General features: G+C 63.7%; 99 protein-coding genes and 3 pseudogenes (2 of these 102 only partly in view). 73 read left to right on the top strand and 29 right to left on the bottom strand.

Annotated features, from left to right (window positions below; translation table 11 throughout):
- From rpsB to ACZ9H4_RS20580, 16 genes are all read left to right on the top strand, one after another.
- Positions 1–433: the 3' portion of a 30S ribosomal protein S2 gene (gene rpsB, locus ACZ9H4_RS20655; RefSeq protein ID WP_042323115.1), read on the top strand. It extends 320 nt beyond the left edge of the window; only the last 433 of its 753 coding nucleotides appear in the window; its start codon lies beyond the left edge, outside the window; its stop codon occupies positions 431–433.
- A gap of 194 nt (positions 434–627) precedes the next feature.
- Positions 628–1,509, top strand: coding sequence for a translation elongation factor Ts (gene tsf / locus ACZ9H4_RS20650; RefSeq protein WP_121317542.1), 882 nt, complete (start codon positions 628–630; stop codon positions 1,507–1,509).
- A gap of 218 nt (positions 1,510–1,727) precedes the next feature.
- Complete coding sequence (gene pyrH / locus ACZ9H4_RS20645; RefSeq protein ID WP_168665297.1) at positions 1,728–2,441, top strand: UMP kinase; 714 nt, start codon at positions 1,728–1,730, stop codon at positions 2,439–2,441.
- Positions 2,442–2,542: 101 nt separating this feature from the next.
- Entirely contained in the window at positions 2,543–3,103 is a 561-nt protein-coding gene (gene frr / locus ACZ9H4_RS20640) for a ribosome recycling factor (RefSeq protein WP_012433445.1), read from the top strand.
- A gap of 140 nt (positions 3,104–3,243) precedes the next feature.
- Positions 3,244–4,026 carry a polyprenyl diphosphate synthase gene (uppS, locus tag ACZ9H4_RS20635; RefSeq protein WP_121317546.1) on the top strand — a complete coding sequence of 261 codons (783 nt, stop codon included), beginning with the start codon at positions 3,244–3,246 and terminating at the stop codon, positions 4,024–4,026.
- Entirely contained in the window at positions 4,020–4,841 is an 822-nt protein-coding gene (locus tag ACZ9H4_RS20630; RefSeq protein WP_408149146.1) for a phosphatidate cytidylyltransferase, read from the top strand. The genes uppS and ACZ9H4_RS20630 overlap by 7 nt, the downstream gene beginning before the upstream one ends.
- 10 nt (positions 4,842–4,851) lie before the next feature.
- Complete coding sequence (locus ACZ9H4_RS20625; protein WP_408149144.1) at positions 4,852–6,057, top strand: 1-deoxy-D-xylulose-5-phosphate reductoisomerase; 1,206 nt, start codon at positions 4,852–4,854, stop codon at positions 6,055–6,057.
- Between the two features lie 7 nt (positions 6,058–6,064).
- A complete protein-coding gene (gene rseP / locus ACZ9H4_RS20620; RefSeq protein WP_408149142.1) occupies positions 6,065–7,459 on the top strand; it encodes an RIP metalloprotease RseP in 1,395 nt (464 codons plus the stop codon).
- Between the two features lie 67 nt (positions 7,460–7,526).
- Positions 7,527–9,830 carry an outer membrane protein assembly factor BamA gene (bamA, locus tag ACZ9H4_RS20615; RefSeq protein ID WP_408149140.1) on the top strand — a complete coding sequence of 768 codons (2,304 nt, stop codon included), beginning with the start codon at positions 7,527–7,529 and terminating at the stop codon, positions 9,828–9,830.
- Between the two features lie 47 nt (positions 9,831–9,877).
- Positions 9,878–10,399 carry an OmpH/Skp family outer membrane protein gene (locus ACZ9H4_RS20610; RefSeq protein WP_174772087.1) on the top strand — a complete coding sequence of 174 codons (522 nt, stop codon included), beginning with the start codon at positions 9,878–9,880 and terminating at the stop codon, positions 10,397–10,399.
- Between the two features lie 101 nt (positions 10,400–10,500).
- Positions 10,501–11,625, top strand: coding sequence for a UDP-3-O-(3-hydroxymyristoyl)glucosamine N-acyltransferase (lpxD, locus tag ACZ9H4_RS20605; RefSeq protein ID WP_408149138.1), 1,125 nt, complete (start codon positions 10,501–10,503; stop codon positions 11,623–11,625).
- Positions 11,626–11,840: 215 nt separating this feature from the next.
- Positions 11,841–12,305: a 3-hydroxyacyl-ACP dehydratase FabZ gene (fabZ, locus tag ACZ9H4_RS20600; protein WP_012433437.1), complete on the top strand. Its 465-nt coding sequence runs from the start codon at positions 11,841–11,843 to the stop codon at positions 12,303–12,305.
- A 109-nt stretch (positions 12,306–12,414) separates the two neighbouring features.
- Positions 12,415–13,203: an acyl-ACP--UDP-N-acetylglucosamine O-acyltransferase gene (gene lpxA / locus ACZ9H4_RS20595; protein WP_168665304.1), complete on the top strand. Its 789-nt coding sequence runs from the start codon at positions 12,415–12,417 to the stop codon at positions 13,201–13,203.
- A gap of 3 nt (positions 13,204–13,206) precedes the next feature.
- Positions 13,207–14,376 (top strand): lipid-A-disaccharide synthase, encoded by a 1,170-nt coding sequence (gene lpxB / locus ACZ9H4_RS20590; RefSeq protein ID WP_408157117.1) that lies wholly within the window; start codon positions 13,207–13,209, stop codon positions 14,374–14,376.
- Positions 14,373–15,131, top strand: a complete 759-nt coding sequence (gene rnhB, locus ACZ9H4_RS20585) for a ribonuclease HII (protein ID WP_408157119.1) — start codon at positions 14,373–14,375, stop codon at positions 15,129–15,131. The genes lpxB and rnhB overlap by 4 nt, the downstream gene beginning before the upstream one ends.
- 72 nt (positions 15,132–15,203) lie before the next feature.
- Positions 15,204–15,989, top strand: a complete 786-nt coding sequence (locus ACZ9H4_RS20580) for a TrmH family RNA methyltransferase (protein ID WP_408149131.1) — start codon at positions 15,204–15,206, stop codon at positions 15,987–15,989.
- A gap of 145 nt (positions 15,990–16,134) precedes the next feature.
- On the opposite strand, the gene ppsR is transcribed toward ACZ9H4_RS20580, so the two are convergent.
- Positions 16,135–16,950, bottom strand: a complete 816-nt coding sequence (ppsR, locus tag ACZ9H4_RS20575) for a posphoenolpyruvate synthetase regulatory kinase/phosphorylase PpsR (RefSeq protein ID WP_408149129.1) — start codon at positions 16,948–16,950, stop codon at positions 16,135–16,137.
- A gap of 529 nt (positions 16,951–17,479) precedes the next feature.
- On the opposite strand from ppsR, the gene ppsA reads away from it, so the two are divergent.
- The 3 genes from ppsA (at position 17,480) to ACZ9H4_RS20560 (ending at position 21,548) form a co-directional block, all read left to right on the top strand.
- Complete coding sequence (gene ppsA, locus ACZ9H4_RS20570; protein WP_408149127.1) at positions 17,480–19,885, top strand: phosphoenolpyruvate synthase; 2,406 nt, start codon at positions 17,480–17,482, stop codon at positions 19,883–19,885.
- 168 nt (positions 19,886–20,053) lie between these two features.
- A complete protein-coding gene (locus ACZ9H4_RS20565; protein WP_476120580.1) occupies positions 20,054–20,509 on the top strand; it encodes an NfeD family protein in 456 nt (151 codons plus the stop codon).
- 100 nt (positions 20,510–20,609) lie between these two features.
- Positions 20,610–21,548 (top strand): SPFH domain-containing protein, encoded by a 939-nt coding sequence (locus ACZ9H4_RS20560; protein WP_408149123.1) that lies wholly within the window; start codon positions 20,610–20,612, stop codon positions 21,546–21,548.
- Between the two features lie 118 nt (positions 21,549–21,666).
- On the opposite strand, the gene smpB is transcribed toward ACZ9H4_RS20560, so the two are convergent.
- Positions 21,667–22,113: an SsrA-binding protein SmpB gene (gene smpB, locus ACZ9H4_RS20555; RefSeq protein ID WP_012433428.1), complete on the bottom strand. Its 447-nt coding sequence runs from the start codon at positions 22,111–22,113 to the stop codon at positions 21,667–21,669.
- A 112-nt stretch (positions 22,114–22,225) separates the two neighbouring features.
- Between smpB and ACZ9H4_RS20550 the strand changes: the two genes are divergently transcribed.
- Positions 22,226–22,663 carry a type II toxin-antitoxin system RatA family toxin gene (locus tag ACZ9H4_RS20550; RefSeq protein WP_408328707.1) on the top strand — a complete coding sequence of 146 codons (438 nt, stop codon included), beginning with the start codon at positions 22,226–22,228 and terminating at the stop codon, positions 22,661–22,663.
- Entirely contained in the window at positions 22,660–22,992 is a 333-nt protein-coding gene (locus ACZ9H4_RS20545) for an RnfH family protein (protein WP_408328705.1), read from the top strand. Before ACZ9H4_RS20550 ends, ACZ9H4_RS20545 begins: the two co-directional genes overlap by 4 nt.
- Positions 22,993–23,062: 70 nt before the next feature.
- Here the strand turns inward: ACZ9H4_RS20545 and ACZ9H4_RS20540 are convergent, their stop codons facing one another.
- The gene (locus ACZ9H4_RS20540; RefSeq protein ID WP_408149121.1) at positions 23,063–24,040 is read right to left on the bottom strand and encodes a DMT family transporter; all 978 of its coding nucleotides are present in this window, start codon (positions 24,038–24,040) and stop codon (positions 23,063–23,065) included.
- Between the two features lie 391 nt (positions 24,041–24,431).
- Between ACZ9H4_RS20540 and guaB the strand changes: the two genes are divergently transcribed.
- From guaB to ACZ9H4_RS20515, 5 genes and pseudogenes are all read left to right on the top strand, one after another.
- Positions 24,432–25,892: an IMP dehydrogenase gene (gene guaB, locus ACZ9H4_RS20535; protein ID WP_175160715.1), complete on the top strand. Its 1,461-nt coding sequence runs from the start codon at positions 24,432–24,434 to the stop codon at positions 25,890–25,892.
- A gap of 6 nt (positions 25,893–25,898) precedes the next feature.
- A complete protein-coding gene (locus tag ACZ9H4_RS20530) occupies positions 25,899–26,660 on the top strand; it encodes a hypothetical protein (protein WP_476120575.1) in 762 nt (253 codons plus the stop codon).
- The gene (locus ACZ9H4_RS20525; RefSeq protein WP_408149116.1) at positions 26,653–26,883 is read left to right on the top strand and encodes a hypothetical protein; all 231 of its coding nucleotides are present in this window, start codon (positions 26,653–26,655) and stop codon (positions 26,881–26,883) included. The genes ACZ9H4_RS20530 and ACZ9H4_RS20525 overlap by 8 nt, the downstream gene beginning before the upstream one ends.
- Positions 26,876–28,459: a glutamine-hydrolyzing GMP synthase gene (gene guaA / locus ACZ9H4_RS20520; protein ID WP_042323159.1), complete on the top strand. Its 1,584-nt coding sequence runs from the start codon at positions 26,876–26,878 to the stop codon at positions 28,457–28,459. Before ACZ9H4_RS20525 ends, guaA begins: the two co-directional genes overlap by 8 nt.
- Positions 28,460–28,681: 222 nt before the next feature.
- Positions 28,682–29,035, top strand: a pseudogene (locus ACZ9H4_RS20515) (Arm DNA-binding domain-containing protein); the annotation flags it as partial.
- Positions 29,036–29,088: 53 nt separating this feature from the next.
- Here the strand turns inward: ACZ9H4_RS20515 and ACZ9H4_RS20510 are convergent.
- Positions 29,089–29,787 (bottom strand): annotated as a pseudogene (locus tag ACZ9H4_RS20510) (IS6 family transposase).
- A gap of 289 nt (positions 29,788–30,076) precedes the next feature.
- On the opposite strand from ACZ9H4_RS20510, the gene ACZ9H4_RS20505 reads away from it, so the two are divergent.
- The 9 genes and pseudogenes from ACZ9H4_RS20505 (at position 30,077) to ACZ9H4_RS20465 (ending at position 39,290) form a co-directional block, all read left to right on the top strand.
- On the top strand, positions 30,077–30,931 hold the full coding sequence (locus ACZ9H4_RS20505; RefSeq protein ID WP_476120572.1) for an ABC transporter ATP-binding protein: 855 nt from the start codon (positions 30,077–30,079) through the stop codon (positions 30,929–30,931).
- Complete coding sequence (locus ACZ9H4_RS20500; protein WP_476120570.1) at positions 30,928–31,746, top strand: ABC transporter permease; 819 nt, start codon at positions 30,928–30,930, stop codon at positions 31,744–31,746. The genes ACZ9H4_RS20505 and ACZ9H4_RS20500 overlap by 4 nt, the downstream gene beginning before the upstream one ends.
- Positions 31,728–32,705 (top strand): ABC transporter substrate-binding protein, encoded by a 978-nt coding sequence (locus tag ACZ9H4_RS20495; protein WP_476120568.1) that lies wholly within the window; start codon positions 31,728–31,730, stop codon positions 32,703–32,705. Before ACZ9H4_RS20500 ends, ACZ9H4_RS20495 begins: the two co-directional genes overlap by 19 nt.
- A gap of 102 nt (positions 32,706–32,807) precedes the next feature.
- Positions 32,808–34,136 (top strand): amidase, encoded by a 1,329-nt coding sequence (locus ACZ9H4_RS20490; RefSeq protein ID WP_408149101.1) that lies wholly within the window; start codon positions 32,808–32,810, stop codon positions 34,134–34,136.
- A gap of 76 nt (positions 34,137–34,212) precedes the next feature.
- On the top strand, positions 34,213–34,881 hold the full coding sequence (locus ACZ9H4_RS20485; protein ID WP_408149099.1) for a GntR family transcriptional regulator: 669 nt from the start codon (positions 34,213–34,215) through the stop codon (positions 34,879–34,881).
- A 143-nt stretch (positions 34,882–35,024) separates the two neighbouring features.
- A complete protein-coding gene (locus ACZ9H4_RS20480) occupies positions 35,025–36,554 on the top strand; it encodes an amidase (RefSeq protein WP_476120565.1) in 1,530 nt (509 codons plus the stop codon).
- Between the two features lie 159 nt (positions 36,555–36,713).
- A pseudogene (locus ACZ9H4_RS20475) lies at positions 36,714–36,927 on the top strand (IS6 family transposase); the annotation flags it as partial.
- Positions 36,928–37,035: 108 nt separating this feature from the next.
- Positions 37,036–37,602 carry a hypothetical protein gene (locus tag ACZ9H4_RS20470; RefSeq protein ID WP_476120564.1) on the top strand — a complete coding sequence of 189 codons (567 nt, stop codon included), beginning with the start codon at positions 37,036–37,038 and terminating at the stop codon, positions 37,600–37,602.
- Positions 37,603–38,231: 629 nt separating this feature from the next.
- On the top strand, positions 38,232–39,290 hold the full coding sequence (locus tag ACZ9H4_RS20465) for a beta-keto acid cleavage family enzyme (RefSeq protein WP_121317756.1): 1,059 nt from the start codon (positions 38,232–38,234) through the stop codon (positions 39,288–39,290).
- Between the two features lie 262 nt (positions 39,291–39,552).
- Here the strand turns inward: ACZ9H4_RS20465 and ACZ9H4_RS20460 are convergent, their stop codons facing one another.
- Complete coding sequence (locus ACZ9H4_RS20460) at positions 39,553–40,554, bottom strand: AraC family transcriptional regulator (RefSeq protein WP_476120561.1); 1,002 nt, start codon at positions 40,552–40,554, stop codon at positions 39,553–39,555.
- Positions 40,555–40,934: 380 nt separating this feature from the next.
- Here ACZ9H4_RS20460 and ACZ9H4_RS20455 point away from each other — a divergent pair, with 380 nt between their 5' ends.
- The 4 genes from ACZ9H4_RS20455 to ACZ9H4_RS20440 all read left to right on the top strand — a co-directional run bounded on the left by ACZ9H4_RS20455 (position 40,935) and on the right by ACZ9H4_RS20440 (position 45,715).
- A complete protein-coding gene (locus tag ACZ9H4_RS20455) occupies positions 40,935–42,251 on the top strand; it encodes an MFS transporter (protein ID WP_476120810.1) in 1,317 nt (438 codons plus the stop codon).
- 224 nt (positions 42,252–42,475) lie between these two features.
- Positions 42,476–44,116 carry a 3-(methylthio)propionyl-CoA ligase gene (locus ACZ9H4_RS20450; RefSeq protein ID WP_476120559.1) on the top strand — a complete coding sequence of 547 codons (1,641 nt, stop codon included), beginning with the start codon at positions 42,476–42,478 and terminating at the stop codon, positions 44,114–44,116.
- A gap of 51 nt (positions 44,117–44,167) precedes the next feature.
- Positions 44,168–45,319: a porin gene (locus ACZ9H4_RS20445; RefSeq protein ID WP_408149087.1), complete on the top strand. Its 1,152-nt coding sequence runs from the start codon at positions 44,168–44,170 to the stop codon at positions 45,317–45,319.
- A gap of 27 nt (positions 45,320–45,346) precedes the next feature.
- Positions 45,347–45,715 carry a BON domain-containing protein gene (locus ACZ9H4_RS20440; RefSeq protein ID WP_408149085.1) on the top strand — a complete coding sequence of 123 codons (369 nt, stop codon included), beginning with the start codon at positions 45,347–45,349 and terminating at the stop codon, positions 45,713–45,715.
- Between the two features lie 430 nt (positions 45,716–46,145).
- Here the strand turns inward: ACZ9H4_RS20440 and ACZ9H4_RS20435 are convergent, their stop codons facing one another.
- The 6 genes from ACZ9H4_RS20435 to ACZ9H4_RS20410 all read right to left on the bottom strand — a co-directional run bounded on the left by ACZ9H4_RS20435 (position 46,146) and on the right by ACZ9H4_RS20410 (position 54,775).
- On the bottom strand, positions 46,146–47,819 hold the full coding sequence (locus tag ACZ9H4_RS20435; protein ID WP_476120557.1) for an electron transfer flavoprotein-ubiquinone oxidoreductase: 1,674 nt from the start codon (positions 47,817–47,819) through the stop codon (positions 46,146–46,148).
- Positions 47,820–47,836: 17 nt separating this feature from the next.
- Positions 47,837–49,639, bottom strand: coding sequence for an acyl-CoA dehydrogenase (locus ACZ9H4_RS20430; RefSeq protein WP_476120555.1), 1,803 nt, complete (start codon positions 49,637–49,639; stop codon positions 47,837–47,839).
- A 296-nt stretch (positions 49,640–49,935) separates the two neighbouring features.
- A complete protein-coding gene (locus ACZ9H4_RS20425) occupies positions 49,936–50,937 on the bottom strand; it encodes an AraC family transcriptional regulator (RefSeq protein ID WP_408153779.1) in 1,002 nt (333 codons plus the stop codon).
- Between the two features lie 287 nt (positions 50,938–51,224).
- A complete protein-coding gene (locus ACZ9H4_RS20420; protein ID WP_476120553.1) occupies positions 51,225–52,961 on the bottom strand; it encodes a PHA/PHB synthase family protein in 1,737 nt (578 codons plus the stop codon).
- Positions 52,962–52,963: 2 nt separating this feature from the next.
- The gene (locus ACZ9H4_RS20415) at positions 52,964–53,461 is read right to left on the bottom strand and encodes a MaoC family dehydratase (RefSeq protein ID WP_408143921.1); all 498 of its coding nucleotides are present in this window, start codon (positions 53,459–53,461) and stop codon (positions 52,964–52,966) included.
- Between the two features lie 873 nt (positions 53,462–54,334).
- Entirely contained in the window at positions 54,335–54,775 is a 441-nt protein-coding gene (locus ACZ9H4_RS20410) for a hypothetical protein (RefSeq protein WP_476120551.1), read from the bottom strand.
- A gap of 46 nt (positions 54,776–54,821) precedes the next feature.
- Here ACZ9H4_RS20410 and ACZ9H4_RS20405 point away from each other — a divergent pair, with 46 nt between their 5' ends.
- The 4 genes from ACZ9H4_RS20405 (at position 54,822) to ACZ9H4_RS20390 (ending at position 57,851) form a co-directional block, all read left to right on the top strand.
- Positions 54,822–55,802 (top strand): quinone oxidoreductase family protein, encoded by a 981-nt coding sequence (locus tag ACZ9H4_RS20405; protein ID WP_476120548.1) that lies wholly within the window; start codon positions 54,822–54,824, stop codon positions 55,800–55,802.
- A 10-nt stretch (positions 55,803–55,812) separates the two neighbouring features.
- Positions 55,813–56,661: a TauD/TfdA dioxygenase family protein gene (locus tag ACZ9H4_RS20400; RefSeq protein ID WP_408143915.1), complete on the top strand. Its 849-nt coding sequence runs from the start codon at positions 55,813–55,815 to the stop codon at positions 56,659–56,661.
- Between the two features lie 18 nt (positions 56,662–56,679).
- Positions 56,680–57,276 (top strand): RBBP9/YdeN family alpha/beta hydrolase, encoded by a 597-nt coding sequence (locus tag ACZ9H4_RS20395; RefSeq protein ID WP_408143913.1) that lies wholly within the window; start codon positions 56,680–56,682, stop codon positions 57,274–57,276.
- 353 nt (positions 57,277–57,629) lie between these two features.
- Positions 57,630–57,851: a hypothetical protein gene (locus tag ACZ9H4_RS20390; protein ID WP_476120545.1), complete on the top strand. Its 222-nt coding sequence runs from the start codon at positions 57,630–57,632 to the stop codon at positions 57,849–57,851.
- Between the two features lie 12 nt (positions 57,852–57,863).
- Here the strand turns inward: ACZ9H4_RS20390 and ACZ9H4_RS20385 are convergent, their stop codons facing one another.
- Positions 57,864–58,286: a hypothetical protein gene (locus ACZ9H4_RS20385; protein WP_408153771.1), complete on the bottom strand. Its 423-nt coding sequence runs from the start codon at positions 58,284–58,286 to the stop codon at positions 57,864–57,866.
- A gap of 344 nt (positions 58,287–58,630) precedes the next feature.
- Here ACZ9H4_RS20385 and ACZ9H4_RS20380 point away from each other — a divergent pair, with 344 nt between their 5' ends.
- The 12 genes from ACZ9H4_RS20380 to ACZ9H4_RS20325 all read left to right on the top strand — a co-directional run bounded on the left by ACZ9H4_RS20380 (position 58,631) and on the right by ACZ9H4_RS20325 (position 71,697).
- The gene (locus tag ACZ9H4_RS20380) at positions 58,631–61,024 is read left to right on the top strand and encodes a glucose/quinate/shikimate family membrane-bound PQQ-dependent dehydrogenase (protein ID WP_476120543.1); all 2,394 of its coding nucleotides are present in this window, start codon (positions 58,631–58,633) and stop codon (positions 61,022–61,024) included.
- Between the two features lie 544 nt (positions 61,025–61,568).
- Entirely contained in the window at positions 61,569–62,174 is a 606-nt protein-coding gene (locus ACZ9H4_RS20375; protein ID WP_476120541.1) for a 2'-5' RNA ligase family protein, read from the top strand.
- A 298-nt stretch (positions 62,175–62,472) separates the two neighbouring features.
- The gene (locus ACZ9H4_RS20370; RefSeq protein WP_476120539.1) at positions 62,473–62,874 is read left to right on the top strand and encodes a DnaJ family domain-containing protein; all 402 of its coding nucleotides are present in this window, start codon (positions 62,473–62,475) and stop codon (positions 62,872–62,874) included.
- A gap of 197 nt (positions 62,875–63,071) precedes the next feature.
- The gene (gene tadA / locus ACZ9H4_RS20365; RefSeq protein ID WP_476120808.1) at positions 63,072–63,638 is read left to right on the top strand and encodes a tRNA adenosine(34) deaminase TadA; all 567 of its coding nucleotides are present in this window, start codon (positions 63,072–63,074) and stop codon (positions 63,636–63,638) included.
- 27 nt (positions 63,639–63,665) lie between these two features.
- Positions 63,666–64,592, top strand: coding sequence for a muramoyltetrapeptide carboxypeptidase (gene ldcA / locus ACZ9H4_RS20360; protein ID WP_408143902.1), 927 nt, complete (start codon positions 63,666–63,668; stop codon positions 64,590–64,592).
- A gap of 324 nt (positions 64,593–64,916) precedes the next feature.
- On the top strand, positions 64,917–65,654 hold the full coding sequence (locus tag ACZ9H4_RS20355; RefSeq protein ID WP_476120536.1) for a GntR family transcriptional regulator: 738 nt from the start codon (positions 64,917–64,919) through the stop codon (positions 65,652–65,654).
- 377 nt (positions 65,655–66,031) lie between these two features.
- Positions 66,032–67,513 (top strand): NCS1 family nucleobase:cation symporter-1, encoded by a 1,482-nt coding sequence (locus tag ACZ9H4_RS20350; protein ID WP_408143898.1) that lies wholly within the window; start codon positions 66,032–66,034, stop codon positions 67,511–67,513.
- A 51-nt stretch (positions 67,514–67,564) separates the two neighbouring features.
- Complete coding sequence (locus ACZ9H4_RS20345) at positions 67,565–68,395, top strand: aspartate/glutamate racemase family protein (protein WP_408326276.1); 831 nt, start codon at positions 67,565–67,567, stop codon at positions 68,393–68,395.
- A gap of 227 nt (positions 68,396–68,622) precedes the next feature.
- Positions 68,623–69,573 carry an allantoinase PuuE gene (gene puuE / locus ACZ9H4_RS20340; protein WP_408143894.1) on the top strand — a complete coding sequence of 317 codons (951 nt, stop codon included), beginning with the start codon at positions 68,623–68,625 and terminating at the stop codon, positions 69,571–69,573.
- Complete coding sequence (gene uraD / locus ACZ9H4_RS20335; protein ID WP_408143892.1) at positions 69,570–70,091, top strand: 2-oxo-4-hydroxy-4-carboxy-5-ureidoimidazoline decarboxylase; 522 nt, start codon at positions 69,570–69,572, stop codon at positions 70,089–70,091. The genes puuE and uraD overlap by 4 nt, the downstream gene beginning before the upstream one ends.
- Positions 70,092–70,174: 83 nt before the next feature.
- The gene (gene alc, locus ACZ9H4_RS20330; RefSeq protein ID WP_408143889.1) at positions 70,175–71,188 is read left to right on the top strand and encodes an allantoicase; all 1,014 of its coding nucleotides are present in this window, start codon (positions 70,175–70,177) and stop codon (positions 71,186–71,188) included.
- Positions 71,185–71,697, top strand: coding sequence for an ureidoglycolate lyase (locus ACZ9H4_RS20325; protein ID WP_476120532.1), 513 nt, complete (start codon positions 71,185–71,187; stop codon positions 71,695–71,697). The genes alc and ACZ9H4_RS20325 overlap by 4 nt, the downstream gene beginning before the upstream one ends.
- A gap of 109 nt (positions 71,698–71,806) precedes the next feature.
- Here the strand turns inward: ACZ9H4_RS20325 and ACZ9H4_RS20320 are convergent, their stop codons facing one another.
- The 4 genes from ACZ9H4_RS20320 to uraH form a co-directional block, all read right to left on the bottom strand.
- Positions 71,807–73,153, bottom strand: coding sequence for a type II toxin-antitoxin system HipA family toxin (locus ACZ9H4_RS20320; RefSeq protein WP_408153759.1), 1,347 nt, complete (start codon positions 73,151–73,153; stop codon positions 71,807–71,809).
- Positions 73,150–73,416 (bottom strand): helix-turn-helix transcriptional regulator, encoded by a 267-nt coding sequence (locus ACZ9H4_RS20315; RefSeq protein ID WP_408143884.1) that lies wholly within the window; start codon positions 73,414–73,416, stop codon positions 73,150–73,152. The genes ACZ9H4_RS20320 and ACZ9H4_RS20315 overlap by 4 nt, the downstream gene beginning before the upstream one ends.
- Before the next feature lie 276 nt (positions 73,417–73,692).
- Positions 73,693–74,886, bottom strand: a complete 1,194-nt coding sequence (locus ACZ9H4_RS20310; RefSeq protein ID WP_408143882.1) for a urate hydroxylase PuuD — start codon at positions 74,884–74,886, stop codon at positions 73,693–73,695.
- A gap of 282 nt (positions 74,887–75,168) precedes the next feature.
- Complete coding sequence (gene uraH, locus ACZ9H4_RS20305; RefSeq protein ID WP_408143880.1) at positions 75,169–75,522, bottom strand: hydroxyisourate hydrolase; 354 nt, start codon at positions 75,520–75,522, stop codon at positions 75,169–75,171.
- Between the two features lie 516 nt (positions 75,523–76,038).
- Here uraH and ACZ9H4_RS20300 point away from each other — a divergent pair.
- Entirely contained in the window at positions 76,039–77,436 is a 1,398-nt protein-coding gene (locus ACZ9H4_RS20300) for an 8-oxoguanine deaminase (RefSeq protein WP_408143878.1), read from the top strand.
- A 111-nt stretch (positions 77,437–77,547) separates the two neighbouring features.
- On the opposite strand, the gene ACZ9H4_RS20295 is transcribed toward ACZ9H4_RS20300, so the two are convergent.
- Complete coding sequence (locus tag ACZ9H4_RS20295) at positions 77,548–78,480, bottom strand: LysR substrate-binding domain-containing protein (RefSeq protein ID WP_408143875.1); 933 nt, start codon at positions 78,478–78,480, stop codon at positions 77,548–77,550.
- Positions 78,481–78,730: 250 nt separating this feature from the next.
- Here ACZ9H4_RS20295 and ACZ9H4_RS20290 point away from each other — a divergent pair, with 250 nt between their 5' ends.
- The 4 genes from ACZ9H4_RS20290 (at position 78,731) to ACZ9H4_RS20275 (ending at position 83,651) form a co-directional block, all read left to right on the top strand.
- Positions 78,731–80,344, top strand: coding sequence for an ABC transporter ATP-binding protein (locus ACZ9H4_RS20290; protein WP_408153757.1), 1,614 nt, complete (start codon positions 78,731–78,733; stop codon positions 80,342–80,344).
- Positions 80,345–80,418: 74 nt separating this feature from the next.
- The gene (locus ACZ9H4_RS20285) at positions 80,419–81,522 is read left to right on the top strand and encodes an ABC transporter permease (RefSeq protein WP_408143871.1); all 1,104 of its coding nucleotides are present in this window, start codon (positions 80,419–80,421) and stop codon (positions 81,520–81,522) included.
- 44 nt (positions 81,523–81,566) lie between these two features.
- Positions 81,567–82,496 (top strand): ABC transporter permease, encoded by a 930-nt coding sequence (locus ACZ9H4_RS20280; RefSeq protein ID WP_408143869.1) that lies wholly within the window; start codon positions 81,567–81,569, stop codon positions 82,494–82,496.
- Positions 82,497–82,556: 60 nt separating this feature from the next.
- Positions 82,557–83,651, top strand: a complete 1,095-nt coding sequence (locus ACZ9H4_RS20275) for a BMP family ABC transporter substrate-binding protein (RefSeq protein WP_408153755.1) — start codon at positions 82,557–82,559, stop codon at positions 83,649–83,651.
- A gap of 227 nt (positions 83,652–83,878) precedes the next feature.
- Here ACZ9H4_RS20275 and ACZ9H4_RS20270 read toward each other — a convergent pair whose 3' ends face one another.
- On the bottom strand, positions 83,879–84,085 hold the full coding sequence (locus ACZ9H4_RS20270; RefSeq protein ID WP_408143865.1) for a dodecin: 207 nt from the start codon (positions 84,083–84,085) through the stop codon (positions 83,879–83,881).
- Positions 84,086–84,321: 236 nt separating this feature from the next.
- On the opposite strand from ACZ9H4_RS20270, the gene ACZ9H4_RS20265 reads away from it, so the two are divergent.
- The 4 genes from ACZ9H4_RS20265 to ACZ9H4_RS20250 all read left to right on the top strand — a co-directional run bounded on the left by ACZ9H4_RS20265 (position 84,322) and on the right by ACZ9H4_RS20250 (position 89,149).
- Complete coding sequence (locus tag ACZ9H4_RS20265) at positions 84,322–85,293, top strand: NAD(P)-dependent oxidoreductase (protein ID WP_476120526.1); 972 nt, start codon at positions 84,322–84,324, stop codon at positions 85,291–85,293.
- Positions 85,294–85,388: 95 nt separating this feature from the next.
- Positions 85,389–86,981: an ABC-F family ATPase gene (locus ACZ9H4_RS20260; RefSeq protein ID WP_408143861.1), complete on the top strand. Its 1,593-nt coding sequence runs from the start codon at positions 85,389–85,391 to the stop codon at positions 86,979–86,981.
- 244 nt (positions 86,982–87,225) lie between these two features.
- Complete coding sequence (locus ACZ9H4_RS20255) at positions 87,226–88,416, top strand: NAD(P)H-dependent flavin oxidoreductase (RefSeq protein ID WP_476120524.1); 1,191 nt, start codon at positions 87,226–87,228, stop codon at positions 88,414–88,416.
- Between the two features lie 76 nt (positions 88,417–88,492).
- A complete protein-coding gene (locus ACZ9H4_RS20250; protein WP_408143857.1) occupies positions 88,493–89,149 on the top strand; it encodes an OmpW/AlkL family protein in 657 nt (218 codons plus the stop codon).
- Between the two features lie 125 nt (positions 89,150–89,274).
- On the opposite strand, the gene ACZ9H4_RS20245 is transcribed toward ACZ9H4_RS20250, so the two are convergent.
- Positions 89,275–89,478, bottom strand: a complete 204-nt coding sequence (locus tag ACZ9H4_RS20245) for a DUF1289 domain-containing protein (protein WP_408143855.1) — start codon at positions 89,476–89,478, stop codon at positions 89,275–89,277.
- Positions 89,479–89,668: 190 nt separating this feature from the next.
- Positions 89,669–90,973 (bottom strand): Nramp family divalent metal transporter, encoded by a 1,305-nt coding sequence (locus ACZ9H4_RS20240; protein ID WP_408143853.1) that lies wholly within the window; start codon positions 90,971–90,973, stop codon positions 89,669–89,671.
- A 628-nt stretch (positions 90,974–91,601) separates the two neighbouring features.
- Between ACZ9H4_RS20240 and ACZ9H4_RS20235 the strand changes: the two genes are divergently transcribed.
- The 4 genes from ACZ9H4_RS20235 (at position 91,602) to ACZ9H4_RS20220 (ending at position 95,732) form a co-directional block, all read left to right on the top strand.
- On the top strand, positions 91,602–92,702 hold the full coding sequence (locus ACZ9H4_RS20235) for a polyamine ABC transporter substrate-binding protein (protein ID WP_476120521.1): 1,101 nt from the start codon (positions 91,602–91,604) through the stop codon (positions 92,700–92,702).
- 95 nt (positions 92,703–92,797) lie between these two features.
- Entirely contained in the window at positions 92,798–93,988 is a 1,191-nt protein-coding gene (locus tag ACZ9H4_RS20230) for an ABC transporter ATP-binding protein (protein WP_408143849.1), read from the top strand.
- The gene (locus ACZ9H4_RS20225) at positions 93,985–94,917 is read left to right on the top strand and encodes an ABC transporter permease subunit (RefSeq protein WP_408153747.1); all 933 of its coding nucleotides are present in this window, start codon (positions 93,985–93,987) and stop codon (positions 94,915–94,917) included. The genes ACZ9H4_RS20230 and ACZ9H4_RS20225 overlap by 4 nt, the downstream gene beginning before the upstream one ends.
- A complete protein-coding gene (locus ACZ9H4_RS20220; RefSeq protein ID WP_408143845.1) occupies positions 94,914–95,732 on the top strand; it encodes an ABC transporter permease subunit in 819 nt (272 codons plus the stop codon). The genes ACZ9H4_RS20225 and ACZ9H4_RS20220 overlap by 4 nt, the downstream gene beginning before the upstream one ends.
- 106 nt (positions 95,733–95,838) lie before the next feature.
- Here ACZ9H4_RS20220 and ACZ9H4_RS20215 read toward each other — a convergent pair whose 3' ends face one another.
- Positions 95,839–97,242: a methyl-accepting chemotaxis protein gene (locus tag ACZ9H4_RS20215; protein WP_476120517.1), complete on the bottom strand. Its 1,404-nt coding sequence runs from the start codon at positions 97,240–97,242 to the stop codon at positions 95,839–95,841.
- A 405-nt stretch (positions 97,243–97,647) separates the two neighbouring features.
- Positions 97,648–98,553, bottom strand: coding sequence for an alpha/beta fold hydrolase (locus ACZ9H4_RS20210; protein ID WP_476120515.1), 906 nt, complete (start codon positions 98,551–98,553; stop codon positions 97,648–97,650).
- A gap of 244 nt (positions 98,554–98,797) precedes the next feature.
- Between ACZ9H4_RS20210 and ACZ9H4_RS20205 the strand changes: the two genes are divergently transcribed.
- On the top strand, positions 98,798–99,478 hold the full coding sequence (locus ACZ9H4_RS20205; RefSeq protein ID WP_476120513.1) for a TetR family transcriptional regulator: 681 nt from the start codon (positions 98,798–98,800) through the stop codon (positions 99,476–99,478).
- A gap of 146 nt (positions 99,479–99,624) precedes the next feature.
- Here ACZ9H4_RS20205 and ACZ9H4_RS20200 read toward each other — a convergent pair whose 3' ends face one another.
- From ACZ9H4_RS20200 to ACZ9H4_RS20190, 3 genes are all read right to left on the bottom strand, one after another.
- Complete coding sequence (locus tag ACZ9H4_RS20200; protein ID WP_408143837.1) at positions 99,625–100,806, bottom strand: tetratricopeptide repeat protein; 1,182 nt, start codon at positions 100,804–100,806, stop codon at positions 99,625–99,627.
- A 112-nt stretch (positions 100,807–100,918) separates the two neighbouring features.
- A complete protein-coding gene (locus ACZ9H4_RS20195; protein WP_408143835.1) occupies positions 100,919–101,599 on the bottom strand; it encodes a PspA/IM30 family protein in 681 nt (226 codons plus the stop codon).
- Between the two features lie 547 nt (positions 101,600–102,146).
- On the bottom strand, positions 102,147–102,788 hold the full coding sequence (locus ACZ9H4_RS20190) for a hypothetical protein (protein WP_476120511.1): 642 nt from the start codon (positions 102,786–102,788) through the stop codon (positions 102,147–102,149).
- A gap of 470 nt (positions 102,789–103,258) precedes the next feature.
- On the opposite strand from ACZ9H4_RS20190, the gene ACZ9H4_RS20185 reads away from it, so the two are divergent.
- Together ACZ9H4_RS20185 and ACZ9H4_RS20180 are read left to right on the top strand one after the other, a co-directional pair.
- Positions 103,259–105,757: a penicillin-binding protein 1A gene (locus ACZ9H4_RS20185; protein WP_476120509.1), complete on the top strand. Its 2,499-nt coding sequence runs from the start codon at positions 103,259–103,261 to the stop codon at positions 105,755–105,757.
- 376 nt (positions 105,758–106,133) lie between these two features.
- Positions 106,134–107,012: a lipid A biosynthesis lauroyl acyltransferase gene (locus ACZ9H4_RS20180; RefSeq protein ID WP_459252113.1), complete on the top strand. Its 879-nt coding sequence runs from the start codon at positions 106,134–106,136 to the stop codon at positions 107,010–107,012.
- A 377-nt stretch (positions 107,013–107,389) separates the two neighbouring features.
- On the opposite strand, the gene ACZ9H4_RS20175 is transcribed toward ACZ9H4_RS20180, so the two are convergent.
- Genes ACZ9H4_RS20175 through ACZ9H4_RS20165 form a run of 3 tightly spaced genes read right to left on the bottom strand, consistent with a single transcriptional unit; the run spans position 107,390 to position 113,168 of the window.
- Positions 107,390–108,898, bottom strand: a complete 1,509-nt coding sequence (locus ACZ9H4_RS20175; protein ID WP_476120507.1) for an efflux transporter outer membrane subunit — start codon at positions 108,896–108,898, stop codon at positions 107,390–107,392.
- A gap of 2 nt (positions 108,899–108,900) precedes the next feature.
- Positions 108,901–112,029, bottom strand: coding sequence for an efflux RND transporter permease subunit (locus ACZ9H4_RS20170; protein ID WP_408326253.1), 3,129 nt, complete (start codon positions 112,027–112,029; stop codon positions 108,901–108,903).
- Positions 112,026–113,168: an efflux RND transporter periplasmic adaptor subunit gene (locus tag ACZ9H4_RS20165; RefSeq protein WP_408143825.1), complete on the bottom strand. Its 1,143-nt coding sequence runs from the start codon at positions 113,166–113,168 to the stop codon at positions 112,026–112,028. The genes ACZ9H4_RS20170 and ACZ9H4_RS20165 overlap by 4 nt, the downstream gene beginning before the upstream one ends.
- A 219-nt stretch (positions 113,169–113,387) precedes the next feature.
- On the opposite strand from ACZ9H4_RS20165, the gene ACZ9H4_RS20160 reads away from it, so the two are divergent.
- Positions 113,388–114,005: a TetR/AcrR family transcriptional regulator gene (locus tag ACZ9H4_RS20160; RefSeq protein WP_408143824.1), complete on the top strand. Its 618-nt coding sequence runs from the start codon at positions 113,388–113,390 to the stop codon at positions 114,003–114,005.
- Between the two features lie 153 nt (positions 114,006–114,158).
- Here the strand turns inward: ACZ9H4_RS20160 and ACZ9H4_RS20155 are convergent, their stop codons facing one another.
- Positions 114,159–114,371, bottom strand: coding sequence for a hypothetical protein (locus ACZ9H4_RS20155; RefSeq protein ID WP_121317873.1), 213 nt, complete (start codon positions 114,369–114,371; stop codon positions 114,159–114,161).
- Between the two features lie 255 nt (positions 114,372–114,626).
- Here ACZ9H4_RS20155 and ACZ9H4_RS20150 point away from each other — a divergent pair, with 255 nt between their 5' ends.
- Positions 114,627–115,343, top strand: the 5' portion of a protein-coding gene (locus ACZ9H4_RS20150; RefSeq protein ID WP_476120503.1) for a LysR family transcriptional regulator. 324 nt of this gene lie beyond the right edge of the window; the window shows 717 of its 1,041 coding nt (coding positions 1–717); it begins with the start codon at positions 114,627–114,629; the stop codon falls past the right edge of the window.

Here is a 115,343-nt window from a genome sequence, read left to right as displayed (position 1 = left end):
GGTTTCGATCAAGCGCCTGAAGGACATGGAAGCGGCGCTGGAAGCAGGCGAAACCGAACGCATGAGCAAGAAAGAAGCGCTGCTGTTCGAACGCGAAATGGCCAAGCTGCAGAAGTCGATCGGCGGCGTGAAAGACATGGGCGGCATTCCGGACGCGATCTTCGTGGTCGACGTCGGCTACCACAAGATTGCCGTCACCGAAGCGAACAAGCTCGGTATTCCGGTCATCGCAGTGGTCGACACGAACCACTCGCCGGAAGGCATCGACTACGTGATCCCGGGTAACGACGACGCCTCGAAGGCTGTCGCTCTGTACACGGCTGGCGTGGCCGACGCGATCCTCGAAGGCCGTGCGAACGCGGTCAACGAAGTGGTGCAGGCTGCACGCGGCGACAACGGCGACGAGTTCGTCGAGGTCAACTCGGAAGCGTAAAGCTGCCCCGTGTCCGGCAAAAAAGGGGGCTTTCTACAGGCCCCCTTTTTTTAAGCCGCGACATTGTAGTGGGGCGCTGCAGGCGGTGCCCAACGCGTTGTTCGTAAAAAATTACGTGGAACGCTGAAACGAATTCTTGCCGCCGGTATCGAAGTGCGGGCGGTGTGTGACAGACGGAACTCAAGGAGCAAATGATGGCGGCAATTACCGCAAGCATGGTTGCAGAACTGCGCGCAAAGACCGACGCGCCGATGATGGAATGCAAGAAGGCGTTGACGGAAGCCGACGGCGACATGGCGCGCGCTGAAGAGCTGCTGCGCGTGAAGCTGGGCAACAAGGCCAGCAAGGCAGCGTCGCGCGTGACGGCTGAAGGCGTGGTTGCATCGTTTATCGGCGGCAATGCAGGTTCGCTGGTCGAACTGAACTGCGAAACCGACTTCGTTTCGAAGAACGACGACTTCCTGGCTTTCTCGAAGCAGATCGCCGAACTGGTCGCTACGCAAAACCCGGCTGACGTCGCTGCTCTGTCGGCACTGCCGCTGGACGGCTCGACCGTCGACGCGGTGCGCCTCGCACTGGTCGGCAAGATCGGCGAAAACCTTTCGATCCGCCGTTTCGTGCGCTTCGATACGGCTAACAAGCTGGCAGCGTACCTGCACGGCACGCGTATCGGCGTGCTGGTCGAGTACACCGGCGCGGACGAGCAGGTCGGCAAGGACGTGGCGATGCACATCGCTGCAATGAAGCCGGTTTCGCTGTCGTCGGACGACGTGCCGGCGGACCTGATCGCCAAGGAACGCAGCATTGCTGAACAGAAAGCCGCCGAATCGGGCAAGCCGGCTGAAATCGTCGCCAAGATGGTCGACGGCAGCGTGCAGAAGTACCTGAAGGAAGTGTCGCTGCTGAACCAGACGTTCGTTAAGAACGACAAGCAGACGATCGAACAGATGCTGAAGGCTGGTAACGCGAGCGTGCAAAAGTTCGCGCTGTTCGTGGTCGGCGAAGGTATCGAGAAGAAGCAGGACGACTTCGCAGCAGAAGTGGCCGCGCAAGTCGCTGCTGCAAAGCAACAATAAGTCTCACCGAAGCTTCACAGTAGTATTGTTGGACCCGCGGCGGAGCAAGACTTTGCCGCGGTCGGCAGCGCCGCAAGGCTGCGCGCGGGTTGACCCTCGCAGCGCAGCCGCGGGCGGACCTGAAGGTTCGTCAATTTGGCGGCGCTTGCCCGAATCAGCATTTCACCCCTACATTAGTCCCTTGTTGTTGCCCTGTTCTGCGCGATCTGGATACCCCTATGCCCACTGCCTACAAACGCGTCCTGCTCAAACTCTCCGGTGAAGCTCTGATGGGCGACGATGCCTTCGGCATCAATCGCGCGACCATCGAACGAATGGTGGCGGACGTGGCCGAAGTGGTCCGTCTCGGAACGCAGCTGGCCGTGGTGATCGGCGGCGGCAATATTTTCCGCGGCGTCGCGGGCGGTGCGGCCGGTATGGATCGCGCCACGGCTGACTACATGGGCATGCTGGCCACGATGATGAACGCGCTGGCGCTGCAGGACGCGATGCGCCACGCCGGTATCGAAGCGCGCGTGCAATCGGCGCTGCGTATGGACCAGGTGGTCGAGCCGTACATCCGGCCCCGCGCGATTCGCCAGCTCGAAGAAGGCAAAGTCGTGATTTTCGCGGCCGGCACCGGCAATCCGTTTTTCACGACCGACACGGCCGCCGCACTGCGCGGCTCGGAAATCGGCGCGGAAGTCGTGCTGAAAGCAACCAAGGTGGACGGCGTCTATTCGGCCGATCCCAAGAAAGATCCGAGCGCGACCCGCTACACGACGATCAGCTTCGACGAAGCAATCGGCCGCAATCTGCAGGTGATGGACGCCACGGCGTTCGCGCTGTGCCGCGACCAGAAGCTGCCGATCCGCGTTTTTTCGATCGTCAAGGCAGGGGCGCTCAAGCGCATCGTACAAGGCGAGGACGAAGGCACGCTCGTCCACGTGTAAACTCTCGTTCACATAACGTGGGCTTTGACGCGGGCCCCAGGCCGCCGCCTATCGCGCGCGCAGGCCGGCTCGCACCGTTTTGAAGGTTCGGAGGTTTAAAAATGTCTGTGGCTGATATCAGGAAGGGCGCTGAACAAAAAATGCAGCGCTCCATCGACGCGTTCAAGAACGACCTGTCGAAGATCCGCACGGGCCGTGCGCACACGGGCCTGCTCGATCACATCCAGTGCGATTACTACGGTTCGCCGGTGCCGATTTCGCAGGTCGCGAACCTGACGCTGATCGACGCACGCACGATCGGCGTGCAGCCGTGGGAAAAGAAGATGGTCCAGGTCGTCGAAAAGGCGATCCGCGAGTCGGACCTCGGTTTGAACCCGGCCACGCAAGGCGACGTGATCCGCGTGCCGATGCCCGCGCTGACCGAAGAACGCCGCCGCGAACTGACCAAGGTGGTCAAGAGCGAAGCGGAAACGGCCAAGGTTGCGGTCCGCAACCTGCGTCGCGACGCTAACGAGCAATTGAAGAAGCTCGTGAAAGACAAGGAAATTTCGGAAGACGACGAGCGTCGCGCAGGCGACGACGTTCAGAAGCTGACAGACAAGTTCGTCGCTGAAATCGACAAGCTCGTCGTGACGAAAGAAGCCGAGATCATGACGGTCTGAGATCGGCCGGCTCTTGGGAAAACGCGGGTTGCCCGACGTTTTCCCGGTCCCTCGGGGGGCTCGGCTCGAAAGCCGGGCGGGGAGCCACTCAGCACCTTCACGATTTTCACTTCTTTATTTGCAGTCACTGTCCAACGGCCATGACCTATACCAGCTCAACCGTGCGCGTGCCTGATGTCGCCGCGGTGCCGCGACATATCGCGATCATCATGGATGGCAACGGCCGTTGGGCCACCCAGCGGCGCTTGCCGCGCGTGGCGGGCCATACGCGCGGCGTCGACGCGGTGCGTGCGGCCGTCGAGGCGTGCGCCCGGCAAGGCGTCGAATACCTGACGCTGTTTGCCTTCAGTTCCGAGAACTGGCGCCGTCCGAACGAGGAAGTGTCGTTCCTGATGCGCCTGTTCGTCACCGCGCTGGAGCGCGAGATCGGCAAGCTGCACGCAAACGGCATCCGTTTGCGCGTGGTCGGCGATCTGGACCGTTTCGATACGCGCATCCGCGACCTGATCAAGCGAGCGGAAACCAAAACCGCACGCAATACCCGTCTCACGCTGACGATCGCCGCGAATTACGGCGGGCGCTGGGACATCATGCAGGCCACCCGCAAGCTCGCCGAGCAGTCGGCGGCAGCGGGCAAGGCAGTCGAGGTCAACGAGGATTCGTTCGCGGAGCACCTGTCCATGGCTTATGCGCCGGAGCCGGACCTGTTCATCCGTACCGGCGGCGAGCGCCGCGTCAGCAACTTCCTACTGTGGCAGCTCGCGTACACCGAGTTCTACTTCACCGACACCTTCTGGCCGGATTTCGATGCCGACGCGCTTGGCCACGCGATCGCTTCGTACGCGGAGCGTGAACGCCGCTTCGGCCGCACCAGTGCTCAACTCGAGCCGCAATCGCAAAACGTCGATTCGCTTCCATGCTAAAAACCCGTGTCATCACGGCGATCATCCTGCTGGCCGTGTTCCTGCCGGTCACGCTGTTCGCGCCGGTTGGCGCGTTCGGTGCGCTGATCGCTTTCGTCGTCGTGTTCGCCGCATGGGAGTGGGCGCGCCTGCTCAAGCTGGGCGGCGCCGGTCCGGTCATCTACGCGCTGGTGGCGGCGGTCGCGCTGGTCGCGAGCACGCGGCTCGGCACGGGCGTCGTGGAGGGCCGGTCGCTCTTCAAGGCGGCGGCCATCTTCTGGGTCATCGCCGGGCCGTTCGTGCTACTGCGCAAGCCAACGCTCGCGCAGGGCGCATGGCGTATCTTTCTGTTTCTTGCCGGCATTGTGGTATTCGTCGCGTGCTGGCATGCTCTCGTCGCCGCGCGCATGCAGGGCGTACCCTTCGTGCTGTCGCTGCTCCTATTGGTATGGCTGGCCGATATCGGCGCATACTTCTCCGGAAAAGCGTTCGGAAAACACAAGCTGGCGCCTGCCATCAGTCCGGGCAAGACTTGGGAGGGCGCGATCGGCGGCTGGCTGGTGGTGATGATCGTCGCCGCGGCGGCGGTCTTTTTGCACGCGTTCGAGCCGACCCTGTATTCTGCGCTGCTGGCGCAATGGGGCGCCGTGCGCACACTGCTCGCACTGACCTTGCTGGTGGCCTTCAGCGTGGTGGGCGACCTGTTCGAATCGATGATGAAACGCCAGGCCGGGGTGAAAGATTCAAGCGGCCTGTTGCCGGGGCACGGCGGCGTGCTCGACCGCATCGACGCATTATTGCCGGTGCTGCCGCTTGCCATGCTGCTGCTCGGCTAGAGAAAGAGATATGCAAAAACGTCTGACATTGCTCGGTTCCACGGGCTCGATTGGAGACAGCACGCTCGACGTCGTCGCGCGTCATCCCGAGCGCTTTTCGGTTTATGCGCTCTCCGCGCATCGCAACGGCGACAAGCTCGTCGAGCAATGCCTGCGCTTCAAACCCGTAGTCGCGGTGGTCGGCGACGCCGACACCGCCGCGCGCGTCGCGGCGAAACTGCGCGATGCGGGTAGCAAGACCGAGGTCACGTACGGGCCGCAAGCGCTCGTCGACGTATCGAAGAGTGACGGCTGCGATACGGTGGTGGCCGCGATCGTCGGCGCAGCCGGCCTCGCGCCGAGCCTCGCGGCCGCACGCGCCGGCAAACGCATCCTGCTCGCCAACAAGGAAGCACTGGTGATGTCCGGTGCGATCTTCATGGACGCGGTGCGCGACAACGGCGCGGTGCTGCTGCCGGTCGACAGCGAACACAACGCGATTTTCCAATGCCTGCCGCGCGAAGCCGCGCTGCACGGCGGCGTCTCCAAGATCATCCTGACCGCGTCGGGCGGCCCGTTCCGCACCCGCGAACCGGCCACGCTCGTCGACGTCACGCCGGACGAAGCCTGCAAACATCCGAACTGGGTCATGGGCCGCAAGATTTCGGTCGACTCCGCGACGATGATGAACAAGGGCCTCGAAGTGATCGAGGCGCACTGGCTATTCGGTTTGCCGGGCGAGCGTATCGACGTGCTGATTCACCCGCAAAGCGTGATCCACTCGCTGGTTTCGTACGCCGACGGCTCGGTGCTCGCGCAGCTCGGCAATCCCGACATGCGCACGCCGATCGCACACGCGCTGGCGTTCCCGGATCGCGTGGATTCGGGCGTCGCCCAGCTCGATCTCGCAGAGATCGCCTCGCTGTCGTTCGAGAAGCCGGACTACGCGCGCTTCCCGTGTCTCGCGCTGGCGATGAAGGCGCTGGCCGAGGGCGGTATCGCGAGCGCGGCCCTGAACGCCGCGAACGAAATCGCAGTGGAGGCGTTCCTGTCGCGCCGGATCGGTTTCATGACGATCGCGCGGGTGGTCGACTCGGTGCTCAACGCTTTGCCGAACCGCAGCGCGCACGCGCTCGAAGACGTGATCGAAGCGGATGCCGCCGCGCGTCGCGCCGCTGCCGAATTCATCGCGCGTCTGCCCGACGGCGCCCGTCGTACGGAACGCGCCGTCCAGTGAGGCGCTTATGAATCTGCTGATCGAACTGCTCGCCTTCGCGGTCGCGATTGGCGTACTCGTGGTCGTCCACGAGTACGGGCATTACAGTGTCGCGCGTCTGTGCGGCGTGAAGGTGCTGCGCTTTTCGATCGGCTTCGGCAAACCGCTGTTCCAGTGGGTGAGCCCGAAGACGGGCACCGAATGGACCATTGCCGCGTTGCCGCTCGGCGGCTACGTGAAGATGCTCGACGAGCGTGAAACCGGCACCGCGCCGATTCCCGCCGACGAGTTGCCGCATGCGTTCAACCGGCAGTCGGTGTGGCGGCGCTTTGCGATCGTCGCGGCCGGCCCGGTCGCGAACTTCCTGCTGGCCATCGTCCTGTTCGCGCTCGTATTCGCCAGTGGCGTGACGGAGCCGGCGGCGGTGGTCGCGGCGCCCGCACCGAATACACCGGCGGCCGTGGCCGGATTCGAGGGTGGCGAGACCATTGTCGCAGTGCGGACCGGCACGGCCGACGATTCGGACCCGGTGCGCTCATGGTCGGATCTGCGCTGGAAATTGCTGGGCGCGGCATTCGATCAGAAGCACATCGTGCTGAGCGCGAAAGACGCGCACGGCGTCTCCGATTTCCCGCTCGACTTGCGCGGTATCAGCGAGAAAGACGTCGACGACGACTTCATGTCGCGCCTCGGATTCGAGCCGGGCGGCGGCAAGCTGATCGTGGCCGGCGTGCAGCCGGGCAGCGCGGCGCAGCGAGCGGGCCTCGTCGCGGGCGATCGTTTGCGCGCCATCAATGGCACGCCGACCGACAATGCCACGACCTTCATCGCTTATGTAAAATCGCACGCCGGCCAGCCGGTGACGTTGCAGGTGGAGCGCGGCGGCCGGGGCGCTCAGGCGGCGGGCAAGCTCGAAGACATCAGCATCGTGCCGCAATCGCAGCGCGATCCCGCGACCGGTCAGCAGATCGGCCGCATCGGCGCCGAACTGGCGACCCAGGTGCCGTCGATCGACGTGCGCTACGGGCCGATCGAGAGTGTGCAACTGGGCGCGCGCCGTACGTGGGATCTGGCGGTTTATTCGGTGCGCATGTTCGGCAGGATGATCGTCGGCGAAGCATCGCTGAAAAATCTTTCCGGTCCGGTGACGATCGCCGACTACGCAGGAAAGAGCGCACGTCTGGGTCCTTCTGCATTCCTGTCGTTCCTGGCCCTTGTCAGTATTAGCCTTGGCGTACTGAACCTGCTACCAATTCCGGTATTGGACGGGGGTCATCTGTTATATTATTTGGTTGAAGCTGTGACCGGTAAAGTTGTCTCCGATCGCTGGCAACTCGTTTTTCAGAGGGCGGGTCTCGCCTGCATCGTCGCATTGTCGGCGATCGCGCTGTTCAACGATCTGGCTCGTTTAATCCATTTTTAAAGTGTCCGGCGGCGTTCACGATGGCGACCGCCTGACCTGATGCAGCTATATACACTGGGGAAGCACGTTGTTTAAACCTCATCGCTTTGTTCCAAAAACGGTTATAGCCGCGGCCTTCGCCGCGCATGGGCTGGTTGCTCACGCAACGTCGCCCTTCGTGGTGCAAGACATCCGCATTGAGGGATTGCAACGCGTCGAACCCGGTACCGTGTTCGCGTATCTGCCGATCAAGCAAGGCGACACGTTTAGCGACGACAAGGCGTCCGAAGCGATTCGCGCGCTGTATGCCACGGGCTTCTTCAACGACGTCAAGATCGCGACCGAAGGCAACGTCGTCATCGTGCAAGTGCTGGAACGTCCGGCCATCGGCACGATCGACTTCGCCGGCATTCATGAATTCGACAAGGAAAACCTGACCAAGGCGTTGCGCGCGGTCGGTTTGTCGCAAGGCCGTTACTACGACAAGGCGTTGGTCGATCGCGCCGAGCAGGAACTGAAGCGCCAGTACCTGACGCGCGGTTATTACGCCGCCGAAGTGACCACCACCGTGACGCCGATCGACCGCAATCGCGTGTCGGTGCTGTTCTCGGTCGCCGAAGGTCCGAGCGCGAAGATCCGCCAGATCAACTTCATCGGCAACAAGGCGTTCAGCACGGGTACGCTGCGCGACGAAATGCAGCTGTCCACGCCGAACTGGTTCTCGTGGTACACGAAGAACGACCTGTACGCGAAAGACAAGCTCACCGGCGACCTCGAAAACGTCCGCTCGTATTACCTGAATCGCGGCTATCTCGAGTTCAACATCGAGTCGACCCAGGTGTCGATCACGCCGGACAAGAAGGACATGTATCTGACGGTCACGCTGCACGAAGGCGAGCCGTACACGATTTCGAACATCAAGCTGGCCGGCAATCTGCTCGATCGCGAAGCGGAGCTGACCAGGCTGATCAAGATCAAACCGGGCGACCGTTTCTCGGCTGAAAAGCTGCAGGCCACCACGAAGGCGATCGTCGACAAGCTCGGCGAATACGGCTACGCGTTCGCGACCGTCAACGCACAGCCGCAGATCGATCAGACCAACCACAAGGTCGACCTGACGCTGCAGGTGGACCCGAGCCGCCGCGTCTACGTGCGCCGCATCAACGTGGTCGGCAACACGCGCACCCGCGACGAAGTAGTGCGCCGTGAAATGCGTCAGCTCGAAAGCTCGTGGTTCGACTCGAACCGCCTCGCGCTGTCGAAAGACCGGATCAACCGTCTGGGTTACTTCACCGACGTCGACGTGACCACGGTGCCGGTCGAAGGCACGCCGGACCAGGTCGATGTGGACGTCAAGGTGGCCGAAAAGCCGACCGGCGCGATTACGCTGGGCGCGGGTTTCTCATCGACCGACAAGGTGGTGCTGTCGGCGGGCGTATCCCAGGACAACGTGTTCGGTTCGGGCACGAGTCTCGCGGTGAACATCAATACCGCGAAGACGTACCGCACGTTGACGGTCACGCAGGTCGATCCGTACTTCACAGTCGACGGCATCAAGCGTATTACCGACGTCTACTACCGCACGTACCAGCCGCTGTACTACTCGACGGATTCGAGCTTCAAGATCGTCACGATCGGTGGCGACCTGAAGTTCGGTATTCCGTTCTCCGAAGTCGACACGGTGTATTTCGGCGCGGGTCTTGAGCAGAACCAGTTGGACATCGACTCGAACACGCCGCAAAGCTACATCGACTACGTGCATGAGTTCGGCCGCGTGTCGAACAACGTGCCGATCACGGTGGGCTGGTCGCGCGACGCGCGTGACAGTGCGCTGGTGCCGAGCCGCGGCTACTTCACGCAGGCGAACGCCGAATACGGCACGCCGATCGGCGGCACGCAGTACTACAAGGCCGACATCAACGCGCAGTACTATTATTCGTTCGCGCGTGGGTTCGTGCTGGGCTTCAACTTCCAGGGTGGCTACGGTAACGGCCTGGGTGGCAAGCCTTATCCGATTTTCAAGAACTACTACGCGGGCGGTATCGGTTCGGTGCGTGGCTACGAGCCGAGTTCGCTGGGTCCGCGCGACGCGAAGACGGGCGACCCGATCGGCGGCTCGAAGCTGCTGGTGGGTAACGTCGAGTTGACGTTCCCGCTGCCGGGTACGGGTTATGACCGCACGCTGCGCGTGTTCACCTTCCTCGACGCCGGTAACGTCTGGGGCACAGAAGGCAACAGCGTTGGCGCGAACGGCCTGCGTTACGGTTACGGTGTCGGTCTCGCGTGGATTTCGCCGATCGGCCCGCTCAAGCTCAGCCTGGGCTTCCCGCTGACGAAGCACACCGGCGACCAGTATCAGAAATTCCAGTTCCAGATCGGGACGGCGTTCTGATCACGGCCGCAGGCGGCCAGCCAAACTACAGTATCGAGAGGATGACTTTGCTAACCGGTATGTTTTCGAAACGTGTAGCGTGCGCGATGGCGCTGGCAATGACCTTGGGCGTCGGGGTAGCGCACGCGCAGGAGGCGAAGATCGCCGCGGTGAATTCCGACCGCATCCTGCGCGAATCGGCGGCGGCGAAAGCCGCCCAGGTCAAGCTCGAGGCCGAATTCGCGAAGCGTGACAAGGATCTCGCCGACATGGCGCAGAAGCTGAAGTCGATGTCGGATTCGCTCGACAAGAACGGCGCGTCGATGTCGGCCGCCGATCGTGCGCAGAAACAGCGCGATCTGTCGCAACTGGACACGGACTTCCAGCGCAAGCAACGCGAATTTCGCGAAGATCTGAATCAGCGCCGCAACGAGGAACTGGCGGCGGTGCTCGACCGCGCCAACAAGGTCATCAAGCAGATCGCCGAGGCACAGCACTACGATCTGATCGTGCAGGAGGCGGTGTACGTGAGCCCGCGCATCGATATCACCGACCAGGTGCTCAAGGCGCTGGCGGCGTCGGGCAACTGAGGGTCGCCCGGTGTGTGGCCGTGTACACACGCCCACACCGGCACGCCGCCGCGCGCGGACGCAATAACAGGTTGGATTGAACAGCAGGAGACAGGACAGGCATGGCATTTACGCTCGAGGACATCGTCCAGCGGTTCGGCGGTACGGTAGTCGGAAACGGTTCGCAGTGCGTCGGCAGTCTGGCGCCGCTCGACCAGGCAGGCCCGAACCAACTGGCGTTCCTCGCCAATCCGAAGTACCTGTCGCAGGTTGAAAGCACCCGCGCGGGCGCGGTGTTGATCAACGCCGACGACCTCGCGAAGCTGGCTTCGCGTGAGGGCCGTAACTTCATCGTCACGCCGAACCCGTACGCTTACTTTGCGCGCATGGCGCAAACCTTCATCGACCTCGCCGCGCCGAAGGCCGCGCCCGGCGTGCATCCGAGCGCCACCATCGATCCGTCGGCGCAGGTGGCAGCAAGCGCGGTGATCGGCCCGCACGTCACGGTGGAAGCGGGCGCCGTGATCGGCGAAAACGTCCGGCTGGACGCCAATGTCGTGATCGGCCGGGGCACGCGCATTGGCGCGGATTCGCACCTGTACCCGAATGTCGCCGTGTACCACGGCTGCGAACTCGGTGAGCGCGTGATCGTGCACGCGGGCGCGGTGATCGGCTCGGACGGGTTCGGCTTTGCGCCGGATTTCGTCGGCGAGGGCGACGCGCGTACCGGTAGCTGGGTCAAGATTCCGCAGGTCGGCGGCGTGTCGATCGCGGCGGATGTCGAAATCGGCGCGAACACCACGATCGACCGTGGCGCGATGGCCGATACGATCATCGAAGAATGCGTGAAGATCGACAACCTCGTGCAGATCGGCCACAACTGCAAGGTCGGCGCGTACACGGTGATCGCCGGTTGCGCGGGCATCGCGGGCAGCACGACGATCGGCCGTCATTGCATGATCGGCGGGGCGGTTGGCATTGCCGGGCACGTCACGCTGGCCGATTATGTAATCGTCACCGCGAAGTCGGGCGTGTCGAAGTCTCTCCTGAAGCCCGGTATATACACCAGCGCGTTCCCGGCCGTGAACCATGCGGACTGGAACAAAAGCGCGGCCCTGCTGCGCAATATCGATAAGCTTCGCGATCGTATCCGGGCGCTCGAAAGCGCCGCGGCCGACGGTTCGGGCAACGCGGAGCCCCATGCGGCGGGCAACGCGGCAAGCAATTCCGCAGGCGAGAAGGCTTGAGATAAGCCTTGAGATATCAGGGCGGTTCGTCGGCCTCGCGTAAGCTTGCCGGCACCGCGTAAAATAGCGGGCAAGCATCACGAAGCAAAGTCGGTTGCCGTGACCGGGTGGCACGGCCGCCGGATCATGGCGGGCGCCTGCAGCACGCGTTTTCAACCCACCTGCACCAGCATCCGCAGTCATCATCGCGCAGTCAATGCGTGAGCAGAAACACCATGAGCACCGAAAAAATCAATCTCGACATTCATAAGATTCTCACGCTGCTGCCCCATCGTTACCCGATCCTGCTGGTCGACCGGGTGCTCGAACTCGAGCCGCACAAGTGCATCAAAGCGTTGAAGAACGTGTCGATCAACGAGCCGTATTTCCAGGGGCACTTCCCGACCCGCCCGGTGATGCCCGGCGTGCTGATTCTTGAAGCGCTCGCGCAAACCGCAGCGTTGCTGACGTTTTCGGAAGAGCCGAGCGATCCGTCGAACACGCTGTATCTGTTCGTGGGTATCGACAATGCGCGCTTCAAGCGCGTGGTGGAGCCGGGCGATCAGCTGATCCTGAACTGCACGTTCGAGCGTCATATGCGCGGCATCTGGAAGTTCAAGGCGCGTGCCGAAGTGGATGGCGTCGTGGCGGCGGAAGCCGACCTGATGTGCGCGGTGCGGCACACGGACAAAGACGCTTAAGCGAGCGTCAAGGCAGCGAGGGTGCGGGCGGCGGGTGTTCTGACACCGGCGCGGCCGGTCCCGCCAGAAGCCCATCCACACAACGCAACAGAATCAGAAGCGAGGACGCATGAGCAGGATTCATCCCACTGCGATCGTCGAACCGGGCGCACAACTCGACGAATCCGTCGAAGTCGGTCCGTACGCCGTGATCGGCGCACATGTGACGATCGGCGCACGGAGCACGGTCGGTTCGCATAGCGTGATCGAAGGCTACACGACGATCGGCGAAGACAACCGGATCGGCCACTACGCATCGGTCGGCGGCCGTCCGCAGGACATGAAGTACAAGGACGAGCCGACCCGGCTCGTGATCGGCAACCGCAACACGATCCGCGAGTTCACGACGATCCACACCGGCACGACGCAGGACGCCGGCGTCACCACGCTCGGCGACGACAACTGGATCATGGCCTACGTGCACATCGGGCACGATTGCCACGTCGGCAGCAACGTCATTCTGTCGAGCAACGCGCAGATGGCCGGCCACGTGACGATCGGCGACCACGCGATCATCGGCGGCATGTCGGGCGTGCATCAGTTCGTGCGCATCGGCGCGCATTCGATGCTGGGCGGCGCATCGGCGCTGGTGCAGGACATCCCGCCGTTCGTGATCGCCGCCGGCAACAAGGCCGAGCCGCACGGCATCAACGTCGAAGGCCTGCGCCGCCGCGGCTTCTCGCCGGATGCGATTTCGGCGCTGCGTACGGCATATCGTGTGCTGTACAAGAACGGTCTGTCGCTGGAAGAGGCGAAGGTGCAATTGCGCGAACTCGCATCCGCCGGCGGTGACGGCGACGCACCGGTGCAGACGCTGCTCGCGTTTGTCGAAGCCTCGCAACGCGGCATCATCCGCTAACCGATGGCATTACAACCCAGTCCGCTACGCGTCGCGATGGTGGCCGGCGAGCCGTCCGGCGACCTGTTGGCGGCGTCGCTGCTCGACGGTCTCGCGAGCCGTCTGCCCGCCGGCACCCAGTACTACGGGATCGGCGGTCCGCGCATGATCGCCACGGGTTTCGACGCCCATTGGCCGATGGAAAAGCTCACGGTGCGCGGCTATGTCGAGGCGCTGCGGCACATCCCCGAGATTCTCGGCATTCGCAACGAGTTGAAGCGCCAGTTGCTGGCCGAGCCGCCGTCGGTGTTCGTCGGCGTGGATGCGCCCGATTTCAATTTCGGCCTCGAGCACGCGCTGCGCGACGCGGGCATTCCGACCGTTCACTTCGTCTGCCCGTCGATCTGGGCGTGGCGCGGCGGGCGCATCAAGAAGATCGCCAAAGCGGTCGATCATATGCTGTGCGTGTTCCCGTTCGAGACGGCACTGCTGGAAAAGGCGGGTGTCGCGGCCTCGTACGTGGGCCATCCGCTTGCCGACGACATTCCGCTCGAACCCGACACGCTCGGCGCGCGCCGTGCGCTGGGCCTCGCGGAAAGCGGCCCGATCATCGCGGTGCTGCCAGGCAGCCGGCGCTCGGAAATCGATCTGATCGGCCCGACTTTTTTCGCCGCGATGGAAATGATGCAGCACCAGGAGCCCGGTCTGCGTTTCGTGATGCCGGCGGCCACGCCGACCTTGCGAGACATGCTGCGACCGCTGGTCGATGCGCATCCGGGCCTCGCGCTGACGATTACCGACGGTCAGTCGCAACTCGCCATGACCGCCGCCGACGCGATCCTCGTGAAGAGCGGCACGGTGACGCTCGAAGCCGCGCTGCTGAAGAAGCCGATGGTCATTTCGTACAAGGTGCCCTGGCTGACCGGCCAGATCATGCGCCGCCAAGGCTATCTGCCGTACGTTGGCCTGCCGAACATTCTGGCCGGACGCTTCGTAGTGCCGGAAATCCTGCAGCACTTCGCGACGCCGCAGGCGCTCGCCGAAGCCACACTGAAACAGTTGCGCGACGAAGCCAACCGGCGCACGCTGACGGAAATCTTCACGGAGATGCATCACGTGCTGAAGCAGAACACCGCGCAGCGTGCGGCGGAAGTCGTGGCGAGCGTCATCGAAAAGCGCACGGGGCGGCTGTGACCATCACACGCGCACCCCGCCGTAAGGCTGCGTCCGTCGCAGGAGCGGCAGCGCAGGTCGGCCTGAACTTCGAGACGGCCGACGACATCGTCTGCGGCGTCGACGAAGCAGGGCGCGGTCCGCTGGCTGGCCCCGTCGTCGCGGCTGCGGTGATTTTCGATCCGGCCAGGCCGATGATTCGCGGGCTCGACGATTCGAAAGCGCTCAGCGCGAAGAAACGCGACGAGCTGTACGACAAGATCGTCGAGCGCGCGCTCGCGTACTGCATCGCGTCGGCGACGGTCGAAGAAATCGACTCGCTGAACATCCTGCACGCCACGATGCTGGCGATGAAGCGCGCCGTGGAAGGCCTCCCGGTCGTGCCCACGCTCGTCAAGGTCGACGGCAATCGTTGTCCGACGCTGAGCATTCGCAGCGAAGCGGTGATTGGCGGCGATGCGCTCGTGAAGAGCATTTCGGCGGCGTCGATTCTTGCCAAAGTCACGCGCGACCGGATGCTGCTCGAACTGCATCAGCGCCATCCGGTATACGGTTTCAATGCGCATGCCGGTTATGGCACGCCGCAGCACCTCGCGGCGCTGCGCGAGCATGGGCCGTGCGAGCACCATCGGCGCTCGTTCGCGCCGGTGCGCGAAGCGCATCTGCGATTCGGCACGGGCGTGCCGTTGCCGGCAGCGCAAGTCGTCATCGTGCCGGGCGCGCTGAGCGACGCGATGCTCGACGACGACGCCTTCGGCGAACGCAGCGGCATCTGAATACCCTCTGAGCGACGCGCGCTTGCTCGCGCGCCGCTCGTTCTTCTCCCATTCTCACCGTCTTCGCTGCCTGTGAAAGCCATCACCTCGCGGGACAATCCGCTCTACAAACGCCTGAAGGCATTGGCCGGCTCGACGCATCAACAGCGCCGCAGCGGCCACGCGTTGCTCGAAGGATTCCATCTCGCGAGCGCGTATCTCGACGTCGCCGGGCAGCCGGAAATGTGCGTCGTCACCGATGGCGCGCTGCGTCACGACGAGGCGCAGGCGATCGTGTCGCGCATCGAAGATCATCGCGTCGTGACCTTGCCGGACGCGCTGTTCGGGCAGTTGTCGAATGTCGTGCACGGTGTCGGGATTCTGCTGCTGGTCGAGAAGCTCGATACGCCGCTGCCCGAGACCGTCGCGCAAACCTGCCTCGTGCTCGACGGCGTGCAGGACGCGGGCAACGTCGGCTCGATTCTGCGCAGCGCGGCCGCAGCCGGGATTCAGCAGGTGTTCTGTGCGCCAGGGACGGCGTACGCGTGGTCGTCGAAGGTGCTGCGCTCGGGCATGGGCGCGCACTTCCTGTTGCAGATTCACGAGGATGTCGACGCGCAGGCGTTGATCGAGCGCCTGGCGGTGCCGATCGTCATCACCGATTCGCACGGCGCCGAGGCGATTTACGATTGCGATCTGAGCGGGCCGCTCGCGTGGGTGTTCGGCAACGAAGGGGCGGGTGTGTCGCCAATCTGGCGCGATGCGGTTTCGTTGCGGGTGACGATTCCGCAGCCGGGCGGGATGGAGTCGCTGAACGTGGCGGCTGCGGCGGCCGTCTGCGTGTTCGAGCAGTGTCGTCAGCAGCGCGGGCGGCTGTGACAGAACTGAACGCGGCGCGCACCGCGCCGGGGGGTGTTTCGCAGGGCGGCTTGCACATGCTACGCCGCTACGCTACGCCGTGTAGCCCTCGCTGACGCGGCTGCGCACCACACGCAGCCCGCGTCATTGCAACCTCAACCGGTGCTCAATAAGCCGGCCGGTCCAGCTTGATCTCCTGCAGGATCGTCGTGGCGATCTCCTCGATCGACTTGTGCGTCGACGACAGCCACTTGATCCCCTCACGCCGCATCATCGCTTCGGCTTCGTTGATTTCGTAGCGGCAATTCTCCGGCGCCGCGTACTTGCTGCCCGGACGACGCTCGTTACGAATTTCAGACAAACGCTGCGGATCGATCGACAAACCAAACATCTTCTGCCGATGCGCGAGCAGTGGCGTCGGCAGCTTGCCGCGTTCGAAGTCTTCCGGAATCAGCGGATAGTTGGCCGCCTTGACGCCGTACTGCATCGCCAGATAGAGGCTCGTCGGCGTTTTGCCGCTGCGCGACACGCCAACCAGGATCACGTCGGCGTCGGCGAGATTGCGGTTCGACTGGCCGTCGTCGTGGGCGAGCGAGAAGTTGATCGCCTCGATCCGGTTCTTGTACTCCTCGGTGTCCGCGTTCTGGTGGCCGCGGCCCATCGCGTGACTCGACTTCAGCTCCAGCTCCTGTTCGAGCGGCTCGACGAAGGTCTGAAACATGTCCAGCACGAGCGCATTCGAGCCTTTGACGATCTGATTCGACGCGCTGTCCACCAGCGTGGTGAAGACGATCGGGCGGCGACCGTCCTGCACGATCGCTTCGTTGATCTTTTCGAGCGTCGCGTAGGCTTTTTCCGTCGAGTCGACGAAGGGCACGCGAACCAGGCGGAATTTCTGGTCGAACTGGGACAGGATCGAATGCGCGAAGGTTTCGGCAGTAATCCCGGTACCGTCGGAGACGATGAATACGGTGGGCGGCATCAGTGGAGCTGGGGAACGTGAGCGGCAAAAAGCGCTCGAATCAAACATCGCTGCGGTGAGCACGCTGCCCGGCGGCTAACCGTCGAGGGCAGCGGCGTCGATGCAGCGCGCCGTGGGCACCACACAACCGCACCCGGATGGCGGAGGAGCCTCGCAAAAGCCCGTCGGCCGGTCCGGGGCGCGATTCGAGGCGCAATTCTCGTCCGACTGCCACATTTTAGGAGTCGGCACGGTAGAATAGCGGCAACCTGTTGGATAAGCAATTGCAGGCGATTGGCGTCTAACTTACCGCGAACGGCCGCTCAACGCGGCGCTTTTGTTCGGTAACTGGTGCTCAATGCGGTGGATCGACCGGTAAATTCGGCCATTCGCTCCTTTCGTCGCGCTTCTGGCGTAGCGGCCACCGTCGGCCCTTGCCGCGATTGTTTCTCCAACAGGTTGTGCAAGACACGGCTCACGCTCCCAATGGGCGTTCCGTGTTCAAGCCCACTTGCACAGCCGTGAATTTCTTTCACACTTAGGGGCTTGTATGACTAACGCAGTTACCGTCGCAAAGGACAAGGCGTATGTAGTTCCGTTCGAGCAGTTGCGGATGACCGACGTGGAAATCGTCGGCGGCAAGAACGCGTCGTTGGGCGAGATGATCAGTCAGCTCGCCGAAGCCGGCGTGCGAGTGCCGACCGGTTTCGCCACCACGGCGCTGGCGTTCCGCGACTTCCTGCATCACAACAATCTGACCGACCGCATCGCCAAACGTCTCGAAACGCTCGACGTCGACGACGTGAAGGCGCTCGCCGAAGCGGGCAAGGAAATCCGTCAATGGATCGTCGACGCGCCGCTGCAGCCGCAGCTCGAGGCCGATATCCGTGCGGGTTTCGACACGCTGCAGAACAGCTCGCCTGAAGAGCTGTCGTTTGCCGTGCGCTCGTCGGCTACGGCCGAAGACTTGCCGGACGCATCGTTCGCGGGCCAGCAGGAAAGCTACCTCAACGTGGTCGGCATCGACGACGTGCTCGATCGCATGAAGCACGTGTTCGCGTCGCTGTACAACGACCGCGCTATTTCCTATCGCGTCCACAAGGGCTTCACGCATGCTGAAGTCGCCTTGTCGGCGGGCGTGCAGCGCATGGTGCGCTCGGATGTCGGCGCGGCCGGCGTGATGTTCACGCTGGACACCGAATCGGGCTTCAAGGACGCTGTTTTCATCACGTCGAGCTATGGCCTCGGTGAAACCGTCGTGCAAGGCGCGGTGAATCCGGACGAGTTCTACGTCTTCAAGACCACGCTCGCGCAGGGCAAGTACCCGATCATCCGCCGCTCGATCGGCTCGAAGCTGATCAAGATGGAATTCACGAAGGCCGGCGAGCAGGGCCGTGTAAAGACCGTCGACGTCCCGCACGAGCAGCGCAACCGCTTCTCGATCACCGACGAAGACGTGATCGAACTGGCGAAGTACGCGGTCATCATCGAAAAGCACTACGAGCGTCCGATGGACATCGAGTGGGGCAAGGACGGCCGCGACGGCAAGATCTTCATCCTGCAGGCGCGTCCGGAAACGGTGAAGAGCCAGGCATCGGGCAAGGCCGAGCAGCGCTTCAAGCTGAAGGGCCAGTCGAACGTGCTGGCCACCGGCCGCGCGATCGGCCAGAAGATCGGCGCGGGTCCGGTGCGCGTGATCCACGATCCGTCGGAAATGGACCGTGTGCAGCCGGGCGACGTGCTGGTCGCCGACATGACCGACCCGAACTGGGAGCCGGTGATGAAGCGCGCATCGGCGATCGTCACGAACCGTGGCGGCCGGACCTGCCACGCGGCGATCATCGCGCGTGAGCTGGGCGTGCCGGCGGTGGTCGGCTGCGGCGACGCGACCGACGTGCTGAAGGAAGGCGCGCTCGTCACCGTGTCGTGCTCGGAAGGCGACGAAGGCAAGATCTACGACGGCCTGCTCGAAACCGAAATCACCGAAGTGCAGCGCGGCGAACTGCCGCCGATTCCGGTGAAGATCATGATGAACGTCGGCAACCCGCAACTCGCGTTCGACTTCTCGCAATTGCCGAACGCAGGCGTGGGTCTCGCGCGGCTCGAGTTCATCATCAACAACAACATCGGCGTTCACCCGAAGGCGATTCTCGAATACCCGAACATCGATCAGGACCTGAAGAAGGCGGTTGAGAGCGTCGCTCGCGGTCATGCATCGCCGCGCGCGTTCTACGTCGACAAGCTGACCGAAGGGATCGCGACGATCGCCGCGGCGTTCTATCCGAAGCCCGTCATCGTTCGTCTGTCGGACTTCAAGTCGAACGAGTACAAGAAGCTGATCGGCGGTTCGCGTTACGAGCCGGACGAAGAAAACCCGATGCTGGGTTTCCGTGGCGCATCGCGCTACATCGCCGAAGACTTCGCCGAAGCGTTCCAGATGGAATGCATCGCGCTGAAGCGGGTGCGTGAAGAGATGGGCCTCGACAACGTCGAGATCATGGTGCCGTTCGTGCGTACGCTGAAGCAGGCGGAGCGCGTGGTCGGGCTGCTGGAGAAGTTCGGCCTGAAGCGCGGCGAGAAGGGCCTGCGCCTGATCATGATGTGCGAAGTACCGTCGAACGCGATTCTCGCCGAAGAATTCCTGCAATTCTTCGACGGCTTCTCGATCGGTTCGAACGACCTGACGCAGCTCACGCTCGGCCTCGACCGCGACTCCGGCATGGAGCTGCTGGCGGTCGACTTCGATGAACGCGATCCGGCGGTCAAGTTCATGCTCAAGCGTGCAATCGAAACCTGCCTGCGTCTGAACAAGTACGTCGGTATCTGCGGCCAGGGCCCGTCGGATCATCCGGACTTCGCGCAATGGCTCACGGACGAAGGCATCGCGTCGATCTCGCTGAACCCGGACACGATCATCGAGACGTGGCAGCAACTGGCGAAGTCGGCGAGCAAGTAAAGCGCGCGGCATGCCGTTTGATGGTGAAGAACCCAGGCGGCATGCATAACGTGAGATGCGGTACCTCAAGCGTGAGTTGAAGCGCACCGCATCGCCCGTTAAAACGCAGGCGCTTCGTGCTATAAACACCCCGGTAGATCCGGGGTGTTTTGCTTTGCGGAGGTCGACGTGGTGCCAGGTGGATTGTTCTGGTGGATCGGGGCGGGCGTGCTGGTCGTGCTGGAGTTGACGAGCGGCACCTTCTATCTGTTGATGATCGCGGTGGGCTTCGTGGCGGCGGCACTCGCGCACATTGCCGGCGCTGCCGCCGACGTGCAGTTCGCGGTGGCCGCCGTGGTCGCGCTGGCGGCGGTCGTGCTGCTCAGACGCTCGCGCTTTGGCCGTCGCAAGCGCGCGCACGCGTCGCGTAACCCGGACGTCAATCTCGACATTGGTCAGACGCTGAGCGTGCCGGCGTGGCACGAGCGCCGGGCGCGCGCGAATTATCGCGGCGCGGCGTGGGACGTCGAGCTGGCCGCGGGCGAGCCAGAAGATGCGCAGGTCTACGAAATCACGGAATTGCGCGGCAGTTGTCTCGTGGTCGTGGCGAGCCGGCAGTCGAAGACCAAGGCAAGCACGGCCTGAGTGCCTGGCAGGCTTGCGCTCTGCGCTTGCAGCCGCGCTTTCAGCCGCGTTTGCGTCAAACACGTACAACTATTCGAACCAGAGGGACCGGAGAGCCAATATGGATTCAACCATCGTCGGGGCCGTGCTGCTGATTATCGTGATCGTGCTCGCGGCACAAACCATCAAGATCGTGCCGCAGCAGCACGCGTGGGTGCTGGAGCGTCTCGGCCGTTATCACAGTACGCTGACGCCGGGCCTGAGCTTCGCTTTCCCGTTCGTCGACCGCATCGCGTACAAGCACATTCTCAAGGAAATTCCGCTCGAAGTGCCGAGCCAGGTCTGCATCACGCGCGACAACACGCAGTTGCAGGTGGACGGCGTGCTGTACTTTCAGGTCACCGATCCGATGAAGGCATCGTACGGTTCGAGCAACTTCGTGTTCGCGATCACGCAGCTGTCGCAGACCACGCTGCGCTCGGTGATCGGCAAGCTGGAACTCGACAAGACTTTCGAGGAGCGCGATTTCATCAACCACAGCATCGTATCGTCGCTCGATGAGGCGGCGTCGAACTGGGGCGTGAAGGTGCTGCGCTACGAGATCAAGGACCTGACGCCGCCCAAGGAAATCCTGCACGCGATGCAGGCACAGATCACCGCCGAGCGCGAGAAGCGCGCGCTGATCGCGGCGTCGGAAGGGCGCAAGCAGGAGCAGATCAATATCGCGTCCGGCGGGCGCGAAGCGGCGATCCAGAAGTCGGAGGGCGAGCGGCAGGCGGCGATCAACCAGGCGCAGGGCCAGGCGTCGGCGATTCTGGCGGTGGCCGAGGCCAATTCGCAGGCGATCCAGAAGATCGCGGCCGCGATCCAGTCGACCGGCGGCATGGAAGCGGTGAATCTGAAGGTAGCCGAACAGTACGTAAACGCGTTCGGCAATCTGGCGAAGCAGGGCACCACGCTGATCGTGCCGGGCAATCTCGCGGATATGAGTTCGATGATCGCGTCGGCGTTGACGATCGTGAGCAAAGGCAAGGACAAGGGCGTGACCGAGGCGCGCTGAGACAGGCGGTGGGCCGATTTGTCCGCCGCGAAAAACAGATGGCCCGCAGATCGTGCGGGCCATTTTTCATTGAGCGCCGAGCGCTTGCGGTGTGGCGCGACCTGAAACGTATCGTCGATCAGGTCGGCGAGCGCATCAACCGCGCCTTCTCGCGTTCCCAATCGCGCTTCTTCTCGGTTTCGCGCTTGTCGTGCTGCTTCTTGCCCTTGGCGAGACCGATCTCACATTTGACGCGGCCGCCCTTGTAGTGGAAGTTCAGCGGCACGAGCGTGTAGCCGCGCTGCTCGACCTTGCCGATCAGTTTGCTGATCTCTTCGCTATGCAGCAGCAGCTTGCGCGTGCGGACCGGGTCGGGGTTGATATGGGTCGAGGCTTCGGGCAGCGGGCTGATGTGCGTGCCGATCAGGAACAGTTCGTTATTCTTGATAACGACGTAACCTTCCTTGATCTGGCCGCGCCCGGCGCGCAGCGCCTTGACCTCCCATCCTTCGAGCACGAGCCCTGCCTCATAGCGTTCTTCGACCGAGTAGTCGTAGAAGGCTTTTCTGTTGTCGATGATGCTCATGAATGGAAAGTGCCCAACTCGTTTAAAATCACGATTTTAGCAAAGCGGGGCAAGGAAAGCCCGCGGCGCTTTTCAACCCGCTTGTCCACCCTTGCCACGCGCTGTTCAATTTATGGCAGATGTCCAGAAAACCGTGTTGATCCGCCATTCGGCGGAACAGATGTTCGACCTCGTCACCGATGTCGCCGACTACCCCAACTTCCTGCCTTGGTGCGGGGGTGTCGAAATCCGCCGCCGGGACGAAACCAGCATGGAGGCGAAGATCGACATCAACTTCAAGGGCATCAAGCAGCACTTCGCCACGCGCAACAGCATGGAGCGGCCCACGCGCATCGATATGGAGTTCGCGGACGGCCCGTTTCGCAAGTTCACCGGTTTCTGGCGTTTCACGCCGCTGCGCGCGGATGCCTGCAAGATCGAATTCGCGCTGCACTACGAATTCACCAACATCATTCTCGAGAAGATCATTGGGCCGGTGTTCAATCACATCGCGAACACGTTCGTCGAGTCATTCGTGAAGCGCGCCGATCAGCGCTACGGTAAGGCATGAGCGCGCGCCTGTCGATTGAAGTCTGCTACGCGTCGCCCGACGGGCAGGCGCTGATCGCCGTGGACTTGCCCGAAGGCGCCACCCTGCGACAGGCGCTCGACGCGAGCGGCATCCTGCAGCGCTTTCCGGGCATCGATCTGAATACGCAGAAGGTGGGGGTGTTCGGCAAGCTCAAGCCGCTCGACACGGTGCTCGCCGACCATGATCGCGTCGAGATCTATCGTCCGCTGCTGGTCGATCCGAAGCTGTCGCGTCAACGCCGCGTCGAGAAGACCCGCAAGGCGGGATCGATCGAAGGGCGCCGTTGGCAGAATCGGGATTCGCGTTAGGCGGCGCGCGGCCGTGCGATGAAGCAGGCGGCGAGCTCGCGCAAAAACGTTGCGAATCGTCGTACTGTCCTCAAGGCGCGGAAACCTGCGCCTTTTCCTTGATGGGCGCGAGCCCCGACGAATCATCGTCCGCATGCTGGCGCACCGACCAGCACACTCCCGCCACCAGCAGCAGGATCGCCGCCAGCTCCAGCGGACGCGGCAGGCGCTGGTCGTAAATGAACGCGTAGAGCAGCGCGAAGAGCGTCTCGAACACGATCATCTGGCCGGACAGCGTCAACGGCAGCCGCTTCGACGCGGCATTCCACAGCCCGTTGCCGAGCCACGACGCGCCGATTGCGAGGCCGAGGTTCAGCATCCAGAACGTGTGCCAGCGCGCGTCGGCCAGTTCGCCCTGCGGGCCGCCCGACGGCAGCACCGCGATCACGAGCCACAGCCCCGCGCCGAGTGCACCCGTCACCACGCCCCATAGCACGGACCATTCATTGCCGCTGAAATGCGTCTGGCGCTGCAGATAGCGGGCATTTTCGACCGCGAACCACGTCCAGCAGCCCAGCGCGCCGACCGCGCAGGCGAGCCCGAGCAGCTTCGTGGCGATGCTCACAGGCGTGCTGTCGGCCACCGTGAACACGTCGATGTTGATGCAGACGATGCCCGCCATCACCACCGCCAGCGGCCACGCGAGGCGGGCGAGCGGCACCGCGCCGTGATCGCGCCGCCCGAGCAGTGTGACCGTGACCGGCAGCACGCCGACGATCAGCGACGCCGGCGCGATGCCGATCAGATGCACGGCCGCCGTCAGCAGCAGGTAATAGATCAGATTGCCGGCCAGCGCCAGTTTCACCAGCGCGCCGAGGTCCTCGCGGGTCAGCCGTTTGACGAGCGAGCGCGCCATCGGCAGCGCGGCGGCCAGCGAGACGATGCCGTACATCGTGTAGCGCCCGGCGCTCAGCAGCAGCGGCGAAAAGTCGGGCAGCACGCGCGGCACCAGAAAAACCATGCCCCATAAGGCCCCGGCCATTACCCCATATGCCACACCGCGTTGCATCGACCGCCCCTTGCAAGAAAACTGGAATGGTCCGCAGGATAGCCGTTCGCCGGGCCGCGCGTCTTGTTCGATTCTGCATTGGGGCGGTTTTTCGGCGGTTTCGGTGTGCCGAGCCGTCGTTTCCCGCGGCGTTGCAGGGCTTCGGCGGGGCGCGCGACGCACGCCGCCACCGCCCTGCGCCCGGCGAAAAGGTCCCTGGTCGGGCCACCCGCGTCCCGTTGCCCCCGAACGCGCAAACGAAACCCGATCGAACCCAGCGCGAACAGCGAAGCGAAATCGAGTGGCGGGAAGTCATGAAAAAAACCGCCCGAAATTCGCTAAGCTGCTGTTCGTGCAGTGAAAACCGGGGAGGTATCGCGTATAATTCGCTTTTGCGCCTATAGGATTTGCCATGCGTCTGATCCAAACAGCACTCACGTTCGATGACGTGCTCCTCGTCCCGGCTTTCTCCGATGTTCTGCCGCGCGACACCAGCCTCAAGACCCGGCTGACCCGCAACATCTCCCTGAATATGCCGCTCGTGTCCGCCGCCATGGACACCGTCACCGAAGCACGCCTCGCCATCGCGATGGCGCAAATGGGTGGCGTGGGCATCATCCACAAGAACCTCACGCCGGCCGAGCAGGCGCGTGAAGTTGCCAAGGTCAAGCGTTTTGAGTCGGGCGTCGTGCGCGATCCGATCACGGTGCCGCCGCAGATGAAAGTGCGCGACGTGATCGCACTGTCGCAGCAGCATGGCATTTCGGGCTTCCCGGTCGTCGAAGGCGCGCAGCTGATCGGCATCGTCACGAACCGCGACCTGCGCTTCGAAGAGCGTCTGGATGAGCCGGTGCGCACCATCATGACGCCGCGCGAGCGCCTCGTCACGGTCAAGGAAGGCACGCCGCTCGCCGAAGCGAAGGCGCTGATGCACAGCCACCGCCTCGAGCGCGTGCTGGTGATCAACGATGCGTTCGAACTGCGCGGCCTGATGACCGTCAAGGACATCACCAAGCAGACCGAACACCCGGACGCCTGTAAAGACGAACACGGCAAGCTGCGCGCGGGCGCGGCGGTCGGCGTCGGCGCGGACAACGAAGAGCGCGTCGAGCTGCTGGTGCAGGCGGGCGTCGACGTGATCGTCGTCGATACCGCACACGGCCACAGCAAGGGCGTGCTCGAGCGCGTCAAGTGGGTCAAGCAGAACTTCCCGCACGTCGAAGTGATCGGCGGCAACATCGCCACCGCGGCGGCCGCCAAGGCGCTCGTCGAGTACGGCGCGGACGGCGTGAAGGTCGGTATCGGCCCGGGCTCGATCTGCACGACGCGCATCGTCGCCGGCGTGGGCGTGCCGCAGGTCACCGCGATCTCCAACGTGTCCGAAGCGCTCAAGGGCACGGGCGTGCCGGTCATCGCCGACGGCGGCGTGCGCTTCTCGGGCGACGTCAGCAAGGCACTGGCAGCGGGCGCGAACGCCGTGATGATGGGCAGCATGTTCGCCGGCACCGAAGAAGCGCCAGGCGACGTGTTCCTGTATCAGGGCCGTCAGTACAAGTCGTACCGCGGCATGGGTTCGGTCGGCGCGATGAAGGACGGCGCGGCGGACCGCTACTTCCAGGACAACTCCGCGAACATCGACAAGCTGGTGCCGGAAGGTATCGAAGGCCGCGTCGCCTACAAGGGCTCGGTCAACGCGATCCTGTTCCAGCTGATCGGCGGCGTGCGCGCGAGCATGGGCTACTGCGGCTGCCGCACGATCTCGGAGATGAACGACAAGGCCGAGTTCGTGCAGATCACCGGCGCGGGCCTGCGCGAATCGCACGTGCATGATGTGCAGATCACCAAGGAAGCGCCCAACTACCACGTGGACTAAACGCCAATGAAGCCACTGCTGCGTGTTGTACTCATCCTTGATGCCTTGTTGTTGCTTGCGTTCGGCCTGCTGTTTCTGCTGACGCCCTGGACTTCGTTGTACGACGCGCTGCAGTTGGTGCAAACCCAGCCGGCGCTGGTCGGCCAGGGATTTGGCGTGGCGCTGATCGGGCTAGCGTGGCTGGCCTTGCACGCATCGTTCGACGGGGCGCTGACGTCGGCGGTCGCCAAGGTCGTCGGTCATGTGAACTGGCTGACCGGTGTGCTGATGCTGGTCTGGCTGCTTGGTTTGCATACACCGGCGCTCACCGGCTTCGGGCAGATCGTCGCGGTGCTGGCGGGCGTGGTGCTGGTGGTGGTCGGTCTCGGCGGGGTGCGTTTGTCGGGTGCGGTGCGCCGGCGCGAGAAGGGGATCGTCGTCAAAGGCTCTTCCAGCCGCGCCGAAAAGCGGGCTGCCAGGGAAGCCGAGGCTGAGGCGGCAAAAGAAGCCGCAAAACGCCGTGAACGGGAGCGCGAGCCCCGCGTCAGCGCGGGCTTTCCGGTCTATCGCGCCGAGCCGGTCGTCGAACCTGTCATGCCGGTCACACGGCCCGTCAACCCGGACATCCCGGTGAATCCCGTCAGTTCCGTTTCGACCACGCCGGTGCATCCTGTGACGGGCGAAGCCGGCCTTACGGAGTCCGAACGCGCGGCCCGGGCCGCGCGCGAAGACGCCCGCAACGCCGCTGCCGATGCCTCTGGCGGACCCCGGCCGCCGCTTCATGGCTGACGCGCTGCGCGTCACGCCGTCCGCCGAAGCTACCGGATTCCGTTCGCGCGTTTATTCGCGCGCGCCGCAGGCCGATGGCCGCGGCGGTGCATACGCCAGTACGCTTCATCGTTATGTTTCATGCTCGATCGTTCCCACGTGGACCGCTTTGAATTCAACGCCGCGCTTCGTGCGCGGCATTCCGTATTTGCTCACTTTTGACTCCGTCCGCTGCCATGCATGACAAGATCCTGATCCTCGACTTCGGTTCGCAAGTCACCCAACTGATTGCACGTCGCGTTCGCGAAGCCAACGTGTATTCGGAAATTCACCCGTACGACGTCGATGCGTCGTTCATTCGCGACTTCGCGCCGAAGGGCGTGATCCTCTCCGGCGGCCCGAGTTCGGTCACTGAAACGGATACGCCGCGCGTGCCGCAAGCGGTATTCGAACTCGGCGTGCCGGTGCTCGGCATCTGCTACGGCATGCAGGCGATGGCCGAGCAGCTGGGCGGCAAGGTCGACATCGGCCATCTGCGCGAATTCGGTTATGCCGAAGTGCGCGCGCGTAACCACACGAGCCTGCTCGAAGGCATCAGCGACTTCACCACGCCGGAAGGTCACGGCATGCTGAAGGTGTGGATGAGCCACGGCGACAAGGTACTCGAAATGCCGCCGGGCTTCGCGCTGATGGCATCGACGGAATCCTGCCCGATCGCGGCGATGGCCGACGAACAGCGCCGCTTCTATGGCCTGCAATGGCATCCGGAAGTCACGCATACCGTGCAGGGCCGCGCGATGCTCGAACGCTTCGTGCTGCAGATCTGCGGCGCGCGGGCCGACTGGGAAATGGGCAACTACATCGACGAAGCCGTCGCGAAGATTCGCGAGCAGGTTGGTAACGAGCACGTGATCCTGGGGCTGTCGGGCGGCGTGGACTCGTCGGTGGCGGCGGCGCTGCTGCATCGCGCGATCGGCGACCAGCTGACCTGCGTGTTCGTCGATCACGGCCTGCTGCGCCTGAACGAAGCCGAGCAGGTGATGGCGACCTTCGCCGACCACCTCGGCGTGAAGGTGATTCACGTCGACGCAAGCGACGTGTTCCTGCGCAAGCTCGCCGGGGTGACCGATCCGGAAGCGAAGCGCAAGATCATCGGCGCGGAGTTCGTCGAGGTGTTCCAGACCGAAGCCGGCAAGCTGACCGACGCGAAGTGGCTGGCGCAAGGCACGATCTATCCGGACGTGATCGAATCGGCCGGCAAGGGCAAGAAGGGTGCGCAGACCATCAAGAGCCACCACAACGTCGGCGGCCTGCCCGAGACGCTGAATCTGAAGCTGCTCGAACCGCTGCGCGAACTGTTCAAGGACGAAGTGCGCGAACTCGGCGTGAAGCTCGGTTTGCCGCCGGCGATGGTCTATCGCCATCCGTTCCCGGGCCCGGGCCTGGGCGTGCGGATTCTGGGCGAAGTGCGGCGCGATTTCGCGGACCTGCTGCGCCGCGCGGACGCGATCTTCATCGAGACGCTGCGTACGTTCATCGACAAGGAAACCGGCAAGTCGTGGTACGACCTCACGAGCCAGGCGTTCGCGGTGTTCCTGCCAGTGAAGAGCGTCGGCGTGATGGGTGACGGCCGGACCTACGAGTACGTCGTCGCACTGCGTGCGGTGCAGACGCTGGACTTCATGACCGCGCATTGGGCGCATCTGCCGCACGAGTTGCTGGGGCATGTGTCGAATCGGATCATCAATGAAGTGCGCGGGATCAACCGGGTGGTATATGACATCTCGGGGAAGCCGCCGGCGACGATCGAGTGGGAATGATTTAGACTGCTCCCAGGTTGTTCCGGGAGGTCCGGTTTTCCATGTTTTTCCGTTTGAAAACATGGAGTTGTTGTCCGGTGTGGTCTGCTGTAATCCGGGCAACGCCTGATGGAAATGTCGGTATCGGTGACGGTGCCGACATTTCTTCCTCGGACGGCCTTGTCCGATACCGTCAAATCAGTCTGACGGTATCAATTGACGGTATACGTTCGAGGAGTCCCTATGCTCACAGACATGCAGTTGCGAGCGCTGAAGCCGGCCAAGAAGATCTACAAGGTTGCCGATTAGCGCGGGCTATATGCGGCAGTGACGCCTTCAGGCGCGGTGAGCTTCCGGTACGACTACCGGGTGAACGGTCGCCGGGAAACTCTGGTTATAGGCCGCTACGATCCCTCACTTTCCGCACGGAAGCCACGCAGGCCAGACGAACCCGCATTCGGAATGGCTATTAGCCTCCCGGAAGCCCGGCTTCTACGCGATCATGCGTACGGAGCAATCCAGCGCGGCGAAATCCCGTCACGTGCGAAAGTCGAGAAGCGGCTCTGTCAAGTTGACGCGCGTGGAGTACCTGCGTGGCCTACGGCTAGTTATCCTCATTAGACAACCTTATCGCCTGCGGCAGTGATAGTTCAATCATGCCATGTGGCGAAACGTTCCTGAAGTACGGCACGATGACATGCCGCGTTCATCCGATGTCTGGGCAACGCGAAGTGCTGGCGGATCGGGCCAAAGCAAGAGAGAAACGCCTGCGTACGACGCGCCTCGCGAAAGCCGCACATCTGGCGTTCGCGTCTGCGGGTTGGCGGGTGGTTGTTCTCGGCACGGTTGTTCACACGTGCAGCCGCTTTGACGAAAACGTGCTTCACGTGAGCAAGCTCGGGAATGTCAGCCTTCGCCGCCGGCTAGCTGCGCAGCGGGTCGGTAACGATCTTGCGCGGCACCGGGTTTGAACGCAGCACCCTCCGGAAGAAGTGCTTTGCCGCGGCATTGTCGCGCCGCTTCTGCACCCGCACGTCGCGTTCAGCGCCATGCTCATCGACCGATCGCCACAATAGATACGGCTCACCGCGCAGCGTCACGAACATGTCGTCCAGATGCCATGTGCTGCCGGGCTTGCGCCGCGCCGCTTTCGCGCACTGAGCGAATCCAGCGCCGAACTTGTCGCACCAGCAGCGAATCGTTTCGTACGTGACCAGGACACCACGCTCAAGCAACAACGCCTCAATGTCGCGCAGGCTCAGGCTGAACCGGAGATACCAGCGAACCGCGCAGCTGATGACGCCGGCGGGAAAGCGGTGGCCGTGATAAAAGGATTTTCTCTTCTTCATCACGGCATCCTACCGCCGCCTCAGCATCAACCTGACAGAGCCTTGTCAGGTCCTTGCTCCCGCGAAACTGCTTGCCTGCGCCACGTTGTCTCCCTTGCGACCGGCAACGCGTCCCGCTTTTTTTTGATTCGTTGGCGCCTTTTTTTTGAATGTGCATTATGCATTATGTGCGATGCACAGTTTTCAGTGTTGGCGACGCATCGGTCTATGGGGACCGCAACGGCGAGGGCCGGGAAGGAGGGTGGTCTTGCTGCGTCACGCTTGCAATTGCGTTCTTCTAAGGATGTCCATGAGTTCACCTAATTGTTCTTCATCGCACCGGGCGGAGGTCTCGGCGCCTGTAGCCAAGCCCAGTGATCGCTTGCGGGTTTGCGAGCTGAGTCATGCGTTCCAGACCGCCGACGGCGACAGCGTGCCCATTTTCGACAGGCTGGATTTCAGCGTCGCCAGTGGCGAAATCGTGTCGATCGTCGGGCGCAGCGGGGCCGGCAAGAGCACGCTCTTCAATCTCATTTCGGGGCTGCTCACGCCGCAATCCGGGCGCGTGGAAGTCGGTCGACGCGCCGATGGCGGCGAGGGGCGCATCGCCTACATGCTGCAAAAGGACTTGCTGCTGCCATGGCGCACGGTGCTGGAAAACGCGGTGCTGGGCATCGAGCTTTACCGCAAGGTTCGGCGCGAGGACATCGAGCGCGCGAGACAGATGCTGGCGCGCTACGGTCTCGATTCCTTCGCCGACGCGCATCCGCACGCGCTTTCGGGCGGCATGCGCCAGCGCGTAGCGCTCACCCGCACGCTGCTCGTCGATCCGACGCTCGTGCTCCTCGATGAGCCGTTTTCGGCGCTCGACTACGAAACCCGCCTGACGCTGGAGGACGACGTCATGGAATTGCGCAAGCAAAACGGCACGAGCGTAATTCTCGTGACGCATGACATCGAGGAGGCAATCGCGATGAGCGACCGCGTCATTCTCCTCGGCGGACGGCCGGCGTGCATCGAGGACAACATCGACGTTCGACTCTCCACTTCGGGGCCCCGCACCGCGGTATCGGCGCGCGAAGCGCCTGAGTTCCGTGCCTACCATTCGCGCATCTGGAGCGGTTTGCGCGGGCACTCAATCCAGCACGCGGGAGCCTCGGCATGAGCGACGTCGCGATCTCACAAACGGTCACACGCAAGCGCGCAACAAGTGGGCGTTCCAAAACGCTTGGCACGACCGGCATTGTCGTCACGATCGTCGTCGCGATTGTGGCTGGCTGGCAATTGGCGGTTACGCTTGGCTGGGTCAACGGCCGCCTTTTCGGCTCGCCCCAAGGAATCTATCGGGCTGCGGTGCTGGGCCTTTCGCCGCAGGGCACACTCGTCCCAGACACGCTGGCGACGCTTTTCGAAACGCTGATGGGTCTCGTGGTCGGCAGCGGACTCGGTATCGGCCTCGGGCTGCTGCTCTGGTTTGTGCCGAGGGTCTCTGGCGTGGCCGAAGGTCTGTCGGTCATTCTGAACAGCATTCCGAAGATTGCGCTCGGTCCGCTGATTGTCATCTGGTTCGGCTCGGATATGGCCTCGAAGGTCTGGCTGGCCGGCATCTCCACGTTCGCGGTCGCGATGATTTCCGCGTGCGCCGCGGCGCGCGAGGTGGATCAGGACCTGCTGAATCTGTTCCGCTCGTTCAAGGCGAAGCCGGGCATGATCTTCAGCAAACTGATCGTGCCTGGCGCACTGCCGTGGATCTTCTCGACGCTGCGCGTGAACATCGGCTTCGCACTGATCGGCGCGGTGGTGGGCGAATACATCGCTTCGCAGGCGGGAGTGGGTCATGAAGTGTTCGTCGCGGGCTCTTTGTTTGACCTCAATACTGTTTGGCTGGGCATTATCGTTCTCACGTTGATGGCATCGATTCTGAGCTGGATTGTTCAATTCACGGAAGCAAAGGTGATTACATGGAAAAGAAAACGGTGAAGTTTCTGGGCACTTGCCTTGTGGCGGCGCTCGCCGCTTCCGGGGCCCGCATGGCGGTTGCTGCCGAGCCGGTAGTCGTCTATCAGGCCTTTCAGTCGATTCAGTATCTGCCGCTTTACGTAGCACTCGACAAAGGTTTGTTTGCAAAGAACGGTCTCACGGTGCAGAAAGTGACGGCCGGCGGCGGCGCAGCCGGAGTGGCTGCGGTGATCGGCGCTCACGCGGACTTTTCGCTGCAGGACCCGATGACGGCGATGCTTGCCAACCTCAAGGGCGCGTCGCTCGTCAATGTGGCGAACGTGGTTGCAGGCGTGCCCGTCTGGATCATCGCGCCGCCGGACTCGTCGGTTAAGGAAGTGTCCGATCTCGCCGGCAAGAGCGTGGCCACTGCGCTGCCGCCGACGACGAGTACCTATCTTCTGCAGCGCCTCGTCAGCGAGCGAAAGCTCGCTAACGTGAAGCTCGACACCGTGCAGATCGGTACGGAGCTCGCACCGGTCAGCGCGGGACGCGACGAAGCAGCGGCGCTTTACGAGCCGCAGGTCGATACCGGGCTGTCACAGGGCTACCGGATCGTCTACGGGTTCCCCAGGGCCTATCCGGGCGGCTATGTGTTCTCCAGCATGGACACGCTCGCGTCCACGATCAAAGCCAAGCCGCAGATGGTTGCTGCGTTCGTGAAATCGATCGGCGAGGCCGAGGCGCTGATCCAGCACTCGCCCGATACGGCGAAGGCTGTTGCGCGGACCGAGTTTCCGACGCTTGACCCGAAGGTGGTCGACAGCGCCGTACAGCGCCTGATCGATCAGGAGATCTACGCAGCGACGCCCGAGATTTCCGAGCCGGCGTTCCGTAACGCGCTGGCCCTGCAGGAGTCCCTCGGCAACATCAAGCCGGGCAGCGTGACATATGCGGGCGCGGTGGACAATTCGTTTGCGGCGGCAGCAGCGCGCAAATAGGCACGGGGACGGGAGAGGGCGCTCGCGCAAAGCCGGCGCCCGCTCGAATCGATCCGGATTCCTCGCGCAATTCGCGCAATCAACGGTAAAGCTATCACCAGAATGCAAAAACAATCGTTGCTGAATACCCTCCTTGCCAGCCGCGGCGACGTCCAGGCTGCCCGCGCGCGGCTCTCTGCCGCCAAGGCGCGTGCTGACGAGCTCGAGCCCTGGCTCCGCGCGTTCACATCGCGAGCCGACACCTATGACGTGGCTGCCGCAGTCAACGGACCGCTCGCCGGCCTGCCGGTCGGTATCAAGGATCTGATCGATACACGCGACATGCCGACCGCCTACGGGTCGCCGGTCTATCGCGGACACCAGCCTTCGGCGGACGCGCGTATCGTCGGGTCCATCCGACAGGCAGGCGGGGTGATCTTCGGGAAGACGGTGACGACCGAGTTCGCCTGGCGTGAGCCAGGACCCACGGTCAATCCGTGGAACCGACTGCACACGCCGGGCGGGTCGTCGAGCGGCTCAGCGGCCGCCGTGGCCGCCGGCATCGTGCCGCTTGCGCTCGGTACGCAGACCGTCGGCTCGGTCATCCGGCCGGCCGCTTACTGCGGAGTCGTCGGCTACAAGCCCAGTTTCGGCAAGGTGTCCCGCGACGGTGTGCATCCGCTGTCCGGCTCGCTCGATCATGTCGGCTTTTTCGCGCAGACGGTGGAGGGTGCGGCGCTCGCGCATGCACTCTTCGTCGAGCACCGGCCGGAGGTGTTGGCGAGCCTCGATGCATGGGCTGCATGGTTTCCAGCCAATCCTCCAGCCAAACTGGGCGTGTTGCGCACGCCCTTCTGGGACCGGGTGCAGCCGGCACAGAAGGAGAACTTCGAGGCCTCGCTCGAGCGTCTGCGCACCGCCGGCGCCACCCTCGTCGAACTTGAATATGGCGCGGATATGCAGGCTATGGTCGACTCGGTGCAGGTCATTGCGTGCGTCGAGGCGCAGCGCTCGATCGGCCCTACCGCCGTCAGGCATCCTGAGCTCGTCAGTGGGCACATGCATACGCTGATTGCGGCTGGCGCGGCAACGCCTGCCGCTGAGTACGAGGCTGCCATTGCGCTGCAGGCGCGGTTGCGTCGCGAATCGAAGCCGCTGCTTGCCGGATGCGACGCGCTCGTGACCCTGTCGGCGCCCGGTGAGGCACCCGCAGGGCTCTCGGACACAGGCGACGGGATCTTCTGCGCACCATGGAGCCTGACAGGCAGCCCAGCCGTGACCGTGCCGTCAGGCCGCACCGCAAATGGCTTGCCGCTTGCGTTCCAGGTGGTCGGCGAGTTCGGGGCCGATCTACGCACGCTGCAGATCGCGGCCTGGGTCGAAAGCCAGCTGCAGGCGCAATGGCCGGACTCGTCCGTATCGGCTGGGCATCCCGAAGCGGCATCCGCCTGACGGGTCGCGAGTGCGCCACTGTCGGTTATAGTGCTCGGCATGCGCTAACACGGCGACGCGGCAAAAGGAGGAGACGTTGAGCAGGCCCTATCGAACCATCCAGGAATACGTCCTCGGAACATTGAGGGCGGAGATTCTGAAGGGAGTGTATCCGCCGAATACTCGTCTCAGACAGGAAGAGGTGGCCAAGCGCCTGGACGTCAGCACGACGCCTGTGCGCGAGGCGTTTCGCGATCTGCGTGCCGAGGGGCTGGTGTCGATCGACCCGAACCGGGGCGTCGTCATACGCGGTCTCACTGCGGAAGACGTGAGCGAGATTTACGAACTGCGCATGCTGCTCGAGCCCATGCTCGCGGAGCGGGCCTGCCGGCAACTCGCGCCCGCCGATCTCGCGGCGGCCACGGTGTGTCACGCAACCATGCGCGCGACCCCGTCGTCCGAAAAATGGGCGTTGCTCAACGTGGAATTCCACCGGCACCTGATAGGGAGTCAGGAGAAAACACGCCTGTTCGAGATCGTCGAGAGCCTCTCGGGTGTCGCGCGTCCCTATGTGTCGCTGGCGATGCACGTCAAGGAAGACCTCATGGAGAGTAATAACCGCGAGCACGCGCAGCTGTTGGACGCCTTCCGGGCGGGCGATGCGCTGTCCGTACGCGAGCAGAGTCGGATACACCTCGAAAACACGCGCAACGCGATCGTCGCCTGTGTCACGCAGTGGGCGCCGACGGAGGTCGCCCACGGCTAAAGCGACCCAGGCGGTGCGCCTGGCGTGCGCTCGCTTGGGGGCGCAGGTGGGACCAACCGGTTGGCCGCCGCGCGTAGGCCGTTGCTGTCGCCGTGAACGGGACGCCCAGCTAAGCCAACGCTTATTCCAGGAACACACAAGATATGGACAATTCGCTGGTATCCCTGTCGGCGGTGACAGCCCGTGAACTCATCGGGCGGCGCGAGCTTTCTCCGGTTGAACTGCTCGACGCCTGCATCGCTCAGATCGAGGCGATCAACCCGGCCGTCAACGCCGTGGCGGCGACCTGCTTCGAGCGAGCGCGCGAGGAAGCGCGGCGCGCGGAGTCGGCCGTTGCGCGCGGCGAGCCGCTCGGCCCGCTGCACGGGCTGCCGCTCGGTGTCAAGGATCTGGAGGAAACGGCAGGCCTTTTGACCACCTACGGTTCGCCGCTTTTTCGCGCCCACGTGCCGGCGCGCGATAACGCGTTCGTGGCTCGCCTGCGCGCCGCGGGCGCGATCGTGACCGCCAAGACCAACACACCCGAGATGGGCGCGGGGGCCAACACGCGCAACGTGGTCTGGGGCGCTACCGGCAATCCGTTCAATCCGTTGTTGAACGCTGGCGGCTCTTCGGGCGGCTCGGCCGTCGCGCTCGCCACCGGTATGCTGCCGCTCTGCACGGGCACGGATACGGGCGGCTCGCTGCGTATTCCCGCGGCGCTTTGCGGCGTGGTCGGATTCCGGCCCTCGCCGGGCCTCGTGCCGATCGACCGCAAGGTGCTCGGCTGGACGCCGATCGACGTGAGTGGGCCCATGGGGCGCAACGTCGCGGACACCCGGCTGCAACTGGCCGCCCAGGCCGGCTTGCATCACGCCGATCCGCTCGGGTATCCCATCGCCGGGTCAGCATTCGGGCATGGCGCGCCACTCGACGTCAGCAAGCTGCGTATCGGCTATACCGAAGACTTCGGCATGTGCGCTGTCGACGACGCGACGCGCGCGACCTTCCGCGCGAAGATGGCGGCGATCGCGGGCTACGTCAAGCTGTGCGAGCCGGTGGATCTCGACATGGGCGAGGCCGACCGTACATTCGACGTGATTCGCGCGCAGAACTTCCTCGCCAGTTTCAGGGAGACCTACGAGCGCGACCCATCTCTGCTCGGCCCGAACACGCGCGCCAATTACGAGATGGCGCAGGCGATGTCGCTTCGCGACGCAGTGTGGGCGCATGCGGAACAGACGAAGATTTTCCGCCGCTTCCAGGCGAAGTTCGACGACTACGACCTGATCGTCTCGCCTACCTCGTCGATCTCACCGTTTCCCTGGTCCCAGTGGCATCTCGCCGAGGTCAATGGCCGCCCGCTCGACAATTATTACCGCTGGGTCGCGCTCACCTACGTCGTCACGCTGCTCACGAACCCGGCCCTGTCGCTACCTTGTGGTACCGATCACGCGGGCATGCCTTTCGGCCTGCAACTCGTCGGTCCGTTTCGCGGCGACGCGCGGCTGCTCGACATGGCCGAGTCGCTTGAAACCGCGCTGCGCAATAACGCGGCACTGAACCGTCCGCTCCCCGATCTTCGCGCGCTTTCGTCTACGGTAAGCGAACTCAAGTCGATCGTGACCGATCCGCCCGTGCTGACGGTGACGGGCGGCCAGGATGCCGGGCTGGTGCGCACGCGCGTTTTTTGATGTTCAGGCCGGGCCGAGTGCCTCTAAATGAGCATCCGACCGGTATTGCGCCGAGGGTGTCGGGCGGACCCACAGCGGCCCTTCGCTGCGCCATGAGTTCAATGGCAGCTTCAAGATCGCAGCCATTCGAGGACACGTGGCTGCCGACGGCGCCTCGGCCACCCGCCAACCCGCAGACGCGAACGCCAGACGCGCAGCTTTCGCGAGGCGCGTCGTACGCAGGCGTTTCTCTCTTGCCTGGGCCCGATCCGGCAGCACTTCGGGTTGCCCAGACATCGGATTGAACGCGGCATGTCATCGTGCCGTACTTCAGGAACGTTTCGCCACATGGCATGATCGGACTATCACTGCAGCAGGCGATAAGGTTATTTAATAAGGATAACTAGCCGTAGGCCACACAGGTACTCCACGCGCGCTAACTTGACAGAGCCGCGCGAAGACACATTCGCTTATCCACGGGCCTTTCCCATTCGGCGGTTGTTTGCACTGGTTTGTTGGCTTTGGGCCGGACGACGCAATAAAAGTCGTGCGCTGGCTTAATGAATACGCTGTTGATCTCGCTGAGATATCGGGCGGTAGTTACGAAAGCCCCGCCATGCAGGGCAGTCCGGAAAGCGCGAGCACTCGCGAGCGTGAGGCTTATTTCATTGACTTCGCCCGAGACATTGTCGCGGCTGCTCGAATGCCGGTGATGGTCACGGGCGGGATACGCAGACGGGCAGTGACGGAGGCCGCCCTTACAGCTGAAGACGGTCGTCCAGGCGTCGCTATTGTCGGGATTGGCCGGGCACTCGCCTATGACCCAGACCTTCCTGCGAAATGGCTGCATGGAGAACTAGCTGTTGAGTTGCCATCGGTAAGTTTCAAGAAAAAGGCTCTCAACAATGTCGCCAGCATGGCGCTTGCAAAGCTGCAATTGCGAAGAATGGGGGATGGTCTTTCACCAAACTCGACTGCCTCGCCGCTGTTTACATTAGTCGCTGAACAAATCCGAACGAAGACGCGGTCAAAAGAGTACCGACGCTGGCTTGCACAAAGGGAACGCTGAGTTTCGACAGATAAGCTCATTCGATCGACGTCTCGCACGCTGTTGAAAACTTGCAGTGATAGGGCAGTATCGCTCCAGTATTAAGAATAGCTAAGCTATGAAAGAGTCGAACGACAGGGGTGAGATCAACGTTGCCCGCGCCGGGCAGGAGGCCCTGAGGGCGGTCGAATACGAGTGCTGAACCAACTCATCGACCAGTGCCTGCGAGAGGAACGATCCTCTGCGGGTCTATCTGCGGATAAACCCGGGCCGCTCGCATTCCTGCCTACGGAACGCACGCCTGCCCGAGCGACGCTTCAGAAAACCGGGCAGCACAGCCCGGCATTCGGCCTTCAGAGCCGGATGGTCTCGAGATATCTCCACGTTGGACTGGGTGTTAACACGTAGTGGCGTTAAATCATAAAAATATGGCAGCCAAAACGTAAATCGCTTCGGCGGATTGCCGTATCTTCGCCGAACTGATCGATCTCCCGTCGCGCCTGCACCTGCCCGATGCGGAGCTGATACATCCGTCATTTACGGGGGAAGGGTGCGAAGTTTTCTGTTGCTCGACGCTCCGTTGACGACAGGACTTTATTAGCACCCCCTGATTGTTTCCTTCCCCTCAACCCGCGCCTGGAGACCATGCCATGAACTTTCTCGACGGTTCCCTCTACACCGAAAACCAGCAACCTTTGATCATCACCGCCGCGCCTTACGCGCCGTCGTGGGTGCCCTCCGACTTTCCCGAGGACATCCCCGTCACGATGGACCAGCAGATCCAGAAGGCGGTGGATTGCTACAACGCCGGCGCCACGGTGCTGCACCTGCACGTGCGCGAACTCGACGGCAAGGGCAGCAAGCGTCTGTCGAAGTTCAACGAGTTGATCGCCGGCGTGCGCAATGCCGTGCCCGAGATGATCATCCAGGTAGGTGGCTCGATCAGCTTCGCACCCGAGAGCGAAGGCGCCGCGGCCAAATGGTTGAGCGACGACACGCGCCACATGCTGGCCGAACTCGACCCCAAGCCCGACCAGGTGACGGTGACGATCAATACCTCGCAGATGAACGTCGTTGAGCACTGGGAAGATGCCGACGTCAAGGGCACCTCCATGGCGGACCCAGAAGTCTACAACGCGTACAAGGAGATGACGGTGCCGGCGCAGCCGGGCTGGGCGGAGGAACACATCCGTCGCCTGAACGCGGCGGGCATTCAGAGCGCGTTCCAGTGCTACAACATCAATAGCTTCGAGTCGGTCGAGCGTCTGATCCGGCGCGGCATCTACAAGGGTCCGCTGGTGATGAACTGGGTGGCGATCGGCGGCGGCATGGATGCACCGAATATCTACAACCTGGCCAACTTCGTGCGCGCCACGCCGGATGGCGCGGTGCTGACGGTGGAGAGCTCGATGCGCAACGTGCTGCCGGTCAACATGATGGGCATTGCCATGGGCCTGCACGTGCGCTGCGGCATCGAGGACAACCTTTGGAACCAGTCGCGTACGAGAAAGATGAGCACGGTCGAGCAGATCGAGCAACTGGTGCGCATCTCACGCGAGTTTGGCCGCAAGGTGGCCACCGCCCAGGAGGCGCGCGAGATCAGCAAGATCGGCGTGTTCTACGACACGGTGGAAGAGACTCTGCTTGCCAACGGTTTCGCGCCCAACCGCAACGGTGGCACGCAGGGCTTCCTGCGCAAGGTCGTTTGAACACGTGAGCCCGGCGGGCGTGTTGCACGCCCGCGAAAGGCGCGGATCGAGTGGGGTAGTCTGCTCGGTCCGCGCAAGCCTCTGATGGCCGATAAGGCCGACGTGCAATCGCCAGGCGCTTTTCCCATCCCCAGCCGGATCGGACGAGTAGAGTACCCCGTTCGCGCAACGCGGAAGGGCAAAAGTCAGCGCATTCGCCGGCCTGCGCCGCAGCCTGACAGGCATCGCGCACGCACACTCGAGCACGCCACAGAACGTCCGTTCATTTCGCCTGGCCACTACGCCAATCACGCGGCGTCATACCGAATTGCGCGGTGAACCAGTTCGTAAAAGAACCTTGCTGGGTGTAGCCGAGCAGCGCTGCGACCCGCCCGATCGGGTAGCGTGCGTTGCTCATATAGCGTATCGCCAGTTCCCGCCGAACTTCCTCGACAAGCGTCGAGAAGCATGTGTCGGCCGATCCAAGTTGCCGCTGCATGGTGCGCACGCTCAGATGCAAATGCCGAGCCACCAGCTCGACCGTAGCCTGCTCGACGGGCAGCAGCAGATAGATCGCCTTGCGCACTTCCTGCTCGATCGAATCCGCGGCTGCTGCGTTCAGCGGTGTAGCGAGGCTTTCGGCATACCGAACCAGTTCGAGGTCGGCGGCCGGATTCGGGTAGTCGAGCTCGGCGGCCGCGCACACGAGCCCGTTGAAGTCGCTGCCGAATTCGAGCGGACAGCCGAAAAAACGTCGATGAAACGTCAGATCAGCCGGCCCCCGATGAGTGAAATGCACGGCGCGCGGTTTCCAGTAATTGCCGAGCAGCGCGCTGGAGTGGCGCGCGAGGACCCCAATCGCCAGTTCGATCGCCTGCTTCGTCGGCGTACCCGGGGTGACGGCCAGTTCCTCCCGGATGGTGACCGTTTCCCCCGAGTCTTCGATGTAGACGGCCAGCGCTTCGTTGAGCAGGTGCCGGAATTCTGCGGCCGCCCGCAGCACCTCGCGCAGCGTGCGTTTGTGCGCGAGCAACACATTGACTACGCCGGTGCCGAACTTTTGCCGGGTTTCCGCCATCTGCAGCGCGAATGTCGGGCACGAGGCCTTGTCGGCCGTGATTTCGAGTAGCCGGCAGCACGCGGCGGCCGGGACACGATCATCCGGATTCGCGAGCGCCGCGGGATCGATCCCCACCTGCTGGATGAGTTCGATCGGATTCAGTCCGAGCCGCCGCGTCACATCGAAATAGCCGCTCATCGCTACCGAGCGCAACATCGTTTCCATCGCATTGCCTCCGTAGATCCCAATGGGAGCGCTTTGCCTTCCGACGTGAGATGCCCGCGGCAACGAATACCGGTGTTTACGCGCAGTGGCATCGCCCGCTAAAAGGATGGCGCCTGATCATAAAAGTGTAATGCGCGATGGTCGTATTGTGCGAGCAGGATGTGAGTTTCGCTCCGGAAAGTTTTCAGGCGTTTCGCGCGTGAACCCCGGCGCGGGACTGCCACCGGCAAGACCGTTTCAACGAAGCGGCATGACGACGAAGTGGATGCCTGCCGGTGCGCTGCGAGGGCGACTGGATATTCAGAATCGGCCATCGTCTGCTGCGTGGCAGCACGGCAGCCAACCAGATAAACACGAGATAGACGCGAAGGAGACGAATGATGCTCATGCAGCACGTTGAGCCCACCACGGGAGAAGTTTCAGCAACACAAGCCGATGTACGCCCCTATGCCTGGGTGGTATTCGCCTTGACGGTCGGCTTGCTGCTTTCCGACTACATGTCGCGGCAAGTGTTGAATGCGGTGTTCCCGCTGCTCAAGGCCGCCTGGGGTCTTTCCGACACGCGGCTGGGTTCGCTCAGCAGTGTGGTCGCGCTGATGGTCGGCTTGCTCACGTTCCCGCTGTCGGTACTGGCTGACCGCTGGGGCCGCGTGAAAAGCATCGTCCTGATGGCGGCCATGTGGAGTCTCGCGACGCTGGGCTGCGCGATCGCGACGAACTACGGCGAAATGCTGCTTGCGCGCGCCTTCGTCGGCATCGGCGAAGCGGCTTACGGCAGCGTCGGCATCGCGGTTGTCCTGAGCATCTTTCCGGTGCGGCTGCGCGCCACGCTCACCGGCACCTTCATGGCGGGCGGCGCGTTCGGTTCGGTGCTGGGCATGGCGCTCGGCGGCGCGGTCGCCGCTCAGATGGGCTGGCGTCCCGCATTCGGCGCGATGGCGGCCGTGGGAATCGTGCTGGTCATCATTTACTGGCTCGTCGTCACCGAAAAGCGTCTTGCGCCGCTCCAGGTTGCGAGCATGGGTAATCAGGGTCTCGGTGTGCGCATGAGTTTTCGCGCGCTGATGAAGGGGCTCTTTTCGACGAAGTCGGTCGTATGCGCCTACCTCGGCAGCGGTGTTCATCTGCTCGTGCCTGCTGCGCTGTGGGCGTGGATGCCGAGCTTCCTGAACCGCTACTACGGGATGCAGACCGGCAAGGCTGCCATGGGCGCCGCAGTGTTCGTGCTGGTGACGGGCCTCGGCATGGTGGTGTGCGGCAATCTGGCCGACCGGCTCGGCAAGCAGTCACGGGAAAGAAAGTGGGGCACCGCGATCGCGATCTGCCTCGCGAGCTTCACGCTGCTCGCGATCGGTATTCACCTGCCGGCGGGTCCGCTGCAACTCGTGCTGATCGGCGCCGGCATGTTCTGCAGCGCGGGCGCGAGCGGTCCCTCGGGCGCCATGGTGGCGAATCTCACGCCGCCGTCGATTCATTCGTCCGCGTTCGCCACGCTGACGCTGGCGAACAATCTGCTCGGTCTCGCGCCCGCCGCGATTCTGACGGGCGTCGTCGCCGACCGGATCGGGCTGCTCGGCGCGTTGCAACTGGTTCCGTTTGCGTCGCTCATTGCCGCGGTCGCGTTTTTTATCGGCAAGCGCAACTACTCCGCCGATCTGGACCGCTTGGACGCACTGCGCGACCGGGCCGCCCGCTAAACAACGGTTCCGCACTGCTTTTCAACGATTTGGGTCTGACCGGCGGGGCTTCGCACCGGCGGTCAATGAACCCGCTACACACGCCGATCCGGTAGAACCGCGGCAGGCTTGCTGCGACGGATTGCGCACGTGGTCATCGCCGATCGGCACGCGCCGCAATGACGGGCGCGGGGCCGTAGCGACGGACCCGCCGCGGGGCCACACGAATATTCAGGAGAACAAGGATGCAAGGTTTGATGATGCAGCAACCGCTATTGGTGGCTTCGCTACTCGTACACGCCGATCGCCATCACGGCGATCAGGAAATCGTTTCGCGGCGTGTCGAAGGAGACATTCACCGTTACCGCTATCGGGATCTTGCGCAACGCGCCCGCCGCATGGCCAATGCCCTCGCGGCGCTCGGCATCGAGCCGGGCGAGCGCGTCGGGACGCTGGCGTGGAATGGCTACCGGCATATGGAGTTGTACTTCGCGGTGTCGGGGTCCGGCGCCGTGTTGCATACGCTCAATCCCCGGCTGCACGTCGACCAGTTGGCCTACATCATCGAGCACGCGGAAGACCGCGTGGTGTTTTTCGATCTGACTTTTCTGCCCTTGATCGAGAGCATTGCGTCTCGCGTCAAAAGCCCGAAGGTTTTCGTGGCGATGACCGATCGCGAGCACATGCAGCAGACGTGTAGCCAGTCCAGCATGCTGATGTGCTACGAGGACCTGATCGATCTTCAGAGCGATGAGTTCGACTGGCCGTTGCTCGACGAGAACAGTGCGTCGTCGCTCTGCTACACCTCGGGCACGACCGGCAATCCGAAGGGCGTGCTCTACAGCCATCGCTCGACATTGCTGCACACGTACGCGGCGGCGCTGCCCGACTCGCTGAACTGTTCCGCACGCGATGTGATTCTTCCCGTGGTCCCGATGTTCCATGTGAATGCGTGGGGGCTGCCTTACATTGCCTGCATGGTCGGCGCGAAGCTGGTGTTTCCGGGGCCGGCGCTCGACGGCCAGTCGCTCTACGAACTGATCGAGACGGAACAGGTCACGCTGTCGGCCGGCGTGCCGACGGTCTGGCAGGGACTGCTTTCCCATGTCGCCGAACGCGACGGCGCTTTCTCGTCGATGCGCCGTACGATCATCGGCGGTGCGCCGTGTCCGACGGCGATGACCGTGCAGTTTCAGGAGCGCTATCACGTCGACGTGCTGCACGCGTGGGGCATGACGGAATTGAGCCCGGTCGGCACGGTATGCAGCTTCAAGGCGCATCAGTGCGCGCTGTCCGGCAATGATCGCTACGCGCTTCAGGCCAAGCAGGGCCGCTCCGTGTTCGGCATCGACATGAAGATCGTCGATCCGCAGGGCGACGAGCTGCCGTGGGACGGCAAGGCGACCGGCGACCTGCTGGTGCGCGGTCAGTGGGTGGCGCGGCAATACTTTCGCAGCGACGACGTGTCACCGCTGCGTGACGGCTGGTTTCCGACCGGCGACGTGGCGAAGATCGATGCCGACGGCTTCATGCAGATCACGGATCGCAGCAAGGACGTCATCAAGTCCGGCGGCGAATGGATCAGCTCGGCCGACATCGAAAACGTCGCGTGCCTGCATCCGCAAGTGGCGATGGCGGTCTGTATCGCCGCGCGTCATCCGAAGTGGGATGAACGGCCGTTGCTGCTGGTCGTGAGACAGCCTGAAAGCAGGCTCACCGGAGGCGAATTGCTCGCCTTCCTCGACGGCAAGATTGCGAAGTGGTGGAAGCCGGACGCCGTGATTTTCCTCGAAACGGTCCCGCTCGGTGCGACCGGCAAGGTGCTTAAGCACCAGTTGCGCGAGCAGTACGGGAACTACTACCTGTCGGCTCACGCGCTCACCTGAATGCATCGCGGATGAATTCAAACGATAAACCTAAAAACCAAAGGAGACAGAATGAAATCGAAGTTGAAGTTGAGCAGCGCCGCGGCGCTGCTGATGTTCGTCAGCGCCGCCCAGGCCCAGTCGACAGTCACCCTCTATGGCGTGCTTGATACCGGATTTCTGTATCAGAGCACCTCGGCGGCGACGTTCCAGCCCACCGCCCGCAACCTGGGGCACGTCTATCAGCTCAAGGACGGCGGCATCTATTCCAGCTTCTGGGGCATGAAGGGAAGCGAGGATATCGGCGGCGGCTACAAGATCAATTTCAAGCTGCAGAGCTCGTTCAACACGACGACCGGCAAGGCCGGTCTGTCCGACACGCCGGGCGCGGTCGCGATCTTCAACCAGTTCGCGACGATCGGCGCATCGGGTCCGTTCGGCACGTTCGACGCCGGGCGGCAGATCATTCCGATGATCTACGCGATGTCGGAAACCGATGTCCGTGGCGCTCAATACTTCGGCAGTATTCTGACTGCGTGGCTTGGGGTCAATCAGGCGGCCGGTTGGCCCGGCACCAGCACGAATGCCCCGATCGGCGCGCTGTACGACAGCAATGCGCTGGTGTACAACTCGCCGAAATTCTATGGCGCGTCGCTCGCGCTCGAATACGCGCCGGGTGGTGTGGCCGGCCACTTTCAGGGCGGTACACGCGAGTCGGCGGTGCTCAAGTACTCGAACTATGGTTTGAATCTTGCGGCCGTGTATTACAACGGACACGACACCAATCCTTATCCGCTGAACTACCCGGCAGCGCCTGCCGTGCCCGCGACGGGCCAGGCCAATAACCGCTTCTACTATTTCGGCGCGATGTACACGATCGCCGGATTCTCGCTATCCGGCTCGTACGGCGTGGGCAAGAACCCGGCGCACAGCGATACTGCGGACTTCGAAATGATTTCGGCCGGTCTCGGCTATCAGTTCAATACGCGCTTCAAGATCACTTCCGGCTTCTACTACCTGAAGGACCGGAACCATTCGGACAATCACTCGAGCGAAATCGCGGTGGGTGCGGAATACAACCTGTCCCAGCGGACCCGGGCGTACGCGCAAGTCGGCTACGTCGACAACAAGGGGACCATGAACCAGACGATCATCTATGGGGTTCCGGTTGCGCCAGGCGTCTCGACCACGGCGGCCATGATCGGCATTCGCCATACCTTCTGATTCCGCCATCCACAACCGGAGTATTCAATGAAGAGCATTCAGACTTTCAAGCTGGCTGTTGGACTCGCCGTCATGGCGACGTGCATGAGCGCGTGGTCCCAAAGCAGCGCACCGGCCAGCGCGTCTGTGACGGCGGCATCGGGTTCGGCAACCGCGCCCGTAGGACGAAAGGCGAATCGCGCGCTGCGCCGGCAGGTTTATAACGCGATCGCGAAGCAGAAGGACATCAGCGCCGGCAACATCAGCGTGGTCGCCAAGGACGGCGCGGTGACGCTGAGTGGTACGGTCGAGGACGCTTCCCAGGTGGGCAGGGTCGTGGAGATCGCGAGGGGGGTTCCCGGAGTTACTTCGGTCACCAACAAGTTGACCGTGGAGAAGCCGTTTGGCGGTATGTGACCTGCTGTAGTCGATGCGGAGCGCGCCGGGCGGCCGCGTCGATCCCGACTGTCTGTGTCGAAATCCGATCGGGCTTTCTCCGGAGAGAACCTCGAGTCCGGCTGCATGGGTGGTTCACGGTCCGTGCCGGCGCTGCTTCGCAGATACCGCCGCTCATGGCGGCTACATGCGCCGTGCACATGTGTTGAGGGTCAGTGGCAATACTATCGCCGAAGACCACATGGCTTGCTTTATCGCCGGCCGTTGTGGTCTCTGCCTGCAGCTCTCGCGCGACGAACACTGCAAGCTCAACAGGCGGTACATCTTTTCGGGCTTCTACCGAACTTCCCAATGACAGTGCCGCGTGTCACGAGAACGACTTCTCGTGACACGCGGCACGTCTTCATTTTAATGACTATGCGGGCATCGTTTTCGATGCCCGCATAGTCATTCACATATTCGGATAGTTCGGCCCGCCGCCACCTTCCGGCGTGACCCACACGATATTCTGCGTCGGGTCCTTGATGTCGCAGGTCTTGCAGTGCACGCAGTTCTGCGCATTGATCACGAGCCGTTCGCTGCCGTCGTCGTTCTTGACGAACTCATACACCGCCGCGGGGCAATAGCGCGACTCAGGACCGGCATAGGTCTGCCAGTTCACGTTGACCGGCACCGACGGATCTTTCAGCGTCAAATGCGCCGGCTGGTTCTCCTCGTGATTCGTGTTCGAGATGAACACCGAAGAGAGCCGGTCGAACGTCAGCTTGCCGTCCGGCTTCGGATACGTGATCGGCGTGCACTGCGAGGCCGGCTTGAGCATCTCGTGATCGGAATGCTGGTGATGCAGCGTCCACGGCACGTTGCCGCCCAGCAGCTTCTGCTCGATGCCGACCATCAGCGTGCCGAGATACAGGCCCTTGCTCATCCACTGTTTGAAATTGCGCGCGCGGTACAGCTCGGTATGCAGCCACGACGTCCTGAAGCTCTCCGGGTAGGCCGTGAGTTCGTCGCTGGTGCGTCCGGCCTGCACGGCGTCGAACGCGGCATCGGCGGCGAGCATGCCGGTCTTGATCGCCGCATGCGAGCCCTTGATCCGCGATGCGTTCAGGAAACCCGCGTCGTCACCGACCAGCGCGCCACCGGGGAATACCAGCTTCGGCAGCGACATCAGGCCACCGGCGGTAATCGCCCGCGCGCCATACGACACGCGCTTGCCGCCTTCCAGGATCGCGCGGATCGCAGGATGCGTCTTGTAGCGCTGGAATTCCTCGAACGGCGACAGATACGGGTTCGAATACCCAAGCCCCACCACGAAGCCGACCACCACCTGGTTGTTATCCATGTGATAGAGGAACGAGCCGCCGTACGTATCGTTCTGCAGCGGCCAGCCGGCCGTGTGCATCACGAGACCCGGTTTGTGCTTCGCCGGATCGATTTCCCACAGTTCCTTGATGCCGATGCCGTAGACCTGCGGATCGACGCCTTCGCGCAGTTTGAATTTCTCGTTCAGCTGACGGCCGAGATGGCCGCGCGCGCCTTCGCAGAACAGCGTGTACTTCGCGTGCAGTTCCATGCCGAGCTGGAAGTTCTCGGTCGGCTCGCCGTCCTTGCCGATGCCGAGGTTGCCGGTGGCGACGCCTTTGACGGAGCCATCGTCGTTGTACAGGACTTCGGCCGCGGCAAAGCCCGGGAAGATTTCGACGCCGAGCGCTTCGGCCTGCTGACCGAGCCAGCGCGTGACGTTCGCGAGGCTGATCACGTAGTTGCCGTGATTCTTGAAGTTGTCCGGCAGCGCCCAGACCGGCACGCTCTTCGAGCCGGTTTCCGTGAGAAAGAGGAATCGGTCTTCGGTCACGTCCACGGTGAGCGGCGCGCCTTTTTCTTTCCAGTCCGGAATCAGTTCGGTGATCGCGCGCGGGTCCATCACCGCGCCCGACAGGATATGCGCCCCGATCTCCGAGCCTTTTTCCAGTACGCACACGCCCAGCTCGACGCCTTTTTCAGCCGCGAGCTGTTTCAGGCGGATCGCCGCGGACAGGCCAGCCGGGCCGCCGCCGACGATCACGACGTCGTATTCCATCGACTCGCGTGGGCCGTACTGCTCAATGAGACTTGTATCTGTCACGATGTGATGCCTTTTCTTTAGAACTGGTCTTCACTCAGTGCCAGCATGCCTTCGTTGTTCTTCGCGCTGACAATGGATGCCTCGAGCGCGACGGCCTGAGTCAGGATGTGATCGGCGAAGAAGTGAGCGGTGGCGATCTTCGAATCGTAGAACGACTGATCGTCATCGTGCTTCCCGGCAGCCACCAGCAGCGCACGGGCGAATTGCCAGCCCGCGAGGACGATGCCGGCCAGCTTCAGGTAAGCCACGCCGCCGGCAAATACCGCATTCGGATCGCTTTTGGCATTGGCGAGCATGAATTCCACCACATTCGCGAGAGCCTCGCGGCCCGTCGTGAGCCGCTTGTGCAGCGAGCGGAATGCGGGGTGGGCGGAGAACGACGCGCATTCCCGCAATTCTCCCAGCGTTCGATCGATCTGGGCGAGGATGGCCTTCGCCACCGCACCGTCGTCGCGCAAGGTTTTGCGCCCGATCAGATCGTTCGCCTGAATCGCCGTGGTGCCTTCGTAGATCGTCAGGATGCGGGCGTCGCGGTAGTACTGTGCAGCGCCCGTCTCTTCGATGAAGCCCATGCCGCCGTGAACCTGCACGCCCATGCTGGCCACTTCGACGGAGATTTCCGTGCTCCAGCCTTTCACTACCGGCACGAGATATTCGTAGATGGCCTGGTGTTCCGCCTGCACGGCCGGGTCCGCGTGACGATGCGCGATATCGCTGTGCGCGGCGGCGACGTAGGCGAGGGCACGCGAGCCCTCGGTCAGCGCGCGCATGGTCGTCAACGTGCGGCGAACATCCGGGTGCTGGATGATCGCGACGGACTGCTTCGCGGTGCCATCCACCGGGCGGCTTTGCACGCGATCCTTCGCATACGCAACGGCCTTCTGATACGCGCGCTCAGCCACGGCGATACCCTGCACGCCCACGCCGAAGCGGGCCGAATTCATCATGATGAACATGTATTCGAGGCCGCGACTCTCTTCGCCAATCAGTTGACCGACTGCGCCACCGTGATCGCCGAACTGCAGCACCGCGGTGGGGCTCGCCTTGATGCCGAGCTTGTGTTCGATCGACACGCATTGCACGTCGTTGCGCTCACCCAACGAGCCGTCTTCGTTGACGAGAAACTTCGGTACGGCAAAGAGCGAGATGCCCTTGACGCCCTCAGGCGCGCCCGGTGTGCGAGCCAGCACGAGATGGACGATGTTCTTCGCCATGTCGTGTTCGCCCCACGTGATAAAGATCTTGGTGCCGAACACGCGATACGTGCCGTCGCCCTGGGGCTCGGCGCGCGTGCGGACCAAGGCGAGGTCCGAACCGGCCTGGGGCTCGGTCAGGTTCATCGTGCCGGTCCATTCGCCGGAGATCAGCTTCGGCAAATAGGCTTGCTTTTGCGCTTCGGTGCCGGCTGTCAGGAGCGCCTCGATCGCGCCGTCGGTCAACAGCGGACACAGGGCCAGCGACAGGTTGGCGGCGTTGAGCATCTCGATGCACGGCGTCGCCAGCAGTTTAGGCAAGCCCTGGCCACCGTATTCGATGGGATGCATGACACCTTGCCAACCGCCTTCGGCAAACTGGTGGAAGGCTTCCTTGAAGCCCGGCGTGGCGAACACTTCGCCGTCGCGCAAGATACTCGGATTTCTGTCGCCTTCGACATTCAACGGCGCAATTACGTCCGCGCTGAACTTTGCCGCTTCGTCGAGCACCGCTTGCGCGGTGTCGGCGGTTGCGTCCTCGAAGCCTGCAAGCGTCGACACGCGATCGAGATGGGCGAGTTCGTTGATGACAAACAGCATGTCTTTGACGGGTGCCGTGTAGCTCATGATGGATTTCCAGAGGTGCAATTGAAGAGGGGACGCGGGCGGAGGCAGACGCGATGGCCCGGTGCGATAACAGTGAGCCGATCGTAGTCCCGTTTGCACGTAAATCGATTACCCAAATCGGCCCATCTATTGACAAACCCGGCCACGACCCGCAAACCGGACGGCTCGCCGATATGCGCTTACTTCGCAGCTCGGGGCAACGTGCCGGGGCTGCCGCGCGATGGCGCCGTCAGGCGCGCAGGGACGCGTTCGGGACGCACTCAGGGATGCACTTAGGGACGCACTTAGGGATGCGCTCAGGGATGGCGGCGGTATTCGCCCGGCGTGCTGCCGGTCCAGTGCCGGAAAGCCCGATGAAACGCGGTAGGGTCGTCAAAGCCGACATCGCCCGCAATCGCGGCAATGGCGTCGTGTGTACCGGTGAGTCGCTGGATTGCGATATCGCGCCGCAGTTCGTCCTTCAGCGTCTGGAACGCGGTGTCCTCAGCGGCGAGGCGCCGGCACAGCGTGCGGACCGAGCAGTGCAGACTTCGCGCGGCCTCTTCAATGGTCGGCACATCGGGCAAACAGGCGGCGAGGTATTGCCTGACGCGGTGGCTCGTGAGCTGCTCGCTGAAGGAAACAAAAATCCAGTCTTCCGGCGCACGCGCGAGAAAGTTGCGCAGATTCGTTTTGCGCTGGCGGATCGGCATGTCGAAATACCCGACGCTGAAGCGCATCATTGTTTGCTGGCGGTCGAAATGGACCGGGCCGGGGAACAGATACAGATGATCCACCGTGTGCGGTGGGCAGGAAAACGCAAACTCGACTTGCAGCAGGGGAATCTTCTGACCGATCAGCCACGATGCCACGCCGTGCGCGAGCTTTAACATGAGCTGCTGCCCAAGCATGCTGACGTTCGACGACGGATCGGGGTGAAGGGCGACGCACGCGATCAGGCCGTCCCTGCGCGACTCGAACCTGAAGTCGTCGAGGACGATGTGGAAGAACTGTCCAAACCGATGCATGGCAGTTTCCAGATTGGGTGCATCAAGCAGACTCAGACAGAGAAACTTCAGCGTGCCGCTGCGCATCGGACGCGCGAAGATGCCGGGCATTTCGTCGTCGAATTCGATGGCGAGCGCACGGTATAGCGTCGAAAACTGTTCCTCCGTGACGCGCGCGCCCGGTTCGGTCAGAAGCGCGGGGGAGATGCTAGCCTCATCCAGATACTTGCGCACGAGACCAGGCCGTGCCCCCGCCGCGGCAAGGAAGCCGTTGAGGAGTGAGATCGGGACGGTGGCGCTGGGTGAATGCATGGCTTTGACGAGGCTCGTTGATGTCGGTGCACCACGTTCGTCATTGTACGGCAGCGTTCGGCGCCGGTTGGCGCTATCGGCAAGCTCACCGGAATCGGCAGGTCAGCGTCAGGCAGAGGGAGGTCGGTTCATCCAGTCGAATTGGCTGGCGTGCATCGGGATCAGGTTGCGGCGGCTGTCCGTGAGCACGCCGTTCGCGTGCCGTCACCGGCAACGCCGCCCCGATCATAGGGTTCGCCGAGTCTCGCGGCAGCCGGGCGTGAGCACGCGCCCGGCCCGATGCAACGCTATGCCGTACGAACCTTCGCATAACGCCCCGGTGCCGCTTCGAGCGGCTTATGAAGGGTACTTCCCGGTTTCGTGCGCGCCTTCACCGGCTCTCCGGCGTGCGGCTTGAGCCACTCGATCCAGTGCGTCCACCAGCTACCCGGCTGTGTTTCGGCAGACGCCAGCCACGCCTCCGGATCGCCGGTCGCATCACCACCGGCCCTGAAGCTTCGTTTGTTCTTCGAGGCAGGATTGACGACCCCGGCTATGTGGCCGCTCGCGCCGAGAACGAACTGGGTCGGGCCGCCAACCAGTCGCGTGGATCGATAGGCCGATCGCCACGGCACGATGTGGTCTTCCTCCGTGGCCAGCACGTAGGTGGGGGCATCGATGTGTCCGAGATCGACTGGCGTGCCGCACACCGTCAAGCGTCCTGGTTTGCAGAGGTTGTTCTCCAGATACATGTTGCGCAAATACCAGGTGTACATGGGGCCGGGCAGATTCGTGCTGTCGGCGTTCCAGTACAGCAGGTCGAATGCCATCGGCGACTTGCCCTTCAGGTAGTTGTCGATCACGTAAGGCCAGATCAGGTCGTTGGCCCGCAAGGTCTGGAACGTGAACCCCAGTTCCTTGCCCGAGTAGATGCCGCCCCGGCCGATTGCGCTTTCACGCTGGGCGACGCCGGCTTCGTCGATGAATACACCCAGCTCGCCAGGCTCTTCGAAATCCAGCATCGTGGTGAGCAAGGTGATGCTGGCCAGCTTGTCCTCGCCGCGAGCGCGCGAGATCGCCGCTGCCGATGACAGAATGGTGCCGCCCACACACCATCCCACGGCGTTGACCTGGTCGGCTCGGGTGATCGTGCGCGCTACGTTGATGGCCGTCAACGCGCCCTGTTCGACGTAGTCGTCCCATGTCGTTTGCGCCATGGTGGCATCGGGGTTGCGCCACGACACCATGAACACCGTCATCCCCTGTTCGCAGGCAAAGCGCACGAAGGAATTTTCAGGCTGCAGATCGAGAATGTAGTACTTGTTGATACAGGGCGGAACGATCACCACGGGACGTTTGGCGACCCGGTCCGTGAGCGGCGCGTACTGGATCAGCTGGAACAGATCGTTCTCGAACACGACTGCGCCTTGCGACACCGCCACATTGTGTCCAACCTCGTAAGCGGTTTCGTCTGTGATCGAGATGTTGCCGCGCTGCATATCGTCGAGCAGTTTCGTGAAGCCGTGGCGCAAGCTGTCGCCGTTGGATTCGAACGCGAGCTTGAGCGCCTCGGGATTGGTCGCGACGAAATTGGCCGGACTCAGCGAGTCGATCAACTGCCGCGAGAAGAACACGAGCTTCTGTTTGTCCTTTTCGCTAAGTACGGCAGCTTCGACCACTTCTTCAAGAAACCGCGCGTTGAGCAGGTAGCTCTGCTTGAGCAGGCTATACCATGCATTGTTGCGCCAGTCTTCGGCAAGAAAGCGGCGGTCGCTGCGCTTCGGGGCGATCACGGGCTCGGTTTGCGCGCCCAGTGTGCTAGCCAGAGAGCGGGTCCAGACCGATGTCATCTGCGGCCAGTACGCCGAGACCGCATCGAGCAGGGCCACGGGGGCGAGCCGTGTTCCGAGCGGCGCCGGCTTGGCGTGCGCGGCGTTCTGATCGTAATGGTCTCCATCCGGTTTCATGCTCGCCATCGCGCGCCAGAACAGCGGTCCGGAATCGAGAAATCCCTGTAGATATTCAGTCGGTGCGTTTAACGACATGATTACACCGCCTCGCCTGATTGAACGACGCTGGCAGACTGTTCAGCGTGGGTCGCGCATTCGGCGAGGCGTCGCGTACGAGACGTGGCCATGACGACCGCTTCGCCGTCGATCACCACTTTTCCTCCGACTGTGCACACGGTCGACATCACGACCCGGCGCTGTTCCAACTGCAGTTCTTTCACCGACACCGTCGCATGCACCGTGTCACCAGGCCGAACCGGTGCCTTGAAACGCAGATTCTGTCCGAGGTACAAAGTGCCGGGGCCCGGGAGTTGCCCGGCGAGCGCCGCGGAAATCACACCGGCGGTCAGCATCCCATGCGCAATGCACCCTTTGAACGGCGTGGTCCGCGCGAATGCCTCGTCGATGTGAACGGCGTTGTTGTCGCCCGATGCGGCCGCGAAGGACTGGATGTCCGCCTCCGTGATGGTTTTCGCATAGGTCGCGGTCATGCCGGCTTCCAGGTCTTCAATGTCGTAACCACCGATTTCGTTCATCTCTTTCTCTGCTAGTCGTTAATGAATGGACTTGCCCTGTCTGTTTCCGAAACGCCGCCGCCGCACCGTATCGGGCGTGGCCGACGGATCGCAATCGTGTCGTCTCCTGAGGCGAGGCGCTGGCGACAGCGTTCGCGTCGATTCCCTCCCAGGGCGAGAGGGGCGAGTGCCAATCCGGAAAGCTGCGTTGGACAACGCAGGTACGGGCGGGGGAGTGCTGATGACTGCGGCAGGGAAACTGTTGAGCCGATCGTAGTCCAGACTCAACGCAAATCGACTACCTAAATCAGCCCATCTATTGACAAAGTCGGCCACGACCTTCGAGGCAGAGGGGACGTGCGCCCGTAATCAACCCTTGTATGAAGCAGCCGGTCGGTTCCCGCATGCATTAAGGGGGCGCTGACGGCGGTTGCGACGCGGCTTTGTCGAGAAAGATAGGAATCCGATTGATATCGGCGCATGTTCCTGGCGAGGCCAAAAGTGAAATTCAAATTTCACTTTTGCAGCTGGCGACGCAGCGGGAAAAAACATTGTGCCGTTAAATCAATGGTCTGGATCTTCAGTGCCGGGTTGGCCCACTCCTTGCAAGTTAGCCGGCCAGGTTAGCGGCGCGGTGCTGCTGCCAGTTCTTTTAACAGGAAATTCAGCAATGACCAGGATTGGACAACACGGGACGCAGACGCAACACCTCGCACCTCAGGCAGAGGGCGGAAGGACGGCAGCCAAGGAGGCAACAGTCGATCGTGCAGAAAGCAGAACAGGCGACGGCCGGACCAACTGGGCCTGGGCAAGCGGCAGTTCGAGCTACGACTGGATGGATTCGCATTATCTCGTCACTGACCTCGCTTAGGTCTGCAATCGGGGCGGGGCATTTCAGCGGCGCGCCGGGCGGTCGGGCTGCTGTCCACGCTCGATCGCAGCGCCTCGTATTCGGCCCATTGGCGTGGGATTGGTGTTAACGCGCAGTGTCGCCAAATCACAAAAGAATGTCATCAAAAACGAAATCCGTAGCGCCGGATTGCCGTATCTTCGTTCAACTGATCCCTCTTCCGTTGCGTCGGCATGTGCCCGATGCGCTGGCAAAACTCGGCCAGCATGGCAATCGAGATTTCCTGCCGACGGCGCCTGAAGAGGGAGGCTCCCCACCTGCTTCGCGAGCGGCGTAGATATCGGCCTGGCTTGTGCGCTTTGGGAAAAGGGAGCACTTGCTGCGCGGTCCGCCTGATGAAGCGGCAGCGCGGCGTAGTCAAAGCAGCACATGGAGACCGTGCGGTAATCGACCTCAGTGCCGTGGGCGTAGAGGTCCTTCAGCAACCGCATTACCTTTAAGTCAATCGAGAAACAACCTGGAGAACGAATCATGGCGAAAGCAGTCCGCTTTCATGAGACCGGTGGCCCTGAAGTCTTGCGTTACGAAGACGTTGAAGTCGGCGAGCCGGGGCCCGGTGAGGTTCGCCTGCGCCATGAGGCCGTTGGCCTGAATTTCGCGGACACTTATTTCCGCTCCGGACTCTATCCGGTTCCGTTGCCTGCCGGCATGGGTGTGGAAGCAGCCGGTGTCGTCGAAGCAGTGGGCAAGGGCGTGACGAACGTCGCGGTAGGTGATCGTGTCACCTACACGGGTTTCATCAACACGCTGGGCGCCTACAGCACGGAGCGTCTCTGTCCGGCTGAGCCGCTGATCAAGCTGCCGCAAGGCATCAGTTGCGCGACCGCAGCAGCCATGACCATGCGCGGCCTGACCTCGGCGTATCTGATGCGGCGCATCTATGACTTCAAACCCGGCAACACAATTCTGCTTCACGCTGCCGCGGGCGGCGTCGGGCTGATCGTCTCGCAATGGGCGAAGCTGCTGGGCCTTACGGTGATCGGCACTGTGTCGAGCGAAGCGAAGGCGGAAGTCGCCCGCGCGCACGGCTGCGCGCACACCATCAACTACAGCCACGAAGACGTCGCGAGGCGCGTACGCGAGTTGACCGACGGCGTCGGCGTCAATGTGGTTTTCGACAGCGTCGGCAAGGATACATTCGATGCCACGCTGAATTCAGTCAAACGCCGCGGCCTGATTGTTTGCGTCGGCACGGCGTCGGGACCGATCGCGGCATTCAATCCGCAGATCCTGGCCATGAAAGGATCGCCGTATCTGACCCGTCCGGCGCTTGCCGACTATATCGCCGACCCCGCCGAAAAAGCGGACCTGGCCGCGGAAATCTTCGGCCACGTCGCGGCGGGCCGCATCAGCATCGAAATCAATCAGCGCTATGCGCTCGAGGATGCCGCGCAGGCGCACCGCGATGTCGAATCGCGCAAGACAACGGGCTCGTCCGTGTTCGTCATTTAAGGAGAGCGACATGCATATCGAACAACTCAGCAACGCCATTGGCGCCGAACTGGTGGGTGTCAGGCTTGCCGACGCGATCCACGACGATGGCCTCTTTGCCGAGATTCGCGCGAACCTGCTCAAGCATCGCGTCCTGTTCCTTCGCGATCAGGAGATTAGCCGTGCCGAGCATGTCGCGTTCGCGCGGCGCTTCGGCGACCTGGAGGGCCACCCGGTCTCGGGCAGCGATCCCGAGAATCCAGGCCTCGTGCGCATTTACAAGTCGCCGGATCAGCCTAACGACCGCTACGAAAACGCCTGGCATTCCGATGCAACCTGGCGCGATGCGCCTCCGTTCGGTGCTGTGCTGCGATGCGTGGAATGTCCGCCCGTTGGCGGCGATACGATGTGGGCGAACATGGTGCTCGCGTATGAGAACCTCCCCGCGCACGTCAAGGAGCAGATCGCCGATCTGTACGCACGCCACAGCATCGAAGCGAGCTTCGGTGCGGCGATGCCGATCGAAAAACGGCACGCGTTGAAAGCGCAATATCCCGATGCGGAACATCCGGTTGTACGCACACACCCTGAAACGGGCGAGAAAGTGCTGTTCGTCAACGCGTTCACGACGCACATCACGAACTACCACACGCCGGCGCGCGTGCGCTTCGGACAGGACGCCAATCCGGGTGCGGGCGATCTGTTGCGCTATCTCATCAGCCAGGCCTACATCCCCGAGTACCAGGTGCGCTGGCGCTGGAAACCGAACAGCATCGCGATCTGGGACAACCGCAGCACGCAGCACTATGCGGTGATGGATTACGCGCCGTGCCATCGCAAGATGGAGCGAGCCGGGATCGTTGGCGACCGGCCGTATTAACCTGAAGGAATCGACGTCGTGACTCCCGATACGGCACCTACGATACTGATCGTGCCCGGCCTGCGTGACCACGTGGCCGAACACTGGCAGACGCTGCTGCAGGCTCGCCTTCCCAAAGCGGCTTCAGTGCCGCCGCTCGAATACGACAAGCTCAGTTGCGCGGCGCGCGTCGCGGCACTGAACGAGGCCATCGCGAAGATCGACGGGCCGATCGTGCTGGTCGCTCACAGCGCCGGCGTCATGATTACCGTGCATTGGGCGCAGCACCACAGCCGTCCGATTCAGGGCGCGCTGCTGGCTACCCCGGCCGACCTGGAACTGCCCATGCCCGCAGGCTATCCGACGCTGGACGTGCTCGAAGATCACGGGTGGTTGCCAATCCCGCGCAAACCGCTGCCGTTCCGGAGCATCGTCGGAGCCAGCCGCAACGATCCCCTTGCGGCGTTCGATCGCGTTGCCACTATGGCCGCCGATTGGAACAGCCGCTTCGTCGACCTTGGCGAAGTGGGACATCTGAACCCTGCGGCCGGCTATGGAGAGTGGCCGCTGGCGGAGAGTCTCATCCGCGAGCTTGCCGGATCTGGACGGGACGACGGAGCAGGGCGAGGCGCCTGAGGTCAATACATTGGTCGCGGTCGGTGGCCGCGTCGACCTTGTCTGTTCGTCGTGTCTGATTGACGGGCGCAATCTCGACACGGCCTTCCGTTCGCAGCAGTCCAGTGCAAAGCTGATGCGCAACGCGGCGCCATCTTCGCAACGGAATCCGAATTCGTCCGGGTAGCAACGGCATTGCTTTGCTTCACGGCGATCTTGCCGTTGTGCCGGCGTGGGGAAGTGGGACGGCGAGGGCGGTGCTTGAACAGCAGGCCGTGGTTGCGCACCACCGATAAACCTTTTTGGCATTCACGCACGATTGACCGTGTGCGTCTCGGGTTTCGCCGGAACAGTGCGGGCTTGAAGTGCCGAAGATGCTGGGTGTGACCCCGGTTAGCAAAACCATTGCGGGCATCAGGTTACATTCGATTGCGGGCGATTCAGCGACGGCGTGGTCAATGGTCATTTCAAAAGAAAAGTTACTAAGCCACGGAAGAAAAACGCGCTTGCCGGGGATTTTGTCGCGTTGTGCGGCCATTTATATTATAAGTAATCCTATCATTATTCTTTTAAGACAAATTCTCGAAGGAGCCTGAAGTTGCAGGGTTTCATTCGACGGTCTTGTCGCGTGGATTTTCGCGTGGTGCGGCTAATGAACAAGACCCTGTCTCGCAGGGGCGAGTGCGCTTGCCGCATTGAATGGGGAAATAGGAGTCATCGTCGCCGTGCAAATAGCTGTGTAGGGATTGGAGCAATCGTCCATTTCTAGCCGACACGATGACAAACGGCGGACGATCACCAAGACTTGTGCCGTTTTTGCAGCCATGTACTTGAATATGTAACCCCGAATGCGCGATGGTGGTGACTTGTCGCCGGCGTTGTCGATGATCCACCGCTGCTGTGCCGGATAGAGCATCCATCGACCGGTATTGGCTAATGCCAATGCCCTGTCGTACGCAATGCCGGGTCGCCGCCGACAGCGGCAGGATGTCCGCACCGCCGCCGCCCGCTTCATCGGGACGCGCTTTCAAGCACACATCTCTCGATGACACGCTATCCCTCGGCTATCATCGTCAATGGACTGGCTTACAACCCATGGCGCTTGCGCACAGCAGGCAAAGAGGAAACTGCGCGGCATGCAATGAAAGGAATGTGTCATGACGGTCTCTCCTGTCGATGAACACGCTGCCGCCAGGCCGATGCCGCTCAGCCATGCGAGCCGCATAGCGCCGTTCGACTCGCGATGCTTCGAGGTACGAATCGTGCTACGCGACAGCAGAATGTCAATCCCGTCCCCGGAGCGTTCAAGCCTTCCCGCTTGCCAGGCGTTTCGTCTCATTCCGACGCGGCATTACCAACTGCAGAGGTAATCAGGATGCAAAGATCCGAATCTTCTTCCATAGCACGCGTGCTGACTGTGGTCTTCGCCGCCTTGTCCGGGTTGTATCTGCTGGTCGGCGGCGTCTGGCTGGTGGCGAGCGGTGGCTCGCCGTACTACGTCATCGCAGGCGTCGTCATGCTGGTCACGGCCGTTCTCGTCCAGCGCCGCAAACCGCTTGCGCTTGGTCTCTATGCATTGCTGCTGTTGGGGACCATCGGATGGTCGCTGTGGGAAGTCGGCACCGACTTCTGGGCGCTGACGCCGCGTCTCGGCGTGCTGGTCATCTTCGGCATCTGGCTGCTGCTGCCATTTGTCTATCGCCGCTTCGACGCGCCGGCCAGGACGCCGGCCATGGCGCTCGGCGCCACATTGATTGTCAGCGGCGTCGTGCTGGTTTATGCGGTCTTCAACGATCCGCAGGAACTGAACGGCACGCTGAGCAGCGCGTCCGCACCCGAGGCGGCCACGGCCGCATCTGCCGCTGACGCCGACTGGCCCGCGTACGGCCGCACTCAGCACGGCACGCGCTACTCGCCGCTCAAGCAGATCAACGCGGAGAACGTGAAGAATCTGCAACCGGCGTGGACATTCCGCACCGGCGACATGAAGCGTTCGACCGACCCGGGCGAGATCACCGATGAAGTCACACCGATCAAAATAGGTAACCTGCTGTATCTATGCTCGCCGCACCAGATCCTGTTCGCGCTGGACGCCGCGACCGGCCAGGAAAAGTGGCGTTTCGATCCGAAGCTGAAGACCGATCCGAGCTTCCAGCACGTGACGTGTCGCGGTGTGTCGTATCACGACCTGACGGCTACCGGTGCGGGCGATGACGGGCAGGCGGCGGCACCGTCGGCGGCGCCCGCGACATGCGCGCGCCGGATATATCTGCCGGTGAACAACGGTCACCTGTACGCTGTCGACGCGCTAAGCGGCCAGTTGTGCAAGGACTTCGCGACCAATGGCGACCTCGATCTGCAAGCCGGCCAGCCGGTGACGACCGCCGGTCAATACGAGCCGACCTCGCCGCCCGTCATTACCGACAAGGTGATTGTGATCGCGGGCGCCGTCGAAGACAATTACTCGACGCGTGAGCCTTCCGGCGTGATTCGCGGTTTCGACGTGACCACGGGCAAGCTGCTGTGGGCATTCGATCCGGGCGCGAAAGAGCCCAACGCGGTGCTTGGCGAAGGTCAGCGTTATTCGATCAATTCGCCGAATTCGTGGGCGCCGTCCGTCTACGACGCGAAGCTCGATCTGGTCTATCTGCCGATGGGCGTGACCACGCCGGACATCTGGGGCGGCAACCGCACGCCGGAGCAGGAACGTTTCGCCAGCGGCCTGCTCGCGCTCAATGCGACCACCGGCAAGCTGGCATGGTTCTATCAGACCGTCCATCACGATCTCTGGGACATGGACTTGCCGGCCCAGCCGACGCTCGCCGACATCACCGATCAGTCGGGCAATGTCGTGCCGGTCGTCTACGCGCCGGCCAAGACCGGCAACATCTTCGTGCTCGACCGCCGCACCGGCAAACCGATCGTGCCGGCGCCGGAAAGGCCGGTCCCGCAAGGTGCGGCGACAGGCGATCACGTATCGCCGACGCAGCCGTTCTCCGATCTGACATTCCGGCCGAGCCGGAAATTGACGGGCGCCGATATGTGGGGCGCCACGATGTTCGATCAACTCGTGTGCCGCGTGATGTTCCAGCATCTGGACTATGACGGTACGTTCACGCCGCCGTCGGAACGGGGCACGCTGGTGTTCCCCGGCAACCTCGGCATGTTCGAGTGGGGTGGCCTTGCCGTGGATACGGATCGGCAGATCGCGATTGCGAATCCGATCGCGCTGCCGTTCGTGTCGAAGCTGATTCCGCGCGGCCCGGGCAACCCGATCGAACCGGATAAGAACGCCAAAGGCGGCAGCGGCACCGAAACCGGCATTCAGCCTCAGTACGGCATTCCGTTCGGCGTCGAGTTGAATCCGTTCTTTGCGCCGACCGGTTTGCCGTGCAAGCAACCGCCGTGGGGTTATGTGTCGGCGATCGATCTGAAGACGAACCAGATCGTCTGGAAGAGGCGTATCGGCACAGTGCGCGACAGCGCGCCGTTGCCGCTGCCGTTCAAGATGGGCATGCCGATGCTGGGCGGCCCGATGACGACGGCGGGCCACGTGTTCTTTATCGGCGCCACTGCCGACAACTACATCCGCGCGTTCGACACGGATACCGGCGACATGTTGTGGCAGGCCCGCTTGCCCGCAGGCGGCCAGGCAACGCCGATGACCTATGAAGCGAATGGCAAACAGTATGTCGTGATCGCAGCGGGGGGGCATGGCTCGTTTGGCACGAAGCTGGGCGACTATGTGATGGCTTATGCGCTGCCTTGATTGCAAGGCGCGGGGTCTTTGCGGTATCGGTGCCGGCGATCGGCGCAGATGCCGCGAAGCCTTCGCGAGGTGGCGGTGCTCAAGGTAGCCAAAAGGCTTGGCGCAAGGGGGCGTGTGTGACACCGGAACGTCCTGCATTGCCCAACCAGCTCTGCAATTCCGCCTTTCTCGACCGTATCAACAGAAATTGGCGCGCAGTATTTCCAGCGACGGCATGCAGCGGCCTTGCGGCGTAAAACTGTGCAAATGCCACGCCGATGCAGACGCCCAACCCGACGATGCCACGCGAGCCGCCGTTAAGGACGCCACTGCTTGTGCGTGCCACATCGCATTTCGCGGCGGCGTCCAACACTTCGAGCTTTTTGCGCAGTTGCACATTGCTGCAGATACTGTATGAATGTACAGTGTCACTCGTGGGCGGAACGTGAGTGCATGTGGTCCCCATCCGGGAAACACAGGGGTGCCACTGATGCGTCGTGGTCGCGCGCGAACTTCAACATGAAGGAAGATTCCTCTATGCCGGCTTTACCCGGTGACGAACGAAATGCCTGAACAACTATGGTTGCCCGGACTTGAAGCGCCGCCGACGCCAACAGACGGTCTGTTTTTCGCGGTCTTCCCCGACGTCAATACGGCGGCCACGATTTCGAAGCTCGCGCAAGAACTCTGCGCGGACACGCGCGTGCGCAGCAAGCCGCTCGCGGCTAACCGTCTGCATGTGACATTGCTGCATCTCGGGAATTTCGCAGGCGGCCTGCCTCCGGATAAGGTGGATGCCGCGATACGGGCCGCCGCGTCGATTCACATGGCGCCATTCACGGTCGGATTTGACGCGGTCGCGAGCTTTGGGTCGAAACCCCGGCCGGGTCCTCTTGTCTTGACCGGTGGCGAGGGCTTCGTCGGTCTTCATGCGCTTCATGACGCGCTGGTGCACGCGTTGCAGCACGCCGGTTTTGGGGAACGCGCGGGTTCAATCGCCACGTCCTACGTGCCGCACGTCACTTTGGCGTATGGCATGCCTTGGGCTGCGGAGCGTCCAGTTGAATCGGCGTGCTGGAACGTGCGCGAGTTTGCGTTGATACACAGTCTGCTTGGACGCACGCGCCATGTTGCGCTGGCTCGCTGGCCGCTGGCGGCGGCTGAGTCATGATTTGCGGCGGCCTGGCAATGTGAGGGCGCGCGCTGCGTGTGTGTCATGCCTCTGTCATGCCTCCGTTTCATGGAACGGGCGGGAGACAGCAGGCAGCTTCACGCGCGCAAACGGCCCGTACAGCACCACTGCCGCCTGCGCCAGAAGCGCCGCCCAGACGGATCTTTCACTGTTGCCGACCTCTATGCGTCCCCCAAATACGCAATATCTGAAAACCGGCGCGTTTTGCCCACCAGACGGGCAGAACGGTCGTGCGCTCCCTGATAGAATGCTTGGGCCGCAACGTAGTGGATTGCAGATGAGATTGCTTGATGCGCTTGTCGAACAGCGTATTGCCGCCGCCGCCGCGCGTGGTGAATTCGACGACTTGCCGGGCGCGGGTGCGCCGCTGCCCCAGGACGACGATGCGTTGGTCCCGGAAGAGGTGCGCGTCGCCAACCGGATCCTGAAGAACGCGGGCTTCGTGCCGCCCGCGGTCGAGCAGTTGCGCGCGTTGCGCGACCTGCAAACGGAGCTGAATGCCGTGAGTGACCAGGCTACCCGTTGCCGTCTCCAGGCGCGCATGCTGGCGCTCGATATGGCGCTCGAATCGCTGCGCGGCGGCCCGCTGGTTTTGCCGCGCGACTATTGCCGGCGAATCGCCGAGCGGCTGTTGGAGCGCGTCGGCAACCTCAATACGGCTGACGCGGGTTCGCGGTGAGCGACGCGCTCGTCCACCGCGCCGCCTCAGGGCCACGGCCAGAGCCGGCATCCAGCGAATCCCATGAAATGCCGGACGTGCCAGTCGCGCCTAACGAGTCCATATCGGCGTGCGCCGACGCGGCCGACGCTTCCGTAGCGTCGGCGGCCGCTAGCGGCACAGAGGCGACCCCCGCCAACACCCCCGCCGATCCACCGGTGTCCGCCATTTTCTCCGAACGTGATCGCCGCTTCATGGCGCTCGCCCAGGCCGCCGCAGAAGAAGCACGCGCGGCCGGCGAAGTGCCGGTCGGCGCGGTGCTCGTGCGCGGCGACGAAGTCATCGCAAGAGGTTTCAATCATCCGATCGGCGCGCACGATCCGTCGGCACATGCGGAAATGGTCGCGTTGCGCGCCGCCGCGCAAGCTGTCGAGAACTACCGGCTGCCGGGCTGCGAGCTCTACGTGACGCTCGAGCCGTGCCTGATGTGCGCCGGTGCGATCATGCACGCGCGCATTGCCCGCGTCGTGTTCGGCGCGCGCGATCCTAAAACCGGCGCATGCGGCAGCGTCGTCGATGCGTTCGCGAATCCGCAACTGAATCATCACACCACGGTGAGCGGCGGCGTGCTCGAAGCCGAATGCGGCGCGGCGCTCAAGTCGTTCTTCGCCGAGCGGCGCCGCGCGAGCCGCGCGGCACGCGCGGCGGCGCGTGGTGACGCAGGTCCCGAAGCGGCTCCGGAAGCCGACGGCGAGCCGGCTCATACCCGCACCGAGCCGCATTAAAACAACCACCTTCAGCAGGTCTTGCCCATGACCGTCCATCGCACTTTCGAACTGATTGCGCCGTCCGGATATCCGCACGACCCCGAGGTGGTGCATCGCGCGTTGCGTCGTCTGCATGCTCAGGGACACCGGGTCGACGGCGAGGACGCGACGAAGCGCCGCTATCAGCGCTTCGCGGGCACCGACGGCGAGCGCGCGGCCGATCTGAACCGGCTCGCCGATCCGTCGCGCAAGCTGCCCGACGTGGTGCTGGCCGTGCGCGGCGGTTACGGCGCGGTGCGCATCCTGCACGGACTCGACTACGAAGGGCTGCAACGGCGCCTCGCCGGTCAGCCAGTCGCGCTCGTCGGCCATAGCGATTTCACCGCGATCCAGCTCGCGCTGCTGGCGCGCGCCGGCTTGAAAACGTTCGGTGGTCCGATGCTGATGAGCGATTTCGGCGCGGAGGATCTCAGCGAATTCACGATGCAACACTTCTGGTCCGCTGTGTCGCAGCCGACCATGACGGTGACGGGCAACACGCCGCAAGCGCAGCCGGTCGACGTGTCGGGCATGCTGTGGGGCGGCAATCTGGCGGTGCTGGCGTCGCTGATCGGCACGCCGTACATGCCGCCGGTGCAGGGCGGCATCCTGTTCATCGAGGACGTCAACGAGCAGCCGTTCCGGGTCGAGCGGATGATTTATCAACTGCATCTGGCCGGCATCCTCGCGCAGCAGCAGGCGCTCGTGTTCGGCGACTTCTCGGGCAGCAAAGCGTACGACTACGACAATGGCTATGACCTGAGCGCGACGATCGAGCAGGTGAGGTCGTTGATCGGCATTCCGGTCGTCACGGGGTTGCAGTTCGGGCATGTCCGCAACATGCTGACGTTGCCGGTGGGCGCGGACGCGCATCTCGTCGCCGATGCGCATGGGTTCGAGCTGAGCCTGTCCGGCTATCCGTGTCTCGGCTGACCTGACGGGCCGGACTGGGCCGGAGCGAAGCGGGCAATGGCCCGCTTTCTTTTGATTTTACAAACGCAACTAACTGTCAGCTATTCGCGTCGCCCACATACGGGCCAGTCCCAGTGAAGGTTTCCATTTTGTTGACAAAATGCGCACCCAATAGACAGCCTCCGCGCCACCTAATTAAACTCATATTGAAGCGAGGCCTTGTGACGCCACGCGCCGCTTGACCAGCCGACCGGGCCCGCAACGAAGATTGTCAAAGTTCCAAAGAAAAATTGTTGACAATCTTTATGTCCATCCTATGATGACCACCATACCGAGACGCAAATCATGTCCGACACAGACGCCGCCGCGAACAGTTCGAAGCCCGAAGCGATTGCAGAGCGCATCCGCGCCGCGATCCTCGAACATCGGCTCGCACCCGGCGCCAAGCTGACCGAAGCACAGTTGTGCGAAGTATTCGGCGTGAAGCGTGGCACTATCCGCCAGGCGCTCGCGCAACTGGCGACCGACCACCTCGTCGATCTCGAACCGAATCGCGGTGCGTTCGTCGCGAGTCCGTCGCTGCAGGAAGTGCATGAGGTGTTCGAAATGCGCCGCATCATCGAACTCGCAGTGGTCGAAAAGATCTGCAGCGGCCACGGCATGCGGCGATTGAAGAGTATCGGCAGCATGATCGGCCGTGAACGCAAGGCGTTCGAAACACGTGATTTTCCGGCGTGGATTCGCCTGTCCGGCGAGTTTCATACCGAGTTGGCGGGGCTCACCGGCAACGCCGTGCTGTGCGATTGTCTGAATGGACTGGTCGCGCGCTCGACGCTGATTTCCGCGCTGTACGAGTCGCTTGGGCGCAGTCCCTGTTCGTTCGAAGACCATGAAGCCATTCTCGCCGCGCTCGACGCCGGCGATGCGAAAGAGGCGGCGGCATTGATGTCGCGCCATCTGCAAAGCGTCGAGTTGAAGATGCTGGAGCGCCCCGCACGTGGTGCGGCAGATTTGCATGAAGTGTTCGGCGCGCGGGGCGCGGCATCGAAAGAGGCGTCCAAAGCAGGATCGACATCGGGCTGAGGCATGCAGCAAGAGCACCGACGAGCACCAACGAGCACGAATCAGCAGGAACAGGCACGCGTCCATCAGCGGCGCGCGCGGCACTGAATTGAATTGAACCGAATCAGGCGTTGCAAGGCGGCTCGGCGTGAGCGCTGCCGGCTTGCGCACGCACGTCCGTCGCCACGCGACCGACTTCGAGCAGCGACGCATCGCCGGGAATCCGCGGCGGCTGGCGATGCGATAACCACAAGTACTTCAGTACGGAGACGCCCGCGGCACGGCCTGCCGGATGGCGCCGCTCTCTCGATCCCGGATGGGCGAGGAGGGCGCGACCGGGATGGCCGGTGCAACGTCCTTCGATGCGCTATCGACGGTCCCCATCTCAAGGAGGAATCATGGCTCAGTTCAGTGCAGCGCCCGGCAATCCCTCGATGTCCACTTATACAGACGAAGGCACGCAAGCCGATCCGTCGATGCCGGCCGGCTACAGCGAGCGGCTCTACAACGAAGATCTCGCGCCGCTGCGCAATCAAACCTGGGGCGCGTACAACATCTTCGCGTTCTGGATGTCGGACGTGCACAGCGTCGGCGGCTACGTGTTCGCAGGCAGTCTGTTCGCGCTCGGGCTGACGAGCTGGCAGGTGCTGATCGCGCTGCTGGTCGGCATCACGATCGTCAACCTGCTGTGCAACCTGATCGCGAGACCGAGCCAGGCGAACGGCGTGCCTTACCCGGTCGCGTGCCGCGCCACCTTCGGCGTGCTCGGCGCGAATATTCCCGCGGTGATTCGCGGGCTGATCGCGGTCGCGTGGTACGGCATTCAGACCTATCTCGCGTCGAGCGCGCTGGTGATCGTCGTGCTCAAGTTCGTGCCGTCGCTGCTGCCTTATGCCGACGTTCATCATCATGGCTTCATGGGCCTGTCGACGCTCGGCTGGGCCGGCTTCATGCTGCTGTGGGTCTTGCAGGCGCTGGTGTTCTGGCATGGCATGGAGACCATCAAGAAGTTCATCGACTTCGCCGGTCCCGCCGTCTACGTGGTGATGTTCATTCTGGCAGGCTACATGGTGTATCGCGCGGGATGGCGCAACATCGGCATCAACCTGGGCGGCGTCAAATATCACGGCATGCAGGTGGTGCCGGTGATGATCACGGCGACCTCGCTGGTGGTCTCGTACTTCTCCGGACCGATGCTGAATTTCGGCGACTTCTCGCGCTACGGCAAAAGTTTTCGCAGTGTGAAGCGCGGCAACTTCTGGGGTCTGCCGGTCAACTTTCTCGCCTTCTCGCTGGTGACGGTGATCACGACCGCCGCCACGTTGCCGGTATTCGGCGAGCTGATCACGGACCCCGTCGAAACGGTCGGCCATATCGACTATCCGACCGCGGTGATCCTCGGCGCATTGACCTTCACGATCGCGACCATCGGCATCAATATCGTGGCCAATTTCGTCTCGCCGGCCTTCGATTTTTCGAACGTCGCGCCGCGCCTCATCAGCTGGCGTGCGGGCGGAATGCTCGCGGCGGTGGCATCGATCTTCATCACGCCGTGGAATCTGTTCAACAACCCGGCGGTGATCCACTACACGCTCGACGTGCTCGGCAGCTTCATCGGCCCTTTGTACGGCGTCCTGATCGTCGACTACTATCTCGTGAAGCGTCAGAAGATCGTGCTCGACGATCTGTACACGGTCGCGCCCACCGGCTCGTACTGGTATCGCAATGGCGTCAACTACCGGGCCGTGGCCGCGTTGCTGCCGGCCGCGCTGATCGCGGTGATCTGCGTGATGACGCCGGGGCTCGACGGCATGGCGAATTTCTCCTGGTTCATCGGCGCGGGTCTCGGTGCGCTGTTCTATCGCGTACTCGCACGCTGAATCCCACAGTCCCAGGCGGGCTTCCTTCGAAGCGCGTCAACTGGAGTTCCTATGCGCATCAAACTGATCAACCCGAATACGACGCAGCGTATGACCGAAGCCATGGGCCGCTGCGCCCGTGAAGTCGCCTCGCCCGGTACCGAAGTGATCGCGGTGAATCCGACCATGGGGCCGCCGTCGATCGAAGGCTATTACGACGAGGCGCTCGCCACGCCGGGCTTGCTGGCCGAAGTCGCCGCGGGCGAGCGCGAGGGCTGCGACGGCTACGTGATCGCCTGCTTCGGCGACCCCGGTTTATACGCGGCGCGCGAGCTGGCGCGTGGTCCGGTGATCGGCATCGCGGAGGCGGCGATGCACGCGGCGAGCGTGCTGGCGCCTGGCTTCTCGGTGGTGACGACGCTCGCGCGGACCTGCGGCATGGCATGGCACCTCGCCGAGCGTTACGGCATGAAGCGGTTTTGCCGCAACGTGCGCGCGACCGACGTCGCCGTGCTCGATCTCGACAAGCCTGGCTCGGCCGCACGCCGCATCATCCTCGACGAATGCCGGCGTGCGCTTGCCGAGGACGGCTCGGACGCGATCGTGCTCGGGTGCGCGGGCATGGCCGAGCTATGCGCGGAGATCGAGGACGCGCTCGGCGCGCCGGTGATCGAAGGCGTGACAGCCGCTGTCAAATGGACGGAGGCGCTGGTCGCACTGCGTCTGTCGACGGCCAAGCGCGGCGACTATGCGAGGCCCTTGGCCAAGCGCTACGACGGCGCGCTGGCCGCGTTTAGCCCGGCGCCGGCCGATCCGGATCCGCAGCGCCCGCACGACGCCGAAGCCGCGGATCCGCTGCGGGTAAACGCTAGCGCGCCGGGCCAGCACATACATTCCGTCTGACACGCACTATCTGGCCGGGTGTATGGGCGCACCCGGGTGTTTTCGCTACACTGGATCAACTCGGCGCGGGTGCCTGAAGTGCTTTTTTGCGGCTGATTCAGAGGGTTGGGTCGGCGGCGGCGAGCACCTCGTGCACGGCCCACATGCTCATGCACAGACTGCGCGATGTGCTTGCCGCGTGAGCGCCGCGCGAATTTTACGTACCGTCACCACGCATCCGTCAAACCATGCCACTCGACCCGAACTACCCACGCGATCTGATCGGCTACGGCCGCCACCCGGTGCAGGCCAACTGGCCTGGGCGAGCGCGTGTCGCGGTGCAATTCGTCCTGAACTACGAGGAGGGCGGCGAAAACTGCGTGCTGCACGGCGATCCCGGTTCGGAGCAGTTCCTCTCGGAGATCGTCGGTGCGGCGGCGTATCCGGCGCGTCACATGAGCATGGAGTCGATCTACGAATACGGCTCGCGGGCGGGCGTCTGGCGCATCCTGCGCGAATTCGAAAGGCGCAAGCTGCCGCTCACAGTGTTCGGCGTGGGCATGGCGATCGAACGCCATCCCGAGGTGGCGCGCGCGTTCGTCGAACTCGGCCATGAGATCGCGTGCCACGGCTATCGCTGGATTCACTATCAGGACATGTCGCCGGAGAAAGAGGCGGAGCACATGCGCCTCGGCATGGAGGCGATCGAACGCGTGACGGGCGAGCGGCCGCTCGGCTGGTACACCGGCCGCGACAGCCCGAACACGCATCGGCTGGTGGCCGAATACGGCGGCTTCCTGTACGACTCGGATTACTACGGCGACGATCTGCCGTTCTGGATGGACGTCGACGTGACGGGAGGCGCGCGGGTGCCGCAACTGATCGTGCCGTACACCCTCGACACCAACGACATGCGCTTCGCGAGCCCGCAAGGCTTCAACACCGCGGACCACTTCTTCACCTATCTGCGCGACGCCTTCGACGTGCTCTACGAAGAGGGCGACGAAGCGCCGAAGATGCTGTCGATCGGCATGCACTGCCGCCTGCTCGGACGCCCTGGGCGCTTTCGCGCATTGCAGCGCTTTCTCGACCATATCGAACAGCACGATCGGGTGTGGGTGACGCGGCGCGTCGATATCGCGCGGCACTGGCGCGAACATCATCCTTACCAGCAAAGCAACCGCGGGACGGCCGCATGAAGGCGATGCAATACACTCTGAACCAACTCAACAGCATCTCGGCCGACGCGTTCGTCGCGGCGCTGTCGGGCATTTTCGAGCACTCGCCGTGGGTCGCGGAAATCGCCGCTCGGCAACGGCCGTTCGCGAGCATCGACGAACTGCATCGCACGATGTCGGGCATCGTCGAAACGGCCGGTGACGAGAAGCAGCTCGCGTTGATCAACGCCCACCCGGAGCTTGCCGGCAAGGCCGCGGTGCGCGGCGAGCTGACCGCCGAATCGACGCGCGAGCAGAGCGGCGCGGGCCTCGCGCAATGCACGCAGGCAGAGTTCGACAAACTGCTCGCGCTGAACAGCGCGTATCGCGAGAAGTTCGGCTTCCCGTTCATTCTCGCGGTGCGCGGCTACGACCGTCACGGCATCATCGCCAACTTCGAGGCGCGCGTGAACAACAGCCACGCCGACGAATTGCGCGCGAGCCTCGATCAGATCTACCGCATCGCACGTTTCCGGCTCGACGACCTGATCGACGCGTAGGCCTCCGGTACGCCTGAGACTCGCGTCGCGGCCCTCGAACGGCAACGTTTTTCCAGCACCTTCACACATCAAGGACGACAACGATGGCACTCCCGATTCTCGACCCCAACGCACCGGAATTCACGCGCCGCTATGTGAACCTGGCGGACCCGCGTCTGGGCGCGCAGGCGCTCGAGTCCAGCGACGACTTCTTCGCCCCGAAGGAGCGCATGCTGAATCCGGAGCCGGCCGTCTTCATCCCCGGCAAGTACGATGACAACGGCAAGTGGATGGACGGCTGGGAAACCCGCCGCAAGCGCGTCACCGGCTATGACTGGTGCGTCGTGAAGCTCGCGCGTGCTGGCGTGATCAAGGGGCTCGACCTCGACACCAGCCACTTCACGGGCAACTTTCCGCCGGCGGCATCGGTGGAGGCGGCGCGCGTGATCGACGGCGCGCCGAATCAGTCCACGCAGTGGACCGAGATCGTGCCGTCCACCACATTGCAGGGCAATAGCCACCACTATCTCGATGTGAGCGATGCGAACGCGTACACGCACCTGCGCGTGAACATCTATCCGGACGGCGGGATCGCGCGTCTGCGCGTGTATGGCCAGCCGCAGGTCGACTGGGCCGGCGCGAGCCGCACCGAGCAGTTCGATCTGGCCGCGATGGAAAACGGCGCGTATCTGGTCGCGGCCAACAATCAGCACTTCGGCGCGGCGTCGACGCTGCTGATGCCGGGCCGCGGCGTGAACATGGGCGACGGTTGGGAAACACGGCGCCGTCGCGAGCCGGGCAACGACTGGGCAATTGTCGCGCTGGCGCAGCCGGGCGTGATCGGCAAGATCGAAGTGGACACGGCGCACTTCAAGGGCAATTATCCTGACCGCTGTTCGATCCAGGCCGCGTACGTGAAGGGCGGCACCGACAGCTCGCTCGTCACGCAGGCGATGTTCTGGCCGGTCCTGCTCGGCGAACAGAAGCTGCAGATGGACAAGCAGCATTTCTTCGAAAGCGAGATCGCGGCGCTCGGGCCGGTCACGCATATTCGCTTCAATATCATTCCGGACGGCGGCGTATCGCGTCTGCGTCTGTGGGGCACGCTCGCATCATGAAAACGCTCGCTATCGAACCGCTGACAAAGGAAGCATTCGCCGCGTTCGGCGACGTGATCGAACTCGAAGGCGCGAAGCAGATTCCGATCAACCTCGGCACGACGATCCGCTATCACGATCTCGCGAAAGTGGATGTCACCGACGAGGACGGCCGCACGCTGGTGAACCTGTTTCGCGGACAGCCGCGTACGCTGCCGTTCGAAGTGAAGATGCTGGAGCGTCATCCGCTCGGCAGTCAGGCGTTCGTGCCGCTGAACGACAAACCGTATCTGGTCGTGGTGGCGCCGGCGGGTGAACTGGACGCGGTGAAGATTCGCGCGTTCGTCACGAGCGGCTGGCAGGGCGTCAACTATGCGAAGGGCGTGTGGCACCATCCGCTGATCGCGTTGGGGGACGTGAGCGACTTTATCGTCATCGATCGTGGCGGTGAGGGGCTCAACCTGAATGAGCAGGATCTGGCCGAGTCGCTATGGCTGACTGAAGATGCGTTGAGCGCAGTAGCGGTTTGAGGTGGTGAGCGAAGAAAAGCCCACGGCATACGCCGTGGGCTTTTTTTGCATGCGCGAACCTGAAGCCTGAACGCACCTTCAGGCGCCACGGGAAACAACGCCCGAAGCCTCAGCGCTTACCCAGCAGCGGCGAGCGTCCAATCACTTCGCGTGCCCGTTCGACCGGCTCGGGCGCGGAAAACCCGGCGGCTTCGATCGCCGGTTTGAGCCCCCTGAATGGCACACTCTTCTTCGGCGAGCGCAACGCCGTCATGCCGTCGTCCCACGCGTGCAGCATCTGTTTCGCGACCGTGTGCCACTGCGGTTCGTTGCGTGCCGCTTCGATCACCTCATGACCGACGGCAACCGCCGAATCGCACAACGCCTCGACCATCTGCGCGTATTGCCGCGGTGCGATGCCCATGCGCGTGTTGAAGAAACGCTCCAGCGTCTTGCCGGCCGCCCAGGTCTTGCGGCCGTCGATCGGCAGGCCCGGCGGATTGGCCGCGAAACGCGGATAAGCCTGCGTCGTGACGATGTCGTAGACGGGCGTGAACGCGACGTCGTCGACCGAGCTGTAGAACAGCGCGATGTTCTTCGTGTGGCAGTCCGCGTTGCGCACGACGTAGTTGGTCAGCAAATGCCAGCCGAGCTGCTGGAGCTGCTGCCGCATGCTGTCGCGATCGAGCAGATAGGCGCGCGCGGCATTGAGCATTTTCTCGCTGGTCGAATTGTATTTTTCGTGCGGCGGCAAACCCAGCAGGCCGCACATGTCTTCGACGCCATACGCGGGCAGTCCTTGTGCATCGACGTCGAAGCGCTCGACCACCAGCGCCCGGCCATCGTCCGACATCTGCGTGCGCGCCACCGGCGCGACGCCGAGCCGTTCCAGCACGCGCATCGAGTAGAACTCGTTGAAGCCGAGGAACGGCGTGCTGTCGTCCGAGCCTTTGACGATGTGGCGGCTGGTTCGGATGGTCGGCTTGCCGAGCACCATCGGCGCGGCGGCGCCGGCCGCCTGTTCCTGCGGCGCGATGAACTTCGGCACGGCGCCCGAGATGGCCGCGCGCGCATATTCGCGCACGAGCTGCGCGAAATGATCGGCGGTGTTGTCGCCATGCAGAATGTCCTGAACGTCGAGCGCTTGCAGTTCGGTGCCGGGCGCGACGCCTTCGGGTGTTACGGTGACGCGGCCGATGCCCATCGCGCCGACCACCGCGAGCAACGACAGGTCGGTGCCGTCGAGCAACGGACCGAACTGCTCGCGGATCAGATTCAGCAGATAACCTTCAGGCAGGTTCTGCCGGAAAAACGGATGCAGGTCGCGCGGCCAGCGCCAGGCTTCTTCGCGCACCGGCATGGTCAGGCTGACGAAGTCGGCGGCGCGCGCGTCGGCGTTGTATTTGAGGACGTAGTCGTCGCGTTCGCGAAACAGCGTGGCGACGTTCCTGCCCAGCACCTGGACGTCGAGCCTCACTGGTTTGGCTCCGGGCTGCGTTGTTCAGCGAGGATGTCTTCCAGCGTGCGCCCATGCCCATGCGCGACGAACTTGAGGTCGTAGCCTGCCGCTTCGAGCAGACGCAGCAGCACGGACACGCTCATGTCGTTGCGGGCGAGCGTTTCCATGCGCGCGACGGTGGTGCGCGCCACGCCGGCGCGGCGCGCCAGTTCCTCTTGCGACAGGTTGTTTTCGCGCCGCAGCGCTTTCAGCATGTCCGATACGTCGGCGAGATGGGTCATATGTAGCCCTGGGGCATCAATTTCGGCAATTAGTATCCATATTGTAGCCCATGGGTTACAAAAACACTTTTGAAATTTGTGTCTCAAGGGCTACATTTTATCGATTTTCGAGAGTTTTTGTAGCCTAAGGGCTACATGTTGATGGGGGGACCGTCCTGACCCGTGCCCGGCCACGCCCTTCAGGACGAAAAAAAGCGGGCTTGCCGCTCGCGCGAAAAGCCCGCTTCATGCCGCTGCGTCGATAGGTAAGCCGAACCTCGCGTCCGGCCGCCGCGCTTACTTCGCCGCGCCTCCTTCGAACCAGGCCGCGATTTTCATGCGCTCGTCGTCGGTCATGTGCGTCACGTTGCCGAGCGGCATCGCCTTCAACGTCACGGCCTGCTGATAGATCCGCTGCGCGTTCTGCGAGATTTCATCGGGCGTATCCAGCAGCACGCCGGCCGGCGCGCTGCCCATCATCGTCGGATGCGCGGAGTGGCAGGCCACGCAGCGCTGTTGCAGCACGGGCGCGATGTCGGCCACCTTGACCGCCGGCGTGTTCGCGGCCTGCGCTTGCGGCACGAGCGGCTTCGGCATGGTCCAGAAGAGTGCGCAGAACATCAGCGCAATGCCGACGAGCGGCAGATACCACAGCACCTGGCCGCGGTGGCGCATCACGAAGAACTGGCGGATCAGCGCGCCCGCCAGCATGATGACCAGCAGCACGGCCCAGTTGTACGGATGCGTGTAGGTCATCGCGTAGTGGTTCGACAGCATCGCGAACACCACCGGCAGCGTGAAATACGTGTTGTGCACCGAGCGCTGCTTGCCGCGCTTGCCGTAGATCGGGTTCGGCGTGTCGCCTTTGAGCATCGCGTCGACCATCTTGCGCTGGCCCGGAATGATCACGAAGAACACGTTGGCCGACATGATCGTCGCCAGCATCGCACCCATGATCAGATAGGCCGCGCGGCCCGCGAAGATATGGCACGCGAGCCATGCTGCGATCACCACGTACACGCCGACGCAGATGCCGAGCACCTTGTCGCGATTGCCGAGGATGCGGCACAGCGAGTCGTACACGATCCAGCCGGCCGCGAGGAAGCCGATCGCCGATGCGACGGCGACCACCGGGCCCATGTCGAGCACGTTCTTATCGATGAGATACGTGGTCGGCGAGAACAGATACAGCACGGTGAAGAGGCCGAAGCCAGACAGCCACGTGGTGTACGACGGCCACTTCGACCAGTGCAGATCGTCGGGCATTTCCGGGGGCGCGACGGTGTACTTCTGCATGTTGTAGAAGCCGCCGCCGTGCACGTGCCACAGTTCGCCGAACACGCCGCGCCGGCGCTGGTTCGGGTCCTGCGGCGGTTTCAGGCTGTTGTCGAGCGCAACGAAATAGAACGACTCGCCGATCCAGGCAATCGCGGCGACGACGTGGAACCAGCGAATCGCCAGATTCAACCAGTCGGTGATAAAGCCTTCCATGACACTCCTCCACTTCTGATTCGTTGTACGCGCGATGACGTTCGGCGCCGCGCTGGACCCGTCTGACGGATCTCGGGCCGCCCGGGCTCACCGCGCTGACTGCGGGGTCGAAGACGCGGTGCGCTCAGTTCGCACGGCGTCGATTTGTTATGGGTCTCAGGTTCGTCGGGTCGGGAGAGGCCATGTGCGTTCGAATACGTTTCGCGGGTGCTCGCGAGGCATCAGGAAAGTGCCGGCGAGCATCTGCGCAATGCAATCGGACATGGCCGGCGCCAACGCCTTCTAGCTGCCTCGATACGTGCTGTACGACCACGGCGACACCAGCAGCGGGACGTGATAATGCGCAGCGGCGTCGGCCACGCCGAAGCGCAGCACCACACGATCGACGAAACGCGGCTCCGGCACCTTCGTGCCGATCGACGCGAAGTAGTCGCCCGCGCCGAACACGAGTTCGTATTCGCCCGCGACGAGCGCGTCGCCCTCCAGCAGCGGCGCGTCGCAGCGGCCGTCGTCATTGGTGATGGTGGTTTTGAGCGCGCGGCGCGTGTCGCCCGCCAGCGCGAAGAGTTCGACCTTGATGCCCGCGCCGGGACGGCCGTTCGCGGTGTCGAGCACATGGGTAGTGAGCTTTCCCATTCGCAATTTTCCTTGTGTGTTTGCGAGGTTTCGGCGGCAGCCCGATCCAGATACGTTTGCGGCGGATCGAGGCTCCACGTCAGTGGCTACATACCCGTCGGCGAATTGAAGCGAGCGCCGTGGCAGCCATTGTAAAAAGGTTGTTCCGTTCAGCGCGCGCGAGATAGGAAAGATAATACCTGGCGCATGTTGGACAACCCGACGAAAGTCGCAACGAGTCGCTTGCGTCGACTGCTGCGCGTCGCTTCGATCGTAGCGGCGCCAAAAAAGGCCCACTATATCGATAGCCTGAACTTGGGTATCGCATTGGCGCGAGTTGCCATGCTTATTTTGGCCGTCGAAGGTTACACCTGTGCGCCGCAGCGCAGACGAGCCGGCTGCGGCACACCCCGAAGACGGCGAAGCACGCCGGGTAACCGGGCCAACGGCGTTCGACGGGACGCGGCGGCGCGGTTGGCGGGCCGCCACATCGCGTTCGAGCGGCTTTGCACGGAAGTACTGAAGCGGAGAAAACGAATGACGATGGAACAGGTGGCACACCAGTCGGGTAAGCCGAAGAAAACGATGCTGGTCAAGCACGCGGACGTGCTGGTCACGATGGACGGCGCGAGGCGCGAACTGCGCGACGGCGGTCTGTATATCGAGGACAACCGCATCGTCGCGGTCGGGCCGACGGCGCAGTTGCCGCCCACCGCCGACGAAGTGCTCGACATGCGCGGTCACCTGGTCATCCCGGGCCTCGTGAATACGCATCACCACATGTATCAGAGCCTCACACGCGCGTTGCCCGCCGCGCAGAACGCAGAGCTGTTCGGCTGGCTCACGAATCTGTACAAGGTGTGGGCGAATCTCACGCCGGAGATGATCGAAGTCTCGACGCTGACGGCGATGGCCGAACTGCTGCTGTCCGGTTGCACGACGTCGAGCGACCATCTGTATATCTATCCGAACGGCAGCCGGCTCGATGACAGCATCGCGGCGGCACGGCGGATCGGCATGCGGTTTCATGCGGCGCGCGGCAGCATGAGCGTCGGGCAGAAGGACGGCGGCTTGCCGCCGGATTCGGTGGTCGAGCGCGAAGCGGACATCCTGAAGGATACGCAGCGGCTGATCGAGACGTATCACGATGAAGGGCGCTACGCGATGCTGCGCGTGGTCGTCGCGCCGTGCTCGCCGTTTTCGGTGAGCCGCGAGCTGATGCGCGAGTCGGCGGCGATGGCGCGTCAGTATGGCGTGTCGCTGCATACGCACCTCGCGGAGAACGTCAACGATGTCGCATACAGCCGCGAGAAGTTCGGCATGACGCCCGCCGAGTATGCGGAAGATCTCGGTTGGGTCGGCCACGATGTGTGGCACGCGCACTGTGTGCAACTCGACGACGCGGGCATCGAGCTGTTCGCGCGCACGGGCACCGGGGTGGCGCACTGTCCGTGTTCGAACATGCGGCTTGCATCGGGCATCGCGCCGGTCAAGCGGATGCGTCTCGCGGGCGTGCCGGTGGGGCTGGGCGTCGACGGCTCGGCTTCGAACGACGGCGCGCAGATGGTCGCCGAAGTGCGCCAGGCGCTGCTGTTGCAGCGGGTCGGTTTCGGGCCCGACGCGATGACCGCGCGCGACGCATTGGAGATCGCGACGCTGGGCGGCGCGAAAGTGCTCAATCGCGACGACATCGGCGCGCTCGCGCCGGGCATGGCGGCGGACTTCGTGTCGTTCGATCTGCGTCAGCCGCTGTTTGCGGGCGCGTTGCACGACCCGGTCGCGGCGCTGGTGTTCTGCGCGCCTTCGCAGGTGAGCCATAGCGTAATCGGCGGCAAGGTGGTGGTGAAAGACGGCCAGTTGACGACGTTGGAACTCGGGCCGGTCATCGAGCAGCACAACCGGCTGGCGAAGACGCTTTACGAAGCGGCGGCGTAGAAGAGAAAAGCGAAGAGAAAAGCGGGGAGCGCGGGCGAACAGGGCGCAGGGATGCCGTCGTCATGCACGGTACACGCCCGCCACCCGCGTAACAGGCTGCGCAACGAGCCGTCAGGGTTTGTCGATCAACGTCCTGGTCGCTTCGGCGACCAGACTGCGCAGCCAGCGCACTTCGTCGGAGTAATGCACGCGTTCGTGCCACAGCTGGTAGTACTGCATGGGCGGGAAATCGAGCGGCGCGGGCACCACGGTCAGCGGCAGGAACTTCGCGTAGTAATCGGCAAAGAGGCGCGTCGTTGTGAAGATCAGATCGGATTTGATCAGCACGTACGGCGCCAGATTGAAGTACGGCAACGTGACGACCACGTGACGCTTCAGGCGCTCGCGCGCGAGATGCACGTCGATCGCGCCGCGCTGGCCCACCGAATAAGGCGTCGGCGCGAGATGCGGGGCGTTCAGGTACTGGTCGAGCGTGAGGCCGCCGCGTTTGGCGAACGGATGGGTGGTGCTCATCAGGCAGACGATCTGATCGACGAACAGATTCGACAGATGCAACTGCTCCGGCGGCTCCGGCCAGTTGCCGACCACGATGTCGAGCTTGCCGTCCTCGAGCGCGAGTTCGTAGTCGAAGGCGGGACCGAGCGAGTGAAATTCGAGCGTCGCGTTCGGCGCGGCCTGGCGAAAACGTTCGACCACCGTCGGCACGAACAGCACGTTGAGGTAGTCGGGGCAGCCGATCCGGTAGCAACGGATCGAGGTCGCCGGATCGAAGTTGTGCTGCTGGAACTTGATGCGTTCGATTTCGCGCAGCGCGTTCTGCACAGGCTCGAGCAGGCGCAGGCCGTACTCGGTCGGCACCATGCCGGATTTGCCGCGCACCAGCAGCGGGTCGCCGGTGATGTCGCGCAGCCGGCGCAGCGCCGCGCTGATTGCAGGTTGCGACTGATTCAGTTTGACGGCCGCGCGGGTGACGCTGCGCTCCATCAACAAGGTGTGCAAGACGCGCAGTAGGTACGTATCGATCGCCTCGCGTTGCTGGCTCATGACTTCTCCGAAATATATGTTCTGGCTGATCGAACGGGCGTGGGGGTATATGCGTTTTAATATGAACGAAAAACGACGTCAAGGGTGGCATACCCGCAGAGCGCGCTGCGGCGCGGGTTTGCGGGAATTTTGATGGCTCGACTGAGCGGGTCGAATTAGGTATTGTCATCCGGTTGTGGTGACGGATCGTCCGCCGGCAAGGTGGGCGGACGCGCCGGAACCGGTAGTCACTGACGCACTACGGAATCACATGAGCGACTCTTCTTATAGCGACGGCGCCGCCGCGCAGCCGGCACCGAGGCCGACCCAGACGGCACCCCGGGCGGCGCCCCGGCTGATGCTCCAGGGCATCAGCAAACAATACCCGGCAGTGCGCGCCAACGACGACGTCAGGTTGATCGTCGCCCCGGGCGAAATCCACGCGGTGCTCGGCGAAAACGGCGCCGGCAAAAGCACGCTGATGAAGATCATCTACGGCGCGGTGCGGCCCGACGCCGGTGAGATTCGCTGGGAAGGCGAGGTGGTGGAGATCGCGAACCCGGCGGCGGCGCGCAAGCTCGGCATCGGCATGGTGTTCCAGCATTTTTCGCTGTTCGAGACGCTCACGGTCGGCGAAAACATCGCGCTCGCACTCGACGAACCGTTCGATCTGAAGACGCTTGCCAAACGCATCCGCGAAGTCTCGGCCGACTACGGGCTCGACATCGACCCGCAGCGTCACGTGCACAGCCTGACGGTGGGCGAGCGGCAGCGCGTCGAGATCGTGCGCTGTCTGCTGCAGAATCCGCGCCTCCTGATCATGGACGAGCCGACTTCGGTGCTGACCCCGCAAGCGGTGAGAAAGCTCTTCGCGACGCTGCGCCGGCTGGCGGCCGAAGGCTGCAGCATTCTCTACATCAGCCACAAGCTCGACGAAATCCAGGAACTGTGCGACAGCGCGACGGTGATGCGCGGCGGCCGTGTGACGGGTCACGTGAAGCCGAAGGGCGAGACGCATGCGTCGCTCGCGCAGTTGATGGTCGGCCATTCGCTGCCCGATTACACGCGCCGCGAGCACAATCCGGGCGCCGTGCTGCTCGACGTGAAGCAGTTGTCGGTGGAGAGCGACGACCCGTTCGGCACGTCGCTGCACGACGTGTCGTTCGGCGTGCATGCGGGCGAGATTTTCGGCATCGCGGGCGTGTCGGGCAACGGCCAGGCGGAGTTGCTCTCGGCGCTGTCCGGTGAAAAACGCGGCGTGCGCGCCGACGCGGTCACGATTTGCGGCAAGGCGGCCGGGCGTCTCGGCGCGGGCGGCCGGCGCGCGCTCGGTTTCGGCTTCGTGCCGGAGGAGCGCCTGGGCCGTGGCGCGGTGCCGGCGATGTCGCTATCGGAGAACGCGCTGCTCACCGCGCATCGTCAGCAGATGGTGAGTTCGGGCTGGATCAGGGCGGGCGCGATGCGTGCGTTCGCCAAGCGCTGCATCGACGCGTTCGATGTGCGTTGCGGCGGCCCGGACGCGCTCGCGCAAAGCCTGTCCGGCGGCAATCTGCAGAAATACATCATGGGGCGCGAAATCCTGCAGGCGCCCAAAGTGCTGGTGGTCGCGCAGCCGACATGGGGTGTCGACGTCGGCGCGGCGGCGTTCATCCGTCAGCAGCTGCTCGATCTGGCGGCGCGCGGCGTCGCGATTCTGGTGATCTCGGAGGAACTGGAAGAGCTGTTCGACATCTGCGATCGCCTCGCGGTGCTCGCCGGCGGCCGGCTCTCGCCGGTACGCGCGACGGGGGCGACCAATGCCGAGGAAATCGGCCGCTGGATGGCGGGTCTGTTCGGCGGGCGCGAGGGCGCGGCGCCGTCGGCGGAACAGGCGGCGCACGCGTAAAGCGCGCGAGGCGAGAAGAGGCGAGCCGCGTCGTTCGAGCTTCACAACCAGAACCAATAACTCACACGCTACCCATGATTCTTCCTTATCGACTCGAAGCACGTACGACGCCCTCGCGCACGATGCAGTTCGCCGTGCCGCTGATCGCCGCGTTGCTCACGCTCGCGATCGGCTTTCTGATTTTCAGCCTCGTGGGCCGCGATCCCTTGCAGGCGATGCACGCGTTTTTCATCGAACCGCTGTCGAGCGTGAACGGCTGGTCCGAACTGCTGCTGAAGGCGTCGCCGCTGTGCCTGATCGGCCTCGGCCTCGCGATCGGCTATCGCGCCAACGTCTGGAACATCGGCGCGGAAGGGCAGATGCTGCTCGGCGGCATCGCCGCAAGCGGCGTCGCGATCTATTTGGATCAAGCCACCGGCTGGTGGATCCTGCCGACCATGATGATCGCCGGTGTGCTCGGCGGCATGGCGTGGGCGGCGATTCCCGCACTGCTCAAGAGCCGCTTCAACACCAACGAAATTCTCGTGAGCCTGATGCTCACGTACGTGGCCACGCAACTGCTGATCTATCTGGTGAGCGGCCCGTGGCGCGATCCGCAGGGCATGAATTTCCCGCTTTCGGAGATGTTCAGCGGCGATGCGCTATTCCCGACGCTCTACGGCGACTGGCACTGGAAATGGCTGCGCGGCACGCGGCTGAACGCGTCGGTGTTCGTCACGCTGATCGCGATCCCGCTCGTGTGGCTCTTCATGCGCAAGAGTTTCGCGGGCTACCGGATGAACGTCGGCGGCCTCGCGCCGCTTGCCGCGCGCTATGCGGGCTTCTCCGACAAGAAAACCATCTGGACGTCGCTGCTGATCAGCGGCGGTCTCGCGGGTCTCGCCGGAATGGGCGAGATCGCCGGTCCGATCGGCCAGCTGCAGGCGACCTGGTCGCCGGGCTACGGCTTCACGGCGATCATCGTCGTGTTCGTCGGACGGCTGCATCCGGTCGGCATCGTGCTCGCGAGTCTCCTGATGGCCTTGCTGTATCTCGGCGGCGAAGCGGTGCAGACCTCGATGCAATTGCCGCAGGCGCTTTCCGGCGTGTTCCAGGGGCTGTTGCTGTTCTGCCTGCTGGGTGCCGACCTGTTCGTGAACTACCGTGTGCGCCGCCGCTCGCTGGCCGCCGCTCACTAATCAGGCTCACCAACCAGGCTCACTGATCTTTTCGCCGGACTTCCATGGATATTCAACAAGCCAGCGCGCTCACCTCGAGCGCCGTCACCGCCGCGATCCCGCTGATGTTCGCGGGCGCGGGCGAACTCGTCACCGAAAAGTCGGGCGTACTCAACCTCGGCGTCGAAGGCATGATGCTGATGGGCGCCGTGACCGGCTACGCGGTCACGACGATTACCGGCAACCCGTGGGTCGGCGTGCTCGCCGCGATCGGCGCCGGTCTCGCGATGTCGCTGCTGTTCGCGTTTCTCACGCTGACCATGCTCGCCAACCAGGTCGCCACCGGCCTCTCGCTGACAATCTTCGGCATTGGCCTGTCGGCCTATGTCGGCAAGCCGTACACGTCGGCCGCGGTGCGCGCGACCATCGACACGTGGACCATTCCCGGTCTCTCCAAGATTCCCGTGCTCGGCCCCGCGCTCTTCAGCCTCACGCCGCTCGATTACCTGGCGTTCCTGATGTTCGCCGTGATCGGCTGGTTTCTGTACCGCACGCGCGCCGGGCTGGTGCTGCGCTCGGTCGGCGAATCGCCGCAGGTCGCGCACTCGGTCGGCTTTCCGGTGATCGGCGTGCGCTACGGCGCGGTGGCCTTCGGCGGCGGCATGGCGGGGCTCGCGGGCGGCTACTATTCGATCGTGAATCTGCATCTGTGGCAGGAGAACCTGACCTCGGGCCGCGGCTGGATCGCGCTCGCACTGGTGGTGTTCGCGACGTGGCGCCCCGGGCGCCTCCTGATCGGCGCGCTGCTGTTCGGCGCGGTGACCGGCCTGCAGTTTTATGCGCAGGCGATCGGCGTGCCCGTGCCGACGCAATTCCTCGCGATGCTGCCGTATGTCGCGACGGTCGTCGTGCTGGTGCTGATCTCGCGCAATCCGAACACGATCCGTCTGAATGCGCCGGCATCGCTCGGCAAGCCGTTTTTCTCGGCGGGCTGATCGGGCAGCCCGCGACCCTACGTTTCCTATTATTCGACCAACACGACAACAGGACCCAACATGAAGAGAAGAAATCTGCTGACCGCTTTCGCGTGGGGCGCGGCTTCGCTCGCGCTCGCAGCGCCGCTCGCGCAAACCGCGCAGGCCGCCGACGCGCCGGGTGTCGCGTTCGTCTATCTCGGCAATCCGGGCGATGCCGGCTGGACCTTCGCGCACGACCAGGGCTCGCGCGAAGCGGAAGCGAAGTTCGGCAACAGGATCAAGATCACGCGCGTCGAGAACGTGCCGGAATCGGCGGACTCGGAGCGCGTGTTCCGCGATCTGGCGAACAAGGGCAACAAGATCATCATCGGCACGAGCTTCGGCTTTCAGGACTTCCAGCTGAAGGTCGCGAAGGATTTCCCGGACGCCGTGTTCCTGCACGCGACCGGCTACAAGAAGGCGCCGAACTTCGGCACCTACGACGTGCGCATGTACCAGGGCGCGTATCTGGCCGGCGTCGCCGCGGGCTACGTGACGAAGACCAACACGCTCGGCTTTGTCGCGTCGGTGCCGATTCCGGAAGTGGTGCGCAACATCAATGCGTACACGCTCGGCGCGCGCTCGGTGAATCCGAAGGTGCATACGAAGGTCATCTGGATCAACAGCTGGTTCGATCCGGGCAAGGAAAAGCAGGCGGCTGAAACGCTGATCGGCCAGGGCGCCGACGTGCTGCTGCAGAACACCGATTCGAGCGCGACGCTCGCCACCGCGTCGGAAAAACACGTGCATGCGTTCGGCTGGGATTCGGACATGAAGAAGTTCGGTCCTGAAGCGCATCTCGGTTCGGTGGTCGCGCACTGGGGCGTGTATTACAACGCGGCGATCCAGCAGGTGCTGGACGGCAAGTGGAAGAACGATCCGGTGTGGTGGGGCATTCCGCAGAAGGCCGTCAACCTGGAGAATCTGAACACCTCGGCGATTTCGGCCGACGCGCAGAAGCAGGTCGCCGCGAAGCGCGACGAACTGGCGGGCGGCAAGTGGGACGTGTTCACCGGCCCGATCAAGGATCAGTCCGGTGCGGTGAAGGTGCCGGCCGGCAAGACGCTGACCGATCCGGAACTGCAACGTCTGAACTGGTACGTGGAAGGCGTGGACGGTTCGCTGCCGAAGTAAAGCGTCACGCTGAGCCGCTGCTGCCCGGCGCTGCACGCGTGGCTTCGCGATCGACCAGGCGGCGGTCCCGGCAACCGCTGCTTTGAGGAGCTGCGTCCAGTACGGACGCAGCTTTTTTTGTTGCGGACCGGGCGCTAGCGGGGCGCTCACGTTTTGCGCACATGCCAGGCCTGTGCCGCTGACCTGTCAACGCGCGCCGGCCCCCAGCGCCGGTTGCCGCAGTTGCGTTATTCGATCCGCAAGCCAACCTTGATCGTCACCTGCCAGTGGGTGACCTTGTCGTCTTCGATCTGGCCCCGCGTTTCCGTGACTTCGAACCAGTGCAGATTGCGCAAGGACTTCGACGCTTTGGCAATCGCGGTCTTGACGGCGTCGTCGCTCGATACCGTCGACGAGCCGGTTAGTTCGATCTGTTTGTAGACGTGGTCTGACATGAGCTTCCTCCTTGGTCTTCGTTGGTGTCCAGAAAGTATAGGCAACGGGAAACGCGGCACGTGTGGCACGTGTGGCACATGCGGTGGCAAACGCGCTGGCAAATGCGCTGGCACACGCGGCACGCGGCCGGCCTATCGGCCAGCAGTGCCGCACGTCGTGTGCCCGGTAGCCGGTGACGGTGCGCGGCCGTTATCATGTCCGCGCAACTCAATCCGACAGCCGACGAGGTTCGAAAGTGGAAATTGGTTTTTGCGGTCCCGGCCTGATGGGCGCGCCGATGATCCGGCATCTGCTGCGCGCGGGGCATACCGTGCATGTGTGGAATCGCACGCGGGCCAAGGCCGAAGCGCTGGTGGCGGAGGGCGCGCGCGTCGCCGATACGCCGCGTGAGCTGGCCCTGCGCTGCGAAGCGGTGCTGCTGTGCGTCGCCGACGCGGCGGCGGTGGAGGAGACCGTGTTCGGCGCAGCGGGGCTGTTGAGCGGCGATGCGGCCGAACTGGTCCGGCTGCGCTGGATCGTCGATCACTCGAGCATTCCGCCGGCCGCGACGCGCGCGTTCGCGCAGCGCGCGGCGGCGCTGGCCGCTTCGTTCGCATCGACGTTCGCATCGACGTCCGCAGCGACGTCCGCGGCGGCGCAGCAGGGCGCGGGTGAGGCGCGCGTCGGCTGGATCGATGCGCCGGTGTCGGGCGGCGTCGCCGGCGCGAACGCCGGCACGCTGGCGGTCATGGCGGGCGGCACGGCGAGCGATGTCGCGGCCGTCAAGCCGCTGCTCGATGCCTACGCGTCGCGCGTCACGCATATGGGCGAAGTCGGCGCGGGCCAAACCGCGAAGCTGTGCAATCAGACCATCGTCACGGCGACGCTGGCCGCGATCGCCGAGGCGGTCAGCCTCGCGCAGCGCAGCGGCCTCGACGCGGCGAAACTGACCGAGGGGCTCGCCGGCGGCTGGGCCGACTCCGTGCTGTTGCAGATCTTCGTGCCGCGCATGACGCAGACCGGCCTCGCGCCGATCGGCGCATTGCGCACCTTCCAGAAGGACATCGACACGGTCGCGGCCACCGCCTACGAGACCGGCACACCGATGCCGGTGTCGTCGACGGTCCAGCAATTGTTGCGGCTGGGCGCGGCGATGGGGCTTGCCGAGGCCGATCTGTCTGCCTTCATCGACGTTTTGCAGACGCCGCGCGGCGCCGCGGGCGGGTAACACGAAGTGCGCGGCGAGGTGCGTGCGGGTTGAATTCGCGATAACCTGCTAAAATATTGGGTTTTTCGCCGATATCACATTCAAAGGGACGCGCCGTGCTGTCTACCGCCAACATCACCATGCAATTCGGGCCGAAGCCCCTCTTCGAGAACATCTCGGTCAAATTTGGGGGAGGCAACCGCTATGGCCTGATCGGTGCGAACGGTTGCGGCAAATCCACCTTCATGAAGATTCTGGGTTCCGACCTGGAGCCGAGTTCGGGCAACGTGATGCTCGAACCGAACATTCGCCTCGGTAAATTGCGCCAGGACCAGTTCGCGTACGAAGACGTGCGCGTGCTCGACGTCGTGATGATGGGCCACGCCGAAATGTGGGCCGCGATGACCGAGCGCGACGCGATCTACGCGAACCCCGATGCCACCGACGACGACTACATGCACGCAGCCGAACTCGAAGCGAAGTTCGCCGAATTCGACGGCTACACCGCCGAAGCGCGCGCGGGCGAACTGCTGCTCGGCATCGGCATCGCGATCGAAGACCACAACGGCCCGATGAGCAACGTGGCGCCTGGCTGGAAGCTGCGCGTGCTGCTCGCGCAGGCGCTGTTCTCGAAGCCGGACGTCCTGCTGCTGGACGAACCGACCAACAACCTGGACATCAACTCGATCCGCTGGCTGGAAGACGTGCTCAACCAGTACAACTCGACGATGATCATCATCTCGCACGATCGACACTTCCTGAACCAGGTCTGCACACACATGGCCGACATGGACTTCGGCACGCTGAAGGTCTATCCGGGCAACTACGACGACTACATGCTGGCGAGCACGCAGGCGCGCGAGCGTCAGCAGAACGCGAACGCGAAGGCGAAGGAACGCGTCGCCGACCTGCAGGACTTCGTGCGCCGCTTCTCGGCGAACAAGTCGAAGGCGCGTCAGGCCACCAGCCGTCTGAAGATGATCGACAAGATCAAGATCGAGGAATTCAAGCCGTCGTCGCGGCAGAATCCGTTCATCCGCTTCGAATACGAGAAGAAGCTGCACAACATCGCAGTGGTGGCCGAGAAGATTTCGAAGAAGTACGAGCGCACCATCTTCAACGACTTCAGCATCAGCGTGCAGCCGGGCGAGCGGATCGCGATCATCGGCGAGAACGGCGCGGGCAAGACCACGCTGCTGCGCTCGCTGCTCGGCAAGCTCGAGCTCGATCACGGCAACGTGAAGTGGGCGGAGAACGCGAACGTGGGCTACATGCCGCAGGACACGTACGAAGAGTTTCCGAACGACGTCACGCTGATGGACTGGATCGACGGCTACCGCCAGGAAGGCGACGACGAGCAGATGGTGCGTGGCACGCTCGGCCGCCTGCTGTTCAACGCGGACGACATCCGCAAGTCGGTCAAGGTGCTGTCGGGCGGCGAGAAGGGCCGCATGATCTGGGGCAAGCTGATGCTGGGCCGCCACAACGTGCTGCTGATGGACGAGCCGACCAACCACATGGACATGGAATCGATCGAGTCGCTGCAGATCGCCCTCGACAAGTTCGAAGGCACGCTGATTTTCGTGTCGCACGACCGCGAGTTCGTGAGCGGCCTCGCGAACCGCATCATCGAAGTGAAAACCGATGGCACGTTGAACGACTTCGGCGGCAACTACGAAGACTTCCTGCTGAGCCAGGGCGTGCAGTAAGCGTCATCGGCGCACGCGCGACCGGCATGACATTGCATCGCAAAGCCCGCTTCTTCGAAGCGGGCTTTTTTATTGGGCGTGCGGCGTATCGTCTCGTATTGCATTGAGTATTCGCTTCGGATGATCGGCATCAATCAGATACCACGCACACCACCTCCATTCGCGGCCGTATTGACCTGACGCAAAGGCCCCCGCGCCCGAAGCTCGATTATCAAACCTTTGATAATTCATCATCGGGCCAGTCATGCTCAATTCTCACTCCTTCCCGCCGCTGGTGATCCGCGGCCGCCCGCTGCTGCCGATCGTGCAAGGCGGCATGGGCGTCGGCGTCTCGGCTCACCGGCTCGCCGGCAGTGTCGCCCGCGAAGGGGCGCTCGGCACCATCGCCAGTATCGATCTGCGCCACCATCATCGCGACCTGGTGGAACTCTGCCGTCAGTTCCCCGATACGGCGACGCTCGAACACGCGAACCTCACCGCGCTCGCGCGTGAAATCCGCGCGGCCAGAACGCTCGGCGAAGGCCGCGGCATGATTGCCGTCAACGTGATGAAAGCGGTCAGCGCGCAGGCCGACTACGTGCGCGTGGCCTGCGAGAGCGGCGCCGACGCGATCGTGATGGGCGCGGGCCTGCCGCTCGATTTGCCCGATATGACCGCGGCGCACGACATTGCGCTGATCCCGATCCTGTCGGATAGCCGCGGCGTCGCACTCGTGCTGAAGAAGTGGATGAAGAAAGGCCGCTTGCCCGACGCCGTCGTGATCGAGCATCCGGCCCATGCGGGCGGGCATCTCGGCGTCGGCAACCTCGCCGATCTGCACGACCGGCGCTTCGACTTCCTGCGCGTGCTCGAAGAACTCGAGACCGTATTCACGTCGCTTGGCCTCAAGCGTCAGGACGTGCCGTTGATCGCCGCGGGCGGCATCAACAGTCACGAGGCCGTGCGTGAGCTGCTGAACGCGGGTGCGAGCGGCGTGCAACTGGGCACGCCGTTCGCCGTCACCGAGGAAGGCGACGCGCATCCGAACTTCAAGCGCGTGCTGGCCGAAGCGACCCCCGAGGACATCGTCGAATTCGTCAGCGTAACGGGTTTGCCCGCGCGCGCCGTGAAGACGCCTTGGCTGATGCGCTATCTGCGCCACGAAGCGAAAATCCGCGAGAAGGTCGGCGCGCGCAAACACGCATGTCCCACCGCGCTCGAATGCCTGAACGTGTGCGGTTGGCGCGACGGCATCGAAAAGTTCGGCCACTTCTGCATCGACACGCGACTGGCCGCAGCCTTGCGCGGCGACGTCGCCAACGGGCTGTTCTTTCGCGGCCGAGAAGCATTGCCGTTCGGCACGGCGATTCGCAGCGTTCACGATCTGATCGAACTGCTGCTGACCGGCGCGACGCGACCGGCTGTCGCAGGGCGCTGGTCGTTCTCGCTGGGTTGATGCGGGTCAACGCGCGGCCCGATGGGAGCTTCGACAATCCCCGCACGACATCGACATTCATCACACGGGGAAGCACATGAAGTACTCACTCAGAAAAAAAATCAACGCCGCCGCTGTTGCAGCGAGTCTGCTCTGCGCGGCCGCGCTGGCACCGCAGGCACGGGCCGCCGGCGACGACGCGATGAGCGGCATTCACGCCGGCGACGTGCTGGTGCGTCTGCGCGCGATCAGCATCATTCCGAACGTGAGCACGAGCCAGACGCTGACGGCGCTCAACGTGGGCGTCAACAATGCGATCGTGCCCGAGCTGGATCTGACCTACATGATCCGCGACGAACTCGGCGTCGAGCTGATTCTCGCCACGTCGCGCCATCAGGTGACGTCGAGCCTTGGGGGGCTCGGCGGCGTGAACGTGCTGCCGCCCACGCTATTGCTGCAATATCACTTCAATCACGCGGGGCGCATTCGTCCGTATCTGGGCGCGGGTTTGAACTACACGCTGTTCTACAACAACGGCCTGAGCGCGGGCGGCCAGCCTATCTCGATCAGCAATCACAGCTTCGGTCCCGCGTTGCAAGCCGGTATTGACGTGCAGGTGACCAGGTCACTGTTCGTGAACGCAGACATCAAGAAGATCTGGATGCACACGGACGCGTCGCTCGGCGGTCAGTCGCTCGGCAGGTTGAGCATCGATCCGGTGATCGTCGGTCTGGGTGTCGGTATGAAGTTCTGATGACGGCGCGGCGCTCGCCGTGTACGGCTCGCCAAAAGAAACGCCGGGAGGGATCCCGGCGTTGTTTATGGTCGCAAGCTGTGCGGGCGCCGGGCCTATAGCGGCACCAAAGACCGCGCGAGACTTTAGAGCTTGTCGTGCTGAAAGCGCATCGCGGTGCCTTCCTGCTCGATGCGCACCCACACGGCGCGCTTTTCCTCGTCGCTCAGGAACACCCAGTTGGACACTTCGGTGGCGGTGCGGCCACAGCCTTTGCAGACGTCGTCGAAGAGGGTTGAACACACGCCGATGCACGGGCTGTCGGGAAGATCGTGGAGATTCGAAGACATCGGAAACCTTGGCGCGTAAAGACGAAGTTCCGCTATGTTATCCGATGCGCGGCATGCGCCTCGCAGCAGCAGGCAGTGCAAACGAGCTTTGTCCATGCCCAGGCCCGTCGCCACCCTCAGCCTCACGTCCGCCCGGAAGCAAAGGTCGCACGGACCGCTTCTCTCACCGCCAGGCTGCGCACGCGCTGCGTCATCCGCCCAACGCCAGCTGCCACAGCAGCGCGCCGTTGAGCACGATGATGAACGCCGCGGACAGCCACGCCAGCGCGAGCGGCACGCCGCGCACGCGCCAGCCGCGCATCAGGCCCGCGTCCGACGTGTAGCGGATCAACGGCACGACGGCGAGCGGCAATTGCAGGCTCAGCACCACCTGGCTCGCCACCAGCAGCTGGTTGGAACCGTGCTGGCCGAACAGCGCGACCGCGAACAGCGCCGGCCCGATCGCCAGTGCGCGGGTGAGCAGCGCGCGTTTCCAGCGCGGCAGGCGGATCTGCAGAAAGCCTTCCATCACCGCCTGACCCGCCAGCGTCCCGGTGACGGTCGCGCTCAGGCCGCAGGCGAGCAGCGCCGCCGCGAACAGAATGCTGGCCCAGTGCGTGCCGACGAGCGGCGCGATCAGCCGGTGGGCGTCGGCGAGATCGGTGACGTCGCGATAGCCGCTCGTATAAAACACCGCGGCGGCCACGATCAGCAGCGCCGCGTTGATCACGAAAGCGAACGCCAGCGACGCGAACGTATCGATGTTGACGACCTGCAACGCGGCCTTGATCTGCGCGTCGCTGCCTTCCGGCGCGTGGTGCTTGACGAGTGCCGAATGAAGATAGAGGTTGTGCGGCATCACCGTCGCGCCGACGATGCCCGCCGCGAGCCACACCATGCCGGCGTTCCTCAGCAGCTCGACGCTCGGCGCGGCGCCGGCGAGCGCCGCGTGCCAGTCGGGCCGCGCCAGCGCCAGCTGTACGACGAAGCACAGGCCGACGAAGCCGATCAGCGCCGCGATCACCGCTTCGAGCTTGCGACCACCTTTCTGCTGGAGCGCGAGCAGTGCGAACGTGCACACCGCCGACATCAGTACGCCGACCGTCAGCGACACTCCGAGCAGCAGTTGTAACGCGACGGCACTGCCGACCACCTCGGCGACGTCGCACGCGATGATCGCGACCTCGCTGGTCAGCCAGAGGAAAAGGGTGCCGCGCCGGCCGGTGCGCTCGCGGCAGACCTGCGCGAGATCGCGCCCGGTCACGACGCCCAGCCGCGACGACAGCCATTGCAGCAGCATCGCCATCACGCTCGCCAGCAGCACCACGCCGAGCAGCCGGTAGCCGTAGCCGGCGCCGGCGCCGAGCGCGGTCGCCCAGTTGCCGGGGTCGATATAGCCGACCGCGATCAGCGCGCCGGCGCCGACGAACGAAAACCAGTGCGCCGGACGGCGCGGACCGTCGTCCGGCAGACGCCGGCGGCGGTTGGGCCGTAGTGCGAAGGGATTGGTGTTCATCGATGCCTGAGGTTCAGGACTGCATGCTCACGCAAGCCACGTGCCCAACGCGCAAGCGTCGGCGGCGCGTGGGGCCGGGCAGACATGGCGGGACCGGTGAACGAGCGGCGCTGCGCCGGCTGCCGGGCCTCCAGTTGCTATTGTGCACCGTCGGCCGGCGCACGGCGCATACGCCGGCCGGGACTTCGCGGCACCTCGCCCGCCGAAAGCCGAAAGCCGAAAGCCGAAAGCCGAAAGCCGAAAGCCGAAAGCCGAAAGCCGAAAGCCGAAAGCCGAAAGCAGGGAACCCGGAGCCGCCTGCCAGCAAGATGTGCCGCTCCCATCGACCACCAGCCGCCTCATGACAAGAGCGCGCCTACGCCCCAGCCAGCTCGACCCGACAGCCGGATAACGACAAAGCCGCGCCCGTGGCATTTTTTCGGGTAGACACGCGCCGATAACCCGCTAAAATTGCGGCCATTTTCCAGCGGTGCGGCCTGCGCTGTACCGTTTGCGCGACAGCGCGGCGTTTTTTTTGGACCGCGCAATAATTGATGATAGTTTTCGAGGTTTTCAGGGGAGCCGTGTGCGCAATGCCACGGCGTGAGTGACCACGGTCGGCGCGAGCGGGCCAAGATCGGAGAACGGGATGAAAAGACGGGTAGTGGGGCACATGGCGGCGCTGATCCTGTGTGCGGCGGCGTGGTTGACGGCCGCTGCGAAAGACACGCAGCTGAACGTGTATAACTGGTCCGATTACATCGCCAAGGACACCATTCCGAATTTCACCAAACAGAGCGGCGTCCAGGTCAAGTACGACAACTACGACAGCGACGACACGCTGCAGGCGAAGCTCCTCACCGGCCATTCCGGCTACGACATCGTCGTGCCGACCAGCAACTACGCAGGCAAGCAGATCGCCGCGGGCATCTTCGAGCCGCTCGACAAGTCGAAGCTGCCGAACCTGAAGTACCTCGACCCGTCGCTGATGGCGCTGGTGGCCGGCGCGGATCCGGGCAACAAGTACACGGTGCCCTGGGCGTACGGCACGACCGGTCTCGCTTACAACGTCACCAAGGCGCAGCAGATTCTCGGCAAGAACACGCCGCTCGATAGCTGGGACATCCTGTTCAAGCCGGAAAACATTTCGAAGCTGAAAGCCTGCGGCGTGTCCGTGCTCGATGCGCCGGACCAGATGTTCGCCGCCGCATTGCACTACATGGGCAAGGACCCGATGAGCACGAACCCGGACGACTACCGCGCCGCGCTCGCCATGCTCAAGAAAATCCGCCCGTACATCACGCAGTTCAACTCGTCGGGCTATATCAACGACCTGGTCGGCGGCGACGTGTGCTTTGCGTACGGCTGGTCGGGCGACGTCGTGATCGCCAAGCATCGCGCGCTCGAAGCGAAGAAGCCGTACAAGATCGAGTACTTCATTCCGAAGGGCGGCGCGCCGGTCTGGTTCGACGTGATGGCGATTCCGAAGGACGCGAAGCACAAGGAAGCCGCGCTCGAGTGGATCAACTACATCGAAACGCCGCAGGTGCACGCCGCGATCACCAACTCGGTCTACTATCCGAGCGCCAACCTCGAAGCGCGCAAGTACGTGGACAAGGACGTGGCGAACGACCCGGCCGTGTACCCGTCGCCCGATGTCATCAAGACCCTGTTCCTGCTCAAGCCGCTGCCGCAGGAAATCCAGCGGCTGCAAACGCGGCTGTGGACTGAACTCAAGTCCGGCCGCTGACCCGCGGCAACAGTGAACAGGTAAGCATCATCAAGAAGCCCTCGGTGTTCACCGGGGGCTTTGTTCGTCAAACGCCGGAGTGAAGCAGCATTATGATGAGTAGTGACCAGTCGGGCGCGGTGGCAGGGGCGAGCGCGCCGTCGCGGGGCCAGGGCGCCGTTACAGGCGTCGGCACGGGCGCCGGCGCGGGCGACCCAGCGGACCATTTCATCCAGATCGTCGACGTCGTGAAGAAGTTCGGCGAGACCGTCGCGGTCAAAGGGGTGAACCTGTCGGTGAAGAAGGGCGAGCTGTTCGCGCTGCTCGGCAGTTCCGGCTGCGGCAAGTCGACCTTGCTGCGCATGATGGCCGGGCTGGAAACGGTGACCTCGGGCAAGATCCTGATCGACGGCGAGGACCTCGCGCAATTGCCGCCGTACCGCCGGCCGGTCAACATGATGTTCCAGTCGTATGCGCTCTTTCCGCACATGACGGTGGAGGCGAACGTCGCCTTCGGTCTGAAGCAGGAAGGCGTGCCGAAGGCCGAACTGAAAGAGCGCGTGCAGACCGCGCTCGATCTCGTGCAGATGGGCCGCTTCGCGAAGCGCAAGCCGCATCAGCTGTCGGGCGGCCAGCAGCAGCGCGTGGCGCTGGCGCGTTCGCTCGTCAAGCGGCCCAAGCTGCTGCTGCTCGACGAGCCGATGTCCGCGCTCGACAAGCAGATCCGCCAGCGCACCCAGATCGAACTGGTCAACATTCTCGACCAGGTCGGCGTGACCTGCATGATGGTCACGCACGACCAGGAAGAAGCGATGACGATGGCCGACCGGCTCGCCGTGATGAGCGAAGGCGAGATCGTCCAGCTCGGCACGCCGCATGAGGTGTACGAGTATCCGAACAGCCGCTTTTCGGCGGAGTTCATCGGCTCGACCAATCTGTTCGAGGGCCACACGGTCGAAGACGAACCCGACTACGTGTTCATCGAAACGCCCGACCTGCCGTGCCGCCTGTATGTGAGCCACGGCATCACCGGGCCGCTCGGCATGCCGGTGACGATTTCGGTGCGCCCCGAGCGCATCGCGCTCACGCGCAAGCCGCCCGAAGGCGCGTACAACTGGGGCAAGGGCGTCGTCACGAATATCGCGTATATGGGCGGCTATTCGCTGTATCACGTGAAGCTCGACGGCGGCAAGACGGTGATCGCGAACGTGACGAGCCTCGCGCTCACGGAGATCGATCCGCCCACCTGGGGCGACGAAGTGTACGTGCGCTGGAGCGCCTCGGCCGGTGTGGTGCTGACGTCATGAAGCGCGCGCTCGATGCCTTCGTCAACTGGCCGGTGCGGCGCTTCAATCTGAGCGGCCGCAGCGCGGTGGTGGCCGGGCCGTTTGTCTGGCTGCTGCTGTTTTTCCTCGTGCCGTTCCTGCTGGTCGTGAAGATCAGCTTCGCCGATTCGCAGCTCGGCATTCCGCCGTATACGCAGCTGGTGAATTTCGCCGAAGGCGCGATTCACATCACACTCGACCTCTCGCACTACGCGTTTCTGTTCACCGACAGCCTCTATTTCGCGACCTATGTGAACTCGGTGGTGGTCGCCGCGATCTCGACCGTGCTGTGTCTGCTGATCGGCTATCCGATGGCGTACTACATCGCGCGCTCGAATCCGGCTACCCGCAATCTGCTGATGATGGCCGTGATGCTGCCGTTCTGGACCTCGTTCCTGATTCGCGTGTACGCATGGATCGGTATCCTGAAGAACAACGGCTTGCTGAACAACTTCCTGATGTCGATCGGTCTGATTCATTCGCCGATCGAGCTATATCACACGAACACCGCCGTTTACATCGGCATGGTGTATTCGTATCTGCCATTTCTCGTGATGCCGCTGTACGCGCATCTGGTGAAGATGGACCTGACCTTGCTCGAAGCCGCGTACGACCTCGGCGCGAAACCGTGGAAGGCGTTCTGGCAGATCACGTTGCCGCTGTCGAAGAACGGCATCATCGCCGGTTGCCTGCTGGTGTTCATTCCGGCGGTGGGCGAGTACGTGATTCCCGAGTTGCTCGGCGGCGCGGACACGCTGATGATCGGCCGCGTGATGTGGAATGAGTTCTTCGACAACGCCGACTGGCCGATGGCGTCCGCGGTGACCTGCGCGATGGTGTTGCTGTTACTGGTGCCGATGGCGTTTTTCCAGCGCGCGCAGGCCAAGGCGATGGAGGAGCGGCGCCAATGAAGCCGAACCGGATGGTGCAGTTGATTGCTCTCGGGATCGGATTCCTGTTCCTGTATATCCCGATCGTGAGCCTGGTGGTGTATTCGTTCAACGAATCGCAACTGGTCACGGTGTGGACGCGTTTTTCGCTGCGCTGGTACGCGGCGCTGCTGCGCGACGACGAGCTGATCGCGGCGGCCTGGCTGTCGCTGCGGGTGGCGCTGCTGACGGCGTTCGCGTCGGTGATCATTGGTACGTGGGCGGGTTTCGTGCTCGCGCGGATGGGGCGGTTTCGCGGCTTCACGCTATATACCGGCATGATCAACGCGCCGCTGGTGATTCCCGAAGTGATTCAGGGCATCTCGTTGCTGCTGCTGTTCATCGAAATGGCCCGCTGGCTCGGATGGCCGGCCGAGCGCGGCGTGTTCACGATCTGGATCGGCCACGTGATGCTGTGCATTTCGTATGTGGCGATCATCGTGCAGTCGCGTGTGAAGGAGTTGCACCCGTCGCTCGAAGAGGCCGCGCTCGATCTCGGCGCCACGCCGCTGCGCGTGTTTTTCTCCATCACGTTGCCGCTGATTTCGCAGGCGCTCGTGTCCGGCTGGCTGCTGTCGTTCACGTTGTCGATCGACGATCTGGTGCTCTCGGCGTTCCTCTCCGGCCCCGGTTCGACGACGCTGCCGCTGGTGGTGTTCTCGCGCGTGCGGCTCGGGTTGAACCCGGAAATGAACGCGCTCGCGACGCTGTTCATCGCGGTCGTGACGCTCGGCGTGGTAGTGGCCAACTACTTCATGCAGCGCGCCGAGCGCAAGCGCACGGTGATGGCGGCTTAGGAAGCGGCTTAGGGAGCGCTTTAGGGAGCGCTTCAAGGAGGTGCGCCGCGAGTGCGTCGCACCTTCAGCTTCAGTGCCGCCGTGCAGGAAGGCGCACCGCGCGCGTTCAAACCTTGTAGCCGATCCGCACGCCGCCCCAATGGCGCCCGCCGACGAACACCGGCGCCGACGCGTCCTTCATCAGCACGAACTGGCCGCCGCCCATGTCGCGGCGGTAAGTCTGCAACAAAAACTTCTTCGTGTGCGACGCGGCCGCGATGCCGGTCCGATCATCGAACATGCGCCGGTTGCGGCAGTTCGCCATGTTCCACACGACGTCGTCGCGCGGCGGTAACGAGAACTTCAGATTGTGGGTCGGCAGATAGCCGCGTGCATCGACCGCCGCGCAGAACGCGACACGTGGATCGAGATCGAGCAAGGGCTCCTGAATCGCGGGCAACACGCGGTCGGTGAAAGCGGTGAAGCGCGTCTGAAACTGCGGCGGGTTGGTCCCCGTCACCGGCACGTAGCGTTGATCGAACAGATCGTCGAGCGATACTTCGCCGCGCGCAACGGCTGCTTCGAACAGCTTGCTTACCGTCGCGGCGGCCTGCTGCACCGCTTCGATGAAACGCGTGTCCGTGGTTTCGACCCCGGTCGCGGCGGTCAGCTCGATCAAGGTCTCGGACACGCCGAGCAGATTCCCCAGGCGGTCCTTCGCCTGCGCGAAGTTCTCGCTCGAATCCTCGACACCGCTCGCCATTTCCAGCACCTGCGCTTCGAGTCCGTCACACTGCGTTTCGATTTCGCCGGTTAGTGCCGCAATCTGGCCGGCCTCGTTGTTCAACTGCGCGATCGCGTCGCCGGTTGCATGCACGACGTCGCCGATCTTGCGCGTGCCTTCGCGCACGCGATGCGCCCGCGCGGTGTTCACCGAACCTTCGTTGATCAGCTGCTCGGTCTGCTGCGTGAGCTGCGCGAGCGTCGTCTCGATCTGGCCGGTGGCCTGCGCGGTTTTCGCCGACAGGTTCTTCACCTCGGCGGCCACCACGGCGAAGCTGCGGCCCGATTCGCCGGCGCGCGCGGCTTCGATCGCGGCATTCAGCGCCAGCAGATGGGTTTGACGGGCGATCAGCGAGATTTCCTCGGAGACGCGGCTCACGTGCGCCAGCGCGCTGCGCAGCGCGCCGATCTGGCTTTCGATCACCGTCACGCCCTCGACCAGCCCGTGAATATCGGCGAGCGATGCTTCGAGCGTCTGTTGGGATCCCTGCACACCGGCTGCGGCTTCGGCCGACACGCTGCGCATTTCGCGCGCGGCCGCGGCGATGCGATGATTGCCCGCCAGCGTTTGCGCGGCGGATTCGCGCAGCGCCCGGCATACCTGGGCCTGGTGCTGCACGCGCGCGGCGACTTCCTCGACGTGACCCGATACGTCGCAAATCTCGATGCCCAGTTTGCCGGCTTGCGCGGCAATATCGCCGACGACCGTGTGCGAACGGGCTGTTCGGCGAAAGCTGAAACGCGTCATGGACGTCTCCTTGATGGCGCGGGTGGTGCGGATGGAGCGCACGGTTGTGATCCCAGCGCCGTCAGGCGGCGCGGATGCAGCGTCTTCTGGCTGCGTTTACGGCACGCTTTCAGGCGTCTTGATACGGGGTATCCCGCAGTCGGTATGATGTGCGGTCGAACTGCGCCTCGCAGCCTTTCCTTTTCCTAGCGGTAACGATGATCGACTCTTTTGCGCGCGTTTCGGGCTGGCAACAGCTCTATCACCTGTGGGAGCTGCTCGTGATGGTCGCCAAATTTCTTTGGGGGCTATTGCGTCTGCTGGGCGGGGGGTGATGGGAGGATGTTTCGCGCGCAGCTGCTGCGCGCGAAACAGTGGCGTGGCAAAGATGTGGATCAGCGTTGGCGAAAAATCGACGTGTGACGCTCAGGCCGGCGCGCGCCGCGTGCTGATGTCGACCGCCACAGGCGCCTCGGGCGCCCCGAGAAACGCGCGCAGATCGTCCATCACGCGCTCGGGCGCTTCTTCCATCGGAATGTGGCCGAGTCCCGCATACATGACGGACTTCGCGCCCGGAATGCGACTCGCGAACTCGGCCGCGTGCGCGGTCGGTATCCAGCGATCCCTGGCACCCCATAGCACCAGCGCGGGCACGTCGAGCGTCTTCAGCATGTCGGTGTCGACTTCGCTGAAATCGAGCGTCGGCACCATCTTGCCGATCGCGGCGCGCGTGCCTTCTCCATGGAAAAATTCGACGTAACGCCGCAGCGTCGCCGCGTCGATTTTGCGCGGGTCGCCATACACATTGCGCACCGCGCTTTTGATGATCGCTTCGGGCAGCCACCGCGGCGAACTCGCCCGCACCAGCGCGCTATTGAACAGGCCGATGTAGATGGGCAGCTTCATCGGAAAGCCCGCCGAGTCGATCAACACGAGCCGCTCCACGGCCTTGCGGTGGCGCGCCGCATAGTCCCACGCGATCAGGCCGCCGAGCGAATTGCCGATGAAGGTTGCGCGCCCGATGCCGAGCGCCTGCATGAAGGTGTCGATGAAACGCCGGTACGTCGGCAGGTTCATGGTTTCGATGGCGCCGCTCGCCGAACGCAGCGGCCCGGTCACGCCGAACGGCGGCAGGTCGAGGCGGATCACGCGGTGCGTTTGCCCGAGTTCGTCGGCGACGCGATTCCACGTGTGCAGTGAAGACGCGAAACCGTGAATCATCACGATTGCGTCGCCATGGCCTTCATCGACGTAATGCACGTCGGCGCCCATGATCGTCACGAACTTCGAACCGTGTTGCGTATAGCGGCGCCGCAGTTCGGCGCGCGGCACGCTGGTAATGCCAAGGCGCGCGGCGAGCGATCGCGGCGGATGGTGCGGCGGATGGTGCGGAAGTGGCAGACGTCACGGCGATCTCCGGCAGCGGGTGAAAAGCCTGGCGCGAGGTCCAGGCAAGAAACCGTTGTCTACAAATGTCTACTGCGGCGTAACGCGAGAGTAGACAACTGTACACATCGCGTCAAGATCGTTAGAGTGCTGCTATCAAACGCGCGCGATGCGCAATCACCGGAAGCCGATGAAATCCGTGTTCGAAGCGGCGGCCGTCGCCGACCCAGGCCTTGTCGACGCGCAGGAATTGCCGGCGGGCAAGCGCAAACTGATCGAAGCCGCACTGCGGTTGACTGCGGGCGGCCGCAGTTTCGCGAGCCTGGGTTTGCGTGAACTGGCACGCGAGGCCGGGCTCAATCCCAACACGTTCTATCGTCATTTCGACACGCTCGATGAACTGGCGCGCGAGGCCGTCGAATCGGTGAGCCGGCGCTTGCGGCCGATGCTGCGGCGCGAGCGCTGGCTCGCCGCGCACGCCGAGCCGCATAGCGTGCCGCGTCGCGCGTGCATGGCGTTCTTTGCGTTCGCGCAGGATAACCGCGAGGCGTTCCTGAGCGCGCTGGCCGAATATCACGGTACTTCGCCGGCGCTGCGTGAGGCGGTGCGCGCGAATCTGCACGAGGTGTCGGCGGAAATGGCCGACGACGTCGTGCAATTAGCGCTGATGCCGACGCTGGCCCGTGTGAGCGTCGATGAAGTTTGTACGCAGATCGTGCTGCAACTGTTTCATCTGTCGGCCGAATATATCGACGCGGATGCCACGCGCCGCGAGGCGCTGATCGATTACGCGGAACGCTTCATCGTCAGGCTGTTTGCGGGTTCGGTGCTGCTTGCGCAGCATGAGGCGGGGAGGGGCGGGGCGGATTGAAGCCCTGCGAGCCGATGTCTCGTGTAGTGAATCGGCAAAGAAATCAGAACAGGCTCCTGTGAACTGCGGAGCCTGTTTTTTTGAATGACGCGATGCACGCCAATTGGCGTTGCGGCGCACATCGGCATGCGTCAGCACATGCTGTTTCAGGTGTCGGTCCAGCCGCCCGAATCGTCGTTGCTGCCCATGTCGACACCGCCGCCACCGTTGTCGTTCCAGTCGTTCGAGCCCTGGCCGAAATCGAGGCCGCCGCCGTTGCCGCCGTCGTTGCCACGGCGCCGCGCTTCGTCGTCGACGATCACGTCGCGCTCCACCACGCGCTCGCGGCCGGAGTTCAGCGCTTCGCCGAGCAGCACGCCGGTGAGCAGGCCGCCCATGCCACCGCCAAAACCGCCGCCTTGCTGGACGACGACCGGCGGCTGTTGCTGATACGGGCCTTGCTGCGGATAGGGTGCTTGCGGCGGATTGCCGAAACGTTCCGCTTCCTGCGCATACGGCGACTGCTGCTGGTTACCGGCGGCCGCCGCGGCAGCCGGATCGGGCCGCCCGTCGGCGCGTGCGCGCAGGCTGGCTAGACGCTGTTCGAGCTCGTCGAGCTGATACGGCGGCAGCGGATTCTTGCCGTTCGACAAACCCTCGACGACGCCGCGCAACTGATCTTCGGTTGCTTCGACTTCCTTTTCCAGCGCCTCATGACCCGGTGCGGTGGAAAGCTTCACGTCGAGCTTCAGTGAACGCACTGCGTTGAGCATGTCGGTCGCGCGCTTGAGCTGCTCGCGACGATCGCCGTCGGCGCGCGTGTCGTCCTGCGTGCGCGCGCGGCGCAAAGTCCAGCGCAGCACCAACGCAATCACGCCAATCAGAACTATGATGCCGATCCACATACCGACCCCCGGGCCATGTTGTTGCGCTTGCGGCTGCATCGCCGACTGTTGCTGCACAGCAGGCGCATTCTGCTGGGCGAACGGATTCGCGGCGCGACCCGTGGTGTTGCCGCCCGCGCGCTCCGCGTCCCTGCGGATGCGTGATTCGGTTTGCGCGAAGCGGTTCGGGTCCGTGAAGCGGATTTGCGGGTCGAGCGTCCTGGCCTGTTGCAGCTGGGCGAGCGCGTCGCCATAGCGGCCTTCGCGATCGAGCACCTGGCTGTACAGATAGTGCGCGCGGGCGTTGTTCGGATGGGCCTGCAGCACCTCGCTCAGACCGGTATCGGCTTGCTGCCAGTTGCCTTGCGACATCGCCGATTCGATCTGCTGAACGCTCGGCACGGCGAACGCCGCTGCCGACACCAGCAGCAGCGAAGCGAACGCGGTTGCGAGAAATTTTTTCATTTGCGGACCGGGCGCGTAGCGCCCGTCTCCTTCAGTCGTTACCAGTGGCCGCGCGGATGATCGGCCGGCATGCCGGGCCCGTACGAGGCCGCCGGCATGTACTGCCGTGCGATTACTGCGCCGGCGTGTTGAGCTGCTTCTTCAATGCTTCCAGACGATCTTCGACGGACGGGCCGCGGTTCAAATCTGCGAGCTTGTCGTCGAGGGCTTTGCCGCTCTTCACATCGGCGGAATTCAGACGGGCGTCCGAGCGGGCATTCGACAACGACACCTTGTCTTCGAGCTTCTGGAAATCTTCAGAAAGGTTCTTGCCGCCGATCCCGCCCAACGCGGTCGCCGCGACGTCTTTCGCTTCGGCGATCTGCTGCTTCGCCTGCAGGATGTTCGAACGCGCGTTGAGGTCGTTGCGGCGGCTGCGCATGTCTTCGATCTGGCTCTTCAGCTGCGCCACCGACGGCTCGAGCGTGGTCAGCTCCTTCGTCAGCGCATCGCGTTCGGCTTCGGCCGTGGCCTGCGCGCCGAGAGCTTCACGCGCGAGCGCTTCATCGCCGGATTGCAGCGCGCGCTTCGCGCCGTCTTCATACTTCTTCGCCTTGTCTGCGGCAACATCGCGCTTGCTTTGCTGCGTGGCCACTTGCGCCTGAATCTCGATCAGCGAGTTCTCGGCCTTGCCGATGCTTTCGTCGAGTTCGCGCACGATCTGGCGCGAGTCGCGCGACGGATCCTGCACGGAGTCGGCCGCGTCGTTCAGGAGACCTTTGAGCGTGCGCGAAATGCTGTCAAAAAGCGACATGAAAACCTCCAAAGAATGGTGTTGGCGCTGAATAATCCGGCGCGCTTAACTGCTTTTCACTGCTACTTTACGCCGCTGCGCACGAAGCTGCGCAAACGTTCGGACCGGAGTTCGGGGCGCGCTCGCCAATTGCAATAGCGATGCCGTGAATTGTCCGGTTCGAAGGTTAAAACGGTGAATAGTTTCAAAGGTTAAATCGCGCGAGGCGTCTTCGACTTGACCGCGAATATACACCACGCGTCCTCTTAAAAACGGCTTGCGGGGCGCAATGGCTCATTGCCCCGGCTGGGGCGCGGCAGGTGGGGGAGAAGCGAGTGAAAGGGGCTGTGCGCCATGCCCGGCCGAGCCTGCGTGCGAGGCGTGGCTCGTTCATGCCGGGCGGCTTTAACGATGCGAATGACTCAAATGTCAGACGCTTTTTTCATTCGAGCAAATGGCGATTCGAATGCTCAAGCTTGCAATGCCGAAAGCTCGTCCATTTGAATCGCCTTAATGTAACGATATGCAACGGGCATGCCACGAAATGCGCAATTCGCTGCGCTTTTTGTTACGCGAAGCGGCCGCCTTCGGTGCTCGGGTCGCCGCTTGGTTCGTCGTCGTCGCGCGGCTTGTCGATCCGTGGGCGCTTCAGCACGTTGCGCAGCGGCGCTTCCATGTCGGATGGCTGCTGCGCCGAAGCTTGATCGGCTGCCGCTTTCGCTTCGGCGACTCGCGCGACTGCTTCGGCGGTGGCCGCGGCTTCCAGATCGGCTTCCGCGGCGAGGGCGGCTGCGAGGCCCGCCGGCAGCAGCGGAGCGGGTTGGGCGCCAGGCCCGCGTGGCAATGCATCCGCGGCGCGCGACGAATGCTCGTGACCTGTTGTACCGGTAGAGTCCGCTGTTGCGTCCGCCGCCTCAGGAGGGCCTCCGTCCGCGCGTGTCTGCAGCGCCGCCGGCAACACGGCACGGGCGTAGCGCGTGCCGCGCGCCACGCGTTGCAGCGCCGCGTCGAGCGCATCGGGCGCGCGCGGCGCGCGCAACCGGTCGACGATGCTCGCCGCCTTCACCTGCTCGCTGGTCGCGCCGAAGCTCAGCACGGCGCGCCGCATCAGCTCGCTGACGCTAATGCCCAGATTCTCGGCGGTGGAGGTGATCGCGCGTTTCTGCGCGGTCGTCACGAATACGACGATGCGTTCGCTCGGCTTGTTCATGGTTGGCTCGCATACTTGTTGGCATGGGCGGGTCAAGGCGTTATCCGGTAGACGCCAGCGCGCGCACCGGTGTCGTTGCGCGCGCCGGGACCATCATATGACGAGTTGCACCGATGCGAAACGGGCGCGACATGAAAATCCCGTGACATCAACGAGTTGTGGCGTTTCCAGGGGCTTTGTCCACAGGCCTTTCCCCGTTTTCTGCTGATAACCCGGGCGTAACCCCCAAAATGCCTGGTGGCCGCGGCACGAAGGGAATTCTTACAAAAAAACTGGCTTGACGCCCGCTTGATTTCTTTAAAATGCTCTGTTACGTTGCGCCGGACATGGTCCCAGGCGTGCCGTGCGGCCGGCCGGGGGCAAGCGGCTGCGCGGTGGCTACGCCTCTGGCTACGGGGTTCGATCACCACCCATGCGCGCGCCGCGAGCGCGGGCAGACAGGCGTGCTTCAGGCGCCCACTTTTCCAGTCATGCCAATCATCAAACGACCGCATTCCTCCCATTCTCCGTCCGGTGAAGACCGGGATTCCTACCAACGCACTCCAGGACGCAATGCCGCTTCGCGCGATGCGGAGGCCGGCCGCCGTTCGCTCGGCGCGACGCTCGCGCTCTGGTTCGTGGGGCTCCTCGCGACTGTCGCGGTGGTGGGTGCGCTGATTGTCGGCTATGCGCTGGTGGTGATGGGGCCGCAACTGCCGTCGCTCGATGCGTTGACCGACTATCGTCCGAAAGTGCCGCTGCGCGTCTATACGGCGGACCACGTGCTGATCGGCGAATTCGGCGAAGAGCGGCGCAGCCTCGTGCGCTTTCAGGACATTCCCGACCAGATGAAGAAAGCAGTGCTCGCGATCGAGGACTACCGCTTCTACGAGCACGGCGGCGTCGACTTCGTCGGCATTCTGCGCGCCGGCGTATCGGACCTGATGCACGGCGGCGCCTCGCAGGGCGCGAGCACGATCACGATGCAGGTGGCGCGCAACTTCTTCCTGTCGAGCGAGAAGACCTATACGCGCAAGATCTACGAGATGCTGCTCGCGTACAAGATCGAGCGAGCGCTCACGAAAGATCAGATTCTCGAGCTGTACATGAACCAGATCTATCTGGGCGAGCGCGCGTACGGCTTCGCGTCGGCCGCGCGCGTGTACTTCGGCAAGGATCTGAAAGACATCACGCTGGCGCAGGCCGCGATGCTGGCCGGCTTGCCGAAGGCGCCGTCCGCGTATAACCCGGTGGTCAATCCGAAGCGCGCGAAGATCCGCCAGGAGTACATTCTGAAGCGCATGCTCGAGCTGAAATACATCAGCCAGGAGCAGTACGAGCAGGCCGTGAAGGAAGAGATTCACACGAAGAACCCGGGCAACGAATACAGCGTGCACGCGGAGTACATCGCCGAAATGGTTCGGCAGATGATGTACGCGCAGTACAAGGACGAAACCTACACGCGCGGTCTGAACGTCACCACGACGATCGATTCGGCGGATCAGGACGCGGCGTACCGCGCGGTGCGCAAGGGCGTGATGGATTACGAACGGCGTCACGGCTATCGCGGGCCGGAAGGCTTCGTGCAACTGCCCGCACCGGGCGACGAGCGCGATCAGACCATCGACGACGCGCTCACCGATCACCCGGACAACGGCGAGATCATCGCCGCCGTGGTGACGGATGCGAGTCCGAAGCAGGTGAAGGCGCAGCTGGTGGACGGCACCCAGGTGACGATCAGCGGCGACGGCCTGCGCTTCACCGCGGCCGCGCTGAGCGCGCGCGCGACGGCGGCCACGAAGATCAAGCCGGGCTCGATCGTGCGCCTCGTCGCCGTCGACAAGGGCAACTGGCAGATCACCCAACTGCCGCAGGTGGAAGGCGCGCTCGTGTCGCTCACGCCGCAGGACGGCGCGATCCGCGCGCTGGTGGGCGGCTTCGACTTCAACAAGAACAAGTTCAACCACGTCACGCAGGCATGGCGTCAGCCGGGTTCGAGCTTCAAGCCGTTCATCTATTCGGCGGCGCTCGACAAGGGCGTGGGACCGGCGACGATCATCAACGACGCGCCGCTGTATTTCCCCGCGAGCACGCCGGGCGGCGATGCGTGGGAGCCGAAGGACGACGACCAGCCGGACGGTCCGATGCCGATGCGGCTCGCGTTGCAGAAGTCGAAGAACCTGGTCTCGATCCGCATCCTGTCGTTCATCGGCACCAAGTACGCGCAGGACTTCGTCACCCAGCGTTTCGGTTTCGATGCCGACAAGACCCCGCCGTATCTGCCGATGGCCCTCGGCGCCGGTCTCGTCACGCCGCTGCAGTCGGCGGGTGCGTACTCGGTGTTTGCGAACGGCGGCTACCGGATCAACCCGTATCTGATCAACGAGGTCACGGACGCACGCGGGGAGCCGCTGTCGAAAGCGCAGCCGCTGACGGCCGGGCGTGACGCGCCGCGCACGCTGGAACCGCGCAACGCGTACATCATGAACAGCCTGCTGCACTCGGTGGCCACGGCCGGTACGGGCGCGGGCACCAACGTGCTGCGCCGTTCGGACCTGCAAGGCAAGACGGGTACGACCAACGACGCGAAGGACGGCTGGTTCGCCGGCTATCAGCAGTCGCTGGTGGCGGTTGCGTGGATGGGTTACGACCAGCCGAAGACCCTCGGCAGCCGCGAATTCGGCGCGCAGCTCGCGTTGCCGATCTGGATCGAGTACATGCAGCGCGCGCTGCGCGGCGTGCCGCAAGCCGAGCCGCAGCCGCCGCCGGGCGTGACCGCGGTCGACGGCGAACTGTTCTTCACCGACATGATGCCGGGCAACGGCTTCGTCGCGAGCATCGGGCTCGATTCGGCGAATCCTGTGGCCGGCACCGACGCGGTGGGCGGCGTGGGACCGGCGGGCATGACGCCGCCGACGGTGCCGCCGCCGAGCGTGTCGTCGAACGAGAAGAAGCAGATCATGGATCTGTTCGAGTCGAACAAGCCTTGATGGGCCTGCGTGCGCAAGCCGCGCGGGCCGCGCACGCGAGTTTGTGAAAGAGCAAGGAAGGCACGGCTGGAGTGTGTTCGAGCAGTCTGGGTAACGTATTCCGGACGCCTTCCTGCCGTTCTTTCCAACCAATTCTGTGTGCGTGGTCGGCAGTATGTTTTAATCACGCTTCTGGTGCTTTTTACCAGCGCTAACGCACCGCACCGCACCACAGCACAGCACCACACCGCAACGTCCGCCGCGAGCGAGACGTCCCCCTTCAAAGCGCAGCGCGAGACCCGGTTTGACGCGCGCGCATGTCACGTCGATCGTTGGCGACCCCGAGGTTGCCGCGGCCGCTGTGTTCGTCATCCAGCATCCACTGGGTCCCCGCCTTGTGAAAAGTCGAATTCTCATCTGTCTGACGACGGGCCTGCTGCGCATGTTCGCCTTCCTGCCCTATGGGGTGGTCGCGCGAATCGGCACCGGCATCGGCGCGTTGCTGTATCGGATTCCGAGCACGCGCCGGCGCGTCGTGCACACCAATCTGAAGCTGTGCTTCCCGGACATGAGCGACGAAGCGCGCGAACGTCTGGCGCGCGCGCACTTTTGCCACGTGATCCGCAGCTACGTCGAGCGTGGGCCGCAATGGTTCGGCAACGCGCAGGCGCTCGCGCGCCTCGTCGAAGTGGATAGTGCGATCGATCTCGCGGAGGTCTCGTCGCAGCCGACCATTTTTGTCGGCTTCCATTTCGTCGGCATCGAGGCGGGCTGCATGATGTATTCGACGCGCCATCCGGTCGCCTCGCTCTATACGCCGATGTCGAACCTGCTGCTCGACGCGATGGCCAAGCGGCAGCGCGGCCGCTTCGGCACGGAGATGATTCCGCGCAGCGACAGCGTGAGGCGAGCGCTGCGCGCGTTGCGCGAAGGCCGGCCGGTGATGCTCGCCGCCGATATGGATTTCGGCTTGCGCGATTCGGTATTCGTGCCGTTTTTCGGCGTACCGGCCTGCACGCTGACGTCGGTATCGCGGATGGCGCGCGCGGGCAATGCGCGGGTCGTGCCGTTTGTGACCGAGGTGCTGCCGGATTACCGTGGCTACAAGCTGACCATTTTCGATGCGCTAAGCAATTTTCCGTCCGATGATGTGTCGGTCGATGCGCGGCGGATCACCGAGTTTCTCGAGACACAGGTAAAACGGATTCCTGATCAATATTATTGGGTGCATAAGCGGTTCAAGAACCGGCCGGCGGGAGAGGCGGGGGTTTATTGAAGGGGTGGCCGAAGCCGGGCGCGGTGCCGGCGCCGCTGCGATCCGGCGACTCGACCGGTGTCGCGAGGGCAAACGCCCCCGCATGGTGTTGCATCCACCCGCGACGCGTTTGACAAACCGATTCGCTTCAAGCACTTAAGCGTGCGGCCCAAAGGTTATCAACAGCCCTGTCAACATAAACTGGGGATAACGTTGAGGCATCCCGACTGCCTCATCGCCAGAAAATGCCAGTGCCCAACGCCCACTGGTTCATTCCTTACCGCTCCCACAAATCCCAGCGCATTCAACGTGTTAGCCTGCTTGTCAGATAGTTTTCAACAGCCTCTTCAACATAAACTGGGGATAACTTCGCGGCTTGACCGTACGGAATCCCAGGTTTAGTTCGGCACGCCCGCATTCGCAGCCGACGTTGAGGACGCTGCGGCAGCAGCCGCCGCCTCGACCGGCGGATTGCCCATCGCCTGAAACAACGCCGCCGTATCCGTCAAACGAGCGCTCGTATAGCGGATCTCGTCGAGCTGTGCGTTGCGAAACTGCTGCTCGCTCGAGCGCGTCGATGCAATAGGCAACGCGCCCAGCCGGTAGCGTCCCGACGTCTCTTCGAAAATACCCTGCGCCGAACGCGCGGCGACATTCGCCGAGTCCAGCGCCTGCGCGTCGTGCTCCAACGCGGCGAGCGTATCGGCGACGTTCTGGAACGCGGCCAGCACCGTCTGCTTGTACTGCGAGAGAGTGGCGTCATACGTGGCCTGCGCTGCGCGGCGCTGCGCCAGCAGTGCGCCGCCATGGAAGAGCGGCTGCGACAACGACGCGCCAATGCTCCATATCGCCCCCGCGCCGGACAGCGCCACAGGCCAGCTAAACCCGCCTTGTCCCATCGACGCGCTCAGCGACAGGCTCGGGAACATCTGTGCCGTCGCGACGCCGACGTCGGCCGCCGCGGCTTTCACCGCGGCGTCGGCGGCCTGAATGTCGGGCCGGGAGCGCAACAGCTCCGAGGGCACCACGACCGGCACCTGCCCGGGCAGATGCAGCCGCGCGAGATCGAGGTCGTCCGGCGCCGCGTCCGGCGTGCGGCCGAGCAGCACGGCCAACGCGTGACGCGTGCTCAGCCATTGCTGCTTCAAACCCGGCAAGCTCGCCGCCAGACTCGCCGCGCTCTGCTGCGCGCTCAGCAGATCCGCGTGCGAGACCGCGCCGAGCGCATAGCGCCGCTGGGTGTCGCGCGCCTGATCGTTGGCGAGCGTCACGAGCCGTTCGGTGGTATCGATCTGCGCATGCAGGGCGGCGCTGGTGATCGTCGCCGTGACGATGTTGGCGGCCAGCGCACGGCGCGCGGCGTCGAACTGATAGGCCTGCACGTTCACGCGAGCGGCAAGCGCCGCATCGGCCAGACGCGCGGCGCCGAACAGGTCGAAGGTGTAGTGCGCCTGCAGTTGCCCGACGAAGACGTTGTACAGAAACGTGTTGGGGCCGATCTCGGGAATCGCCAGCGCGCGATTGCGGGTCGCCTGGCCGCCCGCGTCGATGGTCGGCAGCATCGAACTGCCGACCTGCGCGCGCAACTGCTCGCGCGCGGCGGCGAGACTCTTGTCGGTCGCGGCGAGCGTGGGGCTGTTACGCAAGCCTTCGTCGACCAGCGCGTCCAACGCGTCCGATCGATACAGCTTCCACCATTCGGGCACCGCCTGCGCGCCAACCACGAACTGCTGCGTGACGCCTTGCGCGGGCGCCGTCTGCGCCGGTTGCGCCTCGGCGCCGTAGTGCGCCGGCTGCGGCATCGCGGGCGGCTCGCCGCTCGGCCCGAACGAGCAGGCGGCGAGCGCGCAGGCGGCGAGGCCGAGCGCACCGAGGCGCGGATAGCGGGAGAGTGTCAGAGTAGCCATGCTCAATTCCCCGTATGCGTCGCACCGGACGGCGTCTGCGGCTCGCGCTCGTCGCCGCGTACCCTGAACGATGCGGCGTACAGCGCGGGCAGATAGAACAGCGTGAGGATGGTCGCGCTCGTGATGCCGCCCATCAGCGCGGTCGCCATCGGGCCGAAGAAGTTCGAGCGCAACAGCGGAATCAGCGCGAGCACGGCGGCGGCCGCGGTCAGCGTGATCGGCCGGAAACGCCGCACGGTCGCGCCGACGATTGCGTCGAAGCGCTTGTGCCCCGACGCGATGTCCTGCTCGATCTGATCGACCAGAATCACCGAGTTGCGCATGATGATGCCGAACATCGCGATCACGCCGAGCATCGCGACGAAGCCGAACGGCTGGCCGAACAGCAGCAGCGTGAGCACCACGCCGATCAGGCCGAGCGGCGCGGTCAGCACGACCATCAGCACACGCGCGAAGCTCTGCAACTGGATCATCAGCAGAGTCAGCACGGCAATCACCATGATCGGAATCTGCGCATTGATCGATGCCTGGCCTTTGCCGCTTTCCTCGACCGAGCCGCCGACTTCGATCCGGTAGCCGACCGGCAGCGTCGCGCGAATCGGCGCGAGCGCGCGGTCCACCGAGTGCGTGACGTCGATGCCTTGCGCGCCCGGCGACACATCGGACTGCACCGTGATGGTCGGCTGACGGTCGCGCTCCCAGATCACGCCGTACTCCAGATCGTTGCGCAGATGGCCGAGCGTGCCGAGCGGCACGGGGCCGTTCGGCGTGGGCATCGCCAGCGCGACGAGTTGCGACGGGTCGACACGTTCCGCGCGCGGCGCGCGCAGATCGACGCTGATCAGCTTGTCGCGCTCGCGATACTGCGTGACCGTGTAGCCGGAAAGCGTCATCGCGAGGAAGCTCGAAATGTCTTCGGAGCTCACGCCGAGTTCGCGCGCCCGTTTCTGATCGACCTCGAAACGCACCGAGCGCTCGGCCGGCTCGTCCCAATCGAACTGGACGTTGCGGGTGCCGCGATCGGCGCGCATGGTGGCGGCGACGCGCTCGGCGATCGAGCGCACGGTCGCGATGTCGTCGCCGCTTACGCGGAACTGCACCGGATAGCCGACCGGCGGCCCGTTCTCGAGGCGCGACAGGCGCGTGCGGATTGCCGGAAAGTTGTTGCGCAGTTCCGGTTCGAGCCACTGTGCGAGCTTCTCGCGATCCTTCACCGACTTCGCCGTGATCACGAACTGCGCGAAATTGGGCTGCGGCAATTGCTGATCGAGCGGCAGATAGAAGCGCGGCGCGCCGGTGCCGACGAAGCTCACCGTATGATCGATTTCCGGGCGGCCCACCAGCGCTTTTTCGAGCCGCTGCGCCTGGCGCAACGTCGCCTCGAACGACGCGCCTTCGGGCAGGCGCACGTCCACCAGCAACTCGGGGCGGTCCGAGCTCGGGAAGAACTGCTGCGGCACCAGCGTGAAGCCCGCCATCGCAAGTACGAACAGCACGACGGTGATCGCCAGTACGACGAAGCGCCGCTCGATGCACCAGCCGATCCAGCCACGCAGACGCTTGTAGAAGCGCGTGTCGTAGATGTCGTGCTCGTGGTCTTCCGCTTCGTGCGCCTGGCGTTTGCGCTCGGGCAGCAGGTGATAGCCGAGCAGCGGAATCAGCACGACCGCCGCGAGCCACGACGCGATCAGCGCGATCGCCGAGACTTCGAAGATCGAGCGCGTGTATTCGCCGGTGCTCGATTTCGCCAGCGCGATCGGCAGGAAACCGGAGACGGTCACGAGCGTGCCGGTCAGCATCGGAAACGCGGTGCTGGTGTAGGCGAAGGCCGCCGCGCGCGTGCGATTCCAGCCTTGCTCCAGCTTCACCGACATCATCTCGACCGCGATGATCGCGTCGTCCACGAGGAGCCCCAGCGCGAGCACCAGCGTGCCGAGCGACACCTTGTGCAAACCGATGTCGAACAGATACATGCACAGCGCCGTGACGGCGAGCACCACCGGAATCGAGATCACGACCACCATGCCGGTGCGCACGCCGAGCGACACGAGGCTCACCACCAGCACGATCGCGACGGCTTCGGCGACGGCTTCGAGGAAGTCGTCGACCGAGCGCGCGACCGCGTGCGGCATGCTCGACACTTCGACGAGTTGCAGGCCGGCGGGCAAAGCTTGACGCAACTGCGCCATCTGTTGATCGAGCGCTTTGCCGAGGCGGATCACGTCGCCGCCCGGCTGCATCGTCACGCCGATGCCGAGCACCGCCTTGCCGCCGAAGCGCATTTGCGTGACGACCGGATCGTCGTAGCCGCGCTTGATCGTCGCGATGTCGCCGAGACGGAAGGTGCGGTTGTTGATGCGGATCAGGGTGTCGGCGAGCGCGGCGACGTCCTTGAACTGGCCGTTGGGGCGCACGAACACGCGGTCGTCGGCGGTGGTCAGCGTGCCCGACGGCGCGACGCTGTTCTGCGCGTTGATCGCCTGGCCGAGCTGCTGCGGCGAGATGCCCAGGCGCGTGAGCTGCGTGTTGGCGATCTCGATGTAGATGTGCTGGTCGGGGTCGCCGAAGTAATCGACCTTGCCGACGCCCGGCACGCGCAGCAGCACCGTGCGCAACTGGTCCGCGTAATCGTGCAGTTGTGCGGCGGAGAAGCCGTCGCCTTCGAGCGTGTAGATGTTGGTGTAGACGTCGCCGAATTCGTCGTTGAAGAACGGCCCTTGTATGCCTTGAGGCAAGGTCGCTGCGATGTCGCCGACTTTCTTGCGCACCTGATACCAGGTCTCGGGCACGTCGCGAACGGGCGCCGAGTCTTTCATCGTGAAGAACATCAGCGACTCGCCGGGGCGCGAATAGCTGCGGATGAAATCGACCGCGGGCGTCTCCTGCAACTTGCGGCCGATGCGGTCGGTCACCTGTTCCTGCACCTGCCGCGCGGTGGCGCCGGGCCAGAAGGTGCGGATCACCATCACGCGGAACGTGAACGGCGGGTCTTCGGACTGCGCGAGCCGTGTATAGGCGAGGATGCCGAACGCGGTGGCGAGCGCGATCAGAAAAACGACCAGCGCCTGATGACGCAGCGCCCAGGCGGACAGGTTGAAGCGTCCTTCTTCATGTTCATGGGCCGTGCTCATGAAGCGAAGTCCTCGGGATGCAGCGGCGCGATCACGCGGACCTTTTCGCCGGCGGTCACGGTATGCACGCCTTGCAGCACGACGCGCTCGCCGTCCTTGAGCCCCTGGCCGATCACGACGGTGCGCTCGGTATAGCGCGTCACCGTTACACGGCGCAGTTCGAGCGCGTTGTCGGCGCTGCGCACGACCCACACGGCCGGCTCGCGGCCTTCGTGGAACAGCGCGGTGACGGGCAGCGTGAAGAACCCGGTTTGCCGCGCCGCGCCGTTCGCCTGCGACGAGGCTTGCGGCGCGACATCGGCGGTCATGCCGAGGCGCACGTCCGGGCCCGGATTGTCGAGCGTGAGCCGCGCGCGCCACGTGCGGCTTTGCGAATCGGCGGCGGGCGAGAGTTCGCGCACGCGCGCCGTGAATTTGCGCCCCGGCAGCGCGGCGAGCGTGACGTTGGCGCTTTGTCCGACCGCGAACCCCGCCAGCGCGCTTTCCGGCACGTCGCAAAGCACGTCGATGTCGCCGCTCCATGCGAGGTTGTAGACGGCCTGGCCCGCGGATACGTTCTGCCCGGTGTCGGCCTGTTCCGCCGTGATGACGCCCGCGTGAGCGGCGACCAGCGTGGTGTATTGCAACTGGTTCTTCGCCAGCGCGGCCTGTTGCGCGGTCTGGTCGCGCTGCGCGAGCGCGGACGCGTAGGCATTGGTGGTCTGTTCGAGCTGTGCCGGCGCGATCAGGTTTTCCTTCGCCTGCGCCTGGTCGCGATCGAGCTGCTGCTTCGCGAACACGAGCCCGTGCTGCGCGGCTTCGAGTTGCGCCTGCGCGCTGGCCGCGTTCTTTTGCGCATCGGCCGGGTCGAGCAGGGCGACGATCTGGCCGCTCTTCACGGCGTCGCCGAGGCGCACCCGCCGCTCGATGATCTTGCCACCGACGCGAAACGACAGCGGCGTCGAATAGCGCGACTGCACTTCACCGGGCAGGGACGCTGCCGGCATCGCATTGCCGTCCGCCTGCACGGCGAGCGCCACCACGGGACGCGGCGCGGGGGCCGCTGCTTCTTTCTTCGAGCACGCCGCCAGCGTAAGCGCGGCGGCCAGCGCCACGGCGCCGGCTGCGCGGCGCATGGGCCGAGGGGACTGCTGGCGCATCGTCGACGATGCGGGAGAACCGGGACGCTTCACAATTACCCCAACTGGAGACAGCGAACGAACACGGCAAGCCGCAGCGGCCCGCCAGCGAAGACGCGCAGCCCGGTTCATGCAATCGGCATACGCATCTGACTTCGAATGGTGACATGCATTCTAATACACTCATGTATTTGAATGTTGGAGTGAATTTGAATTCTTTTCGGTGCTAGACTGGCGGCCATGAAACGGCAACGACTGACACGTGAGCAAAGCAAGGACCAGACGCGCGAGCGTCTGCTCGATGCCGCGCAAGCGATTTTCATGAAAAAGGGCTTTGTCGCGGCGAGCGTCGAGGATATCGCGGCCGCGGCCGGCTATACGCGCGGCGCGTTCTATTCGAACTTCAGCAGCAAGAGCGAACTATTTCTCGAACTGCTGCGGCGCGATCACGAAGCGATGCAGGCGGGCTTGCAGGCCATCTTCGCGAGCGCGGCGTCACGTGAGGAGATGGAAGCGCGCGTGCTGCGTTACTACAGCAGCCTGCATCGCGAGAACAAGTGTTTCCTGCTGTGGGTGGAGGCGAAGCTGCTCGCGGTGCGCGATGGCCGCTTCCGGCTGCGCTTCAATGCGTTCATGCACGAGAAGGTCGAGCAGCTGAGCGCCTATATCCGCGAATTTTCGGCGCGTGTCGGCACGCCTATGCTGATGGAGCCGGAAGCGCTCGCGATCGGTTTGATGGGCTTGTGCGACGGCGTGCAGTTCTTCTACACGGTCGATCCGCAGAACGTGCCGACGGAGATGGCCGAAGCGGTGCTGGCGGGATTTTTTTCGCGCGTGGTGTTCGGGCGCGACGCGTGAGCCGCACGGCTTGCGCGCTACAGGGGAAGCGGGCAGGCCCGCTCAGGTGGTCGCACCGCTACGCGCGGCACTGTTGAGCGCGGGTGCGGGAGAATTCAGACGACCGCGCGCGTATCTGCTGTATTCAGAGGCCGCGCTCGCGGCGAATCAGACTTAGTTGTTCGGCAGGGGCGCACAGATGTCGGGGTCGGGCGCCGCGCAGGCGAACGAGTACTCGCCGCTATAGCGCAGCACTTGCGCGCCGGCATGCAGGACCACCTTGATGTCCGGGCAGCGCTCGTAGGCGATGAAAGCCGAGCAGGCCGCTGCGGACCAGCAGACCAGTGAAAACGCGATTTTTTCGAAAAGCTGAAAACGATGTGGCATGGCGGTAATTTCCTTTCGGCCGCTATGTTACCAGCACCTAAGGGTTTATACCTAGTTTAAATCTGCAACAATCGCTGAAACAGTGTCATGGGGGCCTCGCCAATCTGTCTGGAATGTCATGTTCAGGTCAGGGTTGGGACATGATCAGACCGATACAATCGGTTCGTTGGGCAAACCCGCGCGCGCCTTGCCGCACGGGTATTCAACGGCGGCGAGGTTGCGCCGGCCCGGCTTTACCGAGGCAGGAGTCGTCCCATGAATCAACTGCAGTCGATGCGCGTGTTCGTCAAAGTGGCGGACCTCGGCAGCTTCGTCGGTGCGGCCGGCGCGCTGGATCTTTCTACCGCGGTGGTCACCCGGCACGTGGCCGATCTGGAAGCGCGTCTCGGCACGCGGCTGCTCAATCGCACCACGCGCCGGTTGTCGCTCACCGAGTCCGGCAGGACTTACCTCGAACGCGTGCGCCACATTCTCGACGACCTCGAAGGCGTCGAGCAGATGGTGGTGGCGCGCAATCACGAACCCGTCGGCACCTTGCGCATCGTCGCGCCGGTGGTGTTCGGGCTGAATAGCCTGGCCCCGGTCGTGCAGTCGTACGCGGCGCGCTATCCGGCGGTCGTGCCGGATGTCACGCTCGCGGATCGTCATGTCGACCTGGTCGAGGAGGGCTTCGACGTCGGCATCCTGGCCGCGCGGCACATGCGTAGCGCGAGCATCGTCACACGGCGCCTGACGACCGGCTATATGACGGTCTGCGCAACACCCGCCTATCTGGCGCAGCACGGCACGCCGACGCGTCCCGAGCATCTGCTGAAGCATCCGTGCTTGAGCCGGCCGTCCGAGCAGGGCGGCGAGGAGCGCGTGTTCAGCGGACCGGACGGTGAAGTCCGGGTCAGGCCGGTCAACGCGATCGCCGCGAACAATAGCGAGATGCTCCGGCAATTCGCGCTGCTGGGCATGGGGGTGGCGATT

The sequence above is a fragment of the Paraburkholderia sp. TE9906 genome, assembly GCF_056279605.1.
Note: the sequence above shows the minus strand (reverse complement) of the source record. Positions and strands in the feature narration are given on the sequence as shown.

What these genes read in the sequence shown, in the direction of transcription:
- tsf (WP_121317542.1), top strand. Translation starts at nt 628, where the DNA reads ATGGCGGCAATTACCGCAAGCATGGTTGCAGAACTGCGCGCAAAGACC.
- pyrH (WP_168665297.1), top strand. Translation starts at nt 1,728, where the DNA reads ATGCCCACTGCCTACAAACGCGTCCTGCTCAAACTCTCCGGTGAAGCT.
- frr (WP_012433445.1), top strand. Translation starts at nt 2,543, where the DNA reads ATGTCTGTGGCTGATATCAGGAAGGGCGCTGAACAAAAAATGCAGCGC.
- uppS (WP_121317546.1), top strand. Translation starts at nt 3,244, where the DNA reads ATGACCTATACCAGCTCAACCGTGCGCGTGCCTGATGTCGCCGCGGTG.
- ACZ9H4_RS20630 (WP_408149146.1), top strand. Translation starts at nt 4,020, where the DNA reads ATGCTAAAAACCCGTGTCATCACGGCGATCATCCTGCTGGCCGTGTTC.
- ACZ9H4_RS20625 (WP_408149144.1), top strand. Translation starts at nt 4,852, where the DNA reads ATGCAAAAACGTCTGACATTGCTCGGTTCCACGGGCTCGATTGGAGAC.
- rseP (WP_408149142.1), top strand. Translation starts at nt 6,065, where the DNA reads ATGAATCTGCTGATCGAACTGCTCGCCTTCGCGGTCGCGATTGGCGTA.
- lpxD (WP_408149138.1), top strand. Translation starts at nt 10,501, where the DNA reads ATGGCATTTACGCTCGAGGACATCGTCCAGCGGTTCGGCGGTACGGTA.
- fabZ (WP_012433437.1), top strand. Translation starts at nt 11,841, where the DNA reads ATGAGCACCGAAAAAATCAATCTCGACATTCATAAGATTCTCACGCTG.
- lpxA (WP_168665304.1), top strand. Translation starts at nt 12,415, where the DNA reads ATGAGCAGGATTCATCCCACTGCGATCGTCGAACCGGGCGCACAACTC.
- lpxB (WP_408157117.1), top strand. Translation starts at nt 13,207, where the DNA reads ATGGCATTACAACCCAGTCCGCTACGCGTCGCGATGGTGGCCGGCGAG.
- ppsR (WP_408149129.1), bottom strand. Translation starts at nt 16,950, where the DNA reads ATGCCGCCCACCGTATTCATCGTCTCCGACGGTACCGGGATTACTGCC.
- ppsA (WP_408149127.1), top strand. Translation starts at nt 17,480, where the DNA reads ATGACTAACGCAGTTACCGTCGCAAAGGACAAGGCGTATGTAGTTCCG.
- ACZ9H4_RS20560 (WP_408149123.1), top strand. Translation starts at nt 20,610, where the DNA reads ATGGATTCAACCATCGTCGGGGCCGTGCTGCTGATTATCGTGATCGTG.
- smpB (WP_012433428.1), bottom strand. Translation starts at nt 22,113, where the DNA reads ATGAGCATCATCGACAACAGAAAAGCCTTCTACGACTACTCGGTCGAA.
- ACZ9H4_RS20550 (WP_408328707.1), top strand. Translation starts at nt 22,226, where the DNA reads ATGGCAGATGTCCAGAAAACCGTGTTGATCCGCCATTCGGCGGAACAG.
- ACZ9H4_RS20545 (WP_408328705.1), top strand. Translation starts at nt 22,660, where the DNA reads ATGAGCGCGCGCCTGTCGATTGAAGTCTGCTACGCGTCGCCCGACGGG.
- ACZ9H4_RS20540 (WP_408149121.1), bottom strand. Translation starts at nt 24,040, where the DNA reads ATGCAACGCGGTGTGGCATATGGGGTAATGGCCGGGGCCTTATGGGGC.
- guaB (WP_175160715.1), top strand. Translation starts at nt 24,432, where the DNA reads ATGCGTCTGATCCAAACAGCACTCACGTTCGATGACGTGCTCCTCGTC.
- ACZ9H4_RS20530 (WP_476120575.1), top strand. Translation starts at nt 25,899, where the DNA reads ATGAAGCCACTGCTGCGTGTTGTACTCATCCTTGATGCCTTGTTGTTG.
- ACZ9H4_RS20525 (WP_408149116.1), top strand. Translation starts at nt 26,653, where the DNA reads ATGGCTGACGCGCTGCGCGTCACGCCGTCCGCCGAAGCTACCGGATTC.
- guaA (WP_042323159.1), top strand. Translation starts at nt 26,876, where the DNA reads ATGCATGACAAGATCCTGATCCTCGACTTCGGTTCGCAAGTCACCCAA.
- ACZ9H4_RS20505 (WP_476120572.1), top strand. Translation starts at nt 30,077, where the DNA reads ATGAGTTCACCTAATTGTTCTTCATCGCACCGGGCGGAGGTCTCGGCG.
- ACZ9H4_RS20500 (WP_476120570.1), top strand. Translation starts at nt 30,928, where the DNA reads ATGAGCGACGTCGCGATCTCACAAACGGTCACACGCAAGCGCGCAACA.
- ACZ9H4_RS20495 (WP_476120568.1), top strand. Translation starts at nt 31,728, where the DNA reads ATGGAAAAGAAAACGGTGAAGTTTCTGGGCACTTGCCTTGTGGCGGCG.
- ACZ9H4_RS20490 (WP_408149101.1), top strand. Translation starts at nt 32,808, where the DNA reads ATGCAAAAACAATCGTTGCTGAATACCCTCCTTGCCAGCCGCGGCGAC.
- ACZ9H4_RS20480 (WP_476120565.1), top strand. Translation starts at nt 35,025, where the DNA reads ATGGACAATTCGCTGGTATCCCTGTCGGCGGTGACAGCCCGTGAACTC.
- ACZ9H4_RS20465 (WP_121317756.1), top strand. Translation starts at nt 38,232, where the DNA reads ATGAACTTTCTCGACGGTTCCCTCTACACCGAAAACCAGCAACCTTTG.
- ACZ9H4_RS20460 (WP_476120561.1), bottom strand. Translation starts at nt 40,554, where the DNA reads ATGGAAACGATGTTGCGCTCGGTAGCGATGAGCGGCTATTTCGATGTG.
- ACZ9H4_RS20455 (WP_476120810.1), top strand. Translation starts at nt 40,935, where the DNA reads ATGCTCATGCAGCACGTTGAGCCCACCACGGGAGAAGTTTCAGCAACA.
- ACZ9H4_RS20450 (WP_476120559.1), top strand. Translation starts at nt 42,476, where the DNA reads ATGCAAGGTTTGATGATGCAGCAACCGCTATTGGTGGCTTCGCTACTC.
- ACZ9H4_RS20445 (WP_408149087.1), top strand. Translation starts at nt 44,168, where the DNA reads ATGAAATCGAAGTTGAAGTTGAGCAGCGCCGCGGCGCTGCTGATGTTC.
- ACZ9H4_RS20440 (WP_408149085.1), top strand. Translation starts at nt 45,347, where the DNA reads ATGAAGAGCATTCAGACTTTCAAGCTGGCTGTTGGACTCGCCGTCATG.
- ACZ9H4_RS20430 (WP_476120555.1), bottom strand. Translation starts at nt 49,639, where the DNA reads ATGAGCTACACGGCACCCGTCAAAGACATGCTGTTTGTCATCAACGAA.
- ACZ9H4_RS20425 (WP_408153779.1), bottom strand. Translation starts at nt 50,937, where the DNA reads ATGCATTCACCCAGCGCCACCGTCCCGATCTCACTCCTCAACGGCTTC.
- ACZ9H4_RS20420 (WP_476120553.1), bottom strand. Translation starts at nt 52,961, where the DNA reads ATGTCGTTAAACGCACCGACTGAATATCTACAGGGATTTCTCGATTCC.
- ACZ9H4_RS20415 (WP_408143921.1), bottom strand. Translation starts at nt 53,461, where the DNA reads ATGAACGAAATCGGTGGTTACGACATTGAAGACCTGGAAGCCGGCATG.
- ACZ9H4_RS20405 (WP_476120548.1), top strand. Translation starts at nt 54,822, where the DNA reads ATGGCGAAAGCAGTCCGCTTTCATGAGACCGGTGGCCCTGAAGTCTTG.
- ACZ9H4_RS20400 (WP_408143915.1), top strand. Translation starts at nt 55,813, where the DNA reads ATGCATATCGAACAACTCAGCAACGCCATTGGCGCCGAACTGGTGGGT.
- ACZ9H4_RS20390 (WP_476120545.1), top strand. Translation starts at nt 57,630, where the DNA reads ATGCTGGGTGTGACCCCGGTTAGCAAAACCATTGCGGGCATCAGGTTA.
- ACZ9H4_RS20380 (WP_476120543.1), top strand. Translation starts at nt 58,631, where the DNA reads ATGCAAAGATCCGAATCTTCTTCCATAGCACGCGTGCTGACTGTGGTC.
- ACZ9H4_RS20375 (WP_476120541.1), top strand. Translation starts at nt 61,569, where the DNA reads ATGCCTGAACAACTATGGTTGCCCGGACTTGAAGCGCCGCCGACGCCA.
- ACZ9H4_RS20370 (WP_476120539.1), top strand. Translation starts at nt 62,473, where the DNA reads ATGAGATTGCTTGATGCGCTTGTCGAACAGCGTATTGCCGCCGCCGCC.
- ldcA (WP_408143902.1), top strand. Translation starts at nt 63,666, where the DNA reads ATGACCGTCCATCGCACTTTCGAACTGATTGCGCCGTCCGGATATCCG.
- ACZ9H4_RS20355 (WP_476120536.1), top strand. Translation starts at nt 64,917, where the DNA reads ATGTCCGACACAGACGCCGCCGCGAACAGTTCGAAGCCCGAAGCGATT.
- ACZ9H4_RS20350 (WP_408143898.1), top strand. Translation starts at nt 66,032, where the DNA reads ATGGCTCAGTTCAGTGCAGCGCCCGGCAATCCCTCGATGTCCACTTAT.
- ACZ9H4_RS20345 (WP_408326276.1), top strand. Translation starts at nt 67,565, where the DNA reads ATGCGCATCAAACTGATCAACCCGAATACGACGCAGCGTATGACCGAA.
- puuE (WP_408143894.1), top strand. Translation starts at nt 68,623, where the DNA reads ATGCCACTCGACCCGAACTACCCACGCGATCTGATCGGCTACGGCCGC.
- uraD (WP_408143892.1), top strand. Translation starts at nt 69,570, where the DNA reads ATGAAGGCGATGCAATACACTCTGAACCAACTCAACAGCATCTCGGCC.
- alc (WP_408143889.1), top strand. Translation starts at nt 70,175, where the DNA reads ATGGCACTCCCGATTCTCGACCCCAACGCACCGGAATTCACGCGCCGC.
- ACZ9H4_RS20325 (WP_476120532.1), top strand. Translation starts at nt 71,185, where the DNA reads ATGAAAACGCTCGCTATCGAACCGCTGACAAAGGAAGCATTCGCCGCG.
- ACZ9H4_RS20315 (WP_408143884.1), bottom strand. Translation starts at nt 73,416, where the DNA reads ATGACCCATCTCGCCGACGTATCGGACATGCTGAAAGCGCTGCGGCGC.
- ACZ9H4_RS20310 (WP_408143882.1), bottom strand. Translation starts at nt 74,886, where the DNA reads ATGGAAGGCTTTATCACCGACTGGTTGAATCTGGCGATTCGCTGGTTC.
- uraH (WP_408143880.1), bottom strand. Translation starts at nt 75,522, where the DNA reads ATGGGAAAGCTCACTACCCATGTGCTCGACACCGCGAACGGCCGTCCC.
- ACZ9H4_RS20300 (WP_408143878.1), top strand. Translation starts at nt 76,039, where the DNA reads ATGACGATGGAACAGGTGGCACACCAGTCGGGTAAGCCGAAGAAAACG.
- ACZ9H4_RS20295 (WP_408143875.1), bottom strand. Translation starts at nt 78,480, where the DNA reads ATGAGCCAGCAACGCGAGGCGATCGATACGTACCTACTGCGCGTCTTG.
- ACZ9H4_RS20290 (WP_408153757.1), top strand. Translation starts at nt 78,731, where the DNA reads ATGAGCGACTCTTCTTATAGCGACGGCGCCGCCGCGCAGCCGGCACCG.
- ACZ9H4_RS20285 (WP_408143871.1), top strand. Translation starts at nt 80,419, where the DNA reads ATGATTCTTCCTTATCGACTCGAAGCACGTACGACGCCCTCGCGCACG.
- ACZ9H4_RS20280 (WP_408143869.1), top strand. Translation starts at nt 81,567, where the DNA reads ATGGATATTCAACAAGCCAGCGCGCTCACCTCGAGCGCCGTCACCGCC.
- ACZ9H4_RS20275 (WP_408153755.1), top strand. Translation starts at nt 82,557, where the DNA reads ATGAAGAGAAGAAATCTGCTGACCGCTTTCGCGTGGGGCGCGGCTTCG.
- ACZ9H4_RS20270 (WP_408143865.1), bottom strand. Translation starts at nt 84,085, where the DNA reads ATGTCAGACCACGTCTACAAACAGATCGAACTAACCGGCTCGTCGACG.
- ACZ9H4_RS20255 (WP_476120524.1), top strand. Translation starts at nt 87,226, where the DNA reads ATGCTCAATTCTCACTCCTTCCCGCCGCTGGTGATCCGCGGCCGCCCG.
- ACZ9H4_RS20250 (WP_408143857.1), top strand. Translation starts at nt 88,493, where the DNA reads ATGAAGTACTCACTCAGAAAAAAAATCAACGCCGCCGCTGTTGCAGCG.
- ACZ9H4_RS20245 (WP_408143855.1), bottom strand. Translation starts at nt 89,478, where the DNA reads ATGTCTTCGAATCTCCACGATCTTCCCGACAGCCCGTGCATCGGCGTG.
- ACZ9H4_RS20240 (WP_408143853.1), bottom strand. Translation starts at nt 90,973, where the DNA reads ATGAACACCAATCCCTTCGCACTACGGCCCAACCGCCGCCGGCGTCTG.
- ACZ9H4_RS20235 (WP_476120521.1), top strand. Translation starts at nt 91,602, where the DNA reads ATGAAAAGACGGGTAGTGGGGCACATGGCGGCGCTGATCCTGTGTGCG.
- ACZ9H4_RS20230 (WP_408143849.1), top strand. Translation starts at nt 92,798, where the DNA reads ATGAGTAGTGACCAGTCGGGCGCGGTGGCAGGGGCGAGCGCGCCGTCG.
- ACZ9H4_RS20225 (WP_408153747.1), top strand. Translation starts at nt 93,985, where the DNA reads ATGAAGCGCGCGCTCGATGCCTTCGTCAACTGGCCGGTGCGGCGCTTC.
- ACZ9H4_RS20220 (WP_408143845.1), top strand. Translation starts at nt 94,914, where the DNA reads ATGAAGCCGAACCGGATGGTGCAGTTGATTGCTCTCGGGATCGGATTC.
- ACZ9H4_RS20215 (WP_476120517.1), bottom strand. Translation starts at nt 97,242, where the DNA reads ATGACGCGTTTCAGCTTTCGCCGAACAGCCCGTTCGCACACGGTCGTC.
- ACZ9H4_RS20205 (WP_476120513.1), top strand. Translation starts at nt 98,798, where the DNA reads ATGAAATCCGTGTTCGAAGCGGCGGCCGTCGCCGACCCAGGCCTTGTC.
- ACZ9H4_RS20200 (WP_408143837.1), bottom strand. Translation starts at nt 100,806, where the DNA reads ATGAAAAAATTTCTCGCAACCGCGTTCGCTTCGCTGCTGCTGGTGTCG.
- ACZ9H4_RS20195 (WP_408143835.1), bottom strand. Translation starts at nt 101,599, where the DNA reads ATGTCGCTTTTTGACAGCATTTCGCGCACGCTCAAAGGTCTCCTGAAC.
- ACZ9H4_RS20190 (WP_476120511.1), bottom strand. Translation starts at nt 102,788, where the DNA reads ATGAACAAGCCGAGCGAACGCATCGTCGTATTCGTGACGACCGCGCAG.
- ACZ9H4_RS20185 (WP_476120509.1), top strand. Translation starts at nt 103,259, where the DNA reads ATGCCAATCATCAAACGACCGCATTCCTCCCATTCTCCGTCCGGTGAA.
- ACZ9H4_RS20175 (WP_476120507.1), bottom strand. Translation starts at nt 108,898, where the DNA reads ATGGCTACTCTGACACTCTCCCGCTATCCGCGCCTCGGTGCGCTCGGC.
- ACZ9H4_RS20170 (WP_408326253.1), bottom strand. Translation starts at nt 112,029, where the DNA reads ATGAGCACGGCCCATGAACATGAAGAAGGACGCTTCAACCTGTCCGCC.
- ACZ9H4_RS20165 (WP_408143825.1), bottom strand. Translation starts at nt 113,168, where the DNA reads ATGCGCCAGCAGTCCCCTCGGCCCATGCGCCGCGCAGCCGGCGCCGTG.
- ACZ9H4_RS20160 (WP_408143824.1), top strand. Translation starts at nt 113,388, where the DNA reads ATGAAACGGCAACGACTGACACGTGAGCAAAGCAAGGACCAGACGCGC.
- ACZ9H4_RS20155 (WP_121317873.1), bottom strand. Translation starts at nt 114,371, where the DNA reads ATGCCACATCGTTTTCAGCTTTTCGAAAAAATCGCGTTTTCACTGGTC.